Consider the following 96,099-nt stretch of genomic DNA (forward strand, 5'->3'; position numbering starts at 1 on the left):
CAAGGTTTACCTAGCCACATGGGTTCGTACATTTTTAGCTTTTGTTTATTTTTACTGAGCATAATCAGTACAATAAGTGTTGCACCATAAGGCAGCATGGCTAATAAGTTAGAATCAACCGCTAAACCGAACGCTTGTGCAACTAAGTGCATAATGCTGGCAAAGCCAAATAAATAAGCGCCAAGCATTACGCGCTCAATACGCCAGCTTGCAAATACCACGAGCGCAAGGGCTATCCAACCTCGCCCTGCCGTCATGTTTTGAGTCCAAAGTGGTGTATAAGCCAACGACAAGTAAGCGCCCGCAATACCAGCCAGTGCGCCGCCAAACATAACGGCTAAATAACGTGTACGCATTACAGGTAAACCTAAGTTATTACCCACACTTGGGTTTTCACCAATAGCCCGTACTGCAAGCCCTGCTCTGTGGTATTTAAAAAACAAATACGCACCAAGCACTAAACTCCAACTTAAATACACAATGGCGTCTTGCGAAAATAGCGCTTTGCCTAATACCGGAATATGCTCAAACCCTGCAATTGCTAAAGTAGGTAACGCGTTAATGGTTTTTCCTTCATAGTCGGCACCTAAAAATGCCGAAAGGCCAGTACCAAAAATAGTCAGCGCCAAACCTGCAGCCACTTGGCTAGCATTTAAATTAAGCGCTACAAAAGCGAAAATAAGTGAGGCCATAACACCAACCAAAGCTGCTACCGTAAAACCAATAAATAGGTTGTCGCATTGGTACATGGTTATAAACCCTGCCACCGCGCCTAAAAGCATCATGCCTTCTTGCCCTAAATTTAAGGTGCCGCTTTTTTCGCATACCATTTCACCCAGCGCCACCAGCAATAAGGGGGTGCCTGTACGAATAGTGGCGTATAAAATATTAGTAATTACATCTAAATCCATAATTTAAGACTCCTGTGCAATATGTATTGGCTGCGCTTTTTGTTGTTTAAATGGCAGCGAAAATCTAAGGCGATAAGTAATAAGCACATCGCACGAGAGTAAATAAAACAGCATTAACCCCTGAAAAATACCGGTAATGGCGTTTGGTAAACCCATGTTAATTTGCGCAAGCTCACCTCCCATATAAATAAGCCCCATTAGTAGGCCCGCAAACGTAATTCCTACTGGGTGCAATCGCCCTAAAAAAGCAACAATAATGGCGGCATAGCCATAACCAGGTGATATTTGTGGAACCAGCTGTCCAATAGGCCCTGCTACTTCGCCCGCACCAGCAAGCCCCGCTAAGCCACCGCTAATAACTAACACTCCCGTAATTAATAATGCTCGCTTGTAACCCGCCATTTTGGCCGCGGATGCATCAAGCCCAAGTACTTGTATTTGAAAGCCTATAAAGGTTTTACTAATAAACACCCACGTGGCGCATAGCGCTAATAACGCAAACGCTAGGCCTAAGTGCAATCGAGTACCGTCGAATAAAACAGGCAATAACGTGCTATCGCCAAACAATGCGCTTTCAGGAAAGTTATAACCGTGAGGATCTTTGAGTGGCCCATGAACAGCCCACAGCAATACATTTACTGCTATGTAGTTGAGCATTATGGTGACTAAAATTTCATTAGTGTTTAAACGCAGCTTCATAAAAGCAGCAAGCCCCGCCCACAACATGCCACCAGCAATACCCGCAAGTAATGTTAGTGGCATTGCAAAAGCACTTGATGAGTCAACAAAGTTAACGGCTACAGCACTTGCACATACACCACCAATAAGCAGTTGCCCTTCTGCGCCTATATTCCAAACCGATGCTCTATAACAAAGCGCTAAACCATAGGCGCATAGCAAAATAGGAATGGTCATTACAAGTAGCTCAGTTACACCATACCAATCGGCAACAGGTGCTATAAGCAATGTATATAAGGCATTTAGCGGGTCATGCCCTAATAAGGCAAACACCACGTAACCGGTTATTAATGTGAGTAAGATAGCTAAGACAGGAGAGAAATAACTCCAAGCCGGCGAGCGCTGAACACGTGGTTCTAACTTAATCATGCTAGAGCCCCTTTTGATGTTTGTAATGTAGGCAGATTATTAAGGTCGTCACTAAAATCGCCAGCCATCCACTGTCCTAACTGCACAAGCGGTACGGTATCGGTGTTTAAAATAGGAGACAGTTTTCCATCGCAAATTGCGCCAATGCGGTCGCAAATCTTATAAAGTTCATCTAAATCTTCTGAAATAACGAGTACCGCACACCCTTCGTCACGAAGCTTTAAAATAGCTTCATGTATCGCCACTTGTGCGCCTATATCTACTCCCCAAGTAGGATGCGACATAACGAGTAGTTTTGGGCTTTGCTCTACCTCGCGACCAATAATAAATTTTTGTAAATTACCACCTGAAAGGCTAGCTGCATGAGTGCGAAAACTTGGCGTTTTAACCTTGTATTTTGTTATGATTTTATTAGCAAGCTCGGTAATTTTTTGTTTTACTAAAAAGCCATTTTTAACTAGTCCACTATCAAAACTAGTCAGCAGTGTATTTTGCGCTAAATCCATAGTGGGCACGGCTCCTCGCCCAAGTCTATCCTCTGGAACACATGCAAGTCCAAGGCGGCGCCTTTTAAGGGGCGACAATGCATCAACAACAGTGTTTTTAAATTTAATGGCACGGCTACTTGCTTGAATTTGCTCCCCCGAAAGCACTTTTAATAACTCTTCTTGCCCGTTGCCAGCAACACCTGCAATGCCCACTATTTCACCTTGCTGTACTGCAAAGTTAATGTTTTTAAGGGGTGTTTCAAATAACGCTTGTGCCGCGGTGGTTAAACTATTAACGGTTAAAAAGTCAGCCGTCCCCAAGGCTCTGCGGGTTTGGTTACTAATTGGCCTGTTGTCGCCTACCATTAGCCTAGCAATTGACTCACTAGTTTCGTTTTTAGGAATACAATGCCCGCTTACTTTTCCGCCTCGCAAAATGGTCGCACTGTCACATAACTCAATCACTTCGTGCAGTTTGTGGCTAATAAACAGCACGGAGCAGCCTTCTTTTTTAAGTGATTTTAGAGTTTTAAATAATGCATAGACTTCTTGTGGGGTAAGGACTGAGGTGGGCTCGTCTAAAATAAGTAGTTGAATATCTAATAACAAACACCGCACGATTTCTACTCGTTGGCGTTCGCCAGTTGAAAGTGTTGAAACCAATCTGTGTGGATCTAATGGCATACCATAACGTGTTGATGTTTTTGTAATTCGACCCGCAAGCGTGCTGCTATGCCCTGCTAAATCACCTAACGCTAGTTCAATATTTTGGGCAACCGTAAGTGTTTCAAATAACGAAAAATGCTGAAACACCATTCCAATGCCTAAATCACGCGCATCAGCAGGCTCTTTTATATTCATTATGCGGCCATTAAAAAACATGTCCCCTTGGTCAGGTTTAACCACACCATAAAGCATTTTCATTAGTGTGCTTTTACCGGCACCGTTTTCACCTAATAAGGCATGCACTTCCCCATGCTTAATTTTTAAGGTTACGCCGTTATTGGCTATACATCCGGGATACTTCTTTGTCATTCCCTGCATAGTAAGGCGGTATTTATTATTCATTATTAACACCTTTTCAGTGCTTATTAAGTTAATAAGCATACTAACAACAACCAGCTGACCGAGCGGTCAACAATGGCATGGTAACTGCAATATACTTACCAAGATTAAAAAGTATTTTTCTTACCCGAGCGCAAACAACAAGAAAAAACATATGCCAAGCCTTTATGTATCAGGGCTTTATAAAAATTAAGGGGGTCTGTGTGATTCAATTTTTATTAAATAACACGCCAATTGAAATACAAGAATGTTCGCCAAGTCTCACCATTTTGGACTGGCTTCGCACCAAAAAAGGGAAAATGGGCACCAAAGAAGGCTGTGCAACTGGCGACTGTGGCGCGTGCACTATTTTAGTGGGTGAAGAGCGTATAAATGCAAACGGGCAAGCTAGCTGGCAATACAAAACTATGAACAGTTGCTTACTGTTATTAGGTAATGCGCATGCAAAACATATAGTAACAGTAGAAGCTGTGACTACTGGTTTATACCCAAATTTAACCGATTTACACCCTGTGCAGCGCGCGCTGGTAGAGTGCCATGGTTCGCAATGTGGTTTTTGCACGCCCGGTATAATAATGAGTTTGTTGGCTCTTTATATTAATGAGCCTACGTACCCCGGTAAAAAAGCGGTTATTCATGCACTTGGCGGTAACTTATGCCGTTGTACAGGCTATAGCCCAATATTACTTGCAGCCGAAAAAGCCTATAGCTATGAACGTAAAGCTGAACCGTACTCAACAATGGCCGCAAAATTTAAAGCGTCACTTAATACGCAATATGATGACGATGTTCCATTTTTAAAAAATGGTCCTCGCAAGTTCTATTTACCACAAACTGCCCAACAACTTGTTGAGCTAAAAGCGCTTTATCCTTATGCACATTTAGTTGCTGGTGGCACCGACTTTGCCATTGAGCTTAGCCAAAACATGCTCTTACCGGATGTAATTATCTCCCTTAGCCAAGTAAAGGAGCTTTGTACCTTGGCAGATAATAACGGTGAGTTACATATTGGTGCAGCACTACCTTATAGCCAATTTGTTGAGGCATTTTATAATCATTACCCTGAGTCAAAAGAGCTATTTGAACGCTTAGGATCAAGCCAAGTAAGAAACAGCGGCACACTCGGTGGCAGCATAGGGAATGCCTCACCAATTGGCGATCCAGCTCCCCTTTTAATCGCTCTTAATGCATCAATGGATTTATTAAGCAGCGCAGGCACGCGCACTATTAAAGTTGCCGACTACTTTATTGATTACAAAAAAACGGTTCTTAAAAGCGATGAAGTAATTAGTAAGTTCACCATCCCAAAGCGCCCAGAGTCACTAAAACTGGCATGTCATAAAATATCAAAACGATTTGAAGACGATATATCTACCGTTTGCTTGGTGCTTGCTATAGAGCATTCACAAAACATGATCACTCAAGCTCGCTGCGCTATGGGTGGGATGGCAGCTACTCCTAAACGCGCGCAGCATATTGAGAAAAAGCTGATATCTCAATCATTACAAGTGAGCACTTTCATAGATGCAGCTACCGCTATAAACGATGACTTTGCACCCATGAGCGATGTACGCAGCAGCGCACATTACCGCAGTACGGTAAGCAAAAATTTGCTACAGCGTATTGGAATTGAGTTTTGCGATGCACAGCCAGGTAGCAGTAAAAATAATAACAACATTGCCATTACGAGGATCTCACATGCGTCACTTTGAAATGGATAAACTAAAAGCCCAAGGTGGTAGCGTTGGACAATCTAAATATCACGAAAGCGCTATTAAACAAGTTTGTGGCAGTGCAAATTTTGCCGACGATAATCCTGAGCCTTACGGTTGCTTACATGCCTACCCAGTACTTGCGCCTGTTACAAGCGGCTTTATTAAATCAATAGATACTAGTCACGCACTTGCAGTTGAAGGCGTTAAACGCATTTTATCGGCGAAGGATGTACCGGGTAAATTAGATATTGGCCCGGTATTTCCTGGTGACGTATTACTCACCAGCCATGAAATTCAATACCACGGACAACCTGTATTAGTAATCGTTGCCGACAGCTACGAAATAGCGCGCCGTGCTGCTCGCCTAGTGGTTATTGAGTGCGAGCAAACTACGCCAATACTTGATATTAAAGAAGCGATAAAAAAAGAGCATTGGGTAAGGCCGCCTCATTCACTTAACCGTGGTAACAGCGAGCACGCAATTAATAACGCAGCCCACCAGCTTAAAGGCGAAATACACATAGGCGGGCAAGAACATTTTTACCTTGAGGGGCAAATAGCACTCGCTCAGCCCGATAACGACGGCGGGATTCATGTTCAATGCTCAACTCAGCACCCTACTGAGGTTCAGCACTTAGTTGCTAAAATTTTAAAAAAGCCATTTAGCTTTGTAAACGTAGAAACCCGCCGTATGGGCGGTGCTTTTGGCGGTAAAGAAACTCAAGGCGCACCATGGGCATGCCTTGCAGCCCTTGCGGTTTACTACCTTGGCTGCGCAGTTAAAATGCGCCTAGCCCGTAGCGACGACTTTAAATTAACCGGTAAACGCCACCCTTTTTATAACCACTATCATGTCGGTTTTGACGAATATGGTTTAATAGAAGGTGCCGACATTACCGTAAACGGATTTTGTGGCTACTCGCCCGATTTATCGGATGCAATTGTAGACCGCGCCATGTTTCATGCCGACAACGCCTACTACTACCCAGCCGCCACAATTAAAGGTAATCGCTGTAAAGTAAATACCGTAAGCCATACCGCATTTAGAGGATTTGGTGGCCCGCAAGGGATGATTATGGGCGAGCTAATAATGGACGATATAGCAGCCAAATTAGGTAAAGATCCGCTTGAGATCCGAAAACTTAATTTATACAAAAAAGGCCGCGACACCACGCCGTATCATCAAACCGTAGAGCAACATATTTTAATAGATATGATAAGCCAGCTTGAGGAGTCGGGTGACTACTGGGCACGTAAAGATGCTATTAAAGCATTTAACGCATCGTCACCTATTATAAAAAAGGGCCTTGCGATGACGCCGGTTAAATACGGTATATCGTTTACTGTACAACACTTAAATCAAGCTGGTGCACTTGTGCATGTATATAGCGATGGCTCAATACATTTAAACCATGGCGGCACCGAAATGGGCCAAGGGCTTAACACTAAAATTGCACAAATTGTGGCTCATGGTTTTGGGGTTGATTTTAACGCGGTAAGCATTAGCGCTACCCGTACAGACAAAGTACCAAACACCTCACCAACAGCGGCTTCAAGCGGTACCGACTTAAACGGTATGGCAGCCCTTAATGCAGTAAACACAATAAAAGAGCGCTTAATAAACTTTATAAGCGAGCACTTTGAAGTTGAGAGCAACACTATTGTATTTAAAGATAACCTAATTACCTTTAGTAAAGGCGAAATTAGCTTTAGTGAACTTGCAAGCCTTGCTTACATGAATCGTATATCGCTTTCATCAACCGGTTATTACGCCACGCCTAAAATTCATTACGATAGAGCCAAAGGCGAAGGCCGGCCGTTTTTTTACTACGCTCACGGCGTAGCACTGAGTGAAGTTGAGGTAGATACACTTACGGGCGAAAACACGGTAACACGCGTTGATATTTTGCACGATGTGGGAAGCTCAATTAACCCAGCACTTGATATAGGCCAAATTGAAGGCGCCTTTGTACAAGGCATGGGCTGGCTAACAACCGAAGACTTACAATGGAACGATAGAGGGCAGCTTGCAAGCTTTGGTCCTGCTAACTACAAAATACCAGCCATTGGCGATACACCCGCCGAATTTAACGTCAATTTATATAACTCTGCCAATCCAGAAACCACCGTATTTAGATCAAAAGCGGTAGGCGAGCCGCCGTTTATGTTGGCCTTTAGTGTATGGAGCGCTATTCGTAACGCCATAAGCAGTGTGGCTGATTACAAATACACCGCCCCACTTGATACGCCTGCTACACCTGAGCGTGTATTAAATGCAATTGAGCAAACCGCTAGCTGGTTTAAGGAGCATCAAAATGGCTAATTTAAATGAGTCGTTTCAGGGTTTTCATACTCAAAATTGGGCGCAGGCTATAAACGAGCACGAACAAAGCGGCACTAATTATGTTATTGCCACAGTGCTTGGCACAAATGGCTCAACCCCACGCGGCACAGGCTCTAAAATGGTAATAAGCGGCGAGCATATTTACGACACCCTTGGCGGTGGTCACCTTGAATACGTAGTAATTGAAAAAGCCCGCGAACTACTTGCCAAAGGCGAAGCCGCCCAAGTGATAGAGCAGTTTAACCTAGGTGCAAATTTAGGCCAATGCTGCGGGGGAGCTGCCACCGTTATGCTTGAGTGCATGCAATGCGAGCGCTTTACCCTCGACATTTACGGCGCAGGCCATGTAGCACAAGCGCTTATTGGTATATTGGCACAACTACCTATGCGTATACGTTGGATAGATAGCCGCGCCGATGTATTTCCACAATCAATCCCTAATAACGTAGTAAAAGTGGTTGATGAAGAGCCAACAGAACAAGTAAAACGTGCGCCTAAAGCTAACAATTACTTAATACTGACCCATAACCACCAGCTCGACTTTGCACTCACCCAAGCCATTATTAAACGCGCTGATGCCAATTGGCTGGGCGTTATTGGCTCTGACACTAAAGCAAAACGTTTTAAACAACGCCTAGCTCATCGCGACTTTACCACCGATCAAATAAAGCAAATGACCTGCCCTGTTGGGCTTGAAAATGTAACGGGCAAGCTCCCCATGGAAGTAGCAATATCAATTAGCGGGCAGTTAATTGGCCTTTATCAAGCTATGCAAACCCAAGCGCCAAAACGCCAAGGCCTGCAATGGCGTGCACTTAAAAATGCATTAATTAGCACCACGCACGAGGAAGAAAGCGCATGAGTAGCTTAAAAATTAATAATCTAAATGCGGCGCAAGCGCATCAAGCTTTAGAGCATTGCTGCGCCGCCCCTAACTGGGTAAGCGGTATGCTAAATATCATGCCATTTAAAAGTAAAGAGCACCTATATCAAAGCGCGCAAAACGTATGGGATAGCCTAGGCGAGAGCGACTATTTAGCAGCCTTTGAAGGTCACCCGCAAATAGGAGATTTATCAACCCTTAGCAAAAAATACGCCGCCACTGCACAAAAAGCGGGCCATGAGCAATCGGGTATGAGCAAAGCAAACGAAGCCGTACTTACCAAAATGATTACCCTTAATAGAGAGTACCTCAGCACGTTTGGTTTTATTTTTATTGTGTGTGCCAGTGGTAAAAGCGCCGAGCAAATGCTTGAACTCATAGAGCAGCGCATACACAACACCCGCAGTACAGAGCTAAATATTGCAGCGGGCGAACAAGCCAAAATAACAAAAATAAGATTGGAGTCATTGCTATGAATAAAAGTATGAAAAAAAGCCCTATCACTACCCATATTCTCGATACCAGCACTGGTAAACCGGCTGCAAATGTAGCAGTAAAATTATTTGTACAGAGCAATAACGAGTGGCATTTAATTGCTCAAGGCAAAACAGATACTGATGGGCGAATTACCGACTGGCTAGATACAGACGTAGAATTTGCAACCTACAAACTGGAGTTTGATTTAGATAGTTATTATCAAAATAAAGAAATGCCAGCGTTTTACCCAGAGGCGCAAATAACCTTTAGATTACAAGACAAAAAACACCATCACATTCCGTTATTGCTTAGCCCATTTGGCTACTCAACGTACAGAGGCAGCTAACAATGAGCACGCAAAACAAGAATAAAATGACCGTAATTTGTGCCAACATACTCGACTTTGTTGATGACCCAGCTATAGCCGGCGAAAGCGCCCATCGCTATTTTGAAAAAGGCGCATTAGTTATTCGAAACGGCAAAGTAATTAAACTTGGTTACGAGCAAGACATACTGCCAAGCTTAGATAAATCAGCCACTATAATACGCCACGATGGCAAACTGGTTATGCCCGGCATGATAGACACGCACATACACTTGCCACAAACCGAAATGGTGGGTGCTTACGGCGAGCAGCTTTTAAGCTGGCTCACCGAATACGCGTTTCCAACCGAAAAAAAGTTTACCTGTGAGCACTATTCAAAAGACATATCTAATCGCTTTTTAGATGAGCTACTGCGTAACGGCACCACCACCGCATTGGTATTTGGCACTGTGCACCCACAATCGGTTGATGCGTTTTTTAACGAATCTCAAAAACGTAATTTACGTATGATTGCCGGTAAGGTAATGATGGATAGAAACTGCCCTGACGATTTATCAGATTGCGCGCAAACTAGTTACGATCAATCAAAAGCACTCATCGAAAAATGGCACAATGTTGATAGGTTAAGCTATGCGGTAACGCCACGTTTTGCGCCTACATCAACCCCTGAGCAACTTCAAAAATGTACTCAGTTGCTTGAAGAATACCCAGACACCTACCTGCATACACACTTATCTGAAAACAAAGACGAGTGCGAATGGGTAAAAGGGCTATTTCCAGAAGCCGAAGATTACTTAGGCGTGTACGAGCAAGCAAAAATGGTGCGTAAACGCTCTGTATTTGCTCATAGTATTCATTTATCTGAGCGCGAGCTTTGCTGCCTTGCAGATAACAACGCGGCTATTTCGCACTGCCCTACCTCTAACTTATTTTTAGGCTCAGGCTTATTAAACTTAAAAGCCTGTGAAGAGCACGGTATTAACGTAGGCATGGGTACCGATGTAGGCGCAGGAACAAGCTTTTCTATGCTGCAAACAGGTAACGAAGCGTACAAAATTCAACAGTTACAAGGGCAAAAGTTCTCGGCATTTAAAGGGCTGTATTTAGCCACGCTTGGCGGTGCACGGGCGCTTGATTTAGAAGGCACGATAGGTAACTTTGCTATTGGCTGTGAAGCCGACTTTATTGTAATGGACTACGCGGCCACCTCGTTTTTAAAATTCAGAATTGGCCATGCAAAAACCCTGCACGAGCAACTTTTTGCCATGATGATGCTAGGTGATGACCGCTGCGTTGAGCAAACCTACATTATGGGTAAAAGTGTGTACAAGCGCGATGATAACAATCAATTTTCAGACACCCACACACCGCAATTAGAAGAGGCTTAACCTAATGGAAAACTATTTATTTGAGCTTGCCCATTTAGTACTGCGTTATTTTCATGTGATTGCAGGCATTGCGTGGATTGGGGCGTCATTTTATTTTGCGTGGCTTGATAATAACTTACAAACCCCGCCACAGTGGAAACAAGACAAAGGCATAAAAGGCGATTTATGGGCCGTGCACGGCGGTGGCTTTTATGAAGTGGCTAAGTATCAAAATGGCCCTGAAAAAATGCCGCATACCCTGCACTGGTTTAAATGGGAAGCCTACACAACTTGGATCACCGGTATTTTATTATTTAGCCTACTTTATTATGTTGGCGCCGATGTGTATTTAATTGATAACAGTAAAAGTGAGCTAAGTAAATTTGCAGCTATTGGCGCATCCCTTGGTTTTATTGGCTTAGGTTATGGTGTTTATCGTTTATTGTGTAAAACCTCACTGGTCGAAAACGGCAAAGTGTTTATTGCTGTAGTTATTGGTTTATTAGCTCTGTGGACTTTTGGGGTTGATCAATTATTTAGCGACCGCGCTGTGTATATTCATGTAGGTGCACTTATTGGTACTTGTATGGTTGGCAATGTGTACCATATTATTATGCCAGGGCAACGCTACATGGTAAGCGAAGTAGAAGCTGGCCGTATTCCCGATTCCGCACCGGGATTAAAAGCAAAGCTGTGCTCTATTCATAATAACTACGCCACGTTACCAGTGGTATTTATTATGTTGAGCAATCACTTTCCTTATACTTACAGCCATAGCTTTGGCTGGCTTATTTTAATTGCGCTGTTTGGTATTGGCATGTGGATACGCCATTACTTTAACTTAAAACATCAAGGCGTTAATAAACCTTCAGTACTTGTAAGTGGTATTGCCGCCTTTTTTGCCCTTATGCTGGCAATAGCACCTTGGCCCAGTACATCAACAAATGCAGACGAAAACGCGCCTTTACAAGCAAGTATTACCGACGCACAAGCGTGGGATATAATCAGCAAGCACTGTACCCAGTGCCACAGTGAAACACCTACATCAAAGCTTTTTCAAGCAGCGCCACTTGGCTTTAAGCTCGACTCTATTAATGATGTAAAAAAAGCCAGCACGCTTATTCATACCCGTGCGGTTATAACCAAAGACATGCCATTGGCTAATATGACCAACATGACTGATGCAGAGCGTGAAACGCTAGGCTCTTGGCTCACAGCGCTTAAAAAGGAGCAATAACATGAGCGAGCAATTTAAACACTACCCGCGCGATTTAGTTGGTTATGGCCCTGATGTACCACATGCAAATTGGCCCAATAAAGCCCGTATAGCTGTACAAGTGGTATTAAATTACGAAGAAGGCGGCGAAAACTGTGTACTGCATGGTGATGCAGCGGCTGAAACGTTTTTGTCTGAAATAGTCAGTGCCCCACATGTAGAAGACCGCCATATAAGCATGGAATCTATTTACGAATATGGCTCGCGAGCAGGTGTATGGCGTTTACTTAAACTCTTTAAAAAATACGATATACCGGTCACCATTTTTGCAGTGGCGATGGCCCTTGAGCGCCACCCCGATGTAGCTAAAGCCTTTGTTGAAGCAGGCCACGAAATTGCAAGCCATGGCCTGCGCTGGATTAATTATCAAAATATAGATAAGCAAACCGAACGCGAGCATATGCAACAAGCCATTGATGTCATTAAAACGCTTACCGGTAAAAAGCCCAAAGGCTGGTACACAGGGCGCACAAGCCCTAACACAGCAGCCCTTGTGGTAGAAAATGGCTCGTTTTTATATGATGCCGACGATTACAGCGACGACCTACCTTTTTACAGTATTAAAGAAGGTAAACCACAGTTAATAGTGCCCTACACGCTTGATGTAAACGACATGCGCTTTGCTGCCGTGCAGGGTTTTAATGCGGGGGATCAGTTTTATAATTACTTAAAAGATGCATTCGATACACTATACGAGGAAGGCGACCCACAAGGTGAAAACGCCCCAAAGATGATGTCGATAGGTTTGCATTGCCGCCTAATTGGCAGACCAGGAAGAATAAAAGCATTAGCACGGTTTTTAGAATATGCTCGCTCGCATGATCAGGTTTGGTTTGCCACACGTGAGCAAATAGCCGAGCACTGGCTTAAAACCCATCCGTATAAAAAAGCATAGTTTATATTTTTTTAAAACATAAAAAAAGCCCAGCAATGCTGGGCTTAAAGTCACTTTAGGAGTAGTTAGTTAAATGAAACCGTAATGATGTTAGAACATACATTTTCAGTTACACATAATTGGTAATCGTACGATGGTAATGTAGCACCACGTACGTAGTCACGGTAACGACCTCTGTCAGCAGTAGTATCTACAAGCTCACCATTACGGTAAACACTTAGTGATTCAGCGCCAACACTTTCCCAACTAAGCTCTACACGCATAGTATCAAGGCGAGACTTATTAGCACGTTTTAAGGTAATTTCTAGCTCTACATCACTTACAACAACCGTTTGAGTTGATGTACTTGTATTGCCTTCACTGTCTGTTACCGTTAGTTCTACATCGTAATTACCTGATGCTGCATACACATGCATAGGGTTTTGATCAGATGATGTTGCACCATCGCCAAAGCTCCAGCTCCACTGTGTAATATCGTTATTTGAATCAGTGCTTGAATCAATAAAGTTAACTGTTAAGCCTTGTGTCTCAACGTCAAAACTAGCACGTGGTGGTTGTGGGCTAACTTCGCCAATAGCGCTTAGCGTTAATGACCAGCCATTAATTGTGCCGGTATCGGCTGCGGCAGTATCTTCTACTTGTAGTGTCCAATCGCCTGTAGCTACTTCACCGTTAAATGATTCAGACGTAAAGCTTCTAACAATATCATCTGCTGAACCACCTACATTGCTTTGTAGTGTTACTTGTGTGCCTTGGGCAGATACTAACTTAACCACTAAGTCGCCAGAGTAAGTATGAGAAATATCAACATCTGCTGTAGTGCCAAATACGGTTAAATCATCGCCAATGTTAATTACTGATACGGCCCCTACTGGTGAGTTATCTGGAATTTCAACGCTTTGACTACTGCTATAAGTAAAGTCGTTTAATCCTACAGGCTGAATCATTAAATCAACTGATTGCTGCTTAACAATATCACCTGCCGTAGCTGTTACCATCAGCTCGTAATCACCCCACTGAGTGTCAACGTCTGTTTCAACGTTAAGTCTTACTTCATCGCCAGGACGCGCTGTAACTGCTGATAAGTAAGCACCAGCTAATGTTGTTGATAATTCAAGCGTTACTTCTTCATCCCACTCGGCAATAGAGCCAATTGTAAATGTGTAGTATGTAGCCTGGCCGGCCTCAACTTGTTGCGTAAGTGGATCGGCTGAAATTTTAAAGCCTGGTGTTGGATCGGCATCAATAAGTGCCTGGTTTACATTAAGACGAGTACCTGCAACAGTTACACCTTGTAGCGCAGCATTCGCATCGCCAGAGCTCATTAGTAGTTCTTTAAGCTCTTGAGTACTTAGCTCAGGATTAACCGATAACACTAACGCTGCAGCACCTGCAACATGGGGGGTTGCCATTGAAGTACCTGAGTATGACGCGTAACTTTCACCCGGTGTAGTAGATAAAATAGCTGTGCCTGGTGCGCCCATGTCAACACTTGTTAAACCATAGTGCGAAAACCACGAAATATCATCAGTTTGATTCGTACTAGCAACCGATAACACACTGGCGTTTTCATAGTTTGATGGGTAGTGAGGGTTAACATCGTTATCAATAGTATCGTTACCCGCTGCAGCTACAAATAGTAAATCAGCCGCTTCGCTAGAGTCTATAGCATCAGCTAATGCTTGGCTGTAACCACCACCGCCCCAGCTATTGTTTAATACGCGTAGGTTAACTCCAGAATTTTTAAGGCCAACCATATAATCAATACACTTAATAGCGTCTGATGTTGAACCATTACCCGCAGCATCTAAAAACTTACAACCTACAAGTGATACTTCATGATTTACACCCACTACTCCCACAGAGTTATTACCACTGGCACCTATAGTTCCAGACACATGCGTTCCGTGACCTTCATCATCCATAGGGTCACCGCTATCGGTAATCGCATTAATACCATGAATATCATCGATAAAGCCATTACCGTCATTATCGATACCATCGCCTGCAATTTCAGAGGTATTTACCCACATATTGCTCGCTAAATCACTATGGCTATAATCAATACCTGTATCAATTACACCCACAACTACATCTCGGCTACCTGTAGAAATCGTCCATGCTTCGACTGCATCAATGTCAGCGTCGGCTGTACCGCCAGTCTGACCTTCATTATTTAAGCCCCAAAGCTCGTCAAAGCGAGGATCATTTGGTGCGCTTGCTATACTTACACGATAATCAGGTTCTACGTATTCAATTGCTTGATGAGACTTTAAAAGAGCAATAGCGTCTTTAGTACTCATTCCCGACACTTTAAACTTAGCTAAACGCCCTGAAAGTAAAGACGTATAACTGTCGTCAATTTCATCTTTATTTATATCAGTAATTTTAGCTTTAACTAATGAACGAGCCTGCTTACGCATTTCTTTCGTTGCATTACTTTTATATTTAACAATTATTGAATCACTGCTAGCAGCTACAGATTGCTTTACACCCACATCAGGAAGTTTTGCTGCAGCTAAACACGGTAGTAAAGCAAGAGTAATAATAGATAATTTTGTTTTCATTGTTCTATCCATAGTTTTGTTGGGTTAGCTTAGATGCTCTAAGCACGTTCTTTCACTATTTCGAGTACAAGGGATCACATGGCATATGTTTAGGAAACAACCAAACGAATCATTAAACAAGCTAAAAAATGAAAACGCTGTAAAAACCAACTATTTTGACCAGTTAATGTATTAAAAAAACATTAAATACAGACCTTTTAATGAAATTAACACTCAGCAACTTACCTAATACAGGGCCGTTAATTTTTACTGCTTTTTATATAAAATTAATAAAAAAAACCAAAAACCCTCATAAGCAACTGAAAAATAAAAACTAAATAATTGGTAAAAAATGATGATTTAAGAAATGACATTAGAGGAATACAGTAATTGGGTACTTAATAGTTAACAGTTATTAAACGTAAGTTAAGAATAATGACAAAACGCTTAGTAATAATTATTAATGACATCGTAAATTTTACTTTAGAGCTTTTCAGGTGGATCACAAAACATTATATCGGCACGGCATGCTGACACAGCAAATACCTTATAAAACCTATAAAATTTAAGGTGTTTGGTTTTAATATTTCAAGGAGAAAATAATGAAGTTGAACAAATCACTTTTAAGCTGCGCAGTAGCAATTGCAATGGGTACTAGCTTTGCCTCTTATGCAGATACGCCAAGCAAATCAGCATCAAACTCAGAACTTGCTACTAACGTTTCTGTAGCAAGTATTGAAAACTCGATGACTCTAACACAAACTTTTAATGAAAATACTGCGCTACTAACTCAAGACGGCGACAGCAATACCATGCTTGTTACTACGACAGGTAACAACAATGAAACTGAAGTTTCTCAACTTCAATCTGGAAACTACGGTGAAGTTACAACTATTGGCGATAACAACGCGCAAGTATACGCCCAAGATGGTGTTGCTAATGGTTTTATTACTGAGGTGACTGGCAATAATAATATGTTATTTGTTACGCAATTTGGCCAAGGCTTTTTTGTAAATAACGAAGCAATTAATATTGTAACTGGCGATGATAATATCATTGATGTTGAACAAGGCACTGGTGGCCACTGGTTCTACAACATGGATATGCAAGGAAACGCAAATGAAATCACCTCACTACAAACAGGTGAATGGCATGAAGCTGAAATAACCATGCTTACGGGCGACGAAAATGTTCTCGATTTAGTACAAGATGGATATTGGAGTACATTCAAAGTAAGTAGTCTTCAAGGTAATGAAAATGAACTTGAAGTTGAGCAATTGGGGGATCGCAATACAGCAACATTTAGTTCCATTTCTGGTGATGCTAATGAGCTTTCAATTGAACAAGATGGTAATACAAACGCAGTAACATTTGCAGCCGTTATTGGCGACGATAATGAAATAGATTTAGATCAAGAAGGATCAATGAATACTATTGAATCTAACTTGTTTGAAGGCTCAAATAACGAAGTTTCTGCTACACAAGTTGGCGCTGAAAACTTAACAACTGCCGATATTATTGGTGATAATAACGAAGTTACTGCCATCCAAATGGGTGACTTAAACGAAACTTATATGGGTGTTATTGGTTCTGATAATGAGTTTATGACCAATCAAGTGGGCGATTTAAACTCTGTTCATTTAGCTAACTTTAATGGCACAGGTAACGATGTTGATTTGGTTCAGTCTGGTGATGAAAATGCAATGCTAGTGCAATCGTCATACCCCGATGTATCACTTACATCTAATAATAACGATATCGATATTACCCAAAATGGCTCGCAAAACGAAGCAATTGTTACACTTGCAGGCATTTTAGACAGTAACGATAACCAAATTGATATTGCACAAAATGGCATGTTAAATCTTATTGATATGATGGTTGAAGGCAACAACCATAGTATTGATATTTCACAAACAGGCGAAGGTAACTGGGTTACTGGCGTTGAACAATCAGCATTTTTAGTTGGCGGTGAAAACGTATCATTTAGTGTTACTCAAATTGGTAACGATAACATTGTTGAAGGCTCTGTAATTGGCTTTAACAGCACTGTATCTGTTACCCAAATGGGTGATGGAAATACAGCAACAATTACTCAAATGTAATTATTGAGGTGGGGAGAGCGACCCTCTCCCCATTTTAAATTATGAAAAAAAACATTAGCTTTAATAGTTACCTACTCACACTCTTCCTATGTTTTTCTGGGGCAACTCATGCTGCTGATGAACTAGAAATAGATGGCTTATTACTAGATAGAAGTATTAGCCGCTTTGGTCATCAATTTTATTATGAATTTTCAAACTATTGGCGAGATCTCCCCTCAACGGCTGGTTTTAATATAGAAATAAAAGAAACCGTAATACCAAAAGCAGGTACACAGCTTTCTTTAATAATGAATAACCAGCTTGTTTACGCGACTTATTTAGGTCGCAGATTAGAACCCCTTGATGAGCGTGTAGAGCAAGCTGTTTATACAGTAATAGATGCAATGGCTCGCTCAAACATGGCTGCATCAACCCCTGATATGGCTAAAGATGGATGGTAAAATGAAAAAAATAGCCCTTATAATAATAACAACATTAAGCTTTTCGTCCCAAGCGACTGAAATAATTTATACCCCAATCAACCCAAGCTTTGGTGGAAACCCACTAAACGCAAATATGTTGCTGAGCAAAGCGCAAGCTCAAAACAAGCATAAAGCGCCAGTAATCGAAAAAGGTTACGCTGAACAATTTCAAGATTCTTTAGAGCGCACCTATTTAAACCGCATGGTAAGAGAAATTACCGATATGGCATTTGGTGAGGACATAGAAGATAGCCTTTTTAATCAGGACTCTATTTTTATGAGTGGTGATTATCAAATTGAAGTTATAACCAGCACAACCGATTCTATTACAGTAAAAATAACAAATATATTAGATGACTCTGTTGTAATAATTGAAGTACCGAGGTTTGGATAATGTATAAACTACTAATAACAATAACATTACTGGGTTTGAGCGGCTGTGCAAGTTTGGGAAATCTTATTCCACCATCACAGCAAAAAGCTATTAGCTTAGAGCCAACTGAATTATTTGCGGATCTAAAAAACCTACCTAAACCTGTCGGTAGTATTCCTGTATCGGTTTACTCATTTAGAGATCAAACCGGGCAATATAAGCCACAAACTAACGTAAGCTCGTTTTCGACGGCTGTTACTCAAGGTGCTAACTCAATACTTGTCCAAGCACTACACGAATCAGATTGGTTTACGCCAGTAGAACGTGAGGGTTTACAAAATATTTTAACTGAGCGAAAAATCATTCGTGCAGGTCAAGCCGATAACCCTAACCAAGCTGATTTACCACCGCTTACCACCGCCAAAATTATTTTAGAAGGCGGTATTATAAGCTACGACACCAATGTAAAAACAGGTGGTTTAGGTATGGAGTACTTTGGTATAGGCGCCTCTGAGCTTTATCGCGAAGATGCTATTTCAATATATCTACGTGCTGTTGATGTTCGAACAGGGCAAGTATTACTAAGTGTAGCCACCAGCAAAAAAGTATTAAGCCAAGAAATGCGTGCAGGATTTTTTAGATACGTGAGCTACAAACGTTTAGCCGAAGCTGAAGCTGGCTTTAGCGACAACGAACCTATGAGTATTTGTGTAACACAAGCAATAGAAAAAGCGCTTACAGATCTTATAACAAAAGGTATTGATAAAGGCTTATGGGCTAAAAAATCAGCGTAAACTGATTTCCTGAATTAACTAAAGGCTACATATTGTAGCCTTTATAGGTTATGTGACTAGTTAGTTGAAAATAACTCGCTTACCCTAACTTTATAAGAATCTAGAGGATAAAATTTTACTTAATTGACTTAATTGACCTAGATAACATCTTGGTGGCTTTACTCTTATTTTGCCATTGGCAGCAAAACTGATATATAGCGCTGAGCCCAATTAGCAAGTTCTACTCTATTGCGTGAGTTCGTTTTTTTAAACGCGCTATAAAGATGTGTTTTTACAGTATGGTCACTAATATTAAGTTTATCAGCAATTGTATGATTACTCGCACCTTGTGCAATTAAATGAATAACAGACTTTTCACGCTTTGTTAAATGATCGTAATCGTCCTGCTTTAATTCGATGTCGTCGTGTAGGCTATTAAACGATGATGCTACGGCTAAAATATCGTTAAATGCTTTTGAAATCACTTTGCGTGTAAACCAAAGCTCGCCAGTATTAACCCGAAGTAATCCTTTAAAAATATCTTCTGGTGCATCTGATTTATAAAAAACGCCATTAAAATGGTTAAGCAATAAGTTTTGCTCGCATACATCTTCTCTATCAACATTAAAAATGACAACGTTATAGTGTTTAGCTAAACAAATAAGATCTGCAGGAATGAGGTCTTGCCATTTGCTTTTAGCACCATCGATTAAAAACAAATCATAATTAGCTCGCTGCTCAGTTTTAGGCACAGCATCATCCATTTTAACATCACTAAACAATGCTTGAAGCGTTCTTAAAATAGCGGTGTAATTATGTGAGTGAAAAGATGTTTGAAATGTTGTTTTTACAAATACTGAGCTTTTATCTAGCATAAATTTCGTCCTTGAAACATTTACCCCACATTACCGAAACCAAATACAACTTACAATCAGATTTTGGTATTAAAGCGATATTCTTATATTTCATCCTAAAATAAATAAAGACGAATAAAATCAGCATATAACCATCATTTATTTCATTTTAAAAACTGCTTTTATAAGATAAATAACAGATCGGATTAGTAACTTATAAAGCCTTAAATATGCATTAGCCTAAACTAACTTTTAGGATCAATTATTCTATACTCGCTTTTAATTTATTTAACGCATCTACCGAAAAACCTCGGTCATAAAAATATAAAATTTCGCCGCTGCTATTTATAAGTACAACACGTGAGTTATTCGGGCTTTCATTACCTGTAAATTTTTGAACCGCTTCACCGTCTTTATAAATAGTGATTACTCCACCCCATAATTCTTTAGGGATGCCTTTGCGCATACCGCTGTCTATAAATGTGCTGAACATGCGTGGTACCATGCCCGCAATAGTAGGTAGCTCGTAAGTAGGAAGCTTAACGCCTGCCATGTCTAAGCCAATTAACCAACGATCTATATCAAATTGGCTATCTTGTTTGTAACCAATAAGCAGTAGTGTTTTATCTGCTTTAAAGTCGCTAGGTATATTTACCATATTTTGTTCTAAGCTTTCGCCACTAATGCTTGGAAACTGTTTACCTGTTAATTGTTGGTTTGGGTATTGTGTTGTACATGCACTAAGTAGTAAAAATGCAAAAGCACTTAATATTAATTTGATCATAATAAACCTAATATTTTTAAATTTCATACCGATACGCTTAGTATGGCAGCTGAGATCTAAAAATGTTGATTAGCTATGTAATTTTTAAATTTAGACGCGGTCATGGCCTTGCCATACTTCCAACCTTGTCCGAAATGTACTCCCGCCATTTTTAAAATAGCTTCTTGCTCTGTAGTTTCAATCCCTTCTGCTATGCAGGTATAATTAAATTTATGCACAAGCTCCATAATATTTGGGATCATAGAGGCTTTTAAGCCCTCAGTGGCTATATCTTGTACAAATGTACGGTCAATTTTTAGTTGATGAAAACTCAAATTTTGTAAGTTTCTTAAATTTGAGTAACCCGTACCAAAGTCATCTAATGATAAGTTAAATCCCGACTCAACCAAGGTTTTAAAATGAGCATGCGCGATACTTGTATCAAGGTATTCGTCTTCAGTTATCTCTAAACAAATAATAAAGCGTGAGTTGGTAAGCTCTGTAATTTGCGGCAGTAACGACACATTACCCAGCTCTACATCACACGGAAATATATTAAGCGACACTTTAAAGCCTTCTGGCAATACCTCTATAGAGGTTAACTCTTTTATTGCCGTTGCAATCATTGCTTCAGTAAAAGTCCATGTTAAATTATTTTTTCTGATAACCGGAATAAACTCATCAGGAAATAAAGCTCCGTACTTATCTTCAAAACGTGCAAGTACCTCGCAACCAATCAGCTTGCCACTTTGCAAACAAATAATGGGCTGGTAAGTCCAATAAAATGACCCCTTTTTAAGTCCTTTACGAATACGCTGATTGGTAGAGCGGCGTGCAGCAATTCTCGCATCAACTATTAACGCACTCGATATCCCCGCTAAACAAGTTAAAATTAACGAAATTATTAATAATAAGTGATTATTAGAAAAAAACAGACTCCAAGGTAAGCGCACTACTACACAATATTGACTACTTGTAGAACTACAAACTGAATTAGTTTCGTAAGGAAAAAAAATATTACTTTTTACCTGCTGATACAGCCCTTCTTTACCTGCTAAATGATGCAAAGCATTTGGTGTTTTATAAATAACTTCCCAATCTGGCGCAGTAATTCCAATGTTGGTAAAAGGCGTACTCTGCATAATTAAATTATAGTCCCCTTGTCTGACTATAATTACCTCCATAGGGCGCTCACTAAATAATAATAGATAAAGCTCTGGCTCAAAACGAACCCTCACCTGTTCAGCATCTCGAATAAAGTCAGGCTGTTTGTCGTTAATTGGTTTACTTAATAAGCCTGCACCCGTAGTGCAAACTAGCTGGTTACCTTTAAAAAAGCCTATATCAATTACATATTTTGCATCAAATAAAGCGCGGCGCATCTCAAGAAGGGTTGTGTTGTCACACTGTTTAAACGCAAGCTTATTTAATGGGGTAAGTATTCGACGCCTCTCCGCAATTGCACCTTCTATATGAGTGAGAATATACTCAGCATCTGACTTTGTTTGTGCTGTTAATTGTTGAGCTGCAAAGTTGAGCAAAATAAAACAGCCAGCTACAAATACCAACCCTCCGGTTAAAATGGCTATAATAGATTTTTGTTGGTACTTTTTCATAGCATCTCGAAGTTGTTAATTTATGTCGTTTTTTTTAGATGATTACATAAGTCGTACTAAATTCAAATAGATAGATTCAAGAATTGTTGAGCAAATTTCGAACCAGTTGAGTGATTTTAGTGCTTACAGTTAAATGCTGACTACTTTCAAAGTGAATCCCATCACCGGTTGTTACATTAATAAATGTATTAAAATCAATAAAGGTGCATTTATTATTAGCCGCAACACTTTTAAATGCACTAGAGAGCTCTGTTGCTTTTATACCTGCATCTTCATAAATACGCGAATACTGCTCGGTAATTCTTATTTTAGGTGGGCTAGCAATAATAATTTTAGGTGATTTTAAAGTACTACTTTTCTGATAATAACTATGTATTGAGTTAATTAAATCATTCAAGCCATCTGCTATTAAACTAGGTGTTAAATTAAAACGCTTTTTAAGATCGTTTGTACCAAGAGCTATAATAATAAAGTCGAGATCATGCTTATCCAAATAAGGCTTTAAATAGCTAACACCATTAAGCACACCGTCAAACGGGGGATTATGCACTAACGTGCGATTAGGTTGCCCTGCCTCTATTACGTTAAAACCACACCCTAAGTTTTTATTTAAAAGTGATGTCCAACGGATATTTTCATCAAAACGTTTACCCGTTACAGGGTTTAAGCCCCATGTATTTGAATCCCCAAAGCAGAGAATATTTTTTATTATTTGAGTCATTAAAATGGGTTGAGCGTATAGCCTTGCTGTTGAAGCTGTGCGTGAGCGGTCATAGCTGAAAGCGACATTTTTACACCCTCAATTAAAAGCGCTGGCGTTACTTTAAAGTGAGTAGCAGATTGCCCGCAAACATACACTTTAGTGTTATTTGCTAGTAGCTGCTCAATTAATGCTTGGTTTTTATTGTCAGCGTTAAAACGTTTTTTATATTCGCTATTAGCTAACACATCAACACTTGCACTACCGTGCACAACTAAAGCTAGCTGTATGTTTTCAGGCTTTACACCATGCGCTACGTGCATATTAATAAAGCGAGCAAGTGAGTTCATTGAATTGTTCTGCTCACCTTTTTTAGCGCCATCGCCAACATCAAAGGCTATTTTGAATACCGTAGAGTCATTTATTTCATCATGTTGAGGAACATTGTAATAATTCCCAAACCCTTTAATTGGTTGCTCATTAGCATTAATAAACGGGCTAAAAATTAGTACTAACCATAGTAAATATTTCATTAAACTATCCTTTGTTTTTTAAGCGTATTACTAAACTACCAGAGACAACCAATAAAGGCTGCAATTTAAGCAACCTTTTGGGTACTTTTATGGTTGTGGTTAATAAACTGCATACCTAAATAGCTAAACGTATTTTTAAACTGCTCGACAAAACAGGCGGGAGCTTCGCTTGATGACGCATTCGAAAGCACTGAAAAATGCTTACTACGTAAACTACGAAGCTTAGGTTTTAATGCTTCATCGTCCATGTAATCGGTTATTCTATCAATAAATAATTTCATTTGTACTGTGGTGCTGTACCAATAAACTGGCGAAGCAAACACCCAATGGTCATACGTTAAAAGTGCTTCAAACACAGCGTAAAAGTCATCATTTTTATAGTTTTTGTTATAGCAGTACGGCGCAATTTTATAATCATCCAAACATATTACACGCACATTATTTTGCTCTGCAAATCCGTTAACGTGCGCCTGTGTATTACCATTTTTGCGTGCGCTTGAATAAATAATAACAGTGCTACGCTCAAGTTTTTGTTGCATTTAGTTAGCTCCTTTTTTAATGTTGAAAGAAGCTTAAAACCTCAAGTTATATTGAGGTCAAACGGAAATTAAAAATAATGCCAATAGATCAAAAAAAACTAACAGAGGCCAACTTAACCGTGGGTTATGTAGCAAAGCGTAGCGGCGTAAAAGTATCAACCCTGCATTTTTATGAAACCAAAGGACTAATACGTAGCTGGCGAAATGGCGGCAATCAACGCCGCTATAAAAAAGATGTACTGCGCCGTATAGCGGTAATAAAAGCCGCACAAGCAATGGGAATAACCCTTGATGAAATTAAACAAACACTGGCAACATTACCTGATCAGCGCACACCTACGCAAAAAGACTGGGCAGCCCTTTCAAAGCAATGGCAAGCACAGCTGGACGAGCGAATAGCATATATGCAGCGTTTGCGCGATCGCGTTGATGGATGTATTGGCTGTGGGTGCTTATCTATGAGTAAATGCCCTATTTATAACAAAAACGACCACTTAGGCGAAAACCAAAGTGGTGCTATTTTGTTAGAGCGAGATTGAGGGCTAGATTAAAGTTAATCTAAGCCACTTAGCCCCTCTCTCGCCGCTCGGTATAAAGCACCTAGGGTTGAATCGAATACCGATTTTATAAAGCTATATGTAAGCTCCACCGCTTTACTAATTACTTTGCCAGCAAACACTAACATATGCCCTAGTAAACCTAAGGTTTGTGTTGCAAACGAGGCTGACGCTTTAGCTATTTTATCTAAAGTACGCGCCAACATATCGTAAAAAGTGAGCCCAGTACCAATAGCAGCTTGAGCTGCTACTGCACTGTAATAGCCCGCATCTTTTAAAAGTGTGACTAACGCAGCCCCTAGCTTATCAGCCCAGTGAGAAGTAAAAGAGGCTTGATTTCTATCTTCAAATTTTAGACGCACAGGGGTACTCAAAAAATGATTAGCTTGAATGGTTAAGTTATTCCAATTATTACTATTGGCTGTGTTTATATAGCCAGGCGTACCATTGAGGGTATGGGCAGCACCTTTTAAACCTTGCCCATTATCTAAGCGTATTTCTTGACCGCTATAAGGTGCATGCGAGAACGGCCACAAAGGTACCTTAGCAACTGGGTCTGCACCATGAGTACAGCGATAAATTTTATCAATTCTTGATGTCGCAGCCCGAGAGAAGTTTTCAAGCCCAACGCGCGGTGAGCCAAACGTATATAGCTTTACAGGTATTGAATATTCAGCTCTAATCCAATCGGCAGAAAGCGTCGCTAATGCACCACCTAAGCTGTGGCCAACTAAATGAATACAATCGGTTACTTTATCTTTAATATTAGCTTCAACAAACTCCTGTAACGCGGGCTTCATACTGTAAAAGGTCTTATTAAACCCAGCATGCACCATACTGCCGTTTGAGCCTCCACTTAAACCAAAATGGCCATCAGTTAAGCCATCTCTTAGCGAGTTAGTACCTCGAATTGTTATAACTGAATCACCCTGATAATCGCCAAGCCCATGCCCTACTAAAGCAAAACCCGTACTTAAATTAAATAAATGGGAGAAAAAACCTCCCGTTACACCTTGTACTGCGCCAGGGTTAACTGAAAAGTTAAAATTGTCGCGCAAAGATGCATGAAGTGAACGATGAAGTAAGTTAGTGGTTTTAATGCTTTTTGCTTTATAAGCAAGGTTAGCTAACTGTACCGCTTGGGTTGGCGTCAAAGTATTCATATAAGTTCCCTTTAAATTAATAGTTAAAGTTTACATGATGTGTAAATCGCAAAAGCGTGGCTGGTATCTTCTTTAATTGGAATATCGTATGTTTGCGGCTCTTTAGAAATATCGCACTTCAAGTGTGCAAGAAGCTCTTTAAGTGTGTCACTTTTTTCATGAATTGAAACAAGCGTGTACCATAAAACAATTCCTTCTGGCGTGCCGTTTTCTAAATAAATATGTTGAACCAACGAGTCGTTATCAAACATATTAGAGGGCTTACCTGTCTTTATTGTTTTTTCTGTAAAAGTAAAATAACCGTGTTCGTCTGTTGTGGTTTCGTCAACGTATTCATCGCCATAGGTGAGTGAGCGCATTACTTTAGTGTTTGCAACTGGCTGCCCATTATCTAATAACTGCCCCTTTACTGGAGCCGATAAATAAAATTCTTGTTTATTAAAAAAGCCAAACATATCCGCACAAGCCTGTGATGTAGTAAAAAAAACAACGGCAATAGAGACTATTACCAACACAAAAATTTTTAAACGCGATAAAAACAAAGCAAACACTCTCCCAAGACCTAGCTATAAGCTACTTAATGTTTATGGCCAATTAATTACACCAACCATATTTATATTAAAAAAAGTAGGGGAACATACTAATTAGGTACAATTATACTGCATGTTTTTTAATCAAAAAACAATCCTAATTTAATTATAAAATAGCGTATATATTAATTTACCAATACTACTAAACGCGATACCGCCCACAAGCAAAAAACCATATATAAAACTAATAGCACCAGCTGAAGGATCGCTCCTTTTATCAATTTCTATACATGCCGTGCACACAACAAAAAATATAAAAAAGTTAGCGATAACGCCTAAAATAAAAGCATGCCCAAATAACGGTGATACACCTGCCAAAACTGCGCCCAATATTAAGAGCAAGCCTGAAAATGAATGTTTATTAAACCGGCTCTCTATTATTTTTATAACTAATGTGGCTAACATAAAGAGTAAAAAGTATAGCGTTGGCCAAAACTGATAATATAAATACCCCCAGTTTAAAAGCTCACCTGTAGTTGATGAATAAGTTTGTTCACCTATGACAGGCGCTGAAGCATTCGCGGCATTTTCGCTAAAAAAATATCCTAACCCACCAATAATTAATTTTATAATCCAAAAAAATAAAAAGCTGGCAATAGTAAACCCGATAGCGTCATCTCTTGTTAATCGTTTTTTAGCTTTGCTTTTTACAATAATGGCAAGCATTAAACCTAGTAGGCATACACTTCCTAAATAAAGTAACGCCTGCCAAAAGTTATCAGAATAAAATACAGCTAACCCTGGTGCTATAAAAAGATACATAGCATCTTCGTTATCTAATGAACGGCTTGGAGTACTCCGATCTGACTCTTTAAAAAGAGCTAAATATACAAATAAAGGCTGTAAAAACAGCATTAAAATACTCGTGGTGATAAGGCTCATAGATCATCCTTGATGAGAAAAAATTAATGCAGCACTAGTGCTGCATTAATATTAAAAATTGAGTGTGTAATTATGATGGGGGTTATAGGTTTATTTTTTGAAAGTATGTTTTAAGTTTTAAAAGCCCTGACTCAAGTTCAAATTTTTGTATTTTAGGATTTTTGAATTTAAACCCATTAGAAATATGGGTATTAATCATCGTCGCCATGCCCTCAAACCCAGCTGGCGCTGTGGCAACTAAATCGCTCAACAAAGGGTTTATAAGCACTTGATGCTCTTCTATTAAAGCTGGGTCTTCATATATATCGTAAACAAGGTTAGTTAGTGTTTGTTGGCTTTGTTGTTCCATATCATTTCTATAGCGCCTTAGCTTAGGCGTTCATAGCTCCCTTTATATTTATAGGTAAATACATTTAGCGTTTAATTTTTAGCCAACGAAGCTTTGGCTTGCTTTTGTAAATCTTTTGCAACTGCTATGCGGCCATCTCTGTCGGCATTATCTATGACGTATTGTGTATGGGTTATTACTTTTTCCCACATAGCCAGCTTTTCATATATTGTTGCCAATTCATAATGGGTAGAAGCTTTAAGAAAGATTACTTGGTTACTCTCTTGGGCCAAGTAAAGTTCATATAAACGTGCTGCTTCTCTTATATCTTTATTAACAAAGCGACCACTTTGGTATAGCCAAGCTAATGTATTAATAGCATTAGCTTCACCTTGATTCATTCGCGTATTTAATTCATCTAAATAACGAGAGCCATCCCCAGTATACATCCCTATATAATACAAAGACTCCCAGTGACCCATTACATAGGCTTTTTCACACCAAAGTAATAATTTATGTGGGGCATGCATAAAACTTTTTGCACATTGCTTTGCAGCAGTATCTGATGTCAAACTTGAATCATTAATATCTATATCAGGAAACATAGATGCGTTAGCATGTACAAAAGTCAATAAAGATAATGCGAACACAAACGAAGTTAATCCTTTTACCATTGGAAAGACCCATCACTATTTATACGTTTTTCGGGTAAGTGTACTTGGAAAGATTTAACTGTATTTTCATGTGGGAAGCCTTCCTTGTAAAAGTACTTCGCTTTCAAGTCCTCGTTCTGACTAGACATACCCTCACAACTTCTGTCACTGTAACAAGCTAAACCACCGATAAAATCAATAAAGCGAACATTTTGAATACCATGTTCTTTAATTAATGAATCAACTCCTATTTGGTACTTTAAATTCTTAACCGCATGCCATCGACTCATGAAAGCAACAACCTTATTTTGGTTAGAACTCTTAAGGATTCTAGCTAAATTATAAGCCCAAAGAGCATTTCTAAATGTATGTGCATCAAAACATTTTCCAGTAAGAGCTTTAGCTGATGGGCATACACTATCCATTACCTCCATAGTTTCGATATAAACATCTAGCGCTACAATTTTTAATCCTAAATCACGAGAAGCCTTTACAAGCTCAGCATATGCATGAGCCGTAAAATAACCATGAAACCAGTATTTATCGAAAAACTGTTGTATGCTGTCAAAGCCTTTACCTGTTCTTTGGTAAAAGTCTATTTTTTCCTGCATGTAACGGGGCAACATTTCCATAGCAAAATGTGTAAAGCCCGCTGCTTTCAACTGCCTAATAGCCTTTATAGCCTCATATTTGTACCCAGCAGCACTATGACTTGATTCACCAAGCATCACTAAGCGCGCATTACCGGCCATTGTTTTATAATTTACTTCCGTGTTTATTTTATTCACTGTATTTCCTTATATAATAACTTCAAAGGGCTTTTAAACTAGATATTTTACATTTACTAACTGTTACTCGTTTATTAAAAAATGGCTCAGTAGTTACCTGAGCCTTAATTTAATTACTAACCAATACCCAAATGTGGTGAAACCTTAACCGCAGCAATTACAACTCTACTTAGCTTTTCTAGCATCCAATATAATATTTTTTTCGCTTGAGCGTATGTAAAGTCAGCAGCTATCACTCCAGGCTTACCGACAAAGTTTAATATGTGTCCTAGTAAACCTTGGCAATCATCAGCGTACTTTGCGGACATTTTGGATATTTCAACCAGGCTGCGAGCTAATGCATCATAGATAGTTAGCGTTCCTGCGACTACACCTTGTGCTAAAATGCTTGTTATTTTACCACTTTCTCTTAGTAGTGTTAGTAAGGCACTAGTTATCTTCTCTGCCCAATGAGCATTAAATGATGCATGATGGCTATTACTATATTTTAGGCGTGTCATGGTTAGATTAGATAATGACCCCTTTTGCATACTCTTATAATCAGGGTAACGAGAAGCAGTATTAATATATCCAGGTGAATCGCCTGCCATTTTATGAGCCGCACCCGTTAGTGAAACACACGTACTTAGCCTATATTCGCTCCCTCCATGTACAAACGGCCAAACAGGTACCATAGGTACAGGATCGCTGCGATGAACAGCCCTATAAATTCCATCTAAACTCGTCTCACTTTGCATCGCAAAAGGCCCATGGCCTACTCTAGGAGATCCAAAAGTATATAACTTAACGGGCACTTTAAATCTTGCTTTTATCCAGCACGCAGCCAAAGTAGCTAACGCACCACCAAGACTATGACCAACGCAGTGAACTGGTCGACCGCCAACCTTAGTCAATATTGCTGCTAATTGTGGTTTAATAGACTCAAAAGTTCGATTAAATCCCGCATGAACAGCTTTATAATTTGGCCCAACAGTTAAACCACAGTGCAGATCTGTTAGGGTATCAGCAATACCAGCAGTTCCACGAAAAGTAAGAACAACTTCCCCTTTGTGATCCCCTTCTTTTGAGCCAATACCAAAAAAGCCAAAACCTGTTGAATGATTTAAAACATGCTCAGCTACAGTACCTGATACACCAGTAAAAGCAGACTTTTTTGCATCAAAAACAAAATGTTTACTTATGACTCTACCTGGCTCTATATTTGAGGAGCGATCAGACACAACGCCAATACTATCGTATGCAAATTCAGCTAATTGTGATGCAACACTAGGTGATAAAATATTCATATAAATTCCCTTTTATCTAAAATCTTTAAAATAATCTTCGCTATCTTCTATCTCATATATTTCAAAATCATGTTCCCATCTACATATACTAGAAGCATCAAATTCCAAATTTGGATTATCATAATTAGGAAAAGTAAAGTTTACTTCTGTAGATTCTAAGTCAGCATTTAAGCTACTTAACTTGTATTTATATTCACTTCGCTCTTTTATGCCATTGAGCTTTGAGCTCCAAAGCTCATATTCTTCACCGCCATGAATTGCAGTAATAAGTTGATAAGTAACTTCATGCGAGAACATATCACCGGGTATTTTTGACTCAACTACAACTTCTGGCATATAAAACATGCCATCGGAAGCTGTAATAACCTGATCTTCTTTTTCAATTTTATGTGCAAATTTGAGGCTGCGATTAATTAAAACACCTTCAACGGGATTGCCGTTTAAAGTAATAATCCCTTTAACTTCAGAGCTCATATGTACATCATATTTCTTTATTAAACCAAACATAGTGGTTTGGGCCTCCTTACCTATATTTCTAATTATTTAAAATAAGTACCATTAATTAAAAAACGTGGAAGTGAATCACTTTCAACCGTTACCTCATTAGCCATATCATGTTAATCTGTCCTGATTGGGCTTCAAGTATATACACGCAGCTAGTACAGCTTCATCCAATAGTTCCTGAGACTTTAATTGGCCCTACCAAAAGCGACCTTTACAGTTACCTTCTTATTTGCTCTGTGGCTATGTCTTCATTTAACAAGCGCATAAACCAGCTGATACTAGCTAAACGCTCTAGATATTGTTTGACCGTTCGATTAAAAAATAGACTTAACTTTACTTAGCTTTTCACCTTGGATGACCTTTTGCGTAAGTGCAGTGCCTTTACACAGCTTATCTCATCTGATAATTGTAGCTTTGTCATTTAACCTATTAGCTTTTATCCATTTACACAGTACTAAGTGAGTGTAATTACTAACTACGGCATAAGCACTAAGCCAGTACAAAATACCTTAGCTAATTCAAGCAGCTTGTCTTCAACCCACCCTCTACGATGCTCGTAAGATTGACCAGTAAAGTGGTCTCTCCACATTAAAATGCACGGCGCACGCAACGTGATATTCAGCGGTAGTACTTTGTATAAAATTAAGATTGGTGTCTAGTTTATTTACTTCGGTGTCTATTTACTTCTTGACTTCAAGGGATCGTCCATATATGTCTAGTTTATTTTCTTAGTTTCTAGTTTATTTTCAGAACGAATCTAAGTACTTTCTTTAAGCCACCAAACCTTTAAACTATTCGGAGGTATATTAATTAACTCGATATCCTCTTCGCTATCATCAAAATCTGTTCCATCAGGAAAGCGCGGGAAAGATACATTATTGATGAAGCGATCATACTTTGCTTCGCTACAAGAAGGGCACTCAGGTAAACTTAACAAAAATCGGTCAAGTTTACCCTTGTAGTACTTCCTATATTCACTCCCGCTATCTGGAACTGAGTTTGGCTTAACCTCTGCCAATATAGCGTTAGTTCTGGCCGTAGCCCAGACGATTGTATTACAACAGGAACATTGCCCCCCAACTACTTCACTATCATGCCAAGTGAAATAGCATAATCCATGCTGTTCCATGCCCTTGACTTTAGCAGGCTGAATACCAAGTTCATCTGCACCCCGTAAAATTAAATTGCTCATGGGCTTATTTTCCTATCTAAAATTAACGTTATTGCATCAGAGTCATAGCGACCACCAAACAAAGTAATTGCTCGATTATTTCCGTTCTTTCTACTACTTGGATACAAAATTCCATTATAACCGGCGTCGAATGCTTGGTTGGAAATCTGATTTGTATAACCGTATATTGTTTTCTGCTGAACAGGATTATCGACTTTCGCAGCCAATTTTGCTGGGTCAATACTCATTTTTTTAAGCACATTCGGATCTGTCAAATCCAAAATATTATCCACTCGCACATCACCAACAAACAGAGACTTCCCATCTAAATTTTTACGGACTTCTACATATGAGGTAACAACATTTTCACCAAAGTAAACATCTTCACCAGTTGGGCGATACGTAGGGTCAGAAAAGCGATATTGCGCACTTGGATTTGTACTTAATGCGGGGAAATTTGAATCATATATTTTATGTCCATCCATATGCACATCAGAGCCACTACCAGAAATAATATTCGGTTCGTTATTTGAAGCTTTTAATGCATTTTTAGCACCTTTAGTCCCATTCAAAACAGTCTTACCGCCAGCTAAGGTAGCAGCAATTTCAACAGATTTATGCGCCATTGTAGCAAGTGCTGGTGAACCTGTCGCCTCAAGCGTCGCATCACCAAGCGCTGCCATATTGTCTTCATAATACTCTTGCACGATCGGAGCTAACTTCTCTGATACGGCTTGCCCTGCATCAGTAAATGGGCCTATTTGATTGGATTGTACACTTTCTATGGTATGAACCGCTGCATCTATATCACCTCCTGACATAGCGAGAGTGACAATACCTGCACCACCAGCTACAACATCAACTACTGAGTTGAATAATCCAGAAACAAATAAATCAAGTCCGCCTGTAACTGCATCAAAGGCATTAATCTGCTCAACCATCTCGTCAGCTGTGCATCCTGATTGCTCTTGTTTACAAATATTTTCTATTTGGCTTCTAAGATCACCTGAAATCTCTGGCTTTGCATCAAGCGCTGCTTTTACTTTTGCCTGCCCCTCTTTACACAACAGCCCCATTGGATCCACCCAATTCACCGGGTTTGGCGCGTATTGATAGTGGTTTATGCCACCCACTAAACCAATTGGATCTTGATTTATAAATCGCTGTTGTTTTGGGCTGTAGTAGCGATAACGGTTGTAATGCAGGCCGCTCTCTTCATCAAAATACTGCCCTTGAAAACGAATTGGCTGAGTGAAGCTATTTTTATTGCTTATCTCTGATTCTTCATAACCATACACATCGGCTTGATTTTCCCACACTACTTCTGCTTTGTTGTTGGTTACAAAACATGGAGTATTCAGTTGGTCTAGGTGGTAGTAGTACACCTCACCTTGTTTAATTAGCGCGACCGGGTGAAATTGATTTGGTAGGTTGATATACCAGGTATATTCACCGTGTTGGTATTCACCGATTAACTGGTCGTTATCCCAAATGTAATCAATTTTGCCTTGCTCGGTGTGCTTGGCTATACGACGACCTAATGGGTCGTAGTCGTATTGAGTAAGCGTACCGTTGTTATTAAAACAACTTAGCTGATTAAATGCGTTATATTCACGGCGGGTTTTTATGCCTTTACCGGTTTCGCGTATTTGGTTACCGAATTCATCATAATGAAAGTCGCTATCGCCAAAGTGGGTTAAACGGTCGGCATCAGTGATGCCTGTAATAACCCCATCGTCTTCGCTTAGCTCACTAGCAACCGTTGCTGTGCTTGAATCACTGTACTCACTATGAATTACATTACGTGTGCTTTCTGACTGATTACTTTCAACCTTATTGGTCGCATCGCTATTATCATTTGGCTGAGTAGTTTGCTGCTCGGCTAATTCGTTATTTTGAATTCTTGATTGGCTAACTGGGTTACCAAAACTATCCCACTGGTATTGCCTGGTTTTTGTATTCTCACCACTGGCTAGGTTTTGTTGAATTAACTGGCCTAGGCTGTTGTACTCAAAATTAATATTATGACTACTAACGCCTTCCTCTTTACGCGCAATCAGCTGGTTGATGCTGTCGTAGTTGTACGTACAGGTATCAAATAGCGCTTGCGCAGGATGGGTTAACTGCTGTTGTGTTAAGCGGTTAAATACATCAAATTGTTGGGTAAGGGTTATATCATTACCAAACTTTTGCGTTTGAATATTACCTTGACTGTCATAGCTAAGCGCTGCAAGTTCAACAGCCGTGCTATTGGCTTGCTGTAAGTGAATAGCACTTAGCTGGCCAAATTTATTGTAGCTATATTTAAGTGTACTTGAATCTGGCAAGGTCAGTGATTGCCTTCTGCCGTATTCGTCGTAGCTGTATTTTAAGGTATGTGCTTGTTGCTGGTTATTAACTTGCTCGGCGTACAGTAGCCTGCCGCCTTTATCAAACGTTTTTTTAAGTGTTGATTGCGCATTATGTGCACGCGCAATTTTACCTTGCTTTGTGTAGCTGTAGTAATTGGCGTTATTAATTATATGTGAGTCGCTTGCAAGGCTTGCATGCTGCGCAGTTACGCGGCCAAGGCTGTCGCGCTCTATTTTTACATAGCGTTTGTTGCTTTGCGTTACTGAGGCTAAGCGATTACAGGCATCGTATTTATACTGCTGTAGCGTACCATCAAACCCGGTTATTTGTGTTGGGTTTTCGTTCGCGTCGTAACTTATGCGGTATACGTGGCCGTCGCTTCGCTCTATGGCTGTTAAGTTTCGCTCTTTGTCGTACGTTAAATGCAGGGCGCTGCCATCGGGCTGAATAACACAATGCGGTTGGCTTAGCCCTTCAAAGTGCTGCTCGGTGGTGTCGCCTTTGCTGTTTTGCGAGCTAATTAATCGCCCTGCTTCGTCGTAGCTAAAGTATTGATGCTGCTTATTTTCAGGCTCGTTTTCATCAAAGGCAATTGTTTGTGTAAGCTGGCCGTGCTCATTGTATTTATATTGGGTGAGTAAGCCTGCGTTATTCAGTGTGGCATTTACGCGGCCTAGGCTGTCGTAGCTGTAACGTATTAACTCATCGTTATAATGCTTTGCTAATAGCTCGCCTTGCTCGTTCCAAATAAATTTGGTGATTTGACCATTTTTATTAATATGCTGGGTTAACTGGCCGAGCTTATCGTAGCTGTATAATGTGGTGCGGCCATCACCAAAGGTTTCGCTTTGTAATAAGCCAGCCACACTGTATTTACGCGTAATGGTTTGCCCATCAGGTAGGGTAGTTAATACACGTTGCCCAAGTTGGTTGTAAGCAAAATGGGTTTGGCTACCATCTGGCTGCGTTATTGTTTCTAATTGGCCGAAAGGTGTGTAGCTATAGCGCGTTGTGCTGCTATCGGGCTTAATTTCACTGAGCTTTTGGCCTTGCGCATTGTATGTATATTGCCAAACGTTGCCGTTAGGGTCGGTATGTTTTACCAATTTACCTTGTGCGTTATGTACAAAGTGCTCTTTGTGGCCGCGTGAGTCTATACAGGTTGTTTCACCAGCCTCTAAGTTATATTCAAACTGGTAAGTATAGGTGTTGTTATCGCCCCATTGTTTTATACATTTAGCGCTGGGTGAGTAGCTATCCCACTCAAAATGATGGCTAAAGCCACTGGCTCGGGTACGCTTTGTTAATAAATTAGCGGCGTTGTAGGCGTAACGCTCAGTTTCGTTTTGCTGATTAGTAGACTGAACAAGGTTTTTGTTTTCGTCGTACTCGTAGCTTGCTAGTAATGGCGATAGTAATTGCTGTTTGTTGTTTTTATCGGTGCAGTACGCTGCTATTTTGCTTAATAAACCTTGCGCGTTGTAGCTAATAATGCAGCCACGTACTTTGTTTACTTCTATGCGGTGTAGGCGCTCTTTTGCATCGTAATAAAACGCGATGCTTTGGCCTTTTTCGTTAATTATTTTTTCAAGCAACCACGCGCTTTCGCCTGGTTTAAAGGTAAGGTGTTGGTCATCTGGCGTTACAAGTACTTGCTTACCATTTGTTTGGTAATGCAGTGCAAGGTTACTACTTAACTGATAGCTCGATTGGCCAGGCTTTACCTTTTCAAATTTATGTTTAGCGCCGTGCTCGTCTTGATACTCTAACCAGTAGGTGCCTTTTTGTTTAGGACCCACTTTTGGCGGCGGCAAGTAATGCTCTGTAAGGCTTGCCATAAAGTCATGGCGCCAACCATTACCCATTGTTATACACACATCAGCATGAGATGAGCGATACAAACGTCGCCACACTAATTGGCGACTGCCCGCCAATGTAAAGTCGATAAGCGGGAGGATTTCTTCGCCAGAGAGCATTGATACCGGATCTGAACGGCACTCTTGATTTGTAATGGGCTCTTCGCTTGCGGTGTTATTACTTGCACCGCCAGTGTTTTTAGCGGGTGCTTGCGATGCGCTTTTCCCTGATGCTGTTGAGCTTGGTTTTTTGCTCGACTTTTTGCCAGCTGCTCTACTATTGGTGTTATCACTAACTTGAATAGATGACTTTGCTTTTTGGTGATAACACGTTACAGCGCCAGCTATTAAAGCTTGGGTAAGTGCACTTGCGGTTTCGCGGGCAGAGGCGCTGCGTGGGCAGCTAACGCCTGCGCTATTTAATAAGTTAATTACGTCGAGGCGTTTGGCAGCATCGCCAGTTAGCGCACCACCAATTTCAGCTATTTGCTGTTTAGCACTTTGTGCCGTGTTTGCTACTGCAGGTGCATAGCCAGAGGGCGTTTGGCCTTTACCAGCAACGAGGCAAATGGGGTAACTTGATCCTTGTAAAACAACTGTATTACTTTGCATTAGTTGTGTACTTCCTCACTTATCCATAAGTATGATGCTGCGGCCTGGTATTTTGATTGTTCTTGAGAAATCACTAACGCATGTTTAAAGTGATTTACAATAGCCGGGCTTGAGGTCAATTGATATAAATTGACGAGTCCTTCAAGCGCACCAATTTTACCTAATTTGTAATTAGGTAATTCATAATGTGTATGCTCACTAATTAAATTACTGAGCAATTGTAAATTTGTTAACCACACATCGCTTTCGTGGTTTACGCCATTACCTGGCGCACATATAAAATCTATTCGTTTTTTACTATTAAGCGCAATGTTAGAAAAAATCCCACTTAATTGGTTATGCTTTATAAAATCTACAGATGGAGCCAGTTCGTGGCTTTGTTGCATCCAACCAGTTTTAACCGCTGTAACAGTTGCAAATGCACCACCAACACCTCGATAGGCATATTCACCATTTATATTTGCTTTGTATGTTGCGTCTACTGCAAGTACGTTAACCTTTTTCCACTGATTTTTTTGCACAAGTTCGATCATTGTATTAGCGCCTGTAGCACCATAAAACAAAATATGACTTACATGCTGTGGAAATAACTGTTTTAAACTATTTGCCAAAAGTTGCTTAAGCTCGCCTTGGTATTCAAGCGCAGGAAGCAACCAAACTAAAGGTGCTTGTAAGTCTTCAACTTTTGCAAATAATTCTTTTGCTTTTAATATGCAATCGTAAATGCATGCATTCCACGATTGCCATTCTTTAAACTCATTTGATGCAGACTCTTCGCCGTATAAAAGCTCATCTATGTCTTGAGAAAATGGCGCTAAAAAACACTCCATATTAATATTAAAAGCACTCACAACACGGCCTCCGCAGCTAACTTTTTAGCAGTAGCGTATTGGTAGTAGTTATATAAGTTAAATACAGCTTGGCTATAGCTATCCATAGCAGACATTTCTATAGCATTTAACTTAGTATTTAGCGCTTTACCTGCTATTAAGCGCGAAGATGAAAGCTCGCCCTCAAACTTTGGCCAGTTAGTGTGTAACTGACGCTTAAATTCACTACACGATAACTCATCACCTTGCCATGCTTGCAGTTGTGTTTCAAAGCTCACCAATAAATCAAGCTTATCGCCAAGCAAGCGCCTTATTAAAGCAATAATGGTATGTGGTTCTTCAACTTTATTTAAAAAAGTATTAGCTAATGGAATTAATTTTGCAAAGCTACTTTGCAGTAATACCTGCATGGTTTGGTCAACCGTTAAAGTGTTGCTTGCATGGTTGCCAACTACATTCACCTGTTCCCAACTAAGTGATAATAAAAAAAGCGACATTAACGGAGAATTAATAAGCCCAGCATTGCATAAGTGTTTAAACGTATTTATTACTTCGGTATTTTTGGCTTGGCTACTTATTAATAAATTTTGCTCCAACGCTGGCTGTAAATGCTCAAGTGACTCTTGATTAGTAGTTAATGCAAAGCACAAAGTTTTTAAGTCAATATAAGCGATTAAATTCAAGCTATGCTGCTGTAACAAAACTTTATAAATAATTAATTTAGTTAGGCTATGTAAGGTAGGCTCGTTCATTAAAGCGTTAATAAACGCTAAGTTAATGTTTTGAGGCAAATTAGCCATTACCTCAACGCATGCTTGTGCAGCGGAATCAATATTGGGGTCACTTTGTAAAAAAGTGATTAATTGCACTAAATCTGGCTGGCTAAATTTTTGTGGGACGTTATTTTTCTTAGCCGTTAACCAACATGCTTCTAATAGCTTTGTTTTAAGTGTTTTTATAAAACCTACGCATGTAAAAGGGCAATATTGTGCTTCACTAATTGCTAGCAGTTGCGCTTTATGATTACTTAGGTATGTAGATAGCAAGGTTAGCCACCTATTAATACTGTAGGGTTGCCAACAACAATTTTACCGCCGTGGGAGCTGTCATCACCCATTCTAGCTGCAGGCTTACCGTTAATTTTAACCGAGCCAGAACCCGATTTAATACTATCTGGTGGGCCAATACACACCATCATGTCGCCTTTACGCGCAGCAGGCATTCCACCAATTAAGACATTAGTTGAACCAATAACTACAGGGCCGCCTACATGCGGCACTGTGCCGGTTGTTTTAGGACACACATGCATGTGACCAATTGTAGCTGCGGGCTTGCCCATAAAGACTCCTTGTCTGTTTATATTTTTAAATAAAACTAATCAAATAAAGGGATAATTAATAACTTGCTGTGCGCCACTAATAGAGATAAACACTCTATTAATTCACTTTGAGAATAATCTGAAAGTGCAACAGGGCTTTGCATAGCATATTGGTATAATCCCGACACAACATCTTCACTATTTAATACTGAGTGTAAATTATTTAAAAACTGGCCAGCGTAATAACCATTCATTGCTTTTAGGTGACTTAATGCTGGATTTAGCAATGGATCGTCTGGTCTATTAATTGGCAAACATATTAAATGCGCAAGCCCATAACGGCAATATACAACATATCCGTTATTATTAATGCCGTTTCTAAGTCCTGAATGAAAGCTATTTATTATTTCCATATTTGCACTAATTTAATTTAATCATTCCAGCTGATAAAGTAATAGCACTGCCGTCAACTTTAACATTACTACCTTTAATATTTATATTAGTGCCTTCAATAGTTATATTACCATTACTGCTCATTTTAATTTGTGCAGAGCCTGTTTTAATAACTATTTCATCACCCGCTTCTATATTTAATGTTTTACCTACTTTTAAAGTATCGTTTTCACCCATTTCGGCAATACGATTTTTAGCAACATTAAGGGTGTCGTTGTTAGCAATATCTGTTTTTCTGTCGTTGCCAATTTCGATGTTGTGGTCGTGATCTGTCTTATCGTTTTGATCGTTTTTAACATAGAGCTGCTTGTCTTTTTCTGCTTGAAGATAAACCAGCTCACTGCCTTTTTTATCTTCAAACCTAAGCTCGTTAAAATTATCTGCTCCGCCTTCTTTTGTAGAACGCGTTTTTATGCCGCTTTGCGTTTTTTCTGCCGGTAATGCATACGGAGGCATTAAGTCTGCGTTATACACGGCCCCACTTATTATAGGTTGATCTGGGTCGCCATTTATAAAATCCACAAGTACTTCTTGGCCAACGCGAGGGAAGAAAAAAGCCCCCCACTTTTTACCAGCCCAGTTTTGGGCAACGCGGATCCAACACGAACTTTTAGAATCTTTTTTGCCTTCTCTGTCCCAATCAAATTGCACTTTTACACGACCATATTGGTCAATCATAATTTCATCAGCGCTATCGCCAGTTACGATTGCCGTTTGGACCCCGTTTATTACAGGCTTTTTCTTATTTATTTGTGCTCTGTAAGGGATTTCTTTTGGGACACATTCAAAGTGATTTGAATAAACTTCTTCTACCGATGACTGCTGCGAACCTGATTGGTTGGGTACTGTAATTGAAGTCATCATAGAGGTAATAACAAATGTTTTACCTTCAAGACGAGGGTCTTCGTGCTTTTTAAAACTAAATAACTTACCTACAGTAAATGAGCGGCAATCACTGCGCCCACTAGAAAGCTTCATGTCTCTTTGCAGTGACTCTAGCTGCACAGACGCTAGATTAGCAGCGCGCGGGTGGCACTCTTGCTCGCCCGTGTATTCAAAAATTTCAGAGACCGATTGAGTAGGAAGTTCAGCGTTTGCTTGCTCGCCATCTGGGTATCGTGATGGCTGTTTAAAATCGTAACCAACACGTTTAAAACTACCAGGGGCAATACTTAAGCCACCTTGCCAGCGCGATACGTGTGATTCGCTTAAATGGCCAGTTGAAAATACAACTTTGCCTTCATTACATACTTCGTAAGCCGTAATATCATCAGCTAATACAAGCGTATGGTTACTGTTTGAGTGTTCAAAAAAGTAAAAAATACCTTCTTGTTGGAATAAGCGCTGAATAAAATCAAAATCAGACTCTTGATACTGAACACAATATTCATATTTAGGGTAGGTTTTACTGGTTTTATCGCTAAAGGCAACATTGTGTTGGCCAAATAAATCAGCAAATATTTCTTTAATTGTTTTCTTTTGAAAAATGCGGCTATTTTTACGATTGCGCATTGAAGCTGCGAATGGAACTATCGTCGCTTGATAATCTATATAATTTTTTTGCTCGTCAACATCAGCCGTACGGCTGCCATTTGAAACCAAATGACTAACAATGCCGTGGTAGTAACGCTCACCACCGCCATCTGCATTTTTTACTTTAATAGATACAGGTTTACCCACTAAGTCTTCGTGCGCGATTTGTTTACCAATAGTGTACATATTGGCAGACATAACAAACAAATCAGACATTGCCTCTTGGGCAACAAAGCGAGTTAAATAGAGGGCATCTTTACCAACAGGGGTGCTAATTTGAATTACGTTTTTATCTTGTGTTGCTTTTTGCATTCCTTGCTTTTCCCGTCCTAAAGATCAAAAAAAGCTCTGAGCAATGCCCAGAGCCATTATAAGGTAACAAATATTACATTTGTTGACCTTTAACACCGCTGTAACCGTATACAAGAGGAGCAGTAATGTTATTTTTGTCGTCTGTTGGAGTAACAGTCATCATCATTTCTGTGTAGCTGATAGTGATTGTTTCGATTGGACGATCATTTTGTACTGAAACTGAGTAGCTAGAAATCATTGCATCTGTAAGTTCGATTTTCATGATTTCTTCAACCTTATCACCTTGCTTAGTGATATGGAAAACAGCTGGTAAACCTTTACCGATTGTCGCTTCTTTGAAAAGATCCGGAGATGCTTTATCTTGAAGTTTAGTGATTGTTACGTCACCAAGGCGAGTAGAGCTTGACTCACGGTCCATCGCTGTACCAGTAGCTGAGCTAATTTCGCGACTTACATTCCAATCAAGAGATAAAACTGTAATTAAATCTTTGAAAGACTCAGCAGTAGTTTCGCCTTTGATTGAACCGTATTTTAAATATGTATTTGCTTGCATTTGATAATGCTCCTTTTTATTAAACAATGTTATCCATTAATACTGGATTCTTTACTTTGGTATATACCAAAATTCCTTTGAAACCATTATCTTTAATACAGCAATGAAAAGGCCTTCTGATTCCTTTCCTTAGATGAAGACAATGTCTCAAAAATTCCATGTAGTGATATCAGGCACCAAAATTATAATGCCCTCAAACTAAAGAAACAACCTTAATAACAAGTTATTTCAAATTAACTTTAATTAACCTTTAATTCAGCTCTAGTTCAAATTCATTATCTTTTAATAATAGCGATATACTATTAATTTCTTTGTCGTCAATCATGCTAGAAAGTAAAACCTCAGACAACAATGGCAGCACTCTATTTTGAAGTATAGTGTGAATATTACGTGCACCTGAGCCTGCATTTTGGCAATTAGCAATAATATATTCAATTACATCGTCATTATAAATTAACTCTGCATTGTAGTGTTTTTTAACACGTTTAATTATTTTATTTATTTGAATAGCGGCAATTTCAGTAAGAATATCGTCACTTAATGGAATGTAAGGAATTACATTAATACGACCTAAAAATGCCGGTTTAAATGAAGCAAGTAAATCATCTTGTAATGCCTTTAATAAACCCTTGATGCTTGGTTTACTTTCTTCGTCTTCAAATAAGCTCATTGTGGTATCTGTGCCCACGTTTGAGGTCATAATAATGATTGTGTTTTTAAAGTCGATATCGCGGCCTTCACCGTCTTTAATTGTACCTTTATCAAACACTTGATAAAAAATATCTTGTACGCCTGGGTGTGCTTTTTCCATCTCATCCAAAAGTACAACACTGTATGGCTTTCTTCTTACAGCCTCGGTTAATATTCCTCCTTCACCGTAACCTACATACCCTGGAGGAGAGCCAAGTAATAAAGACACTTTATGTTCTTCTTTGAACTCAGACATATTAATTACGGTAACGTTGTCTTCACTGCCATATACTTCTTGAGCAAGTGATAGAGCTGTTTCGGTTTTACCTACACCGCTCGGCCCAGCTAACATAAATATACCATTAGGGCGGCTTTCATCTGCTAGCTGAGCACGCGATGTTTGAACAACTTTAGCTATTAAATCAAGAGAATGGTCTTGCCCTACAACGCGTTGCTTCATTTGTGTGGCTAAATTTAAAATCCCATGAATTTCATCTTCATGCATTTTACCAACAGGAATACCCGTCCAATCTGAAATAACTTGTGCAATTAGCTCCTCGTTGACTTGCCAATGCACCATATTATGTTCAAAAGCGGCTAGTTTTTCTTTACTAGCTCTAAGCTTATTGAGTACTTCTTGAGATGACTCTTCATCTTGTGAGTTAATAAGCTCTAACGCTTGATTAAGCTCAGCGACTATTTCTTTTTCAGTTTTAAATTGCGCTTTTAAAGGCTCTAATTGCTCTTCAATTGTAATAAGCTCTGCTTTTAAAGTGTCTAACGGCTCTGCGTGATCTAAACCTGTTTTTTGTTCTCTATTAAGCATTTTTACTTGTGTTTCTATTTCGCTTAAGCGATTTACAAGCTGCTCAATAGTATTTGGAGTAGATGCTTGGCTCATTGCAACACGTGCACAAGCTGTATCTAATAGCGCCACAGCTTTGTCTGGCAATTGTCTAGCCGTAATATAACGATGAGATAAATGCACTGCGCCTTCAAGTGCTTGCTCAGAGATAAACACCTTGTGATGCTTTTCCATTACCGGCACTAAGCCACGTAACATAGCTACGGCTTTTTCGGGCGTTGGCTCTTCAACTTTTACAACTTGGAATCGGCGCGTTAATGCAGCGTCTTTCTCAAAAAACTTTTTGTATTCAGCCCAAGTAGTCGCCGCTATTGTGCGTAATTCGCCACGTGCTAAAGCGGGCTTTAATAGGTTTGCCGCATCATTTTGACCCGCTGCACCACCGCTACCAATCATGGTATGTGCTTCATCAATAAACAAAACAACCGGATTTACCGCATTTTTTACTTCGTTGATAAGCGATTTGAGGCGATTTTCGAATTCACCTTTCATACCCGCACCAGCTTGTAGTAGTGCTAAATCTAAACTGTGAATTTTTACATTTTGTAATACAGCCGGTACATCTTTTTGAGCAATTCTTAACGCGAGCCCTTCAACAACTGCTGTTTTACCTACACCTGCTTCACCAGTTAAAATTGGGTTGTTTTGACGACGCCTTGTTAAAATGTCAACCATTTGGCGAATTTCGAAGTCACGACCAAGAATAGGGTCGATTTTTCCAGCGAGTGCTTGGGCAGTTAAATCAACAGTGAATTGATCTAAGCTTGGGGTTTTAGAGCCAGCATTTGCCTGAGTCGACGTATTTTGTACTGAATGGTTACGCTCTTGAGATTGCGCAACGATTTCAGGCCATGCATGAAGCAATTGACCTGGTTCTATTTTATTAAATAACTTACTACAACGTGTTACTAAGCTGGATAATGTATCGTCTTTGGTAAGGGTATAAATAACATATGCACTACGAATTTGATTATCTGTAAACTCAATACTAGTACTTAACCATGATTGCTTGAGGAGACTGGTTACATGCACTGACAAACTAGGAGATGACTCACTACCCGTTTTAAACGACTCTAATGATTGATTTAAATCCTGCTGAACTTTATCAATATCTATATCGAATGAGCCAAAAATCAGTCTAACGTCATCTAGTTGCTGCTCAATCATTGAAAGTAGCCAATGCTCAAGTTCAACCGTGAAATGACTGCGGCTATTACATATAGCAACAGCACCTTCTAGGCTTTTTCTGCAATCAGGACTCAGTTTTTCAACTAGTTTATTCAGTGTCATCGAAGACATACTTTTTTCCTTTTAATTTTAATTATCCCTTAAACGATAACTTAGTAGGGTTAGATTTTAATTTGTTATCTTGTACAGATAAGAAGCTATTGGCACCTAACTGACACTCATTTTTTGAAAGTTTAGCGGCACCTAAATTTTGAAAATTTGACTCAATGACTAAGCGAAAGTTAATGGCATTTCCAACATAGTCTTTTGTTATTTTATTCGCGATTTCGAAAAGCGGACCTTTGGGCAAAAGTTGTTTTGCTTTATCTGGATCATCTGATTTTATGTGAATTTCGATATTAGAAGATACGTCCCATACTTTATTTCCAATAATGGTATCAACGCCTAAACGGGCGTGCTGGCCTTCATATAATGCTTGGCTTGCTAAACGGGTTTGTTCTTGCTCTTTTAGCTCGTGCCATTGGCCAACCATTTGTTTAATTGATACTTCACAGCCTAAGTATGACGAAAGTACATTTTTTAAATCAAATGCATTTCTAATTTTACGGCTATATAAACCCGAAAAATGCAGTTGGTGTTCGTTGTAACCACCACTTAATAGACCCAGTATTTGTGTATAAGGATCTCTGTTTCTATCTTTATTTACGTGATTAAGCGATGGTTTATATTTTTTCCAAGCACGGTAATACAGTGAGATTAAACGATGATTAAACATGTCGTAAAAGTCACGCATGGTTGTATCTTTATAGCGCAAACGCTGCATCACGAGTTCGCTATAAAACTGGGGTAAAGCGCCTGAACAACCCGTTAGCCCCATAAAAGAAACCTGCATATTTACTTTATGCATACCGTCTTCGAAACCTATTTCTTCTAATTTGGTAATTGCATTACCTGGATAGCCAAACTTTTGGGTAGCTGTAAACTTAATCAACTCTTGCTTTGGATTACTGTCGTAACCGACATGTCGATAATCTAAGCCGCGCTTTTTGAGCTGATTTTCAATTATGAAAACAGCTTTATAAAAATCAATTTGAGAAGCTTGTGAGATTATTTGCTTAATCATAATAATGGACTGTCACCCACTCTTGCAGGCCATTGAAAATAAATTTGTTCTTGCTCTTTAAGCCTTAAGCTTAAACGTGTGTAGCTATTTATTGCTGCAAATTGAGCAAAAAAGTGATCAAGTATTGATGCAAAGAAAAACATCCCGCTGCCAGAAAAATCATCGTTAGCAAATGTAATTTCTATTTCGCTGCCTGTGGCAAAGCTTACTTTACCTTTTTGAATAACACGGGCTGTTGAGGGCTCTATTACCACTCTATAAATATTATCTATCATACCCTTAGTTTGTGGCGATGCTCTAAAATCGTATAAACGTAAAACTTCTTTGAGCTTATTACATGCATCTTCACCACTAAAGGTATCTAGCGTTAAATGATTAACTAACTGCCAACGTGTTGCATCAGCTAATATAGGTCTCACTGCATGAGTAAATGGCGTTAAACATCTAATTTTTTTAATTACATCGCCGCGCTCAGGCATTAATAAACCAAGTTCGTCATCACCAAAGGGCATGCTTGCTGGTAGGTTACGATTACTACAATTTGCGCGCACAGTAAGTACAGAGTTTCCGTCACCATATTCCATCGCACTATTTTCAAAAGTAGCATCAACTAACGATAAAAATGTTTCGGTTCCTGACTCTACATAACCGCCAGCCCAAGAGGCAGTTTCTCGACGAATATGCCAAAACAAATCATCATGTCCATGATATTTAGGATGTGTTTGACCATAAAAAGGCGAAACAATTTGTTTATTGCCTTTATGATCAAATGCAATAACTTCCGATATACCAATTACTTCTGATATTTCCGAGTCCATATAACGCGGTGTTAACTGATATTCATATTCACTGATCTCAGGTCGTATTGGCTCAAGCTCTTGTTCAAATAAGTTTATTATTGGTGTACAGCCTAATAAGAACATATCTTTATCTACTTGCTTTTCAAGCTCAGCAGATTCAGTATCTAGGTAAATATAAATACTACATTTATTAGATTGCTTAGGCAGTGATGAAAGAATGCCTTCAAGCTCAAAAAACCTAAACTTCTCAGGAAAAGTAAAATTTTCGACGAGCAAACGATATCCGGCAGATGAGCGCTGCGAATAAGGAACCACAGCCTCGTTAGAATCAAAGCCCACTGCTTTTAATTGGTTTTTTGACAGATATCTAATACCTTCATCGCCATTGTCTATAGCAATACCAATACTATGTTTGAACAGTAGTTCGTAAACTTTAAGTGTATGATGCCATTGGCCATTGATAAAAATCCGTAATTTTTCAAGGCCAGTTTCTGCAAGCGAAACCCCTTTATACTCACCTGTTAATTCTATTTTGAAAATAGATTTTGCTTTTTCTTGCCAGCGAGGCTTAGGCGCTACAAATGGGCTATTATCAAATTGCACATTTGTTATTTCAACAGGCCAAAGGTAGGTTTCATAACACGTTTGAAATTTACATTGCTTCATTGAGTCAACGTTAGTTTCTACTTCACTTGCCTTTGGTATAACAACACCTGCCGTAGATAAGTTCTCAGCTTCAAGCTTAACAACCGACATTGATGGAATTGGCGCTTGGTAATCTGGTAGCATTTGCCCTAGCAAAGCATCCGTTAACTCCGGGAAGCTATCGTCGAGCTTTTGCCTTATGTTGGCGGTTAAAAATGCAAACGATTCTATTAATCTTGATACATGAGGGTCTTCAATATGATCTTCACTTAACTTTAAACGCCCTGCAACTTTTGGATATTTTTCAGCAAAGTCTTTACCTAAGTGACGCACAAATGCTAATTCACGATTGTAATACTTCAATAACTCATCGTTCATAATGATGCCTCAATAATCTTCATACCCAAGTTCACGGGCTCTACTTCTGAATCAAAACTAATAAACTCTGGCTCAGGATCAGCGTATAAAAGCGCATTAATTCTTAAATTTAATACTCTGTTTAAAGGCACTTCTTCGTCTGTAAACACTTCAACTTCAAGAAACCGTGGCTCAAATTTTAAAATTGTATTTCTGACGGTTTCGCACAGTAATGCGCGCCCTTCGTGAGAGCTTACAGACATACTCGAAAAGTCAGGTAAACCATAAGACAAACATGAAGTAGCTAGCTCAGTATATTGAGTTGGCCATGTATGCCACTGAATTCGAGCATTTAGCAAAGCTTCAATATCTCTGCGCACGTTTTTTCTAAGCTCACTAATAGTGATGCCTTCGGTACGTGATGGTGCATCCTGAAAATCAGGCTCGTCATCAATGAGCCTATCTATTATAGATGCTTGAAGCTGTTGTTTATGCTCTATCATGGTTGCTTAAACTTAAATTATGCTGTTTCAAGTGAGCTTATTTTTAAATTTGGAATAGTGATAGCTTCATCATCAACAAACAGCATTTTCATTCCCTTGCCTATAATAAATTCATCTTTTAGCTCGACCCAATCAGACACTTGACCTAGCTTTTCAAGTTCTGATTCAGAGTTAATATAAACAAGTGGTAAATGAGCTGTACCTGACGGGCCATCTTTAATCGTAATTTCAACACGTAACCAAATGCTTTCTAATAAAGACTCTACTGGCTCCATTTTCAAAGATTCAATTTCGTTAAAGTTAGCTAAATAAAACTCACCATTAGTCCCTAAAACCTCTAGGTATGGGTTTAAGCAATCATCAAGATCTCTTGCTGATGCCTCGCCTGTGCTAACTCTTATAGATTCCATTTCCTGAGCTAACTGAGCTGCTTCGTCGGTTGAACCTTCTAACAGAGCAACATGCATTTTCAAAAATAGTGTGTCTAATTCATTCGCATCATGAAATAACTTAGGGATGCCTTTACCTTGATAAAAATCTACACGAGATTGCTGAGCACGAATTAGGTGTCTTAAATTTACTGCACCTACTGCAAATTCAGGATTTTTTTGCACCATAAAATCTAGTTGTTTATCGGCTTTCTCAAGCTCACCATTTATGCAAAGTAGCTCGGCGTAAATACTTCTGATATCAAAATTTAGTGGCTCATCTTGAAGCTCTGTAGCACAACAAGATAAAGCATCAGTAAGTTTCCCCTCGCGAATTAAGCTATGTATTTTTTTCATGACTATTCCTTTATTTTATGATGAGGACTGAGCTCAGTAATTAATTTAATACTGGAGATCATCTGATCTAATTGAAAATGTGGCTGTAATTGTAAAACAGAAAAGTAATGCCCAGGATTGGCTTTATTTTCACTGACTTTTATTCTGGCATTACTTAAAGGGTACTTACTTCTTATATGCTCTGAGGCAGAGTCTGAAGCAGTAGTATAATTATTTATCCATGCTTGTAAGTCTCGCTCACAAGCTTGCGCCGTGTTGTAAGACCCAACACGGTCGCGAGCTAATAACTTTAAATAGTGAGCAAAGCGAGATACACATAAAATATATTGCAGCATAGAAGATAATCGCGCATTTATATTAGCAGCGCTTGATTCATAGTTTTTAGTTTTTTGAACCGACGCATTACTATAAAAAACAATGTGTTCTGTATTGGTTACTGACGATGTTGGGATAAAGCCAAGCTCAGAAAATTGCTTTTCAAATTTGCTTGTTACTAACAAGTTTAGTGGTGGCTTTGCTTCTTTTTGATAAGTGTCGTTTGCAAAACTATCTCTAGCCAGCCCAGTTACCAATCCCTTTGAAATTTTACCCGGCTCAATACCGCGAATATGTCCAAACCAGCCACTGTCGCAATATGCTCTTATTATGGTAGATACAAATTGATATGCTGCATTGCCCCAAAGCATATCGCTTTCGGGGTCTTTAATCTGCTCTTTAAAGTAAAAATCTTGATGACGTTTACCATCATTGCTATATGGCGATCTAACTAATACATGAGGAAGCGTAAGCCCAATGAAACGAGATTCTTCCATCGCTCTAAAGCTTTGCCATTTAGCGTATTCAGGTTGTTCAAACTGATTAAACAAATCGGCGTAATAGCCTAAATCAGAAAAGTTATCTGCACCAAATAAGTTAGGAGAAGCGGAGCAAATGAATGGAGAAAAAGCCGCAGCAGCGGTTCTAGATATTTCTTTTATTGTGTCTATGTCATTATAAATTGTGCCCGCTGAGCACATGTTACTAATTTCGTAATCACCTATAACAACACCAAATGGCTCGCCACCTGCGCTATCAAATTCACTCTGATAAAGCAGTTGAAAAAATAAACTTTGGTCAAAATCAATGGCTTTGTTTACATCTTTAGAGAGTGTTGCCCAATCGCAGTTCAATACTTTTATTTTTACTTTATTTTCTTTGTCGTATTGTTCGCATTGAAGTATCAGCCACCAAAGATTACGCCAACTGGCTTCTAACTTTTGAAATCTATCATTATGAATAATTAGGTTTAATTGTTCTGAAATGAGCTGATCGAGCTCAACAATTACGCGCTGTAAATAAGGACCCAGTGATTCTTTAGTCCATGAAATAGGTGAATCTGAAGAGCCTTCAAGCCATAATAACAATGCTTTATCTAGGTTTTTTTCGTTTAAAAACCTATCGAGTAAAGCCTCATTATCACTTATTCGAGACTGCGCTTTTTGTACAAAAGCGAAGTCTTGATTTATAAATGAAAACTCTTCGTGATTCATTCTACTGCATTATCCTTAACGCTAAAGATCAGTTTATTAACCGATCTCTGGAATTTTAGCTACAAGACGTAAAGAAGAAGTAAGCTCTTCCATTTGTAGCCAAGGTCGTAACCATGCAACTGCATTGTATGCACCTGGCTGACCTGGAATTTCCTTAACCGATACTTTTGCATCAGCTAGAGGATAACGCGCTCTGATATCTTGACCACCACCCTCAGTCGCATTTACGTACGATAAGATCCAACGGTTTAACCAAGATTCAACATCTTCCGCTTCCATAAAGCTACCAATTTTGTCGCGCGCCATTACTTTTAAGTAATGAGCAAAACGAGAAGTAGCCATCAAGTAAGGTAAGCGAGCCGATATTGCCGCATTTGCTGTTGCATCAGGAGTAGAGTAAATTTGTGGTTTTTGACAGCTTTGGCCACCAAAAAATACTGCATAATCTGTATTTTTGTAATGACAAAGAGGTAAGAAACCTAACTTGCTTAGTTCTGCTTCACGTCGGTCTGTAATGCCAATTTCAGTCGGACATTTAAGATCTGGATCGCCATCATCGCTAGTGAAAATATGCGTAGGAAGACCTTCTACTTTACCGCCACCTTCAGCACCACGTATTGCAGTACAAAAACCATACTGAGCGAATGCTTTAGTCATATTAGTAGCCATAGCATATGCAGCATTACTCCAGCAATAGTCGCTGTTATCAGTGCTTAATGAACGGCCATCTTTTGGCTCTACTTCAAACTCTTCGTAGTTAAATTCTTCAACTGGTTTTGAAGCTGCGCCATAAGGCAGACGAGATAGGAAACGAGGCATTGTTAGTGATACAAAGCGTGAATCATCACTGTCTCTAAACGAGCGCCATTTTGTGTATTCTAGAGATTCAAATACTTTTTCTAAATCGCGAGGTTTAGTTAGCTCTTCCCAATTATCAAAACCAAATAATGAAGGAGATGAAGCTGCAATAAACGGACAGAAACCAGCTGCTGCAACATTAGACATTAGGCTTAATGTTTCAACGTCTTCAGGATGATTAGTAAACTCAAAGTCACCTACGATAGTACCGTAAGGTTCGCCACCTGGAGTACCAAATTCAGATTCATAGATTTTCTTAAATGTTTGACTTTGATCAAATTCAACAGCTTTACTTAAGTCTTTATGAAGTTCTTTTTTCTTCATATTTAGCATACGAATTTTAAGTGTAGCACTTGTCTCAGAATTCATCACTAAATGGTGCAAACCTCGCCAAGAGCCTTCTAACTTTTGAAACTCTTCGCTATGCATAACTACACTTAGCTGTTTAGATATTTTTTGGTCGATTAATTGAATCGCTTCATTAAACGTCACTGTCATGTTTTTGTTCCACTGAACAGTCCCTTTTAAGGCTTCTTCTGTCAGTGTTTTAAGTAACTCTTCTGCACGGCTTGCATCTGTTTGTTTAGTTGCGCCAATTGCTTGCTCTAAAAGTGAAGACGTTGCTTCTGAAGTAGACTCTAATTCAGTACTTAGTTGCTCTGTACTCATTTTTCAGTCTCCTCTATTTTTAGTTCTTTTGCGATAGAGTCTAAGCTTGCTGTATTGCTTAATACTTCTTCAAGTACGTTTTCTAATTCTTCTGAGCGATCAATCTTAGTCATTAAATCGCGTAACTTGTTGCGTGTTTCCATTAATTTACGTAATGGTTCAACTTGATTCACAACAGCTGCTGGCTCAAAATCGTCAATCGATTTAAAGTTAAGTTTTACTTCAAATTCAGAACCATCATCATTAAGCGTATTATCAACTAATAATTTTAGTGAAGGGCTCATACGCTTTAAAACGTCATTAAAGTTTTCACGATCTATTTGCACAAATCGTCTATCTTTAAGTGGTTTTAATGCTTCAGTGTTATCACCAGAGAAGTCGCCCATAACACCAACAACAAATGGTAATTCTTTTTTTACTGCAGTGCCTTCAGTTTCCACATCATAAGTGATGTGTACGCGAGGCTTACGAACTCGTTTTAATTTATCATGGATACTCATAGAGAACTCCTTTTACTTATGTTTCAGTTTCGCTGATTTTAATGCCAGACAACTTAAAGTACCCAGTCCTAGCATCACTATCTGTAATTAATTCATTTAACAATTCAGGTAGCGACAACTCGCTCCATCGAATTACTTGCTCTATGGTGTAAGACATAGGCGAGTGTGGTTCTGTTTTTCTAAAAAAAGATGCAATTTCTTTGAGTTTATCTATCGCACTTTCTCTTGAGTTAATTTCGTTATTAGCTTTTACAGTTTGATTTACAGTAGTTTGACCTTCTTCGTCATCACTGTGAACAACTTCTTGTACCGCATTGAGAGCTGCTTTAGCTTTTTCTGCAGCTTCAAGTTTATCAGCCGCAACATGTTCAACAGCTCCAAGGCTAACTTCTAACGCTTGCTTTATGTTAGACGTTGGCTGAGGTTGACCTGTCACTCTATCCATAACTTCGCTTAATAAAGCAAACTGTTCAATAGCACTTTCGATATCATGCTTCAAAGTCACAAAAAATTCAGTACTGGTTTCTGATGCACTTCTTTCTATGAGTTCATAGTCAACCGCACCTAGATTAAGCTTTTTCTCTCTTTTTTCATCACTTAAACGAGAAATGTCGTAGCCTTGTTGATACTCCCAAAAAGAGTACGATTCCATACTGGAACTGTCTGTCAAGTAGATGCTTTTAATAGGAATTATTAAAGTACCTTCACCAGCAGAGCCATTAAGACCAACTAAAGCTGAAATTTTATCGGATAACTCATCATCGTCATCTAATGACGGATACAGCTTATCAAAATAACTATCGAGCAGATTATGAGCAACCTTAAAACCAAAAGCTAAGCCTTTAAAACCGTGAATACGGCAAAGGCCTTCTATAAACCAAGCTAAATATTCAATATCTTTGCTTTCGTTTTTAATTGCTTTACTGCATTGTTCTAATAAAGGAAGCCAATCTCTTGCTAATGAAGAAATACCTTCTTCATCAACCAACGCATTTCTTTCTGCGGCACGAAGCTGGTTTCTTAAATCTTTTAAGGCGTAATAAGTCGACGTAGGAGAAACATCAGAACGGGGATCAATACCTGCAATCTCGGTGTCTGAAATAGGGGAAATATACTCTTCAAATAAAAACATTCCGTCGTCCTAATAATTATCCATAAAACTCTAATAAAGCTGAGCGGATTTTATATTACATTCTTTATAATAAATTACAAGCCTAGTTACAATTGAGTTTAAACCTTAATTATTGCTTTTACATAAACAATTAGAATATTAATATACTTTAAATTAATAAATGTAATTAAAGTAAAAACTCAAATAAAGTAAACTAAAACAATTTCATTTTAAAATAGAGCTACCTTGAAAACAATGGAATTGTAGCTTCATCTTGAATGTTGAATGTTTCTGAATTATTGCCAGCATAACTTTCATCGTACTTTATTAAAATACACGTTACGTTGTCTCTTGCACCTCTCACTAATGATGAGTGCATTAACGCCATTCCTGAATCAATAATACTACTTGGCTCTAATGACAAACATATGTCTTCATCTGACAATTCGCCGGTGAGCCCATCTGAACAAAGTAAAAATATATCGCCTGTTTTCACTTCATTTTGAATAACGTCCACTTTTACTTCTTCGGTTACACCTACAGCCCTTGTAATTACATTTGATAATGGATGCGTCTTAGCTTCTTCTACTGAGATAATCCCTTCATCGATTAAATCATTTACTTGGCTGTGATCTCTTGATATTTGCCTAAGTTGACCATCTCGCAGCATGTAAGCTCTGCTATCGCCAACCCACAAAACATAGTACTTATTATTTTTTAAAAATAATGCGGTAACTGTACTGCCCGCGGTTTTACTACCTAGATATTGGGCACTGTATTCGTTTAATTGCCTATTAGCATCTTCAATGGCTTCAACTATGTGTGATACTTCTAGTTTTTCAAGTGGAAGCTCTTCAATTTTTGCTCTTAATACATCTACAACAAGTTGGCTGGCAACTTCACCAGCCTCGTGACCACCCATCCCATCTGCGACAACCCATAAGTTATGGCTGTTTATTTCTACATGCGCATCCTCGTTAAGCTGCCTGACAGCACCACGATGGGTAATTGCATAACTTGTACTAAACTTGCTAATCACTATTTCTTACCTGTGTAAAATTCCATTCCCAGTGTTTCCACCTTCCATCTAACATTGCCGCAACTTGATTTACCGCAGGCAAGCCAGGAGTTATAAGTACCATTGGTTTTATGTTGCAAGAGCCATGCGTCCACCAAACACTGTAATCGCCATGTCTTTTTAATAAAAGAGCATGCATTGCATCTTGAAGAACTTCACTCGATAGCTCATCACCTGAAAACTCAAATGCTTCCGCACTTTTATTTTTATCTGCAGAATTTAAAAAGCTAACCTGCTTTTTAACTCCAGATATAGCACTTAAAGATTTAGCAACGTCTTTACGCCATGAAAATAAATCAACGGAACTATCTAGAACTTTTAATACAGTATCTTCATACTCTAAAGAGAACACTCCTGAGTTTAAAACTTCAATCGGTGCTTGCTCTAATGTGCTTGCAACTGTAAAAGGGTAATGTCGTCCCACGGCATCCATACTCGGTAACAACGTGCCCATAACCCCTTTGTCACCAACAATATTTGGCGATAATGCAAAGTGCCATACTGGTCCGGTTAAGTAATTATCTTGCCATACTTCACCTAGTTGCTCTTTACTCACTGCAATAGCAGCTTGTAGCCATTGCTCCCAATGCTCTGAAAACTCTTTCGATACGTTATCTTGTACAAAGTCACCTAAACTAGGCACTTTGCCAAGATAACCAATATTTATAATCGGGTCGGACATGAAAACTTCTCTACACTTTTGTTCCAAAATGGATGCCTGATTGATTTAGGCAATAACTCGACTTTCGCATTGTTCCCCATGAGTGAAAAATGTAACTCTAAGTCTTCACGTGTTTTTGCTCTTTTAGCACTCAACTCGTCTAACATACGATATAACGACCATTCACCTTGATAAGTTGTATTTATAGAACGCCCTCCATTTGGTGGAGTAAATACAACTCGCGTTTTACTCTGGCCACTTGCTCCAGGCCATACAAAATTTGTTACTCTAAGTGGGCCATGCCTGTAAGTCATTGACTGACCGTCAATTTCTAGCATAAAGCTAGAAATGGTACGATCCAACTCTAATGGTTTTAATCCAAACTCAATTCTTGGTGTTGCACTACCGCCATCAAAAAAGACAGTTTGAATTTGATTTGCAAGTTCAAACATCGCTAATGTATCTCGGCTAATGCCTATATCTTTTTCAAATTTCCATGGCGTTGAGCTCATATCTACACTAGGCGCAATATAGTTTGTGAAAAAGCTATCAATTGTTCCACCTGGGCCGAAAAATCGAGTGAAATCTTTCATATTCACTTCTTTATCTGCGTATGGAGAGAACGGATAACGGCCAACAATTGCAGCGTTATATTCGCGTAACACCTTACTTTTCCACATCTCGTTTAAGTGTCTGTTGGCACTATTTTTAGTTATATTGCTAGTATCACGACTGATATCTAACAACCAACTATTAAACGGATAAGGTAAGTCTCGGCTTTGGAACTCAAGTTGACGAATAAAGCTTGGCTTACTTTTACCGCTAATTTGATCTTTAATTGACGACTTTAACTGATCGCCTCTATCAAGTTTGGTTAAGTAAACGTTTAACTCTCTTAGGTTTTTCTGAATATTATCTAATTGTTGAGCATCAATATTTATTACATCTTCAAAAGCTTCTTCAACTTGATGACCCGGTAATTTAATATCAAATTTAGGGGCTTCGTCAGGTAAAAATCGTTTGATACGATTAGCCTTTGTTTGCATAGCAATTTCAGCAGCATTTGCTGCCACTTTACCTGCAGCCTTTTGATTATCAGATACTGGTAATTTAGTTAGCTGCACATTTTTTTGAACAGCAGTGATAATATTTTTAATAGGAGCTTCAGAACCCGCTAGAGCATCAGTGATATTAACCCCCTCAGCAGGAGAGCTATATTGATTAAGGCTCAAATCATCAATAAATGATTGCCAATAATAGATATAATCTTGAAAATATCGCTGCTCTAGCTTTTTCTCTATTTCATCTTTAGAAATATCGTAGGTACCCGTGGCCTCTTCACCATACACCCAGCTACTTGCCATTAAATTACCAAGCATTTTACTTTTCTCAACATTAAAAATGCCGTGGAAACCATTAAATGTATATAAGCCTGGGATACTTCGCGTAAGCTCACCGTCATTTCTAAAAGTAAATTTTTGCGCACTTTCGAAACTAATAATATCTGTAAGCCTAAATGGCGGGATACTGCTATCTAAGAAGTCGGCTTGAAGTCGTTGGTATGCTCGCTCAGCAATTGGTAGCTTAGTTAGCTCAGCTCGTGCAACACGCACTGCTTGATTATCAATTTCAATTTGGCTAACACCGTTTTCAAGTAATGTAGCAACATGCTCCATCAGCTCTACTCTGGTTTGCATATTTTTATCGCCTGGTAAATTACGTTCTAAATACGCGTTAAACCATACCGTTATATCTTCACCTTCAAAGTATTCAGGCTGAAACAACATGAGGTAACACTTCAGTGTTTCGTATAAATAACTTAAGTGCTCAGGATGAGCTTCCATTTCTTTAATTAAAGTACTTGCAATAAACGGTTCTAAATACGTTTGCAATGAACGGTCGTAGGCTTGTGTAGAAGCCATTTTTATTTCATTTAGTTTGTTAAACCCAATTGATTTAGACTCTTGTGTATTAACAAGTTCAGGGTTGCTTGCAGGTAAGTTTCTAAGAGCTTTTAATCTGTCGTTTAGTACCAATAAGTTATTACGATCAAATGAGGCGGTATCAAGCTCTTGGTACGTTGCAATCGCATCCTCAGTCTCTGAAATTAAGTTACTATTCCAAGCAAAACTAAAGTACCACGATGTTGAAAAACCAAATAAAGCTATGCATGCAAGCGATATGCTACCAACACGAAGCCATTTATTTTGTTTGTCATGATGTTTGTTAGTGCTTGCTAAGTTTTGCTCTGGAAAAATTACACCTTCTAATACATTCTTTATAAAAAAGCTTTTAGATTGGTTAATGTATCCAGATTCGCCTGCGTTTGCTTCGTTTAAAAAGCTTGATGGCGTACCTTCTTGCGTTGCACTTGTAAGATAAACACCACGAAACATTGGTAGTTCTTCGTATGCATTAGGAGTGAATATTTCTTTTAAAAAAGCATCTCCTACACCTTGTAGCACACGAAGCTGCCTTGGGAATTCGAATATTTTAGCGCGAATTTCTTCGTTTCTTTCATTAATTAATCTACGATTTAACATCTCGGTTAATTTAGAAATTAATGTGTGAAATTCTTTATTAAATGCATCTACTTGCGTGTCTTTATCTAAATCAAGTTCAAAGGTTACGCCCCAGACCTGCTCACATTCTTCTTCAGTTAATTCGCCAAAAAACTCTCTAAAGCCTTCTATTAAATCAACTTTAGAAAAAATAACGTAAACAGGAAAAGTCATGCCTAATTGGCTTTGTAGCTCTTGTAATCGCTGTTTAATAGCGCGAGCATGTAGGTTTCTCTCAGTTTTGGTCTGGCTCATAAGCTCAGAAATACCCATACTGATCATTACACCATTAATCGGCCTAAGAGGACGGTACTTACGAAGTAATCCTAAAAAGCCTTCCCATGCACGTGAATCATGCTTTGCGTGGCTGCTTTGCGTTGTGTAGCGCCCTGCAGTGTCAATTAAAACAGCTTTATTGGTAAACCACCAATCACAATTACGAGTACCGCCAACACCATGAACTAAATCAACACCCAGCTTATCTTTTAGTGGGTAATCAAGCCCTGAGTTATGAATAACGGTAGTTTTGCCAGCCCCTGGCGGTCCTATCATTATGTACCAAGGCAGCTGGTAAATGTTTTTACCTTTGAACAGCTTTACATCTTTTAAAAGATCGATAGCTTCGTTCATTCGCGTTTTAAGCGTGGTAATTTCTTCATTTACTTCAGAGCTATTTGTATCGCTATTACTATCAATTAACTCATCAGCCATTTTTTCGTCTCGTTTGCTTTGTTGCATAAGACGATAAATTTTAGACACAGAAAAAACCAATAAAACCAATATAATAGTAAACAGTCTTGCTGCAATACTTTGTAGTGGTACATAGTCAGCTATCGCTATTAATGGGCCGCCAAACCAAATTAGTAATGATAAGGCCAAAAAGCCAATAACTAGCATTGCCGTACGAGATGTAAGTGCGTAGGTCACTTTTTTTATTTTTTGTGAAAAACTCATTTCAGCCTCTTAAAATAATAAATCGATTTCAATTCGTCGGTTAAGTGACCGAGAAGCTGAATCTGAATTACTGGCAATAGGCTCTGCTGCGCCCTTACCTTCGGGCCATAAACGCCCACTGAGGTTTGTACTTTTAGCCATAGAGTTTGCAACTTGCGTTGCGCGCGCTAAAGAAAGGTGCCAATTTGAAGGATACTTATCAGTTCTAATTGGTGTGTCGTCTGTGTGGCCAGTTATTAAAATACGTCCTTTAGTTCCTTCAAGGCTCAATGCTAGCTTTTCTAAAATAGGTTGAAATGAAGGTAATAATTTAGAGTCACCTTGGTTAAAAAGGCTCTCACTATTAATAGAGATTCTGATTCTATCGATATTTTTCTTTATCGTTACAATCCCCATTTGAATCTCAGTTTGTAATAGCTGCTCTAATACAAGTAGCTGCTGATCCTTTTTGTCTATTGCTTGGTCTTCAGCTAGAGGATGAATGATAGCAAGCTTGTCATTAACAGCCGTAACATCATCATTTAGCTTCATATTTATAAATAAATAAACAGTAAGTAAAAGTAAGCCCAGAACAGAAAAAATAACCCACAACGGCACCTGATTTCTTAATTCTACACCAGCGGCTACTCTTTGCTTCCAGTTAGGAGAAAGCTTATTATTGATTGGCCCATCTAATTGATTTAATAGGTGGTACATTTGTGAGCGGTATTCTTCTACTTTATTATCACCCACAGTATCTAACCTGTACTTACCTTTAAAACCTAAATTTAAACAGTGGTACTGAAGCTCTAAAAAGGCTTTGTGTTGCTCTGGCTGAGACAATGCATTGTCTAGTAAAGTATAAAAGTACTCTCCGCCAAAGGTCTCTTTATGAAATGTTGAAAGCAAGCTTTCGTCAGCCCATTCCATAGAGCTCCATTTAGAATTTAAAACAGACTCATCTAAAATTGCACATAAGCAATAACGGGAGTTTTTGATTACATCTTTTGATAGGTTTTGATTACGAACTTCGACTTCAAAGCGTTTAATAGCCTCTACACATCGATGCTTTAAAGCAGCCAAGTTAGTCATCTCAACTGATTTTCTAATTGAAATAACCAATGAAAAGCAGTCTGTTGCTGCTTCCATTAATGGGTTTTTAAATATAGATACCTTTGCATTACTAGGAATACTACTTGCAACAGGCTCAACAGACATGACTGTTTTGTCTGGATCATTATCTACTTGATTATTATTTGAGGCATCACGCCCTAATCGACCAGGACGTGGTTTTATAATGGTTTCGTCCATTGAAACTCTTCCTTTTAAAAGTTAAGTTCTTATTGCCCATAGGCTTAGTTGTAACTCGGGGTAACTTCCTGACAAGTGAATAGCAATACCACCACTTGAATGAAGTTTTGCCCAATGCTCACCATGTTTATTTAATTCAAAATAATGAAAACCTGCATGGTAAGGAATTTGACGCGGTGCAGTTGGTAAGTTACTGATTGTAATACCTGGGATCTGATTGTTTACTAAATCTCGGATCGTCTCAACGCTACCTATTTTTATTTGAGAAGGTAATATCTTACGAAGCTCTTCGTGAGGAACACTCGCCTTAATAGCCAATATAAATTGACCTGAGCTAAGTACAGATTTGTCTTTGAGCGCACCAAAAGAAATACCAAACTTGCTCTGCTCTAGCTTTATTTCTGTTGCAGTTTGCTCGATTACATGACTTAAAGATTGATATAAAAAGTTTACGACTTCACTAAATACCGGACCTAAATTTTTATGATCGTACTTAGGTAATTTAGGTACTCTTTTGTTTACTGTACTAAAAGTAGATAGCTCACCTGCAAGCTCTATTAAACGTGTATAAAGAATATTTGGGTGAAGGTTATTAACTGATAACAGGTTTTCAAAAACAGCGTCATATTTATTTAGCGTTTGCAGCATAATAAAATCAGCTACAGATGTGCTCCCTGCATAGCCTTGGCACAACCTAACAGCGATACTTTCTGAGCGCTGCTTTATCATTGAGCCAATTTCTCTCACTAGACCAAGTAATGGCTTACACTGACCTACTTTTAATGAAGCTGGAATATACTTTGAATCGAGCTTAATTTGCCCTTCGCTACTTACTTCAACAATGCGTGCTAATGGCAATAATATATAGCCAGCGTGATCGTCTGATGACAATACTAGCTTACTAAATACCTTAGCTACTTGAATAATTTCTTGAGCTTGCGCACCTAAAGAGTCATCGCTTACTGATAAGTCATTAAGTTTATAACGCGTAACAATATCCTCATCCAACGATGAAATATTAATACCACTGGCTTTTAGAGCAGGAACCGCTAAATAAATTATTTCGTCATAAACATCTTTGCCAACCACTAAAGGCTCAGGCAAAGAGGTTGATTGAGGCATATCGATAGGTAACAAATCAGGAGTAATAGCTGACAATGACTCAATAGCAAACTGGCCTGAACTTAATAGTTGAGTGTCAATACTTATATCAAGTATGCCCCAAGGATCTGCTAAGTTCCCATTACAAATTTGCTTAATTAAATGCGAAAAGTGCTTATCTGACTGCTGAAAGTGTTGCGGCCTTAAGAACATCCCTTCGGTCCAGGCAACACGAGTGTTATCACTCATTATACAAATCCTTTTTATTGCTCTCTCATGTATGTAGCAATTGCTTCAACATTTACATCTATATCGTCATAGCCAGTTGGGTCAACTTCGATTACAGCTCTCCATCGTGCTTGATCTATATTTCTGTACGCTACAACAACACCAACATATCGTGTATTGCGGTTTAAGGTCATTTTATATTCTTGAACAGAGTTTGGCTGTAATTCTAATTCATCTTTCTTTAATAAGTCTGGGCCTAATTGTTTTTCAGGTGTTTCATACAAGCTAAAGAAATCCTGAGTATCAAAAATTGTCCTCGAGCTCAACTCAAAAATTTTCATTACTACCGGTGAAGGTCTATCCGACGTGTCTGGGTTTACATTTTTAGACACATTAATTTTTAGATCCGTAGAAGGAGGCACAAACTTATTAACAGTTGAACAACCCATGGCTAAAAACAGTAAACTGAAACTCATTAAAAAGAGCTTAAATTTGTTCATTATCTACTTTCCTTTCTAGAACGATTCTTTAATTCTATCGTTGTATGCTTTTAAGAAATCATCCGACAATGCCATAGCTCCCTTACTATTTACATCATGAGATAACTCATCATATAAATTTTGGTATAACTTCCAGCACTTAGACTCTGTTTGGCCAGGGATGATTTTTAATACGTTAGAATTATCATTTATTTGTTGATTTATATGTTGGGGAGAAACTTGCTCTAACATCCCTTTTAATACGCCGTCAGCTCCTGCTAATAAAGCATGTTCATGTCTTCGCGTATCAACAAAGCTTTCTTTGATTGATTCTTGAGACGACAGGAAGCTTGCACTATTTCTGATGAATAAATTCTGAATAACGTCATCAATATCTGCCGAAAACTTAATTGGGTTATTTTGTTGAGTTTGAAACATCGTTTGGTTTAAACGCAATTGGTTTTTTACAAGCGCTCTTTGGCGAAGAGACTCCATCAACTCGGTCAGTAATAGATTTAACCCTTGGCCCATTTCAAACCAAAGTTCTTGTGAGTTTAATGAATTTTGTAACTCAGCTTTAACCCCCAACCCGTTTAAAAAAGCATCAGTTAAAGCGGTGTCTTCATTATGTGATGTTGGATTTTTTTGCACTACTGGTTTATGAGCAGGCTTTACTGCTTGAGGTTTAGTTACAGACGTATCTAGTACTGGTGTATTAACTGAAATTTGCTGTTCAACAGCTGGTTTTTGTTGTGGTTTACTTACAACGGGTGCTTGTTGAGTTACAGCGCCAGGGTTCATTAAGTGAGCAAGCTCATCCCAGTTCTCAGGTATTTGGTTTGCTGAATTATCGTCAGCTGCCTGAGTCATAGAAACCGCAGGCATAGACTCATCCATTATTGATTCATTAAAGTACTGTTCTGGATCAGAAAAATGCTCAGTAGGATGCTGATAAGATCTTGCTGGCTCTTTGCTAATACTAGCTGCTGCACTTAAATTACCATAATCGGTATCAGGTGTTTTTTCATTAGTAGCTAATTTCACCTCTATTTGAAAATCACCCACGGTGATCGTATCACTATCCGACAAGCGTTGTTTATTACCTTGACCTAATGGAGCTACGCCAAAATTTACAAAAGTACCATTTGTAGATGTGTCGTAAACATAAAAGGAATCACCCTCTTTTACTATGCGTCCGTGCTTACTAGAAATGATTTTTTCAGGATCCGGAAAATGCCAATCACATACTTCTGAACGGCCAAATATTAGAGAGTCTTTTACTGTTTTAGTTGCTTCAATTTCTGGAGAGAGTCTATGATAACTAGTGATGTTTAGTATCAGTTCCATTTGATAAGTTAGTCCCATAAATCTACATTCTCATTAGGATAAAGTAGAAGAGAAACTATTGTCAACATTGAAATTAATATATAAAAATATACTCAACCATACAAAAGCTCAAATTTAAATAAATTAAATTAAACAAAACCTCTATAAAAAAGCCCTTTCAAAACTTACAAAAGATATTTTGTATGTTCCCATTTAAAAAATTGCTATTTAATAATTAGCATTACATTTTATTCATTTTAAGCACATAGAAGTGTTATAAAACAATGCCTGTAGGCCTACACTGTTTATAAAAACAAATAGCAATTAAACGATATTTCAAAAATTACTATAAAAGCTCTAAATTTTTTAAAGTTTTGTACGAAAGTTCTGCTATAGAAACATTGCTAAGTTAGCTAATTTTTGTAAAAATACGGCACTTATCAAAGGGAGAATTGATAAAAATAAAAAACTCACCTTTGCGATTATTTTAATATGCACAATAAAAGGATTTATAATGAGCGGTGTCAACAGTTCTAATGATAAAACGCAGATAGCTTCACTTGACTCAAAACTTCGCACGTCAAAAGCAATAAATAAATTAAACCTTATTGGTAAAAAAGTATCGGATCGCTACTTAGTTGAAGAACTTATCGGCCAAGGTGGTATGTGTTACATATACCGAGCCAGAGATTTATTTTTAGAAAGTGCGAGTCGTCCTGAAGTTTTTGTAGCGATTAAAGTATTGTTAGAAGAGTTTTCTCATTCTGAAGAAGCTATTTCACTTCTTAAAGATGAAACAACTAAAACACAACAGCTCTCTCACCCTAATATTGTAAAAGTATATTCTGCAGGCTCTGATAATGGTTTACATTATGTAACCATGGAATTAGTAGAAGGCGAAACGCTTGAGCAAATAATCAAGCGCAATAAACCCTCTGGAATGGTTTTCAAAAAAGCGAATGTAATTCTCAACCAACTTGCCGATGCATTAATTTATGCCCATTCTCGTGGCGTTATTCATAACGATTTAAAACCATCAAATATAATTTTCGATTCTAATGGTAGCCTTAAGGTACTCGACTTTGGCATTGCAAAACACAAAACCATTGAAGATGCCTATGCAGTTAAAAGCGAATCAAGCTTAGGTACTGTAGGGGGCTATACACCAACTTATGCAAGTCCTGAACAACTTAAAGGTGCTGCAGCATCCGTTAAAGATGATGTTTTTTCTTATGCGTGTATTGCCCTAGAATTATTGAGTAGCAAACATCCATATAATCGCGTTGCAGCAGACACACTCCCTAAAGATACATCGGCAAAACGCCCTAGTAACTGCCCTTTATGGTTGTGGGGCACGCTTAATAAAGCAATTTCTTTAGATGCAGCAAAAAGAGCTGATTCGTTAAAGCCTGTTTTAGATAAGCTTCAAAGTAACTTTAAACCGGCAATAGCACTTGCAGCCAGTACTGTTGTGTTAGCCCTTTTGGCTGGTCAGTACTATCTATCAAATACAAATAATATAAAGCAGCTTGAAGCTAAATTAGATAATGCAAAAGCAATAAACCAACAAGTAGAAACATGGATGTCTTGGGATGGACCGGAGATTCTAAACAAGCTTGCAGAAATCCCACCTCAATACGAGGTATTAAAACAAGGTTTATTAAGATCTAATCAAGCTAATATTCTACAACGTTTTGATTACAGAGCGAATCAAATCAATACAAGCGCTAACAAGTTTAAAGACTTTGATGAAACAATTAATGTTTATAGTAAGGCCTTGGAGTATTACCCAGATTCAGAAAAGCTATCGGTACAACTGGAAAGCATTTTAAGAGAGCGCCAATCAATAATTTCAGATATTACTTCTCGTATTGATTTGTTACTTGAGCAATCTCGCTATAGTGAACTGGACAATAATAGTATTCCACAATTAATCAATGATTTAAGTGTAGTCGATAGCACCTACGTTTATCGCCCGTCTGAAGTACATTTTGATAACTATAAACTTGCCTTAGATAAAGCGATTGAAGAAGATGATGTTATCACGCAAAAATCTTTACTTAATGTTGGTAAAGCTATTTTCACCAATAATCAAAAAAACGAACTTGGCTTTGCAGACCTTCTAAAAAGAGAGTCGGCGATAGATGCTTTAACGCTTTACCAAAAGAAAGTAAACCTAGGTGAGCCAGCTGATTTTCCTACTGAAGATGCCATCGTATTTTACGGTCCTAGATTTGATAGATACACACAAAAACTAGAGACGATTGAAGAGTACAAAGATTTATTAGATTTTGAAGAATTAATCAATACCGAGTCTGCAACATTACCTAAAGACTTTTCATTACTCGTTTCTTTAAAACAAGAATTATCTAGACGTTATATCACTATGGCAAATACGTTAATGAAAAGAAAGATGTACCGTACAGCAGAGCAACTAGTTGAAAGAAGCGAAGCTATTACTCAGTCTCTTGATAATGTAATGTTTTAAAAAACTATTTATTGCGAGAGCATCACCAAATAACTAAAAATATATTAAACTAACAAACGTTTTGTTTTAACAAACGAAGGTCAAGGACGACGGGTTGAGCGATCATTTTGCATAAACTCCTCCAAGATTTTTCGTAATTATCACTATTTAAATGAGTTTATGGAGTACCTATGAAAAAGATAAGCGCACTAGCGGCATTACTAATACTAAGTGGTTGTTCAACTACATCGTCTGTAGATGAAACGCAGCAACTTGCAAAAGAAGAAGCAGTTCAAGTACAAGAAGAAATTGTTGAAGCTGTAGCACCTATTTCATTAACTGTAATCACTAACCCTAGTGATGCACGCGTACGCATTATGAACATTGCGCCTGTGTACCAAGATGCTATTGAACTTAAAGAAGGTAAGTACGACGTTGAAGTAAGCAAGCCAGGTTACTTAACTTACCGCAAGTGGGTTGTAGTCGATAAAAAGACAATTTTAACAGTAAATTTAGATGAAGTAGCAGTAACTGAAGCGGCTAACTAGTCCAATATCTAAACTTTAATTATGCCTTTGAACATTTCACATGTATTAAAGGCATAATTTTAAACTACACAAAAAAATATAATCCCCCCATAGCCGCAACATTCACTAAAACACATAACCACAACACAATAATAAAACGTCGCTTTTGCGATTTATGACGAAGTAATTGTTGAGCAAGTAATGCTCCTGGCCATCCTCCAAATAATGCAAGAAGCTGCAGTGTGCGCTCTGGTGTGCGGTTTACTTTTGTATGTGAAGAGCGTTTAGCTTGTCGCTTATCCCACGCGTACATTAAAAAGGTTATAGCACTTAATACACTTATATAACCAGGTATATATATTGGTATATAAACGGGTAAGTATTGCAGTGGGTAAGCCAGCCAAATGGCAGCTAAATAAAGTAATGAGAACGTTATTAATATTTTCTTTATCAATTAATTATCACCTATACTGGGCTTATAAGAACCTAACAACAAGAGTCAAATTATGACATATTTTAAATCTCTATTCTTAGTATTATGTTTGTGCACATTTAGTAGCTTTGCTAATGAAACTGCCAGTAACCTTGATAAAGAGCTAGAAGTGTTTAAACCTTACTTAGGAACGTGGCAAGCAGACTTTAAAGTACCTGAAGGTGCAAAACCTATGCAAGATGTAGGTAAATGGGAACGCGCGCTAAATGGTAAGGCTATACGCACTATGCACTCAATTAATGAAGGTGAGTATGGTGGCGAGTCGATGATTTTTTACGATACTAAAAAGCAGTCACTCGTATTTTACTACTTCACCACCGCAGGATTTTATACAAAAGGGATTATGAAGGTATTAAGCCCTACTCAGTTTGTCGCTTATGAAGATGTAACAGGCAGCAAAGATGGGATCACAAAGGTTAAATCGACTAGTGATTTGAAAGACGATAAATTTATTGTATCTACCTCTTATCTTAAAAAGGGTGAGTGGACTAAACCTGAAAGCCGTACTTATACCCGCAGTACAAAAGTGGTTAAATTTAAATAGCCGCGATTTATAAATACAAAAGGCAGCCTAAGCTGCCTTTTTGTTATTTCACTCTTTAAAAGTCGTAAATTATTTTACGAATTTTTTAAATGGTGCATCTACAGGTGTATCTGCAAGATGGTTAGTGTAGTTGCTCATTACTTTTTGAGATAAGCCAACAATAATTTCAAGTAGTTGCTGCTTGCCGTAACCAGCTGCAAAGAATTTTTCGATTTGCTCATCACTGATCACGCCACGTTCACGTGTCATTGCTAGTGTAGTTTCACGAAGAGTTTCTAGCTTAGGATTTTCAAGTGGTGTTTTATTTACAAGTGCATCAACAACACCTTGGTCAACTTTCATTGACGCAGCAATAGCGCTGTGTGCTGGTACACAGTAATGGCACGCGTGCTCAACATTAATTGATTGCCATACCACTGTAAGCTCTTCTGCATTGAACGATGTTTTTTGAAACAGCTCATGCAGTACTTGGTAACCTTTAAGTAATGTTGGTGCTTCAGCCATTACTGCGTGTAAGTTAGGTACCATACCAAATGCAGCTACTGAATCAGCCATTAGAGATTTTGATTCTTCAGGTGCGTTATCTGCTGTGTATAAAGTAAATTCTGCCATGTTTAGCTCCAATAAATAATTAGGTTTAAGTAACTTCGAGACACATAATATTTGATTTTGAGCGACTGTTCAAGTTAAAATTGAGCAAATGTTCAAATTAATTGAGAAACAACATGGTTAATAAGGTGAAGTTTGAGCGCGAGACAGTTGTCCGCCTTGCAAGTCAGCTATTCTGGGAAAAGGGTTTTCATGCAACTTCGACGCGTGATTTACAAGATGTTGTAAACATGCGCCCAGGAAGTATCTATTCTGCTTTTGGTTCAAAAGAAGGCCTCTATATTGAATCGCTAAAAGACTACACAGTGCAAATGGAAAGCCAGATTAAAGAATGCCTATCTACATCAGACAGCATTCTTGGTGGTTTACGTGCTTTTGTTGAGGATGTCGTCACAAAGAAAGAAAGTACACCGAGTGCTATTTGCATGTTGGTAAAAGCTAATTGCGAGTTTGCCGATAAAGATAGCAATTTATATCAACTAAGTTTAGATTTAGCTGATAAGTTTGAAAACTATCTTTCGATTCTTTTTGAGCAAGCAATTGAAAACAGTGAGTTGAGTAATAATATATCAGCGCAAGAATATGCACGTTTTTTTGAAGTTCAATTTACTGGGTTACGTGGTTACTTTAACCGCCCAGGTGTAGAGTCTCTTGCTAAGCCTATGATCAATCAAATGTTCAAGATCATAAAAAGCCTATAAACACCTTCCAATCAATAATTTGAATATAAAACGGCAGTAATTAAATTACTGCCGTTTTTATTTTATCTTAATACTTAATAAGTATTATGTTTTTAATTTATTTAGCTCTGAGTCTTGCTGCGCAACAAGTTTGTTAAGCGCTTCGCTACTATCCCCTGCTTGTGTAGATAAGTCAGCAAGTTGCGAGGCGGCATCAGATATAAGCGTTAAATTACGGTTAATTTCTTCGGTCACTAAGCTTTGCTCTTCAGCAGCGGTTGCAATATGTGTAATTTGATTGGTTATTTCATCAACTTTAACGACAACACTGTGCAGAGCATCAAAAGCTACTGATGTTTCATCAACAGCATTTTGCGCACGTACTACGCCTTTTTCAATAACGGTAGACGCATTACCCACTTCAGATAATAAGCTATCAATTAACTGGCTTATGTCATCTGTTGATGAACGCGTTTTAGAAGCAAGTGCACGTACTTCATCAGCAACAACAGCAAAGCCTCGGCCATGTTCACCAGCGCGCGCAGCTTCAATAGCTGCATTAAGAGCAAGTAAGTTTGTTTGTTCTGAAATAGTACGAATTACATCTAATATTTGCGTAATGTCTTTACTGCGCGAAGCTACTTTTTCAACGGCTTGATTAGCTTCTTTAATTTCTTCAGACATTGTTTTAACTTGTGTCATCGCTGACGATAAACTCGATTCACTGCTTACTACCAAGCTGTTTATTTCATCGGCTTGTTGGGCTGATTGCTCTGATGCTCTGGCGACTTCGAGTGCTGTTGCGCTCATTTCGTTCATAGCCGTTACCACACTTTCAATTTCTTGAAATTGAGATTGAACATTATGCTTAGTATCAATAGCTATATGCTGCGCTATTTCACCTTGTTGCTTGGTTTGATCAGACACATCTTTAAGTTCTGTAATTAAAATACGTAACTTAGATAAAAAGGCATTAAAGCCACCAGCTAAAGCAATGAGCTCTGCATGAGTTTCAACATGAAGTGTATGCGTTAAATCGCCTTCAGAACTTGCTAAGTTATCTACACGTTGTTGAATTTGCTGAAGAGGCGCAACCACGCTACCAATAACAAATTTCATTATTAAAAATGCAATAACGCCAATAACAGCACCTGTAATTAAAATCATCGCGCCTAAATCGTTTGCAGTATCGGCCATATCTTGTGACAGTGCATCAGGGCCCGCTAAAGCTAAGTTACTAGGTACTTCAATAAGTAAAGACCACTGTCTATTAGCTAGCTTTATATTTATAGGGTAATTAACTAAGTACTCAGACGATGTTTTAAATATGCCTTTTTGGCCCTTAAATTTTTCAAGCTCTTTAAACAAGTTAGAACTAACAGCTTCTTTGAATGGGCGCCCTAATTTAGATTTATAATGGCTACTTCCCACTACTAAACCAATATCGCTAAGCACGGTTACTTTAGCTTGGCCATTATAAAGCTGTTTAGAAAGTTCCTCAGTCATGGCCTGAAAGGTCGGCAGTGTTAAATCAACACCCGCTAAACCAATAAACTGACCCGATTTTAAAATAGGCACTGTTAATGAGGTAAGCATTACTGAATCGCCAGATGGGATTTCGTATAAATACGGTTCCATAATACAAGGCTTGAGTGTGTCTTTTGCACACAAGTACCAATGCGCTTCACGAATGCCGAACTCATTAAGTGAGGTAATATATTTATCAGCGGCATTAGCTACTTTTTGCTGCTCAATCACGTTATTCTGATCGCGTGTTATATAAACTTCTAGCGTACCATCGCCATTAACCGAGTGCTTATAGCCGGTTGTAAAATTTGAATCTTGTCCGTCAAACGCATTTGGTTCAAACTGAGAGTAAATAGATGATAGTAATCTATTTTGTTCTAAAATAGAGCGATTAATACTCACTACTGTATCGCGACTAAGGCTTTCGCTTTTAGCAGCATCACCTAATAACGCAGCTAAAGAGTATGGCACTCGGTAAGCTTCGTTAATAAAGCCCGCTATTTTTTCACCATATATTGCTGCATTTGCATTCAACTTTTCTTCAACTTCAGCAACAATATAATCTTCTGACTTGCTTGCTAGTTCGGTATTACTCGCAGATAGCTGCCACCATAAAATGCTCGAAAGCACTAATACAGTGATAAATATACTTCCGACAGTAAGCCACAGTAATTTTTTTGCTAGCGATATTTCCCGCATTCATCTCACCCTTAAATTAAAACTACTGATACAGTTTAGTAGATCTAACCAACGAAGCTATGAATATCGTTAAAGAAACTGAATTTAATACAATATGTTGAGTTTTTTAAAGTTTAGCTAAGCGTGCCGTTGTAATTGAGGCTGCAATTAATAAACACACACTCACCCATAAACATGCACTAAGCCCATACACTTGAAAAACCCAGCCAGAAAGCACCGTACCAAGCAAGCGCCCTATTGCATTAGCCATATAGTAAAAACCAACGTCGAGGGACACCCCGTCATTTTTAGCAAAACTTACTATTAAGTAACTGTGCAGTGATGAATTTACGGCAAATACACCACCAAAAATAAGTAAGCCAATTACAAGCGTAAAATGTATCGCAATATCAAATTGCATCAACAACGCTAAAATACAGGTTACGCCACTTAATAAAGCAACCCACCAATATGCTTTTTTGACTGAGTGTGAATTTGAATCGCTTTGCCCAGTTATGCGCGGAGCTTGCGATTGCACCAGCCCATAAGCAATAACCCACAAAGCCATAAAGCCGCTTACCCACCAGTGATCCCAGTTAAACTGAGCGGCTAAGTAAACCGGTAATGCAACGACAAACCACACATCACGCGCTGCAAACAAACATAAACGCGCAGCACTAAGTAAGTTGATTGCACGAGATTTAGAAAATAACTCTTTAAACTTAGGTTTGTTTTTAGCTTTGCCAATATCGCCTTTCAAAAAAATTAAACTAATAACCCAAGCAACACTAAGTAATGCAATTAGGCTTATTAGTGCACCTACAAAACCAAATACAGTAAGTAATAAGCCGCCTAAAAAAAAGCCCACCCCTTTTAACGCATTTTTAGAGCCTGTAAGTATGGCAATCCATTTATATAATTGGCTTTGCCCCTCATCGCTTTGCGGTACTAAATACTTAATGGCGCTTTTGGCACTCATTTTATTTAAATCTTTAGCTATGCCACTCAATGCTTGCGCTGCCATAACATAGGCAACGGTTAGCCAATCCCCTGGCACGCAAAGCATAGCTAAAGCTACAAGCTGCAGCCCAAGCCCTACATTCATGGTTTTATTTAACCCTAAATGCGCGCCAAGCCAACCTCCGACTAAATTAGTGATCACACCAAAAATTTCATAAAACAAAAACAACATGGCTATTGCAAATGCACCATAGCCTAACTGATGAAAATACAGCACCACCAACATGCGTAGTGCACCGTCGGTTAAAGTAAATGCCCAATAGTTACCAGTAATTATTAAATATTGTTTTATAGAACTCGGTAAGTTAGCCAACTGCGCAAACATAGCGTTAAACCTTTTAAATGAGATTAAACTAAATCACTTTTTGCAACTTTAAGCATTAGCTCAGCAGTACGGTTTGCATAACCCCACTCGTTATCATACCAAGCGTATAATTTAAGTTGAGTGTTGTTAATTACCATAGTTGAAAGCGCATCTATGGTGCAGCTGCGCGGATCTGTTTTGTAATCTATAGATACAAGCGGTCTTTCTTCGTAGCCTAGAATGTCTTTTAGCTCATTATTTGCAGCATCTTTAAACCACGTGTTTACTTCACTTTGTGTAACACCTCGCTCCAGCTCAAAAACACAGTCAGTAATGGATGCATTAGTTAAAGGTACACGTACAGCATGGCCGTTTAATTTACCTTTTAGCTCAGGGAAAATATGCGTAATAGCCGTTGCACTACCGGTTGTAGTAGGTATTAAACTTGTGCCACAAGAACGAGCACGACGTAAGTCTTTATGTGGCGCATCAATAATAGTTTGGGTATTGGTAATGTCGTGAATAGTGGTCATTGAGCCGTGCTTAATACCCACTTTTTCTTGCAGTACTTTTACTATTGGCGCTAAGCAGTTAGTAGTGCAAGAAGCTGCTGTAACAATTTTATGCTCACTTGGGTTATAAAGATCATCGTTTACACCCATAACTACATTTAAAATACCGTCTTCTTTTACAGGTGCTGTTACCACAACACGCTTAACACCTTGCGCTAAATATTGATTTAACAGCTCAGTGGTTTTCATTTTACCGCTGGCTTCTATAACTACATCGCAATCTGACCAATCAGTTTCGTTTATGGCTTTGTTGTTGGTAACTGCAATCGTATGCTTACCCACACTAAAGCTATTATCATCACTAGAAACCTGTTGTGCTAAGCGCCCGTGTACTGAGTCAAACTCAATTAAATGTGCGTGGGTTTTAGCATCGCCCGCTACATCATTTACTTTAATAAACTCTATTTCTGGCCAATCAACTGCTGCACGCAGAGTTAAACGTCCCATACGGCCAAAACCGTTAATACCTACTTTAATAGTCATAATTAAATACCTTTAATAAGTTAGTTACAGCAGCTAGTAATACGTTCAGGGCGATTACCCATAACATTTAAGCGCGTTAAATCGTTTTCATAAAATGAAGGGTTAGCAGTAAGCGTTTGCGTTAATACATTTTTAGCCCACTCTGGTAGGGCTTTATTAATACTGTAATAAACCCATTGATTTTGTTTACGGTCGCTCAACAATCCGCATTGTCTTAACTGCGCTAAATGGCGAGACACTTTAGGCTGGCTTAGCTCAAGTGCAGTAACCAGTTCGCATACACATAGCTCTTCTTGATGGCTAATGAGCAGCATTGCTTTTAAACGCGTATCGTCCGCTAGGCATTTATAAAATTGAAGTGGGTTGAATTTTTCCATATTGTCCTCGCAGTTTTATTGCACATACAATAAAACAAAAACAGAACATATGGAATAGTGAATATATGATTTTTTGCATGTTTATTTAACGACTCCTTTTTATTAAACTCCACGCACAAAAAAGCCCAGTAGCAAAACCACTGGGCTATTACAGTATTAGTTAACTTAGCAATTAATTAAATAACTGAAAGCTCTACTTCAATATTGCCACGTGTTGCGTTTGAATATGGACATACTTGGTGCGCTTTATCTACAAGCTCCTGCGCTGCAGCTTTATCCATATCACCTAGTGATACAGCAAGTTTTACTGCAATACCAAAACCGCCTTCAATCGCGCCAATAGATACTTGTGAGTCAATATGTGTGTCGCTTGGTAAATCTATTTTTTCGCTACCTGCTACAAATTTTAGTGCGCCAATAAAACACGCGGCATAACCTGCGGCAAATAATTGCTCAGGGTTAGTACCTTGACCGTCGTCTCCGCCTAAACCTTTAGGTGTTGATAAATTTACATCTAAACGACCATCATCAGATTTAGCTACGCCTTCGCGGCCGCCAGTTGCAGTTGCTTTTGCTGTATAAGCTACGTTTTGTAATACATTCATAATGAACTCCAAAGTTTAGTAATTAATTTAGTTTGTATGCAAAATAATAGAACAAGTAATTAGAGATTGCAAATACTTTGCATGCAAATTAAAATGCCATGTATCGAAATAAAGGATAACGTTATGCCGTTTGAGCAATTAAAGTTAAAGAATCAGTTATGTCATCGGTTATATATGGCATCTAACAGCATTGCGCGTGCGTATCGCGAGCCTTTAAACGAGCTAAATTTAACTTATCCGCAATACGTAGTAATGATGGCGCTGTGGGAGCAAGACGAAATAACAATTGCAGAGCTAATAGATAAAACCGCGATAGATGGCGGTGCAATGACCCAAATACTCAAAAAAATGAGCGACAAATCATTACTGGCTGTTATTAAAGATGAGCACGACAAACGCAAACGCCTAGTTCAGCTAACCAAGCATGGCCAATCACTTAAGTTAAAAGCAGCCGATATTCCTAAAAATATTTTATGTAAATTTGATAGTGTAGATGCAACACAAGCGAAACAGTTGATGCAGCTGCTCGATTTAGTAGTAAACGACTTAGCCGATTAGGCTCTTAATTTTTAAACAATAAACGTGTTTTAAAAGGTTTTAAAAATGACTCATATTAAAAAACTACTATTAGCAGCGGCGTGTAGCACGGCACTTTTAGGTAGCAACGCTGTATCTGCTAACATCGCTGGCCAAAATGCTGATTTAAAAACAGTAGCCACATTTGATGCGCAGCACCCTCCGGGCAACATTGCTATTACCCCATCGGGCAGAAAGTTTTTATCTGTGCATGGCTTTTTTGGCCAAAAGCAAAAAATTATGGAGCTTTTAAGCGATGGTACAACTAAGCCCTACCCTAATGAAGAGTGGGCATACGCGTACAATAACGGTAAAGGTTTTTACGACGTACTTGGCATAAACGTATCAAGCGATGGTGTATTATGGATGCTCGACACTTCAGGGCCCGATCACGCTGGGCGCTTAGTAGGCTGGGATACAAACAAAGAGCAACTACATAAAATTATTTATCTGGCTAAACCGACCATTACCGACACCTCGTTTTTAAACGATTTAGTCATCGATAATAAACATGGCGTTGTATACATTGCCGACACAGCCCAAGGCAGCCAAGCCGCTATTATTACGGTAAACCTTAAAACAGGTGTCGCACGCAGAGTGTTACAAAATAGCCATTACACCACCGCCGAAAATATCGATATGGTTATTGATGGGCGCACAATGAGCCTTGGCGGACAACCAGCCCGCTTAGGTGTTAACCCTATTACGCTTGACCCTAACGAAGACTGGCTTTACTTTGGCTCAATGTCGGGCACGTCGGTTTACCGCATTGCCACCAGCGATATAAATAACGAGAGCCTTTCGGGTAAAGCACTTGAAGACAAAGTTACGCGTTACGGCACTAAGCCAATTTCAGATGGTATTATTGTTGATGGCGGCGGTAACGTATATGTAACCGACATAACCAATGGCGCAATTGGCGTAGTTAAACCCACTGGCGACTACGAAGTATTATTTAAAGACGAACGTTTGAGCTGGCCTGATGGTTTTAGTTACGGAGCCGATCAGAAAATATACTTTACCGTTGACGATTTACATAATTCGCCTGTACTTAATAATGGCAAAAATCAAAGCCACGGTAAGTTTAAAGTAATGTCGTTCGAGCCTTTAGTAAAAGGAAAAGTAGGCCGCTAATTTTCTTTTTAAGTAACTACATTTTTTAAAAAGCCTTGCTCGTTTAAGTGACCCAATAGTTGCAGGGCTTTTTGTTAAAAACACACCACACTGGTGCATATTTTAGTAATACTTCACCTCTTTGGTGCTAATCCTTAAGTATGTATTTACACTTAAATACTAAACACCTGATTTCTATTCATAAAATATTCAAGTTAATGTTGGCATACTTCTTCCTATAAACTGATGTGTTCAGTGAAAATACCAAGGAAAAACCATGTTCAACTTATACCATACCCTTTACCTTTTATGGCGTTTAGACATTAGCGTTTGGCAAGTTAATGATCCAACAAATACCCATACCACCGCTGACAAAGAGCGCGTCTATGTTAAGTAACATCGTATTGTGTAAAGGCTTGGCATAAAGCTTAAATGTAAAAACCTACTTTAGGCTAAGCTTTTGCACACTATGAAATTTATGTGTACATTTTAATTAAACTTCAAATTAATCGTTCAATATAAAAACAACCCCCTTGTAATAAACTCCACATTTAAAAACGTCGAAAAAATTAGTAAAAACACTGCGTTTATAACTTTGCAAGCAGCCCTAATGCGTTGTATTGTTGCATCCTATTGAAAATTTTTAGTTGGAACGTGTATGCACGCTTTGGAAGTTAATTTTGATGGCTTAGTTGGCCCTACTCACAACTACGCTGGTTTATCGTATGGTAATGTTGCCTCGTTAAATAACGCAGCAAGCTTTTCAAATCCTCAAGAGGCAGTGCTTCAAGGCCTTGAAAAAATGAAAGCCATGCACGACAAAGGCCTAACTCAAGGTGTATTTGCCCCTCATGCGCGCCCCGACTTAAACGTACTGCGCCGCTTAGGCTTTACCGGTAACGATGCACAAGTAATTCACAAAGCATTTAAAGCTGATCCTATTTTATTACGCGCGTGTTATTCAGCGTCAGCAATGTGGACAGCAAATGCAGCTACGGTATCGCCATCTCCTGATACAACCGACGGCAAAGTACATTTTACTTCAGCTAATTTAAATAATAAGTTTCATCGTTCATTAGAGCCTGCAACTACTACACGCTTATTAAAAGCGATGTTTAATAACGACAAATACTTTGCGCACCATACCCATTTGCCAGACCAAGGCTTTTTTGGCGACGAAGGTGCAGCAAACCATACTCGTTTTTGTGACAGCCACGGCGAGCAAGGCCTTGAAATGTTTGTATTTGGTGCCAGCGCGTTTAACAGCCAATTACCAAAACCCGCTAAGTTTCCTGCAAGGCAAACACTTGAAGCCTCAGAAGCAATTTGTCGCTTACATAACTTAAAAGATTCAAGCCAAATTTTACTACAACAAAACCCAGACGTAATAGACCAAGGTGTGTTTCATAATGATGTAATTGCAGTAGGTAACGCCAACGTATTACTGTGCCACCAGCAAGCATTTTTAAACCAAGCTCTGGCACTGCAAGATATTCGCGAAGCGTATGTGGGCAGTAAAGAATTTTACATTATTGAAGTACCTACCGATAAAGTAAGTATTACCGATGCTGTAAGTAGTTACTTATTTAATAGCCAGCTAGTGAGCCTTGAAGATGGTTCAATGCTGTTAGTGGCACCACAAGAGTGTAAACGCAACAGCGCGGTTAACGCCTACATTGAAGAAATGATTATGGCTGATAACCCAGTAAACCAAGTACAGTTTTTTGATTTACGCCAAAGTATGCAAAATGGCGGCGGCCCAGCTTGCTTGCGTTTACGTGTAGCCCTTAACGAGCAAGAACTTGCTGCAGTAAACCCAGAGGTTATTTTAACTGATACTAAGTACACACAACTGTGTAACTGGGCAAAACGTAACTACCGCGACAAACTAGGCGCAAGTGACTTTGCAGACTCAGCCCTACTCACCGAAAGCTACCAAGCACTTGATGAGCTTACACAGTTACTTAATTTAGGCTCAGTGTACGACTTTCAATTAGAAGGTTAATACCTCGTCAGCACAAAGGCTAATACAAAAATAGCGAGCCAAGGCTCGCTATTTTTATTTATGTTTATGTTAATACATATTTAAGCATCTTTGTTAACAGTTATTGCCGACGCCATAGACTCCGATATATGCAGCGTACGCTGCGGAAACGGAATACTCAGCCCAGCGCCTTCAATAGCTTCTTTAACGCGTTTATTTAAATCCCACACGGTTTGCCAATAATCACCATTAACAGCCCACGCACGTAATTGAATGTTTACTGCGCTTTCGCCTATTGATGTCACCATTACTTTAGGTGCAGGCTCTGCGAGTAATCGGCTCTCTGATGCGGCTAATTCCTTAAGTACATTTAAACCAACGTCAATCGAGTCGGCATACGAAATACCCACCACTATATCCATTCGTCTTTTGCCATTACGAGTAAAGTTTTTAATATTGCCCCCCCACACTTTGCCGTTAGGCGATGCTATATAAAGGCCGTCGGTGGTTTTAAAAATAGTGGTAAATAGGTTTATTTCACTCACAGTACCAAGCGTGCCACTGGCATCAACAAAGTCGCCTATTTTAAAAGGTCTGAGTATTAGCAGCATAATACCCGCAGCAATATTACTCAGCGTATTTTTAAGGGCTAAACCAATCGCTAAACCTGCAGCGCCCATTAGCGCAATTAAGCTTGCCGTATTAACGCCAAAAATATCTAAAATAAATAGCCCGCCAATTATATAAACTAAATAACCAGCAATACTCGATAAAAGCGGGAGTAGCGTACTATCTACTCTTTTTAATGGAGATTTAGAGTTTTTAATCGCTTTTTTAACCGAGCGTGCAATTAAGGCACTCGCAACTAAAATCACCAACGCTAAAATCACTTTGTACCCTAAAGTGATGATTGTTTCTGAATGGCTTTGCCAAAACGCTAAAAGCTTATCTTTCATGTTTGTTCCGATAAATGTGGCTGAAACTCAGCAAAATAATGGTTAAATCTAATAAAAACCGACTTCAAAAGAAGTGGCGCGAGTATATAGAATAAAAAATTTAAACCTATCTTTTTTAATCACTTATTTCAACTTTAAAAATACCGTTAAAACTATGGTTTTTGATACGTAGAGCCCACCTATTTACGGCTAATTTATAGCGCCTATTCAATATAGGTTAATCGTTTATTGGTATGGTTATTTTAAGCTTTCAAGGCTCACAAAAGAGGTTATCTATGGGAAAAGAGAAAATAGTACTCATAACCGGCGCTTCAAGTGGTATTGGCGAAGCAACCGCAAAAATGCTGGTTAACAATGGTCATAAAGTAATACTTACCGCTAGACGCGAAGATAAATTAACTGAATTAGTAGAGTCATTGGGCTCAGATAACGCCATTAGCGTAGCCGCAGATGCAACCGACTTTACCGCGCTTGAAAACGTAGTTGCTAAAGGCATTGAAAAATTTGGTCGTTTAGATGTTGCCTTTGCTAATGCAGGTAAAGGGCTAGACACTTTAGGGGTTGAAGAAGGCGACCCCAATGAGTGGTCAACCATGATCGACATAAACATTAAAGCCCTACTGTGGACTGCAAAACTAACAATGCCGCATTTACGCCAAAGCAAAGGACACTTTATTATTACTAGCTCAGCAACTGGTCGCAGAGCTGTTAAAGGCTCTATATACGGTGCAAGCAAATGGTTTACTTATGGTTTTTCTCAAAACCTAGCACAAGAAATTAGTGAATGGGATGGGCGTTGTACAACCATCACCCCTGGCGCTGTAAATACCCCTTTTACTGATGAAGCAAGACCTGACAAGTTATACCCGCAAGATGTTGCCGAGGCTGTGTTATTTGCCATTGAGGCAAATCAGCGCAATAACATCAGAGAAATACATTTAAGACCAACTCATTAGTAAAACAATTCTCATAATTTTGAATATGTAAACATAGGAGAAATAGTCATGGCGAAAGAAAAAATAGTCCTCATTACAGGTGCTTCAAGCGGTATTGGCGAAGCAACCGCAAAAACGCTGGTTAACAATGGCCACAAAGTCATTTTAACCGCCAGAAGCGAAGACAAATTAACTAAATTAGTTGAATCATTAGGCTCAAATAACGCACTTAGCGTAGCTGCAGATGCCACAGACTTTACCGCACTTGAAAACGTAGTAACAAAAGGCATTGAAAAGTTTGGCCGTTTGGATGTAGCCTTTGCTAACGCAGGCATGGGCGTTTCAACCGCTGGCACCGAAAAAGGGGATCCGGATGAGTGGTCAACCATGATCGACATAAACATTAAAGCCCTACTGTGGACTGCAAAACTAACACTGCCGCATTTACGCCAAAATAAAGGTCACTTTATATTAACCAGCTCTGCTGCTGGCCGTAAGCCAATTGGCGGCTCTATTTACGGTGCAACTAAATGGTTTGCTTATGGCTTTGGACAAAACTTAGCTGAGGAAATGAGTGAGTGGAATGGCCGCTGTACCACCATAGCACCAGGTATGGTAAACACCCCGTTTTTTGATGAGGCAAAACCCGATAAACTCGACCCACAAGATGTAGCCGACGCTGTACTGTTTGCTATTGAAGCAAATCAGCGCAACAGCGTACGTGAGATTTATTTAATGCCGACTAATTAACGTTGATTGGTTGAGTTTGAGCTGTCAGGTTTAATGCTAATGGTATTAAACCTGATGGTTGTTAATTCTAAATACCGGCTAGATAGAATGAAGGGAAAATATTCAGCATTAATAAAAGCTTGTTATATATACAGTAACTCTAAACCTCCATCACTAGGTTCAAATACTTCAAGCCAAATGGTAACACCATTTTCATCGCTACATTCAATATCAAAGGCTCCATCATAAACTTCAACTATTGTTCCAATATCACCGACCTGAGGAACTCTAGAGCCAAAGCTTTTTTCTGAATAGATAAATTTTTTATTAAGAGATATCACTTTTACGACAGAGTATTGCTTCATTTGATTTTATGGTACGCATGAGTGTTTTGGTTACAGGTTTGATAAACATAAATAGAACTAAAAATATTCTGGGTCTTTAACTCAGCTTTAAATTCATCAGAAAAATTACTTTCAACCTGAAGTATGTCAAAGAATGGCCCATATAACCCAACAAGTAATATCCCTGGTTTATTTAATGTAGCAATGCTTTGCATTGTTTTCTTCTGTAACTTAGCTTTAATTGCTGACTCAACTCTTCCATTAGTAATTGAATCAAAATCTCCAACTAAATCGCCTTTTGACGATATGTGAACTTTATCATCTGCGGCATGAGAAGTTATGCTGATTGCAGTCTCTTGGCTAAAATGTGCATCGGTTATTTCTATCCAAGTATCTACGCCATCAATCTTTACAATTGCATCAGGCGGATCTGGTCTGTTAATTAATTCAAGTACTTTACCTTGTGATGAAAGGAGATTCTTATATGAATCTAGAACAGCAATTTCATGTGTGGGATTTAAATCTCTGTGTGAAGTCATCTTGAATCTATAACTAGACTGTAGAATAACTCCAACAGCCAAATTCAATTAAAAAACGAGCTCCTGCAATTAACTCTAAGCGTTTTTAAAGCATTAGGTAATACATTTGGAGCCCATAAACGAGGCTGTTTTTCTTGAAAAATAGTAATTCTACAGCCTCAACGCCTGAATAATGTGTGAGCTAGTTTGGCCGTTTTATTGCGTCGTTTGCAACTAAAAATGACAAACTAAAGTGAATCACTATTCATTCTCTTGTTATGTGTAAATTTTTAACTGAACTTTGCCGTTTATAATTTCTAAGTTACCAAACTCACCTACAACCTTAAAGCCCTGATTTGTTTTAATTAACGAGTCTATATTGCCATAATCAAATGAACCATCTATATCATTGTTTGGTTTAACACTACTTTGTTCAACAAGCCCTGAATATGAAGTAAAACCCGTAAATTGAATTTCACATTTACGGTAGCAAGTATATTCATCAGGTTTTGGATTTAGATAATGAGGTGAATCAGGCCAAATGCTAGCCTCAATTTTGAATGTGATTTCAGTTGTATTTGAACTCCAACCGAGAACAAACGAATCATTGAAATCTATACCTTTGAAAATATCCATATACTTGATGATATCCGTTTACACCTGACAATTTAGTCTACGACACTTGTCGTTTTACAAACCGACAAATGTACCTATATTACAATGATTTTATCCTAGCTATAAAATAAACAACTGTAAACAGTTAGTTAGCTTCGCCTTATCTTTTCTAAATGCAGCAAAACCCCAAAATGGCGGAGATCAGTAATATCAGACAAATTACTGTTTAGTTATACAGCTTGATTATTAATTAACAGGTTATATTTTAAATATCAGTGTTTAAACTAATAACACGTTCACCCTTTAACCCTAAAAGTTGTAACTCGTTATTGCTTATAAAATTAGTTAAAAATCACAATCACCTTCTATTGAATCCTGTGTATTTTTACTTCATATTAAATACTCTTATTTCTCACTTATTATGCTGTTATGTCATTTTTAAAATTTAGCCATGCACTTATTCTCACACTTGCTAGTACCTTACCGCTTACAAGCCATGCTGCGCTTGATAAAAACGAGCGTGAAATAGTAAAACAGGTCGATAAAAACATTCCCCAAGCACTTGAAGAAATAGAGCAAGCCGTAAATATTAATAGTGGTTCGCTTAATATTGAAGGTGTAAAAAAAGTAGGTGCGCTGACAAGCGAGCAGCTTAAAGCCATAGGTTTTAAAGTAGAATGGCTAGATGGCAGTGCGTTCAACCGCGCAGGGCATGTATTAGCAACCCATGAAAGTAAAAACCCCGATGCAATAAAAATACTGATGATCGGCCATCTAGATACGGTATTTGCCAAAAACGATAACTTTACTACCTACAAACAGCTTGATGAAAACACCGCCAGTGGCCCAGGTGTAGCCGATATGAAAGGCGGTAACACGGTAATAATTACCGCACTTAAAAGCTTGCAAGTCCTTAATTTACTCGAAAATGTAAGCATAAAAGTGTTACTGACTGGCGATGAAGAAAGCAGCGGTCGCCCGCTTAGCTTATCTAAACAAGCTATTGTTGATGCGGCAATTTGGGCTGACGTAGCGCTTGGTTATGAAAATGGCGATAACAATATAAAAACAGCTATGGCGGCGCGCCGTGGTTATACCGGTTGGACGCTGAACGTAACGGCAAATGCGGCGCATTCTTCGCAAATATTTAGCGAAAGCGTTGGTTATGGCGCTATTTACGAAGCATCACGCATTTTAAATGACTTTAGAGAACAACTTGCCACACAACCTAATTTAACGTTTAACCCGGGGCTTATTGTAGGCGGTACAAATGCCGATTACGACAGTGCAAATTCGTCAGCAACGGCGTTTGGTAAAAGCAATGTAATAGCACAAACCGTGCATGTAGCAGGTGATTTACGCGCACTTTCACCAAAACAATTAGAAAACGCAAAAAGATCAATGCAACTTATTGCTAGCAACAGTTTAAATGGCAGTAAAGCAGAGCTTATTTTTGAAGACGGTTACCCGCCAATGGCATTAACTGATGGTAATAAAAAGCTATTAGAATTATATAGCGACGCAAGCCACGATTTAGGCTTCAACAAAGTAGTAGCCGCCAACCCTCGCAATGCAGGTGCGGCAGATATTTCGTTTGCGGCAAACCATGTTGATATGGCACTTGATGGTTTGGGCTTAATGGGTAGCGGTGCGCACACTAAAAACGAAACGGCCGATTTAACCAGCCTTGATAAAAACATTAAAAAAACCGCATTACTTATTTATAGATTAGGGCAGTTATAAACACCTTTAAATTGGTTCTAATCGGTTAGCCGCAACTTGCGTTGCAAACTTACGCAGTGCTTTAAGTTGCGGGCTTTCACTTTGCCAATAATGCCAGTACAAGGGCGTATCAATATAATACTCTGGAAATAAGTCAACTAACTCCCCTTTTTGCAAGGAATCGCCAAGCTGCAAAGTCGGCAATAAACCATAGCCTAGGCCTGCTATCATGGCTTGTTTAAATCCCTCTGATGAGGGATATATATGCATATACTCTGGCGTTGAGCCGTTAATATCTTCTAAAAACTGGTGCTGTAGCTTGTCGTACTCACTAAAAACTAAACAGGGCAGCTGCGCCAATTGCGAAAGCGAAGTGAGGTTATGTTGTTTAATAAACTCAGGACTCGCAATTGCCTTGTAGCGTATAGCGCCTAATGGGCTTGCTAACCCGCCATTTACAGGCTCAGAAGATGAGCTAATACACACCATTACCTCGCCATCTTTCATTCTTTTATGAGCGATGGATTGATCCTCTGAGATCACTTCAAATCTAAATTTACAATCAGATTCTGTGTCTAGTATAGCAAGGGCTTCTGGCAACCATGTAGCTAGTGAGTCAGCATTGGCAGCCAACTTTACACTAAGAGGTGTATTTAAGCTGGAGTGTTCGTTAAGTGCATCTACGTTTAAAGCAACTTCTAACTGCAGCACTTGTTGTAAATGATTAAGTAAACGCTTGCCAAGAGCGGTCGGGCGCGGTGGCTGCGTTCTAATAATTACAGGCTCTCCAAGTTTGGCTTCGAGTTGATGAATCCGCCGACTTACTGCCGATTGCGTAATAAATAGTTTTTTAGAGGCTTTTTCAAACCCGCCTTCACTAATAACCGCCGAAAGTGCATTGAGTAGTTGATAATCAATCATGAGTTTTACGCATATAACCTTAAATATATTCATTGGATTTGTAACAGAATACCCCCTACCCTGCAAGGCATTGAATAATTGAGTGGATTTAAAGTATGTCGTTTTTATCGGGTGTGATTCTGGGACTAAGTTTAATTATTGCTATTGGCGCGCAAAACATCTGGATTTTAAGCCAATGTATGGCTGGCGCTAATCGGTTTGTTTTAGCCTCGGTATGCATTATTTGCGACGCGACTCTTATTTTAATAGGTGTATTTGCAGCAAATGAATTACAGCAATTATTACCGGGCTTACTACCTTGGTTAACGTGGGGCGGTATTGCGATGCTCTTGTACTTAGCGTATGGATCTGCAATGCGAGCAGTTAAAGGGACTTCGGGTTTAAAGGTAAGCCAAGTAGAAAAAGTAAGCTGGTGGAGTACTGCTCTTTCGGCCTTTGCAATTAGTTTGTTAAATCCACATGTGTATTTAGATACCGTGTTATTACTTGGCAATATTGGCGCTTTACAACCAAACCCAATGCATTTTGCACTTGGCGCTTGTGTTGGCTCAATAATTTGGTTTAGCAGCTTAGTACTTTTTGCACCTAAACTTAAAAGCATATTAAGTTCACCATTTAGATGGCGAGTATTTGATACCGCAATTGCAGTTATATTATGTTTTGTGGCGTTTAGTCTTTATAACGTACCTAGCCAATAAAATAAAAGCAGCGACTTTTAACAAGCGCTGCTTTTATTATATTCACTTAGGCTAATGTGTTTTAACGTTAGCCTTTGGGTTAATAATTTAAGACATTATTTTAAACAGTAAATCTTTTACGGTTGCTGGCTCAAACGGTTTATCACAAATTGCATCGACCCCTGCTTGGGCTATATTTGCTAGGTGCGTTTCGTTGGCTTCTGAGCTCACCATTAAAATAGGAATATGCGAGTAGCTATTTGAGCTTCTAACGGTTTCTGTTAGTTCTCGCCCGTCCATTTCTGGCATGTTGTAGTCGGTTACTATTAAGTCGAATGATTGGTTGTTTAAGTGCTCAATAGCTTCTTTACCATTTTCGGCTTCTACTGGGGCAGGTATTCCCATACCCGCAAGTACACGAATAATGTGTTTACGCGCAAAGCGGCTGTCATCTACAACCAGCACTCTTAGCAATGTTACATCAAAATGTTCAAGGTCTACTTCTTCTTCACTAATTATATCTAGCGTGGCTTTAAGAGCGCGTGTAATAGCGGTTGCACTAAAAGGCTTTGGTAAAATGGCTAATACACCCGATTGACGTAGTTGCTCTAAATACTTTTTATTTCGCTCGCTTGATACGAGCATAAACGGTTGATGTTCGGTGCTTGGGTTTGATCTGATTTTTTGCAATAAGGTGTCGGCTGTTCCATCGGCCAAATACATTGCGCTTATGACTAAATCTGGTTGATATTTAATAAGAAGTGCTAATGTTTGCTCTTGTGTGGTTGCCGTTTCTACTTGTTTAACGCCACTATCTAATAACGATTTTATAATTATTTTTTGTTGAACGTCTGAAGGTTCTACTAATAATATTGATAAATTGGCTATTGCGGTTAAATCACTCATTTATGTCTCTTATATATTATTATGTTTTTAAAGGCGATTACTTTCATTATAGAACAACATGTATAACTGGAGAGATAAAAACTTTGCAAAATTGTAAATAACATTAAATATTGCGCGTTAAATGCTCATAAAATGCTTACTTTAATTGTTTTGAATGTATTCCAGTGCCGTCATTTTTTTATAGCTCACATTGGGGTGTAAAATATGAGCTGGCTCGGGGTCTACAACTTCAATGGTAATATTGTAATCGCGGGCTATTTCAATCGCCATTTGCGTAATGTTAACGCTAAACGAGGTACCCATAAATACGATTTTATCGGCGTTGCTCATACGCTTTTGCGCTTCGCTAATTCTATAAAGTTCGGTGTAGTACTCATCAAACAATAAAACAAAGGGTTTAAAAGAGTAATTAAGCTCAGGTGCTTGGTTTTGAATATTAAACACATCAAATAAAGAGTTGTGTAAGCAGCTTTCATCGACCTTTTCCCACGGAGCGGTAAAAGGGGTTACGTCATCGCCTTGATGGTGAAATAAGGTCATTTGATCAAGCCTGCCATGAATAGCAATGTAGTTTTTATTACCTGCTTTGCCATCAAGCCCATCTATGTTTTGAGTAATTAGGTTTTTGTTACTCAGCCAATGATGCACGTCATTTGGGCCATGGTTGCGATACGTTGCAAAGCGATGGTAATACCATGCTAAAAACTCTTTAGGGGCATTTTGATACATTGCGCGTGTTGCCATTTCCATAGGCGTATAATTTTTACTGCCTATGGTCCAATAACCGTCCTCACCTCTAAAAGTGGGAATGCCACTGGCTGCGCTTACTCCTGCGCCGGTAATGTAAAGGGTGTTCATTTTTCAACCTTATAACTGAGTACGTTAGCGCTTACTTGCTGGTTGTTATCAATGCCGCCAACTCGGTATAAAACACCTTTGTGCTCAAGCAAACCACGGTGATCCATACTTTTTACTTTAGCCGGTGATAAAACCTCCCATTCGTTTTTATCCACACTAAAACGCCAAACATGATCACTTGCTGGTGCAGGCTTACCGTCGTAACCTATTGCGCTGTAGTTATATGGGTTATTAGAGCCTGCCATCATATAAATATTGCCATTATAGCTGCTAGCTGCCATTCGATAGTGAGCGATGCCCGTTGGATGAGGCAACGTACGCCAATCTATTTTTTGTGGATTAGTTGAATCTATTGTGCCTTTTAAGCACTGTGCTACACCTGCAAACGAGCGACGCGAATCAGGGTTAGCTTGTGTTTTAACGCCATCACAAATAACAATGGTATTCCCACTAATTGCAGCTGCCTGACCAAACACGGGTTCACCTAAAAATGGCGAGGCTTGTTGCCATGTATTATTTTGCGTGTCGTATACTTGCACTAAGTTTACGTTGCCATCGTTATGCCAACCGCTAATTAGATAAATGTAACGCGCTTTGTAGCTCAGCGCTACGCTATCGTCTACGGGTACTGGCATGCTCGCAAGATGAGTGTAAGTATCTTTTATTACGTCGTACTTATAAACGTCTGGGCTTGAAACTTCAGTATGATCTTCTGCTACCGTGTAGCCGCCAAATACATAGGCGTACTCGCCTAAACCGACTGCGGTGCTAGCTAAGCGCCCTTTTAATGGCAAGCTTGAAGGCACACCAGTTTTAGATTGCCACTGTGAATCGCCAACTTTAAGCGCCCACACTTTGTTATGCACTGACGAGTGCAGCTTATCGCTGCCTAATCCCATAAAGCTTAAAAAATAGGTTTGGTTTTGTACTATAACTTTAGCAACAGCATTATTCGCAACTGGCTCAGGTAAAGCGGGAAGGCTTGCTAACGCAAGAGAAAAAAGAAGACTCATAAGGCAAGTAATTTAATAAGAATTAATACGCTCAGATTAAATTATTTTAGCCTTATGAGCCAGTATTGTTATATCTAAATAATCAAACGTTTTTAAGTAGTAATCATGTTAGTAGGCAATACTAATATGCTGATTTACGTACACTGCTTTTTGCGCTTCATCAACCATTGCTGTTGCGTAATCAGTGACCGAAACTTTGCTCTCGCCTGCGTCATTAGTAAAATATGTATTGCTGCCAACACGGTAATCGCCTTCATTATCATCTGGACATAATTTGTGGACAGTTTATTTATCACGTAATTATCAGCAAACGGCAGTGCGTGCTTTCATCGACTTTTTAGCGCAGCACTGGCAAACCGATATTAAAAATATGGCGGCAAGTAAGGTATTATAGTTAAGGGCGTTTTGACTATTGTTTAATCTAAGGTGGTAGTTCAGCTTAGTTATTGAGGTAAGTAGGTTACGTTATCTAACCCTCGTTGTTTATTTTTATACATCGCTTGGTCGGCATATTTTATAAGTTCGTGATCTGTTTGACCGTGCTCTGGGTAGTTTGCAATACCAATACTAGGTGAAATATTTAATAGTACGTCACCTAGCTTAAAGACGTCCTTAAACTCAGTGAGGACTTTATTTTTGATTCTGACAGTTTCGTGGCTAGAACTTAAATTATCTAAAATAATTAAAAATTCATCTCCGCCTAAACGCCCTACTGTATCGTAGTGTCTAACCGATGCTGAGAGCCTTTTTGCAATGGCGCATAAAAGCTTATCGCCAGTTTCGTGTCCGTGGGTGTCGTTTACTGCTTTAAAGCCATTTATGTCTATAAATAGTAAGGAAAAAAATGTGTTGTTTGTAGTTGCACTAACAATTACCTTTTCTAACTGGTCCATCAATAAAGATCGATTAGGCAGACCTGTTAATACATCGTGCCGTGCCATGTAATGTAGTTGTTCTTCCATTACTTTACGCTCGGTTATGTCGTGCGCTACAGCAATTCTTACTTGATGTTGCTCTGACCAGCGAACAGACCATAGTATATGTACTACTTCACCATCTTTTCTCAACCAACGATTTTCAAAGCGAGGGTTCACCATGTCACCAGACAATAGCGATGTTACGGCGTTATGGGTTTTATGATGATCACCTTCGTAAACATAGTTAATCATTTTTTTGCCAACAACTTCATCGGCTGTATAACCAAAAATTTGCTCAAATGCAGCACTTACAAAAACAAATGTGCCTTGTTTATCTACCACACACACGGCATCAAGCATTAAAGCGAGTACTTCTTCTACATTAATCAATTCATTTTTCATCATACTCTGGTGCCTTTAAAGCAAAACCAAGCGAATTTAAGTATTCTATATACCTTTAATAAAAGCAAAGGTAATTGAAACTACAATAATAATTAATAAAAAGTTAGATTAATCGTGCACGTACAATTAATATCGCCCTGCAAAAGCATGATATGCAAAGTTAAATAATCAATAACCGCAAAATACTTTGAAGTCCTTCAAAAATAGCCTAAATTTTAAATTGTAAATAACCATATAGCTCTCAGTAACTTCTATTTTTTTACTCTTTAATAAATGTACTTGTATAAAATGTATCTACTGTATTTTTTATTGTTTTATTGGCCGTAGTTAAATTTTTTAACTACTACAACATTAGTTATTTTGATTTAATCGCATTTATACTTTTACGCTGTTAACGTATGTTAATATTGTGTGATATCACATGTATTACAAAAACAGTCATTGTTTTTGATTTTTTGATTGCGCAGGAGACTTTCGGGTGAAAATATCACAACGTTTATTTTGGCCATTACTTTTTGTGTGCCCTCTTGTAACGGCTGAGCCGTTTGAAGATGAAGACCTCGATCTTGATGCCTTAATGGGTATGGATGTGCAAGTAACTTCCGCGATGAAAAGAGCACAGTCAGCTTTCGATACAGCCTCATCAATTTATGTGCTTAGCAAAGAGCAAATAACAAAGTCTGGAGCAACCTCAGTTCCCGAAGCCCTTAAAATGGTACCTGGTTTAATTGTACGTCAGCTTGATAACAATCAATGGGCTATTTCTTCAAGAGGTATTGCTTCTCGTTTTTCAAGCAAACTGTTAGTAATGATTGACGGTCAAAGTTTATATACACCTAAATTTGCCGCAGTCTATTGGGAAACGCTAAATGTTCCTTTATACGATATTGAACGCATTGAAGTAATACGCGGGCAAGGCGGACTACTTTGGGGTAGTAACGCAAATAATGGCGTTATTAATATAATTACTAAAAACAGTATTGATACTCGCGGTGGATACGCAAGTGTAACTACTGGTAATCAAATAAATGCAGATGCAAATCTTCGCTACGGTGGTGATATAAGTAACATCGGCAGTTACCGTGTTTATGGCCACTTAAAAGATGCCAATGAATCCAAAAAAGGTGTTTCACTGACACCTAGTGACACTACAAAACAACAATCATTTGGTATCCGAGCTGACTTTACGCCTAATGATGAATGGTCAGGATTGTTTCAAGGTACTATTACTCATTCTGATTTAGGACAAAATTATCGCGGTGTGATTGATGATACTAATGAAAACATTTCTTTCTCTGACGGCTTAGAAAGAACAGACTCTCGCGTTATGGCTCGCTTAGAAAATCGAATCTCGCCTGATGCCAATCAAATGTTACAAATCTCTTGGCTTAAACAAAACGGTTCTCAAAAATATATAAAGGAAGATTTTGAATCTATTGATATAGATTATCAAATGAACTTTATTTATCAGTCCCTACAATTAGATTGGGGGTTGAGTTATCGATACAATAGTATTTCTTTTGAAAAAAGCGTGTTTTTAGACAGCGATAAAGACCTTGATAGCTTACAGCAATATGGCGGGCTTATTCAGGCTCAATATAACTTCATTCCAAATACACTAGACTTTATAATTGGCACTAAATTCGATCATAATGATTTAACTGGATGGGAAAACCAACCATCTGCAAGACTCGTGTATAAACCAATTGAAAACCATTTAGTATGGAGCGCTCTATCAAGAAGTGTACGAACACCCACCCTTATCGAGTTTAATGATAACTTTACAGTAAACGGTACTAAAGTTATCGAAGCGTTAGGCTCAAGCACTGGCGTAACAGCAATTGACGAGTATCGTATTGCTACATTTTTAAATGGTAACGATGACGTTAAATCAGAAAATTATACATCCTACGAATTAGGTTACCGATTTACAGATGAAAAATGGTCAGTGGACTTCTCGACTTTTCATACTGATGCTAAGCACGTTGCAGTCATTAATTTAAATACGCACGCAGATCAGTTTTTGCCCGCTCTCGCTTTTTTTCAAGCAGGGCAATTTCAGCAAGCGGCCTTAGCACTCACAACAACACAAATTGATTTAGATTTAGTATCTGTAGGGGCAACAACGACTAATGGCCTTGATGCTGTTATTTCATGGCACCCTTTAAATACACTAAGTACAGAACTTGGTTACAGCTACACAAGGATTGATTACGACTTACCAGTAGGCACAACCCCCTCCATTGGGTTTGATTCAACGAATAGGCAGCTATTTGCTAAAGCCAATTACACACTACTTAAGAACCATAATATATTTGCGACATTGCGCGTAGAAAATTCTGATGCTTACAATACCGATAGCTACACAACTCTAGATCTTACTTGGAACTATCAAATCAATCCAAAGTGGTCAACGGCGCTTTCAGGTAAAAATTTATTTGCGGGTTCTCATATAGAATATGGAAATACTCGCGAAACTTACACAATACCTAACTATATTGATGAATGTATTACCTTTACTATTAAAGCGACATTTTAAGTTAATAAATGCTGAAATTTAAACGATCATTTCATAGCCTTATAATACTTTTTGTACTTTCACTTAGTACGAACAGTTATGCTATGGAAAAAGAATATATGTTAAAAGCAGGCTTTTTATATAACTTCGCTAGATTTGGGCAATGGCATACTTCGTTAAGTGAGCAAAAAGCATTTACTTTATGTAGCCCAGACCAAAACTTCATTGATATAGCAAACGTTGCTTTGAAAAACAGAACAATTCAGGACTTACCACTTCGTAGTAAATTTATTTCATTCGAGGAATTAGCTAGTACAAAATGCAACATGCTATTCATTACATCCGATACTGTAGAGGCTTGGAACATTGCAAAACCTTTAATGCAAAATAATATAATGGTAGTAGGTGAAACCGATGTATTTATTCAAAACGGTGGTCATATCCGATTTTTTCTATCGAGTGGAAAAATTCGCTTTGAAATTGCGCCAAAGCAACTTAAAGATGCAGGCATTACTATGAGTTCAAAAGTACTACGCCTTGCCCGCGTTGTAGATAGGTAATGCAATGAAGAAATTATTTGCACTAAATACAATAAGCAAAAAATTGTTATTCATCCTAATGAGCGTGGCACTTGTTTCTACTGCAACTGTTACTCTTGTATTCAGTGCTTATGAAATTACAAGTGCCAAAGAAGACCAAATAGAAAGCTTAGATTCTCTCTCAAAGATGCTCTCCCCAAATATAACAACAGCACTTATGTTTGATGATATAGAAGCTATTCAGGAGCTTATTAATCCTATACTGATTCGATCTGATGTTATTAGCGTAGCTGTAAATAATAAGGCTGGAAAACAATTAGCAATAGCTAAATCAGAAGCAATGGAGGTTGAACATAGTATTGAAGTAAATACCCCTCTAACGCTCGACACTAACCATTATGGAGACCTACAAATACGTGCAAATGACAGCTATATTAGAGATAGAATTACTTTTTATATTAAGTTTATTTTAATTTTAATGGCTTTTACGTTTGCAGTAAGTTTACTTTTGTCTTTATTACTCAGACGCCGATTTTTAAATCCAATACTGTATTTAGCGCAAACGGCTAATAAAATAACAACATCACATGATTACAGCTTACGTGCCAAGCTATTATCTCAAGATGAAGTGGGACAACTTACTTCTTGTTTTAACGATATGCTGCACAATATTGAGCAAAGGGAAAATTCGTTAGAAAATCAAGTAAGGCTTCGCACTAACGAACTTGAAAATGCAAATTCTCAGCTGCAACAGTATGCTTACCAAGACGGGTTAACCGATTTACCAAATAGACGGTATTTTTACGAGAAACTACAAAGCTTAGTAAGTGTTGAAGGAATGAAATTCGCCCTTATATTTATCGATTTAGATGGTTTTAAAGAGGTAAACGATAGCCTTGGCCATGACTACGGCGATTTACTATTACACCAAGTAGGAACCAGACTTCAAAGCTGTATAACAAGTAAAGATACAGTAGCTCGTTTAGGCGGAGACGAATTTACGTTGATTTTAGAGGGCGTAAGTAGTTCAGATGAGGCATCAAAAATTGCCGAAGTTGTAAAAAACAGCTTAATGCAAAGTATAAAAATAAAAAAAGAAACAGTGTATGTTACAGCAAGTATAGGTTTAACGTTTTTCCCTGCTGATGGCTTAACAGTAGAAGAGCTCGTTAAACGTGCTGATCAAGCAATGTACTTGTCTAAGAATAAAGGGCGTAATCGCTATGAGTTCTTTTCTTATGCTATTGAAGAAAAAGCTACAGAAAAGCGTCGTTTAATAGAAGAGATACGTATTGCAATCATTCAAAATCAATTTGAATTATATTACCAACCTATTTTTTCAATTGATGGAAAATCAGTACCAAAAGCTGAAGCCCTTATACGTTGGTATCACCCTACGCGGGGTCTAATAGGACCAAATGAGTTTATACCTGTAGCAGAAAAAAATGGATTAATAAACGGAATAGGGCAATGGGTTAAATCTCAAGCAATTCAAGATACCGTCCAATTTAATATTTTGAGTGAGAAAACGATTCAAATAAGTGTGAACACATCACCTATTGAAATTGATCGTGCTGGTTGCTGGGTGGATGATTGGATTACCGCAAGCAAAAAATACCAACTTCCCGCAAATACTATTTTAATTGAAGTTACAGAAAATACATTAATGGACCCAGACTCCTCAATACAACAACAGTTAAAACGCTTAAGCACAATTAATATAGACATAGCCATTGACGACTTTGGTGTTGGATACTCTTCGCTTGCATATTTACAGCGCTTAGACATAGATATATTAAAAATAGATCGTTCATTCATTAAAGATATTGAATCAAATGATAATAGTATTGCTCTAGTTAAAGCTATTATTACCATGGCGCACAACCTAGATGTTATGGTTGTTGCTGAAGGCGTTGAGACACAAAAACAATACAACCTATTAAAGCATCTTGCTTGTGATTATATTCAGGGCTATTTCTTTTCAAAGGCTATTTCTAAAAAAGAGTTTATGGGAAAATACATAGAACAAAAAGAAGCGATCTAATTTTTGTCTATCGTGTGAACCTTTTACAATTCAACATAGAAAACCCCATAACTCTTAATTTACATTCAATATACTTATAGCCTTACCTCAAGCTATAACCAGCGAGGGACAAGTAATTTATACTCTTTATATTGTGTAGAAAAACGATGGGTCAAATGAGCTTCCTCAACTAAAGTTTGTCTATATATAGCAATTAAACCAACCACTAAGCAGATCAAACTAAATATACTAGGTAAGGCTAAAAAGAAACCTACTTGTGCTGCTACGATACCTAAATACATCGGATTTCTAGAATATTCATATAACCCAGAGGTTTTAAGCTCATGCGGTCCTTTAGGATCAATTCCTGATCGCCAAAGCTCAGACATATGGAAATGTACAAACATCGTCAAAATAAAACCCGCACTTAATAAAATATCGCCAAACAATACTCCTGGCCAGCCATTAAATATCGAAAACAGACCCAAATAACTATCTAACTCAGGTACAAACACTCTCACTACACATACAAACCAAATAGCAGCTCTGAAAAACTTAAAAACCATATGGTTCCACCAACTAGAACAAAATTTATCTCCTGGATAAACAACGCCAGATGGTGTATTTCTATTTTTATAAATAATTCTAAATGTATAAAACCCCGCAACAAAAGTATAAAAAATAGCTAAGTAAATACGTGTAAATTCAACTAGCGAAGTAGAGTCATCTAAAAATGTTTCATAGTGCATTTAGTTACAGCTCACAATCATTATTGGTGATAATTTTAAAACAACTAACTCAAAAAATTCTAGTTATATAGTCATGAAATTATATTAGTATTCATTGCCTTTATAAACAAGTTAAGTCAGTAGTTTGTTAATGGCTAGTCATTAACTCATACCATTAATTTAAAAATAACTTTAATTTATGAGGATCTCATACTTTTTATGTAATACCAATCTGCTTATATATTTTATATCGATATTATTCACTCATATTTTCCTTTCTATAGGCGCAAAAAAGCCCAAATTGTTAGATACGGACTTTCTACAATGTGAAATCGGTGCGCTACGCAATAGAAGCTATTATACACAACGGTAAAGGACAACAGTGAAATGCTACTCTCGCATCAGCGAGCACTTTAACACGTTAAATTAAGTGAATTATTTACTAAGAGGCGCTGTGCTATAGAGACGCTTCGCTATAGAGGAATACCTAAATCACTTTTCTAAGGACATAAAAAGGCCCGGTTCGTTAGATTCGGGCTTTCTACAATGCGAAGTCAGCGGCTACGAATAGAACATCGCGGTGCCCACAGCGGTGGAGAGTCACATAGAGACTCGCTACGCCCTACCTACGTGATGGGTGTTGATGTGTGTGTTAATTGCGCGTATTTTACTTTTTTGCAGACGTAAAAAAGCCCGACTATTTCTAGTCGGGCTTTCTACAATTTGAGGTCGGTGCGCTACGCAGTAGGATGTCATGGTGCGCACAGCGGTAGAAAGTCACATAGCAAATGCTAAACTATCTTTGTGCCGGAGCGGCCTTCCGCGAGGCTCGCCTTCGAGCTGTTTTGTCTCACTACTGAGTACGGCATGGACTCTTGGCTACAACTTTTATTTACACTTTTCTGCAGACGTAAAAAAGCCCGACTCTTTCGAATCGGGCTTTCTACAATTTGAAGCCTGGTAATGTCCTACTTTCACATAGCAAATGCTACACTATCATCGGCGCTGTTTCGTTTCACTACTGAGTTCGGCATGGAGTCAGGTGGGTCCAAAACGCTATT

86 protein-coding genes, 1 rRNA gene and 2 pseudogenes (1 of these 89 running past the window's edge) are annotated in these 96,099 nt (G+C 38.7%); 28 read left to right on the plus strand and 61 right to left on the minus strand.

The genetic code is table 11. The features are described from left to right. The 3 genes in view from BW142_RS06340 to BW142_RS06350 are tightly spaced (at most 3 nt apart) and all read right to left on the minus strand, a layout consistent with a single transcriptional unit that may run on beyond the window. Positions 1-911: the 5' portion of an ABC transporter permease gene (locus BW142_RS06340; RefSeq protein WP_024600002.1), read on the minus strand. 16 nt of this gene lie to the left of the window's left edge; 911 of the gene's 927 nt are visible here — the first part of the coding sequence; it begins with the start codon at positions 909-911; the stop codon falls past the left edge of the window. 3 nt (positions 912-914) lie between these two features. After that, positions 915-2,018, minus strand: coding sequence for an ABC transporter permease (locus BW142_RS06345; RefSeq protein WP_076924306.1), 1,104 nt, complete (start codon positions 2,016-2,018; stop codon positions 915-917). After that, positions 2,015-3,574 (minus strand): ABC transporter ATP-binding protein, encoded by a 1,560-nt coding sequence (locus BW142_RS06350; protein ID WP_076924307.1) that lies wholly within the window; start codon positions 3,572-3,574, stop codon positions 2,015-2,017. Before BW142_RS06350 ends, BW142_RS06345 begins: the two co-directional genes overlap by 4 nt. Before the next feature lie 200 nt (positions 3,575-3,774). Here BW142_RS06350 and xdhA point away from each other — a divergent pair, with 200 nt between their 5' ends. From xdhA to puuE, 8 genes are read left to right on the plus strand one after another with little or no spacing between them, the layout of a single operon-like run. Further along, a complete protein-coding gene (xdhA, locus tag BW142_RS06355; RefSeq protein ID WP_076924308.1) occupies positions 3,775-5,283 on the plus strand; it encodes a xanthine dehydrogenase small subunit in 1,509 nt (502 codons plus the stop codon). After that, the gene (gene xdhB / locus BW142_RS06360) at positions 5,270-7,609 is read left to right on the plus strand and encodes a xanthine dehydrogenase molybdopterin binding subunit (protein WP_076924309.1); all 2,340 of its coding nucleotides are present in this window, start codon (positions 5,270-5,272) and stop codon (positions 7,607-7,609) included. The genes xdhA and xdhB overlap by 14 nt, the downstream gene beginning before the upstream one ends. After that, positions 7,602-8,492: a xanthine dehydrogenase accessory protein XdhC gene (xdhC, locus tag BW142_RS06365; RefSeq protein ID WP_076924310.1), complete on the plus strand. Its 891-nt coding sequence runs from the start codon at positions 7,602-7,604 to the stop codon at positions 8,490-8,492. Before xdhB ends, xdhC begins: the two co-directional genes overlap by 8 nt. Further along, positions 8,489-8,989: a 2-oxo-4-hydroxy-4-carboxy-5-ureidoimidazoline decarboxylase gene (gene uraD, locus BW142_RS06370; protein ID WP_076924311.1), complete on the plus strand. Its 501-nt coding sequence runs from the start codon at positions 8,489-8,491 to the stop codon at positions 8,987-8,989. Before xdhC ends, uraD begins: the two co-directional genes overlap by 4 nt. Beyond that, positions 8,986-9,336, plus strand: coding sequence for a hydroxyisourate hydrolase (gene uraH / locus BW142_RS06375; protein ID WP_024599735.1), 351 nt, complete (start codon positions 8,986-8,988; stop codon positions 9,334-9,336). Before uraD ends, uraH begins: the two co-directional genes overlap by 4 nt. A gap of 2 nt (positions 9,337-9,338) precedes the next feature. Continuing rightward, the gene (gene guaD / locus BW142_RS06380) at positions 9,339-10,703 is read left to right on the plus strand and encodes a guanine deaminase (RefSeq protein WP_076924312.1); all 1,365 of its coding nucleotides are present in this window, start codon (positions 9,339-9,341) and stop codon (positions 10,701-10,703) included. 4 nt (positions 10,704-10,707) lie between these two features. Next, on the plus strand, positions 10,708-11,919 hold the full coding sequence (locus tag BW142_RS06385; RefSeq protein WP_076924313.1) for a urate hydroxylase PuuD: 1,212 nt from the start codon (positions 10,708-10,710) through the stop codon (positions 11,917-11,919). Position 11,920: 1 nt separating this feature from the next. Next, positions 11,921-12,853, plus strand: a complete 933-nt coding sequence (gene puuE / locus BW142_RS06390) for an allantoinase PuuE (protein WP_076924314.1) — start codon at positions 11,921-11,923, stop codon at positions 12,851-12,853. A 65-nt stretch (positions 12,854-12,918) separates the two neighbouring features. Here the strand turns inward: puuE and BW142_RS06395 are convergent, their stop codons facing one another. Next, positions 12,919-15,420: a S8 family serine peptidase gene (locus BW142_RS06395; RefSeq protein ID WP_076924315.1), complete on the minus strand. Its 2,502-nt coding sequence runs from the start codon at positions 15,418-15,420 to the stop codon at positions 12,919-12,921. 581 nt (positions 15,421-16,001) lie between these two features. On the opposite strand from BW142_RS06395, the gene BW142_RS06400 reads away from it, so the two are divergent. Genes BW142_RS06400 through BW142_RS06415 form a run of 4 tightly spaced genes read left to right on the plus strand, consistent with a single transcriptional unit; the run spans position 16,002 to position 19,132 of the window. Then, on the plus strand, positions 16,002-17,504 hold the full coding sequence (locus BW142_RS06400; RefSeq protein ID WP_076924316.1) for a curlin: 1,503 nt from the start codon (positions 16,002-16,004) through the stop codon (positions 17,502-17,504). A gap of 41 nt (positions 17,505-17,545) precedes the next feature. Then, positions 17,546-17,944 (plus strand): curli production assembly/transport protein CsgE, encoded by a 399-nt coding sequence (locus BW142_RS06405; RefSeq protein WP_024598530.1) that lies wholly within the window; start codon positions 17,546-17,548, stop codon positions 17,942-17,944. After that, a complete protein-coding gene (locus BW142_RS06410; protein WP_024598529.1) occupies positions 17,934-18,359 on the plus strand; it encodes a curli assembly protein CsgF in 426 nt (141 codons plus the stop codon). The genes BW142_RS06405 and BW142_RS06410 overlap by 11 nt, the downstream gene beginning before the upstream one ends. Continuing rightward, positions 18,359-19,132: a CsgG/HfaB family protein gene (locus BW142_RS06415; RefSeq protein WP_024598528.1), complete on the plus strand. Its 774-nt coding sequence runs from the start codon at positions 18,359-18,361 to the stop codon at positions 19,130-19,132. Before BW142_RS06410 ends, BW142_RS06415 begins: the two co-directional genes overlap by 1 nt. A 164-nt stretch (positions 19,133-19,296) precedes the next feature. Here BW142_RS06415 and BW142_RS06420 read toward each other — a convergent pair whose 3' ends face one another. The 6 genes from BW142_RS06420 to BW142_RS06445 form a co-directional block, all read right to left on the minus strand. Next, on the minus strand, positions 19,297-19,986 hold the full coding sequence (locus BW142_RS06420; protein WP_024598527.1) for a response regulator transcription factor: 690 nt from the start codon (positions 19,984-19,986) through the stop codon (positions 19,297-19,299). A gap of 241 nt (positions 19,987-20,227) precedes the next feature. Next, positions 20,228-20,749, minus strand: a complete 522-nt coding sequence (locus tag BW142_RS06425; RefSeq protein WP_076924375.1) for a hypothetical protein — start codon at positions 20,747-20,749, stop codon at positions 20,228-20,230. A gap of 56 nt (positions 20,750-20,805) precedes the next feature. Continuing rightward, a complete protein-coding gene (locus BW142_RS06430; protein ID WP_076924317.1) occupies positions 20,806-22,344 on the minus strand; it encodes an EAL domain-containing protein in 1,539 nt (512 codons plus the stop codon). 76 nt (positions 22,345-22,420) lie between these two features. Continuing rightward, on the minus strand, positions 22,421-23,056 hold the full coding sequence (locus BW142_RS06435) for an SGNH/GDSL hydrolase family protein (RefSeq protein ID WP_083707564.1): 636 nt from the start codon (positions 23,054-23,056) through the stop codon (positions 22,421-22,423). Between the two features lie 8 nt (positions 23,057-23,064). Beyond that, positions 23,065-23,577: a DsrE family protein gene (locus tag BW142_RS06440; RefSeq protein WP_083707562.1), complete on the minus strand. Its 513-nt coding sequence runs from the start codon at positions 23,575-23,577 to the stop codon at positions 23,065-23,067. A gap of 65 nt (positions 23,578-23,642) precedes the next feature. Next, positions 23,643-24,116 carry a flavodoxin family protein gene (locus tag BW142_RS06445; protein WP_076924319.1) on the minus strand — a complete coding sequence of 158 codons (474 nt, stop codon included), beginning with the start codon at positions 24,114-24,116 and terminating at the stop codon, positions 23,643-23,645. 77 nt (positions 24,117-24,193) lie between these two features. Here BW142_RS06445 and soxR point away from each other — a divergent pair, with 77 nt between their 5' ends. Further along, a complete protein-coding gene (soxR, locus tag BW142_RS06450; RefSeq protein ID WP_024595605.1) occupies positions 24,194-24,655 on the plus strand; it encodes a redox-sensitive transcriptional activator SoxR in 462 nt (153 codons plus the stop codon). A gap of 14 nt (positions 24,656-24,669) precedes the next feature. Here soxR and BW142_RS06455 read toward each other — a convergent pair whose 3' ends face one another. The 33 genes and pseudogenes from BW142_RS06455 to tagH form a co-directional block, all read right to left on the minus strand. After that, on the minus strand, positions 24,670-25,836 hold the full coding sequence (locus BW142_RS06455) for a lipase family protein (protein WP_076924320.1): 1,167 nt from the start codon (positions 25,834-25,836) through the stop codon (positions 24,670-24,672). Between the two features lie 23 nt (positions 25,837-25,859). Next, positions 25,860-26,291: a DUF4198 domain-containing protein gene (locus tag BW142_RS06460; protein ID WP_253188801.1), complete on the minus strand. Its 432-nt coding sequence runs from the start codon at positions 26,289-26,291 to the stop codon at positions 25,860-25,862. A gap of 237 nt (positions 26,292-26,528) precedes the next feature. Further along, positions 26,529-27,308: a hypothetical protein gene (locus BW142_RS06465; RefSeq protein WP_076924321.1), complete on the minus strand. Its 780-nt coding sequence runs from the start codon at positions 27,306-27,308 to the stop codon at positions 26,529-26,531. Between the two features lie 82 nt (positions 27,309-27,390). Beyond that, on the minus strand, positions 27,391-27,657 hold the full coding sequence (locus tag BW142_RS06470; RefSeq protein WP_076924322.1) for a hypothetical protein: 267 nt from the start codon (positions 27,655-27,657) through the stop codon (positions 27,391-27,393). A 71-nt stretch (positions 27,658-27,728) separates the two neighbouring features. Then, positions 27,729-28,310, minus strand: a complete 582-nt coding sequence (locus BW142_RS06475) for a hypothetical protein (RefSeq protein ID WP_076924323.1) — start codon at positions 28,308-28,310, stop codon at positions 27,729-27,731. Beyond that, positions 28,304-29,077, minus strand: a complete 774-nt coding sequence (locus BW142_RS06480; RefSeq protein ID WP_076924324.1) for a ChaN family lipoprotein — start codon at positions 29,075-29,077, stop codon at positions 28,304-28,306. Before BW142_RS06480 ends, BW142_RS06475 begins: the two co-directional genes overlap by 7 nt. Before the next feature lie 116 nt (positions 29,078-29,193). Next, on the minus strand, positions 29,194-30,363 hold the full coding sequence (locus tag BW142_RS06485; RefSeq protein WP_076924325.1) for a lipase family protein: 1,170 nt from the start codon (positions 30,361-30,363) through the stop codon (positions 29,194-29,196). Between the two features lie 12 nt (positions 30,364-30,375). Beyond that, the gene (locus BW142_RS06490; RefSeq protein WP_076924326.1) at positions 30,376-30,870 is read right to left on the minus strand and encodes a DUF6795 domain-containing protein; all 495 of its coding nucleotides are present in this window, start codon (positions 30,868-30,870) and stop codon (positions 30,376-30,378) included. A 195-nt stretch (positions 30,871-31,065) separates the two neighbouring features. After that, a pseudogene (locus BW142_RS20835) lies at positions 31,066-31,485 on the minus strand (transposase); the annotation flags it as partial. Between the two features lie 139 nt (positions 31,486-31,624). Continuing rightward, positions 31,625-32,059: a hypothetical protein gene (locus tag BW142_RS06500; protein ID WP_076924327.1), complete on the minus strand. Its 435-nt coding sequence runs from the start codon at positions 32,057-32,059 to the stop codon at positions 31,625-31,627. Then, positions 32,056-36,858, minus strand: a complete 4,803-nt coding sequence (locus BW142_RS06510; protein ID WP_143475910.1) for an RHS repeat-associated core domain-containing protein — start codon at positions 36,856-36,858, stop codon at positions 32,056-32,058. The genes BW142_RS06500 and BW142_RS06510 overlap by 4 nt, the downstream gene beginning before the upstream one ends. Beyond that, a complete protein-coding gene (locus BW142_RS06515; protein WP_024595242.1) occupies positions 36,858-37,709 on the minus strand; it encodes a hypothetical protein in 852 nt (283 codons plus the stop codon). Before BW142_RS06515 ends, BW142_RS06510 begins: the two co-directional genes overlap by 1 nt. Next, entirely contained in the window at positions 37,706-38,734 is a 1,029-nt protein-coding gene (locus tag BW142_RS06520; protein WP_076924328.1) for a hypothetical protein, read from the minus strand. The genes BW142_RS06515 and BW142_RS06520 overlap by 4 nt, the downstream gene beginning before the upstream one ends. A gap of 2 nt (positions 38,735-38,736) precedes the next feature. Next, positions 38,737-39,027 carry a PAAR domain-containing protein gene (locus BW142_RS06525; RefSeq protein WP_024595244.1) on the minus strand — a complete coding sequence of 97 codons (291 nt, stop codon included), beginning with the start codon at positions 39,025-39,027 and terminating at the stop codon, positions 38,737-38,739. 35 nt (positions 39,028-39,062) lie between these two features. Beyond that, complete coding sequence (locus BW142_RS06530) at positions 39,063-39,419, minus strand: hypothetical protein (RefSeq protein WP_076924329.1); 357 nt, start codon at positions 39,417-39,419, stop codon at positions 39,063-39,065. A gap of 7 nt (positions 39,420-39,426) precedes the next feature. Then, positions 39,427-41,304, minus strand: coding sequence for a type VI secretion system tip protein TssI/VgrG (gene tssI / locus BW142_RS06535; protein ID WP_076924330.1), 1,878 nt, complete (start codon positions 41,302-41,304; stop codon positions 39,427-39,429). 73 nt (positions 41,305-41,377) lie between these two features. Further along, complete coding sequence (locus BW142_RS06540) at positions 41,378-41,857, minus strand: type VI secretion system tube protein Hcp (RefSeq protein ID WP_024594574.1); 480 nt, start codon at positions 41,855-41,857, stop codon at positions 41,378-41,380. A gap of 250 nt (positions 41,858-42,107) precedes the next feature. After that, complete coding sequence (gene tssH / locus BW142_RS06545; RefSeq protein ID WP_076924331.1) at positions 42,108-44,711, minus strand: type VI secretion system ATPase TssH; 2,604 nt, start codon at positions 44,709-44,711, stop codon at positions 42,108-42,110. Positions 44,712-44,733: 22 nt separating this feature from the next. Next, on the minus strand, positions 44,734-45,723 hold the full coding sequence (tssG, locus tag BW142_RS06550; RefSeq protein ID WP_076924332.1) for a type VI secretion system baseplate subunit TssG: 990 nt from the start codon (positions 45,721-45,723) through the stop codon (positions 44,734-44,736). Beyond that, complete coding sequence (gene tssF / locus BW142_RS06555; RefSeq protein WP_076924333.1) at positions 45,720-47,546, minus strand: type VI secretion system baseplate subunit TssF; 1,827 nt, start codon at positions 47,544-47,546, stop codon at positions 45,720-45,722. Before tssF ends, tssG begins: the two co-directional genes overlap by 4 nt. Next, the gene (gene tssE, locus BW142_RS06560; protein WP_024594570.1) at positions 47,543-48,028 is read right to left on the minus strand and encodes a type VI secretion system baseplate subunit TssE; all 486 of its coding nucleotides are present in this window, start codon (positions 48,026-48,028) and stop codon (positions 47,543-47,545) included. Before tssE ends, tssF begins: the two co-directional genes overlap by 4 nt. Before the next feature lie 17 nt (positions 48,029-48,045). After that, complete coding sequence (locus tag BW142_RS06565) at positions 48,046-48,813, minus strand: type VI secretion system accessory protein TagJ (RefSeq protein ID WP_076924334.1); 768 nt, start codon at positions 48,811-48,813, stop codon at positions 48,046-48,048. Between the two features lie 2 nt (positions 48,814-48,815). Continuing rightward, positions 48,816-50,342: a type VI secretion system contractile sheath large subunit gene (tssC, locus tag BW142_RS06570; RefSeq protein WP_076924335.1), complete on the minus strand. Its 1,527-nt coding sequence runs from the start codon at positions 50,340-50,342 to the stop codon at positions 48,816-48,818. Between the two features lie 36 nt (positions 50,343-50,378). Continuing rightward, positions 50,379-51,869 carry a type VI secretion system contractile sheath large subunit gene (gene tssC / locus BW142_RS06575; protein WP_024598492.1) on the minus strand — a complete coding sequence of 497 codons (1,491 nt, stop codon included), beginning with the start codon at positions 51,867-51,869 and terminating at the stop codon, positions 50,379-50,381. Then, a complete protein-coding gene (gene tssB / locus BW142_RS06580; protein ID WP_024598491.1) occupies positions 51,866-52,369 on the minus strand; it encodes a type VI secretion system contractile sheath small subunit in 504 nt (167 codons plus the stop codon). The genes tssC (BW142_RS06575) and tssB overlap by 4 nt, the downstream gene beginning before the upstream one ends. A gap of 16 nt (positions 52,370-52,385) precedes the next feature. Beyond that, the gene (tssA, locus tag BW142_RS06585) at positions 52,386-53,501 is read right to left on the minus strand and encodes a type VI secretion system protein TssA (RefSeq protein ID WP_024598490.1); all 1,116 of its coding nucleotides are present in this window, start codon (positions 53,499-53,501) and stop codon (positions 52,386-52,388) included. 220 nt (positions 53,502-53,721) lie between these two features. Continuing rightward, positions 53,722-54,519: a protein phosphatase 2C domain-containing protein gene (locus BW142_RS06590; RefSeq protein ID WP_076924336.1), complete on the minus strand. Its 798-nt coding sequence runs from the start codon at positions 54,517-54,519 to the stop codon at positions 53,722-53,724. Beyond that, a complete protein-coding gene (gene tagF / locus BW142_RS06595; protein WP_076924337.1) occupies positions 54,512-55,240 on the minus strand; it encodes a type VI secretion system-associated protein TagF in 729 nt (242 codons plus the stop codon). The genes BW142_RS06590 and tagF overlap by 8 nt, the downstream gene beginning before the upstream one ends. After that, positions 55,222-58,734 (minus strand): type VI secretion system membrane subunit TssM, encoded by a 3,513-nt coding sequence (gene tssM / locus BW142_RS06600; RefSeq protein WP_076924338.1) that lies wholly within the window; start codon positions 58,732-58,734, stop codon positions 55,222-55,224. Before tssM ends, tagF begins: the two co-directional genes overlap by 19 nt. A 9-nt stretch (positions 58,735-58,743) precedes the next feature. Beyond that, complete coding sequence (gene tssL, locus BW142_RS06605) at positions 58,744-60,024, minus strand: type VI secretion system protein TssL, long form (protein ID WP_076924339.1); 1,281 nt, start codon at positions 60,022-60,024, stop codon at positions 58,744-58,746. A 21-nt stretch (positions 60,025-60,045) separates the two neighbouring features. Further along, complete coding sequence (tssK, locus tag BW142_RS06610) at positions 60,046-61,374, minus strand: type VI secretion system baseplate subunit TssK (protein ID WP_076924340.1); 1,329 nt, start codon at positions 61,372-61,374, stop codon at positions 60,046-60,048. Positions 61,375-61,388: 14 nt separating this feature from the next. Then, on the minus strand, positions 61,389-61,853 hold the full coding sequence (gene tssJ, locus BW142_RS06615) for a type VI secretion system lipoprotein TssJ (RefSeq protein WP_024598484.1): 465 nt from the start codon (positions 61,851-61,853) through the stop codon (positions 61,389-61,391). A gap of 15 nt (positions 61,854-61,868) precedes the next feature. After that, entirely contained in the window at positions 61,869-63,197 is a 1,329-nt protein-coding gene (gene tagH, locus BW142_RS06620; RefSeq protein WP_253188802.1) for a type VI secretion system-associated FHA domain protein TagH, read from the minus strand. Between the two features lie 475 nt (positions 63,198-63,672). Between tagH and BW142_RS06625 the strand changes: the two genes are divergently transcribed. Beyond that, on the plus strand, positions 63,673-65,646 hold the full coding sequence (locus tag BW142_RS06625; RefSeq protein WP_076924342.1) for a serine/threonine-protein kinase: 1,974 nt from the start codon (positions 63,673-63,675) through the stop codon (positions 65,644-65,646). A 170-nt stretch (positions 65,647-65,816) separates the two neighbouring features. Continuing rightward, positions 65,817-66,173, plus strand: coding sequence for a PEGA domain-containing protein (locus BW142_RS06630; protein WP_076924343.1), 357 nt, complete (start codon positions 65,817-65,819; stop codon positions 66,171-66,173). 64 nt (positions 66,174-66,237) lie between these two features. On the opposite strand, the gene BW142_RS06635 is transcribed toward BW142_RS06630, so the two are convergent. Then, positions 66,238-66,606 (minus strand): DUF1294 domain-containing protein, encoded by a 369-nt coding sequence (locus BW142_RS06635; RefSeq protein ID WP_076924344.1) that lies wholly within the window; start codon positions 66,604-66,606, stop codon positions 66,238-66,240. Between the two features lie 52 nt (positions 66,607-66,658). On the opposite strand from BW142_RS06635, the gene BW142_RS06640 reads away from it, so the two are divergent. After that, positions 66,659-67,189: a hypothetical protein gene (locus BW142_RS06640; RefSeq protein WP_076924345.1), complete on the plus strand. Its 531-nt coding sequence runs from the start codon at positions 66,659-66,661 to the stop codon at positions 67,187-67,189. Positions 67,190-67,258: 69 nt separating this feature from the next. Here the strand turns inward: BW142_RS06640 and BW142_RS06645 are convergent, their stop codons facing one another. Next, positions 67,259-67,801 carry a carboxymuconolactone decarboxylase family protein gene (locus tag BW142_RS06645; RefSeq protein ID WP_076924346.1) on the minus strand — a complete coding sequence of 181 codons (543 nt, stop codon included), beginning with the start codon at positions 67,799-67,801 and terminating at the stop codon, positions 67,259-67,261. Between the two features lie 113 nt (positions 67,802-67,914). Between BW142_RS06645 and BW142_RS06650 the strand changes: the two genes are divergently transcribed. Then, on the plus strand, positions 67,915-68,499 hold the full coding sequence (locus BW142_RS06650) for a TetR/AcrR family transcriptional regulator (RefSeq protein WP_076924347.1): 585 nt from the start codon (positions 67,915-67,917) through the stop codon (positions 68,497-68,499). Positions 68,500-68,583: 84 nt separating this feature from the next. Here the strand turns inward: BW142_RS06650 and BW142_RS06655 are convergent, their stop codons facing one another. The 5 genes from BW142_RS06655 to BW142_RS06675 form a co-directional block, all read right to left on the minus strand. Then, on the minus strand, positions 68,584-70,704 hold the full coding sequence (locus BW142_RS06655) for a methyl-accepting chemotaxis protein (RefSeq protein WP_076924348.1): 2,121 nt from the start codon (positions 70,702-70,704) through the stop codon (positions 68,584-68,586). Between the two features lie 106 nt (positions 70,705-70,810). Continuing rightward, positions 70,811-72,028, minus strand: coding sequence for an organoarsenical effux MFS transporter ArsJ (gene arsJ, locus BW142_RS06660; RefSeq protein WP_076924349.1), 1,218 nt, complete (start codon positions 72,026-72,028; stop codon positions 70,811-70,813). 23 nt (positions 72,029-72,051) lie between these two features. Further along, positions 72,052-73,062, minus strand: a complete 1,011-nt coding sequence (locus BW142_RS06665; RefSeq protein ID WP_076924350.1) for an ArsJ-associated glyceraldehyde-3-phosphate dehydrogenase — start codon at positions 73,060-73,062, stop codon at positions 72,052-72,054. 20 nt (positions 73,063-73,082) lie between these two features. Beyond that, on the minus strand, positions 73,083-73,439 hold the full coding sequence (locus BW142_RS06670) for a metalloregulator ArsR/SmtB family transcription factor (RefSeq protein ID WP_076924351.1): 357 nt from the start codon (positions 73,437-73,439) through the stop codon (positions 73,083-73,085). 176 nt (positions 73,440-73,615) lie between these two features. Further along, positions 73,616-74,044, minus strand: coding sequence for an organic hydroperoxide resistance protein (locus BW142_RS06675; protein WP_024595412.1), 429 nt, complete (start codon positions 74,042-74,044; stop codon positions 73,616-73,618). A gap of 123 nt (positions 74,045-74,167) precedes the next feature. On the opposite strand from BW142_RS06675, the gene BW142_RS06680 reads away from it, so the two are divergent. The 3 genes from BW142_RS06680 (at position 74,168) to astB (ending at position 77,738) form a co-directional block, all read left to right on the plus strand. Continuing rightward, complete coding sequence (locus BW142_RS06680; protein ID WP_024595413.1) at positions 74,168-74,602, plus strand: MarR family transcriptional regulator; 435 nt, start codon at positions 74,168-74,170, stop codon at positions 74,600-74,602. 45 nt (positions 74,603-74,647) lie between these two features. After that, positions 74,648-75,754: an L-dopachrome tautomerase-related protein gene (locus BW142_RS06685; RefSeq protein ID WP_076924352.1), complete on the plus strand. Its 1,107-nt coding sequence runs from the start codon at positions 74,648-74,650 to the stop codon at positions 75,752-75,754. Positions 75,755-76,391: 637 nt separating this feature from the next. Beyond that, complete coding sequence (astB, locus tag BW142_RS06690; protein WP_076924353.1) at positions 76,392-77,738, plus strand: N-succinylarginine dihydrolase; 1,347 nt, start codon at positions 76,392-76,394, stop codon at positions 77,736-77,738. An 80-nt stretch (positions 77,739-77,818) separates the two neighbouring features. On the opposite strand, the gene BW142_RS06695 is transcribed toward astB, so the two are convergent. Further along, positions 77,819-78,673 carry a mechanosensitive ion channel domain-containing protein gene (locus BW142_RS06695; RefSeq protein WP_007586226.1) on the minus strand — a complete coding sequence of 285 codons (855 nt, stop codon included), beginning with the start codon at positions 78,671-78,673 and terminating at the stop codon, positions 77,819-77,821. Between the two features lie 275 nt (positions 78,674-78,948). Here BW142_RS06695 and BW142_RS06700 point away from each other — a divergent pair, with 275 nt between their 5' ends. Beyond that, positions 78,949-79,629: an SDR family oxidoreductase gene (locus BW142_RS06700; RefSeq protein WP_076924354.1), complete on the plus strand. Its 681-nt coding sequence runs from the start codon at positions 78,949-78,951 to the stop codon at positions 79,627-79,629. 48 nt (positions 79,630-79,677) lie between these two features. Then, positions 79,678-80,358, plus strand: coding sequence for an SDR family oxidoreductase (locus BW142_RS06705; protein ID WP_024597443.1), 681 nt, complete (start codon positions 79,678-79,680; stop codon positions 80,356-80,358). Positions 80,359-80,480: 122 nt separating this feature from the next. Here the strand turns inward: BW142_RS06705 and BW142_RS06710 are convergent, their stop codons facing one another. The 3 genes from BW142_RS06710 to BW142_RS06720 all read right to left on the minus strand — a co-directional run bounded on the left by BW142_RS06710 (position 80,481) and on the right by BW142_RS06720 (position 81,835). Continuing rightward, positions 80,481-80,702: a hypothetical protein gene (locus BW142_RS06710; RefSeq protein WP_004334476.1), complete on the minus strand. Its 222-nt coding sequence runs from the start codon at positions 80,700-80,702 to the stop codon at positions 80,481-80,483. Continuing rightward, positions 80,699-81,220 carry a hypothetical protein gene (locus BW142_RS06715; RefSeq protein ID WP_076924355.1) on the minus strand — a complete coding sequence of 174 codons (522 nt, stop codon included), beginning with the start codon at positions 81,218-81,220 and terminating at the stop codon, positions 80,699-80,701. The genes BW142_RS06710 and BW142_RS06715 overlap by 4 nt, the downstream gene beginning before the upstream one ends. 255 nt (positions 81,221-81,475) lie before the next feature. Continuing rightward, positions 81,476-81,835: a hypothetical protein gene (locus BW142_RS06720; RefSeq protein ID WP_076924356.1), complete on the minus strand. Its 360-nt coding sequence runs from the start codon at positions 81,833-81,835 to the stop codon at positions 81,476-81,478. A 408-nt stretch (positions 81,836-82,243) separates the two neighbouring features. Between BW142_RS06720 and BW142_RS06725 the strand changes: the two genes are divergently transcribed. Beyond that, a complete protein-coding gene (locus BW142_RS06725; RefSeq protein WP_076924357.1) occupies positions 82,244-83,557 on the plus strand; it encodes a M20/M25/M40 family metallo-hydrolase in 1,314 nt (437 codons plus the stop codon). Between the two features lie 6 nt (positions 83,558-83,563). On the opposite strand, the gene BW142_RS06730 is transcribed toward BW142_RS06725, so the two are convergent. Further along, positions 83,564-84,457, minus strand: coding sequence for a LysR family transcriptional regulator ArgP (locus tag BW142_RS06730; RefSeq protein ID WP_076924358.1), 894 nt, complete (start codon positions 84,455-84,457; stop codon positions 83,564-83,566). Between the two features lie 95 nt (positions 84,458-84,552). Here BW142_RS06730 and BW142_RS06735 point away from each other — a divergent pair, with 95 nt between their 5' ends. Next, entirely contained in the window at positions 84,553-85,155 is a 603-nt protein-coding gene (locus tag BW142_RS06735) for a LysE family transporter (RefSeq protein WP_076924359.1), read from the plus strand. 87 nt (positions 85,156-85,242) lie between these two features. On the opposite strand, the gene BW142_RS06740 is transcribed toward BW142_RS06735, so the two are convergent. The 3 genes from BW142_RS06740 to BW142_RS06750 form a co-directional block, all read right to left on the minus strand. Then, positions 85,243-86,040 (minus strand): response regulator, encoded by a 798-nt coding sequence (locus tag BW142_RS06740; RefSeq protein WP_076924360.1) that lies wholly within the window; start codon positions 86,038-86,040, stop codon positions 85,243-85,245. A 141-nt stretch (positions 86,041-86,181) separates the two neighbouring features. Next, a complete protein-coding gene (locus BW142_RS06745; protein ID WP_076924361.1) occupies positions 86,182-86,898 on the minus strand; it encodes a Sir2 family NAD-dependent protein deacetylase in 717 nt (238 codons plus the stop codon). Next, on the minus strand, positions 86,895-87,911 hold the full coding sequence (locus BW142_RS06750) for a kelch repeat-containing protein (RefSeq protein WP_076924362.1): 1,017 nt from the start codon (positions 87,909-87,911) through the stop codon (positions 86,895-86,897). Before BW142_RS06750 ends, BW142_RS06745 begins: the two co-directional genes overlap by 4 nt. A gap of 274 nt (positions 87,912-88,185) precedes the next feature. Here BW142_RS06750 and BW142_RS20595 point away from each other — a divergent pair. Next, a pseudogene (locus BW142_RS20595) lies at positions 88,186-88,305 on the plus strand (LysR family transcriptional regulator); the annotation flags it as partial. A gap of 49 nt (positions 88,306-88,354) precedes the next feature. On the opposite strand, the gene BW142_RS06760 reads toward BW142_RS20595, so the two are convergent. Further along, positions 88,355-89,233 carry a diguanylate cyclase gene (locus BW142_RS06760; protein WP_076924363.1) on the minus strand — a complete coding sequence of 293 codons (879 nt, stop codon included), beginning with the start codon at positions 89,231-89,233 and terminating at the stop codon, positions 88,355-88,357. A 475-nt stretch (positions 89,234-89,708) separates the two neighbouring features. On the opposite strand from BW142_RS06760, the gene BW142_RS06765 reads away from it, so the two are divergent. The 3 genes from BW142_RS06765 (at position 89,709) to BW142_RS06775 (ending at position 94,331) form a co-directional block, all read left to right on the plus strand. Further along, complete coding sequence (locus BW142_RS06765; RefSeq protein WP_076924364.1) at positions 89,709-91,769, plus strand: TonB-dependent receptor; 2,061 nt, start codon at positions 89,709-89,711, stop codon at positions 91,767-91,769. A gap of 83 nt (positions 91,770-91,852) precedes the next feature. Next, the gene (locus tag BW142_RS06770) at positions 91,853-92,308 is read left to right on the plus strand and encodes a YfiR family protein (protein ID WP_253188803.1); all 456 of its coding nucleotides are present in this window, start codon (positions 91,853-91,855) and stop codon (positions 92,306-92,308) included. 4 nt (positions 92,309-92,312) lie between these two features. Continuing rightward, positions 92,313-94,331 carry an EAL domain-containing protein gene (locus tag BW142_RS06775; protein ID WP_076924365.1) on the plus strand — a complete coding sequence of 673 codons (2,019 nt, stop codon included), beginning with the start codon at positions 92,313-92,315 and terminating at the stop codon, positions 94,329-94,331. 92 nt (positions 94,332-94,423) lie between these two features. Here the strand turns inward: BW142_RS06775 and BW142_RS06780 are convergent, their stop codons facing one another. Continuing rightward, positions 94,424-95,059, minus strand: coding sequence for an isoprenylcysteine carboxylmethyltransferase family protein (locus BW142_RS06780; RefSeq protein ID WP_024598455.1), 636 nt, complete (start codon positions 95,057-95,059; stop codon positions 94,424-94,426). A 934-nt stretch (positions 95,060-95,993) separates the two neighbouring features. Continuing rightward, positions 95,994-96,099 (minus strand): 5S ribosomal RNA (gene rrf, locus BW142_RS06785); the annotation flags it as partial.

This window comes from Pseudoalteromonas sp. EB27, from assembly GCF_001974875.1.
In the GTDB taxonomy this organism is placed as follows: Bacteria; Pseudomonadota; Gammaproteobacteria; order Enterobacterales; family Alteromonadaceae; genus Pseudoalteromonas.

Bases quoted from the DNA above. Each gene is read 5' to 3' on its own strand.
- BW142_RS06465 (WP_076924321.1), bottom strand. From the start codon at position 27,308: ATGAGCCTTATCACCACGAGTATTTTAATGCTGTTTTTACAGCCTTTA.
- BW142_RS06510 (WP_143475910.1), bottom strand. From the start codon at position 36,858: ATGCAAAGTAATACAGTTGTTTTACAAGGATCAAGTTACCCCATTTGC.
- BW142_RS06485 (WP_076924325.1), bottom strand. From the start codon at position 30,363: ATGAATATTTTATCACCTAGTGTTGCATCACAATTAGCTGAATTTGCA.
- BW142_RS06430 (WP_076924317.1), bottom strand. From the start codon at position 22,344: ATGAAAAAGTACCAACAAAAATCTATTATAGCCATTTTAACCGGAGGG.
- BW142_RS06725 (WP_076924357.1), top strand. From the start codon at position 82,244: ATGTCATTTTTAAAATTTAGCCATGCACTTATTCTCACACTTGCTAGT.
- BW142_RS06525 (WP_024595244.1), bottom strand. From the start codon at position 39,027: ATGGGCAAGCCCGCAGCTACAATTGGTCACATGCATGTGTGTCCTAAA.
- arsJ (WP_076924349.1), bottom strand. From the start codon at position 72,028: ATGTTTGCGCAGTTGGCTAACTTACCGAGTTCTATAAAACAATATTTA.
- BW142_RS06400 (WP_076924316.1), top strand. From the start codon at position 16,002: ATGAAGTTGAACAAATCACTTTTAAGCTGCGCAGTAGCAATTGCAATG.
- BW142_RS06455 (WP_076924320.1), bottom strand. From the start codon at position 25,836: ATGAATACTTTGACGCCAACCCAAGCGGTACAGTTAGCTAACCTTGCT.
- BW142_RS06530 (WP_076924329.1), bottom strand. From the start codon at position 39,419: ATGGAAATAATAAATAGCTTTCATTCAGGACTTAGAAACGGCATTAAT.
- BW142_RS06705 (WP_024597443.1), top strand. From the start codon at position 79,678: ATGGCGAAAGAAAAAATAGTCCTCATTACAGGTGCTTCAAGCGGTATT.
- BW142_RS06345 (WP_076924306.1), bottom strand. From the start codon at position 2,018: ATGATTAAGTTAGAACCACGTGTTCAGCGCTCGCCGGCTTGGAGTTAT.
- puuE (WP_076924314.1), top strand. From the start codon at position 11,921: ATGAGCGAGCAATTTAAACACTACCCGCGCGATTTAGTTGGTTATGGC.
- BW142_RS06685 (WP_076924352.1), top strand. From the start codon at position 74,648: ATGACTCATATTAAAAAACTACTATTAGCAGCGGCGTGTAGCACGGCA.
- BW142_RS06650 (WP_076924347.1), top strand. From the start codon at position 67,915: ATGGTTAATAAGGTGAAGTTTGAGCGCGAGACAGTTGTCCGCCTTGCA.
- BW142_RS06745 (WP_076924361.1), bottom strand. From the start codon at position 86,898: ATGAACACCCTTTACATTACCGGCGCAGGAGTAAGCGCAGCCAGTGGC.
- soxR (WP_024595605.1), top strand. From the start codon at position 24,194: ATGCCAATAGATCAAAAAAAACTAACAGAGGCCAACTTAACCGTGGGT.
- BW142_RS06565 (WP_076924334.1), bottom strand. From the start codon at position 48,813: ATGAAAAAAATACATAGCTTAATTCGCGAGGGGAAACTTACTGATGCT.
- tssJ (WP_024598484.1), bottom strand. From the start codon at position 61,853: ATGAACAAATTTAAGCTCTTTTTAATGAGTTTCAGTTTACTGTTTTTA.
- BW142_RS06680 (WP_024595413.1), top strand. From the start codon at position 74,168: ATGCCGTTTGAGCAATTAAAGTTAAAGAATCAGTTATGTCATCGGTTA.
- BW142_RS06770 (WP_253188803.1), top strand. From the start codon at position 91,853: ATGGAAAAAGAATATATGTTAAAAGCAGGCTTTTTATATAACTTCGCT.
- BW142_RS06405 (WP_024598530.1), top strand. From the start codon at position 17,546: ATGAAAAAAAACATTAGCTTTAATAGTTACCTACTCACACTCTTCCTA.
- BW142_RS06775 (WP_076924365.1), top strand. From the start codon at position 92,313: ATGAAGAAATTATTTGCACTAAATACAATAAGCAAAAAATTGTTATTC.
- guaD (WP_076924312.1), top strand. From the start codon at position 9,339: ATGAGCACGCAAAACAAGAATAAAATGACCGTAATTTGTGCCAACATA.
- BW142_RS06665 (WP_076924350.1), bottom strand. From the start codon at position 73,062: ATGACTATTAAAGTAGGTATTAACGGTTTTGGCCGTATGGGACGTTTA.
- BW142_RS06715 (WP_076924355.1), bottom strand. From the start codon at position 81,220: ATGACTTCACACAGAGATTTAAATCCCACACATGAAATTGCTGTTCTA.
- BW142_RS06760 (WP_076924363.1), bottom strand. From the start codon at position 89,233: ATGATGAAAAATGAATTGATTAATGTAGAAGAAGTACTCGCTTTAATG.
- BW142_RS06720 (WP_076924356.1), bottom strand. From the start codon at position 81,835: ATGGATATTTTCAAAGGTATAGATTTCAATGATTCGTTTGTTCTCGGT.
- BW142_RS06350 (WP_076924307.1), bottom strand. From the start codon at position 3,574: ATGAATAATAAATACCGCCTTACTATGCAGGGAATGACAAAGAAGTAT.
- BW142_RS06490 (WP_076924326.1), bottom strand. From the start codon at position 30,870: ATGTTTGGTTTAATAAAGAAATATGATGTACATATGAGCTCTGAAGTT.
- tagF (WP_076924337.1), bottom strand. From the start codon at position 55,240: ATGTCCGACCCGATTATAAATATTGGTTATCTTGGCAAAGTGCCTAGT.
- BW142_RS06425 (WP_076924375.1), bottom strand. From the start codon at position 20,749: ATGATCAAATTAATATTAAGTGCTTTTGCATTTTTACTACTTAGTGCA.
- tssH (WP_076924331.1), bottom strand. From the start codon at position 44,711: ATGTCTTCGATGACACTGAATAAACTAGTTGAAAAACTGAGTCCTGAT.
- BW142_RS06385 (WP_076924313.1), top strand. From the start codon at position 10,708: ATGGAAAACTATTTATTTGAGCTTGCCCATTTAGTACTGCGTTATTTT.
- uraH (WP_024599735.1), top strand. From the start codon at position 8,986: ATGAATAAAAGTATGAAAAAAAGCCCTATCACTACCCATATTCTCGAT.
- BW142_RS06440 (WP_083707562.1), bottom strand. From the start codon at position 23,577: ATGAAATATTTACTATGGTTAGTACTAATTTTTAGCCCGTTTATTAAT.
- tssA (WP_024598490.1), bottom strand. From the start codon at position 53,501: ATGTTTTTATTTGAAGAGTATATTTCCCCTATTTCAGACACCGAGATT.
- BW142_RS06460 (WP_253188801.1), bottom strand. From the start codon at position 26,291: ATGTTTGGCTTTTTTAATAAACAAGAATTTTATTTATCGGCTCCAGTA.
- xdhC (WP_076924310.1), top strand. From the start codon at position 7,602: ATGGCTAATTTAAATGAGTCGTTTCAGGGTTTTCATACTCAAAATTGG.
- tssE (WP_024594570.1), bottom strand. From the start codon at position 48,028: ATGATAGAGCATAAACAACAGCTTCAAGCATCTATAATAGATAGGCTC.
- BW142_RS06700 (WP_076924354.1), top strand. From the start codon at position 78,949: ATGGGAAAAGAGAAAATAGTACTCATAACCGGCGCTTCAAGTGGTATT.
- tssM (WP_076924338.1), bottom strand. From the start codon at position 58,734: ATGAGTTTTTCACAAAAAATAAAAAAAGTGACCTACGCACTTACATCT.
- tssK (WP_076924340.1), bottom strand. From the start codon at position 61,374: ATGAGTGATAACACTCGTGTTGCCTGGACCGAAGGGATGTTCTTAAGG.
- BW142_RS06645 (WP_076924346.1), bottom strand. From the start codon at position 67,801: ATGGCAGAATTTACTTTATACACAGCAGATAACGCACCTGAAGAATCA.
- BW142_RS06750 (WP_076924362.1), bottom strand. From the start codon at position 87,911: ATGAGTCTTCTTTTTTCTCTTGCGTTAGCAAGCCTTCCCGCTTTACCT.
- BW142_RS06475 (WP_076924323.1), bottom strand. From the start codon at position 28,310: ATGGTAAAAGGATTAACTTCGTTTGTGTTCGCATTATCTTTATTGACT.
- BW142_RS06445 (WP_076924319.1), bottom strand. From the start codon at position 24,116: ATGCAACAAAAACTTGAGCGTAGCACTGTTATTATTTATTCAAGCGCA.
- BW142_RS06540 (WP_024594574.1), bottom strand. From the start codon at position 41,857: ATGCAAGCAAATACATATTTAAAATACGGTTCAATCAAAGGCGAAACT.
- tagH (WP_253188802.1), bottom strand. From the start codon at position 63,197: ATGGGACTAACTTATCAAATGGAACTGATACTAAACATCACTAGTTAT.
- BW142_RS06410 (WP_024598529.1), top strand. From the start codon at position 17,934: ATGGATGGTAAAATGAAAAAAATAGCCCTTATAATAATAACAACATTA.
- BW142_RS06740 (WP_076924360.1), bottom strand. From the start codon at position 86,040: ATGAGTGATTTAACCGCAATAGCCAATTTATCAATATTATTAGTAGAA.
- BW142_RS06735 (WP_076924359.1), top strand. From the start codon at position 84,553: ATGTCGTTTTTATCGGGTGTGATTCTGGGACTAAGTTTAATTATTGCT.
- xdhB (WP_076924309.1), top strand. From the start codon at position 5,270: ATGCGTCACTTTGAAATGGATAAACTAAAAGCCCAAGGTGGTAGCGTT.
- BW142_RS06625 (WP_076924342.1), top strand. From the start codon at position 63,673: ATGAGCGGTGTCAACAGTTCTAATGATAAAACGCAGATAGCTTCACTT.
- BW142_RS06655 (WP_076924348.1), bottom strand. From the start codon at position 70,704: ATGCGGGAAATATCGCTAGCAAAAAAATTACTGTGGCTTACTGTCGGA.
- astB (WP_076924353.1), top strand. From the start codon at position 76,392: ATGCACGCTTTGGAAGTTAATTTTGATGGCTTAGTTGGCCCTACTCAC.
- BW142_RS06780 (WP_024598455.1), bottom strand. From the start codon at position 95,059: ATGCACTATGAAACATTTTTAGATGACTCTACTTCGCTAGTTGAATTT.
- BW142_RS06730 (WP_076924358.1), bottom strand. From the start codon at position 84,457: ATGATTGATTATCAACTACTCAATGCACTTTCGGCGGTTATTAGTGAA.
- BW142_RS06500 (WP_076924327.1), bottom strand. From the start codon at position 32,059: ATGAGCAATTTAATTTTACGGGGTGCAGATGAACTTGGTATTCAGCCT.
- BW142_RS06470 (WP_076924322.1), bottom strand. From the start codon at position 27,657: ATGGAACAACAAAGCCAACAAACACTAACTAACCTTGTTTACGATATA.
- tssB (WP_024598491.1), bottom strand. From the start codon at position 52,369: ATGAGTATCCATGATAAATTAAAACGAGTTCGTAAGCCTCGCGTACAC.
- BW142_RS06670 (WP_076924351.1), bottom strand. From the start codon at position 73,439: ATGGAAAAATTCAACCCACTTCAATTTTATAAATGCCTAGCGGACGAT.
- tssC (WP_076924335.1), bottom strand. From the start codon at position 50,342: ATGAATCACGAAGAGTTTTCATTTATAAATCAAGACTTCGCTTTTGTA.
- BW142_RS06695 (WP_007586226.1), bottom strand. From the start codon at position 78,673: ATGAAAGATAAGCTTTTAGCGTTTTGGCAAAGCCATTCAGAAACAATC.
- tssF (WP_076924333.1), bottom strand. From the start codon at position 47,546: ATGAACGATGAGTTATTGAAGTATTACAATCGTGAATTAGCATTTGTG.
- tssC (WP_024598492.1), bottom strand. From the start codon at position 51,869: ATGAGTACAGAGCAACTAAGTACTGAATTAGAGTCTACTTCAGAAGCA.
- BW142_RS06640 (WP_076924345.1), top strand. From the start codon at position 66,659: ATGACATATTTTAAATCTCTATTCTTAGTATTATGTTTGTGCACATTT.
- tssI (WP_076924330.1), bottom strand. From the start codon at position 41,304: ATGCAAAAAGCAACACAAGATAAAAACGTAATTCAAATTAGCACCCCT.
- tssL (WP_076924339.1), bottom strand. From the start codon at position 60,024: ATGGACGAAACCATTATAAAACCACGTCCTGGTCGATTAGGGCGTGAT.
- BW142_RS06675 (WP_024595412.1), bottom strand. From the start codon at position 74,044: ATGAATGTATTACAAAACGTAGCTTATACAGCAAAAGCAACTGCAACT.
- BW142_RS06415 (WP_024598528.1), top strand. From the start codon at position 18,359: ATGTATAAACTACTAATAACAATAACATTACTGGGTTTGAGCGGCTGT.
- BW142_RS06395 (WP_076924315.1), bottom strand. From the start codon at position 15,420: ATGAAAACAAAATTATCTATTATTACTCTTGCTTTACTACCGTGTTTA.
- uraD (WP_076924311.1), top strand. From the start codon at position 8,489: ATGAGTAGCTTAAAAATTAATAATCTAAATGCGGCGCAAGCGCATCAA.
- BW142_RS06630 (WP_076924343.1), top strand. From the start codon at position 65,817: ATGAAAAAGATAAGCGCACTAGCGGCATTACTAATACTAAGTGGTTGT.
- BW142_RS06420 (WP_024598527.1), bottom strand. From the start codon at position 19,986: ATGCTAGATAAAAGCTCAGTATTTGTAAAAACAACATTTCAAACATCT.
- tssG (WP_076924332.1), bottom strand. From the start codon at position 45,723: ATGATTAAGCAAATAATCTCACAAGCTTCTCAAATTGATTTTTATAAA.
- BW142_RS06710 (WP_004334476.1), bottom strand. From the start codon at position 80,702: ATGAAGCAATACTCTGTCGTAAAAGTGATATCTCTTAATAAAAAATTT.